We start from the raw sequence: 82,321 nt of genomic DNA on the forward strand, positions 1-82,321 counted from the left end.
GTCGGCGCTGCGCATCGCCGGCAGCTTCCGCACGACCGACAGCGCAACCTTCCTGCGCGCGCTTCAGACCAGGTTGCCGGTGCGGGTCGTCCACGGCGAGGACGGGTCGGTGATGCTCCTCTATCGCGACGAGCAAACCGGGCCGGTGCTAGCGGCGCGATAGGTCCGGCTGATGCCCGCCGCGGCGTTGCGCGGGCAAGACGCAGCGGCGATACGGGGGATTGCCCAGGCCGCGGGGGTCGGCTGCATCTCTTCCCCTATCCATTCCTTAACCCTTTCGCGGCATAGACTTATCCCCAAATGGTCGCTTCGCTCTCCTCGCATGAACCCGCCACCGGCGCGCTGCTTTGGCAAGGGGAGCCAGGCGATGTGAGCGCCGAAGTCGAGCGTGCGCGCAAGGCGTGGCCTAAATGGGCGGCGCAGCCCATCGCCTATCGCATCGAAACGCTGCGCCGCTTCGTCAATGTCGTGCGCCGGCATGAGGACAAGCTGGCCGACCTGATCGCCCGCGAGACCGGCAAGCCGCTGTGGGACGCGCGAAACGAAGTGCAGGCGGTAATGAGCAAGGTCGATATCAGCGTCGCCGCCTATTCGGACCGCACCGGTCAGCGGCGGCTGGAGGCCAATCTTGGCGCGCGCCAGTCGGTGCGGCACAAGCCCCATGGCGTGATGGCTGTGCTCGGCCCCTATAATTTTCCCGCGCATTTGCCCAACGGGCATATCATCCCGGCGCTCCTGGCTGGCAATGCGGTGGTGTTCAAGCCGTCAGAAAAGACCCCGGCAGTCGGCGAGATGATGGTCAGGCTGTATCATGAGGCAGGCGTGCCAGCCGATGTGGTGCGGCTGCTCCCTGGCGGTGCGGAGGTCGGCAAGGCGCTTACGGCGCACCCCGACGTCTGTGGCGTGCTCTTCACCGGATCGGCGCAGACCGGTATCGCGATCAACCGCCAGTTCGCCGCCCAGCCATCCAAGATATTGGCGCTGGAAATGGGGGGCAACAATCCCATCCTCGTCTGGGACACGCCCGAAATCAACGCGGCCGCGACCATCGTGGTCCAGTCCGCCTTCATGACCAGCGGGCAGCGCTGCACCGCCGCCAGCCGCCTGATCGTGCGCGACACGATCGCCGACCGGCTGATCGCGGAGGTGAAGAAGCTCACCGACCGGCTGATCGTCGACCACCCCCATGCCGACCCCGCACCCTATATGGGGCCGGTGATCGACAATCAGACCGCCGATGGGCTGACCGAAAGCTTCCTCTATCTGATGAGCAACGGCGGCCGGCCGATCAAGCATATGGTGCGGCTGAACAAGGAACGCCCCTTCCTCAGCCCCGCCATCATCGACGTGACCGCCATGAAGGAGCGGCCCGATGTCGAATTGTTCGGCCCGCTGCTCCAGGTGATCCGCGTCGGGGACTTCGCCGACGCTATCGCGGAGGCGAACAACACGCGCTATGGCCTTTCGGCTTCGCTGATCGGCGGGTCGCCGGAACAATATAACCAGTTCTGGTCCAACATCCGCGCCGGCATCGTCAACTGGAACCGCCCCACAAATGGCGCGGCTTCCAACGCGCCCTTCGGCGGCGTCGGCATATCGGGCAACCATCGGCCGAGCGCCTATTATGCCGCCGACTATTGCGCCTACCCGGTGGTATCGGCCGAGATCGAGACCCCCCGCGCCTCGATCGGCGTGGGGTTGAAGGATATAGATGTCGCCGCGATGGGGGACTGAGGGGCCAAACATTTCCTAGCCCCCGCCATACCCATTCTGAATTGAACATCGGATGTGCTTTCGCCATGTGGCGACCATGGCTGAAGCTGCACCTTCCATCGTCCATCTCGTGGGCGCGGGGCCGGGCGATCCCGACCTGCTGACGATAAAGGCCGCGCGCCTGATCGGCGAGGCGGACGTGATCGTGCATGACGGGCTAGTGTCGGCCGATATCCTTGCCCTCGCGTCGCCCGACGCCGACCTCATCTCGGTCGCCAAGCAGCGCAGCCGCCACAGCCTGCCGCAGGAAGCGATCAACGCGTTGCTGGTCGATCTGGCGCGCGAGGGGCGGCGGGTGGTGCGGCTGAAGGGCGGCGATCCCTTCATCTTCGGGCGCGGCGGAGAGGAAGTGGAAGCCTGCCGCGCGGCCGGCGTTCCGGTCGAGGTCGTGCCCGGCGTCAGCGCGGCGCTGGGCAGCGCGGCGCAGGCGCTGCTCCCCCTCACCCATCGCGCCGCCTCCAGCGCGGTCAGCTTTGTCGCCGGCCAGTGCAAGGGGCTGACGACACAGGACTGGTCGGGCCTTGCCGGCAAGGGTCGCACGCTCGTTATCTATATGGGCGTCGCGACCGCCACCGACATTGCCGAGAAGCTGATCGCCGATGGCGTATCGCCGGCTATTCCCGTTGCAGTGCTGGAGAATGGGACACGGCCCGACATGCGTTCGCTGCGGACGTTGCTTGCCGACCTGGGCGATATGGTCGCGCGCGAACAGGTGAAGAGCCCCGCGCTGATCGTCGTGGGCGATGTGGCGGCGTATGCGATCGCACAGGATGTCGCGACGTGCTGGGGCAAACAATTTGGTACGGAGATGCATCGGTGAAAATATTGACCGGCAACGACCTCGTGACCGGGGACGTCATCTGGTGGGCGGGGGATGGCTGGTCGCGTCAGGTCTCCGACAGCGTCGATGTCGGCGCGCAGGGCGATGATCTTGCCCGTACGGAGGAAGCCGCGCTGCGAGTGGTCGGCGCCTATGTGATCGACGCGACGCTGACCGACGACGGCGTTCGCCCGGCGCATATCAAGGACCGCATCCGCGCCCTCGGCCCCACTGTGCGCCCCGACCTGACATTGAAACCGAACGACGCCAACGCCGGCAACTGGGTGATCTGAACCATGTATCGTTATGATAGCTACGACCAGTCGATGGTGGACGCCCGCGTCGACGAGTTTCGCGAGCAGGTGGAGCGCCGCCTGACCGGCGCGCTGACCGAGGACCAGTTCAAGCCGCTGCGGCTGATGAACGGCCTCTATCTTCAGCTCCACGCCTATATGCTGCGCGTCGCCATTCCCTACGGCACGCTGTCGGGCCGGCAAATGCGGAAGCTGGGCGAGATCGCGGCGAAATATGATCGCGGCTACGGCCATTTCACCACCCGGCAGAACCTGCAGTACAACTGGATCAAGCTGGCCGACGCGCCCGACATCCTCGCCGCACTGGCGAGTGTCGAGATGCACGCCATCCAGACCAGCGGCAACTGCATCCGCAATATCAGTTCCGACCAATATGCCGGCGTCTCCGCCGATGAAGTGGCGGACCCGCGCCCCTGGGCGGAGCTGCTGCGCCAATGGTCGAGCTTTCACCCGGAGTTCACTTACCTGCCGCGCAAGTTCAAAATTGCGGTGATCGCATCGGACGACGACCGAGCGGCGATGCGGCTGCACGATATCGGGCTGAAGCTGGTGCTGCGGGACGGACGCATTGGCGCGGAAGTCTATGCCGGCGGCGGAATGGGACGGACACCGATGGTCGCTCCGCTTATCAGGGACTTTGTGGGCGAAGACGAGATCGTGTCGTATCTCGAAGCCTGCCTGCGCGTGTATAATCGCTATGGCCGGCGCGACAACAAGTATAAGGCGCGGATCAAGATCCTGGTCCATGAAATCGGGGTCGAGGAATATAAGCGGCAGGTGGAGGAAGAGTTCGCCCATATGCGGACGCTCGGCCTCAACCCGCCGGTCGAAGAACTGGACCGTATCCGCGCCTTTTTCGCGCCGCCCTCTTATGAGACCGGCCTTGCCGACGATATCGACCGGAGCGATCCGGCCTTCGCGCTTTGGGTCGACCGGCAGGTCGCGGCGCACAGGGCGCCGGGTTATGCGATCGTCAACATCAGCCTGAAGCCGCTGACCGGCATTCCCGGCGACGCCTCGGCCGAGCAGATCGCGCTGGTGGCGGACCTGGCCGAACGCTACTCGCTCGATGAAATCCGGGTGACGCATGCGCAGAACCTCGTCCTGCCGCATGTGAAGAAGGCGGACCTCCACGCCATCTGGCAGGCGCTGGACGAAGCGGGTCTGGCCGAAGCCAATCTCGACCTCATCACCGATATCATCGCCTGCCCTGGCCTCGATTATTGCGCGCTCGCCAACGCCCGATCGATCCCGCTGGCGCAGAAGATCGCGCAGCGCTTTGCGGCGGCGGAGCGGCAGGCGGAATTGGGCGAGTTGAAGCTCAAGATCAGCGGCTGCATCAACGCCTGCGGCCACCATCATGCCGGGCATATCGGCATCCTCGGCGTCGATCGGAAGGGCGTGGAGAATTTCCAGCTGCTGCTCGGTGGATCGGGCGCGCAGGACGCCAGCCTGGGCCAGATCACCGGCCCCGGCTTTTCCGAGGACGGGGTGGTCGATGCGATCGAGAAGGTGACCGACATCTACCTCGCCCAGCGGGAGAGCGGCGAACGCTTCCTCGATACCTATCGCCGCATCGGCATGAAGCCGTTCAAGGAGGCGATCTATGGTTGAGTTCCTCTCTTTCCGAGACGGCGACGCCACGCAGGAACCTGCGGTCACGGTCGAATCCTTCACTGGCCAGTCCAACTCCACCGCCGTCCGCATCGAAGCGGGCGAGGATGCGCGCGAACTGCTGCCCCATATCGACCGCCTCTCGCTCGTGGAGGTGAACTTCCCCGCCTATGGCGACGGACGCGGCTATTCAGCCGCCCGCATCCTGCGTGAAGCCGGTTACAAGGGCGAATTGCGCGCGGTGGGCGACGTGCTGGTCGATCAGTTGGGCGCCATGCGCCGCTGCGGCTTCGACAGTTTCCATCCCGCCAAGCCGCTGGACGACGCCGCCGTCGAGCGCGCGCTAACCCGATATGCAGACGTCTACCAAAAGACGATCGATGGCCGCAGCCCCATCTGGGCGAAGCGGCACCCGGAGAAGACCCATGGCTGAACCCGCCCGCAAGATCGACATGATCGACGCCCGCCCCGCCTTCACCCAGGCCGATGCGGACGCGCTCAACGCCCGGTTCGAGGGTGTCGATACGCTGACGATGCTGGGAACCGTGTTCGCCGAGAAGCTGGCCGGCAATGTCGGCGTCGTCTCCTCCTTCGGCACCGAAAGCGCGGTGCTGCTCGACCTGGTGGCGAAAGCCGATCCGAGCGTGCCGGTTATCTTCGTCGACACACTCAAGATGTTCGACGAAACGCTGCATTATCGCGACCTGCTGGTGCAGCGGCTGGGCCTCACCGACAGCCGCACCGTGACGCCGCTGCCCGATGTGCTGGCGGCGAAGGATGCGACGGGACTGCGCTGGTCCTATGATCCTGACGGCTGCTGCGACATTCGCAAGGTCGAGCCGCTGCGCCGCGCCAAGGATGGACTCGACGCCTGGATTTCGGGACGCAAGGCGTTCCAGTCGGTAACACGCCAGAACCTGCCCCGATTCGAGGTCGAGGACGGGCGACTCAAGATCAATCCGCTGGGCGATTGGACAAAGGCCGATCTGGAGGCCTGGTTTGCCGAGCATGACCTGCCGCGCCATCCGCTGGAGGCCCAGGGATATCTTTCGATCGGCTGCGAACCCTGCACGTCCAAGGTGCTGCCGGGCGAAGACCCGCGCGCGGGACGCTGGCGGGGGTGGGACAAGGTGGAATGCGGCATCCATTCGCCCGTTTCCTCCATCTCGCCGATGGGCAAGGCCGATCCCGAAGACCCGGCCAACCAGCCGGTTTTCTAAGCCATGCTCGATCGAAAATATCGCGCAGCCGTAACAAAGTTACGAACGTCTGGACGGATCGTGCCAGCGGCGTAATACACCCTTATGCAAATAAGGGAGTCGCTTATGGATCGTCGTTCATTTCTTGCCAGCAGCGGCGCGGTCGCTCTGGCTGCGGCCGCGCCGCGTGCGCTTGCCCAGAACGAGGGCCGCGACGATGCGCGGCTCAATGCGGCATTCGCGACCATTTTCGAGCGGCAGCTGGATCTTTCGCCGACGCTCGTCACCAGCCTGGGTCTCGACAAGGGCGCGCGCGCCGGGGCGAAGAGCCAGCTCGACGACAACAGCAAGTCGGGCATGATGAAGGATCTGGCCGCCACGCGCGCCGCCGTCGCCGAACTGGAAGGCTACAAGGGCGCGAGCCTGTCGGAGAGACAGCGGCTCAACCTTGACGTGATCCTGTATTCGCTGGGGCAGCAGACCGTCGCGCCGGGGCAATTCGAGCTCAACAGCGTACAACGGCCTTACCGCATCTTCCAGCAGGGCGGCGCCTATTTCCGCACCCCCGACTTCCTCAACACCGCACACACGATCAACGTCGCGTCCGACTGCGACGCCTATGTCGCTCGGCTCGACGCCCTCGCCCGCAACCTCCGCACCGACACCGCGCTCCAGCGCGACGAGGCGGCGCGCGGCTATCTGGCACCCAGCTGGTCGCTCGACCTGACGCTGGGGCAGCTGAAGAAACTGCGTGGGCAGCCTGCCGCGGACAGCTCGATGGTGCAGTCGCTGGTGAAGCGTGCCGCCGCCAAGGGCATAGCGGGCGACTGGCAGGCGCAGGCGAGTGCGATCGTCGAGAAGGCCATCTACCCCGCGCTGGACGAGCAGATCGCGGCGATCGAGGCGCTCAAGGCCAAGACTGCGGCGGGCGACGGCGTGTGGCGCACCCCGCGCGGCGACGAAATCTACGCGGCGGCGCTGAAACAGGCGACGACGACCAACCTCAGCGCCGATCAGATCCACGCCATGGGCCTGGAGCAGGTCGCCGACATCAGCGCGCAGCTTGACACGATCCTGAAAGGCGCGGGTCGGACCAGCGGCACGATCGGCGAGCGGCTGGCGGCACTCAATGTCGACCCCTCGCAACTCTACGCCGACAGCGCGGAAGGGCGCGCCGCGCTGCTGGCGCAGCTCAACCGCGATCTCGACGCGATGAAGGCGAAGCTGCCGCAGGCCTTCGCCACCATCCCCGACACGCCGCTGGAGATCCGGGCGGTGCCGGTCGAGATTCAGGATGGCGCGTCCAACGGCTATTATAATCGCGCCGCGCTCGACGGGTCGCGGCCGGCCATCTACTTCATCAACCTGAAGGATGTCGGCGACTGGCCGAAATATGGCCTGCCGGCGCTGACCTATCATGAGGGCGTTCCCGGCCATCATCTTCAGATTTCGACCGCCCAGACGGCGGGCGACGTGCCGATGCTGCGCAAGATCGCCTTCATGAGCGCCTATTCGGAAGGCTGGGCGCTCTACGCCGAGCAGCTGGCCGACGAACTGGGCGGCTATGCGACGCCGATCGACCGGGCGGGCTATCTCCAGTCCTTCCTGTTCCGTGCCGCGCGCCTTGTCATCGACACCGGCATCCATGCGAAGCAGTGGAGCCGCGAAAAGGCGACCGACTATATGGTCCAGACCACCGGCTTCGCTCGGCCGCGCTGCCAGCGCGAGGTCGAGCGTTACTGCACTCAGCCGGGTCAGGCGACCAGCTACAAGGTCGGTCACGGGATTTGGAGCAAGGCGCGCGCGGCGGCTCAGGCAGCGCAGGGCAAGAGCTTCGATCTCAAGCAGTTCCACGCCATCCTTGAGGAAGGCGCGATGCCGCTATCGATGCTGGAGCAGCGGATCGCGACGCGGGCGAAGGCGGCGATAGGCTAACCCTGTCCGTCACCCCGGACTTGATCCGGGGTTCCGCTGTCTATGCTTGGTTCAAGAAGCGGGATCCCGGGTCGAGCCCGGTATCCCGCGCGCTACACGCTATTCGTAGCTCATATCCTCGTACCCATCCTCGGCGAGGTCGGAGAAGCGGGTGATCTTGGCGTCGAATTTCATGCGGATGCGGCCGGTGGAGCCGTGGCGCTGTTTGGCGACGATCACTTCCGCCTTGCCGTAGATGCGGTCCATATTTTCGCGCCAGGCGGCGTAGGCGGCTTCGTCCTCGACCTTGGGTTCCTTGGCGGCTTCGTAATAATCCTCGCGGAAGACGAACCAGACCATGTCGGCGTCCTGCTCGATCGAGCCGGATTCGCGCAGGTCGGAAAGCTGCGGCCGCTTGTCCTCGCGCTGCTCGACCGCGCGGCTGAGCTGCGAGAGGGCGAGCACCGGGACGTGAAGTTCCTTCGCCAGCGTCTTCAAGCCGCGCGAAATCTCGGAAATCTCGTTGACGCGGTTGCCGTCGCCCTTCCCAGTGCCTTGTAGAAGCTGGAGATAGTCGACGACGATGAAGCCGATGTCGTGCCGGCGCTTCAAGCGGCGCGCACGGGTGCGGAGCGCCGCGATGGTGAGGCCGGGCGTGTCATCGATGAAGAGCGGCAGTTCCTGCAGCTCGCGGGCGGCGCGGGACAGGTTCTGGAAGTCGGCGCGACTGATCTTGCCCATGCGCAGCGCTTCGCCGCTGATTCCCGACTGTTCGGCCAGCACGCGGGTCGCGAGCTGGTCGGCGGACATTTCGAGGGAAAAGAAGGCGGTTTTGGCCCCCATATTCTTTTCCGGCGGGATGCCGTCGGCATTGTCCCGCACCCAGCGCGAGGCGGCATTATAGGCGATGTTGGTGGCGAGCGAGGTCTTGCCCATGCCGGGGCGACCGGCCAGGATCATGAGGTCCGAATTATGGAGGCCGCCGATCTTGGCGTTGAGGCTGTTGATGCCGGTGGTGATCCCCGACACATGGCCACCGCTGTTGAGCGCGCGCTCGGCCACCTGCACCGCCATGGTGGAGGCGGTCAGGAAGCTCTTGACCGAGCCACTCTCCCCCTCCCCCTCCGACACTTTGTAGAGCGCGACTTCGGCCGCCTCGATCTGCTCGCGCGGATTGACGTCCTCGCTGGTATCGAGCGCGTTTTCGACCAGCTCGCGGCCGACGCTGACCAGTTGGCGCAGCAGGGCGAGATCGTAAATCTGGCTCGCAAAGTCGCGCGCGCCGATCAGCGCCGCGCCGCTGCCGGTCAACTGCGCCAGATAGGCCGCGCCGCCCAGTTCCTTGAGCGCCGGATCCTGATCCAGCATGGGCTTCAACGTCACCGGATTGGCGACCATGTCGCGGTCGAGCAGTCGCATGATCGCGTCGTAGATGCGGCCATGGAGCGGCTCGAAGAAATGTTCGGCCTTGAGCTTGAGCTGGACATCCTCCGCGATGCGGTTGTCGATCATGATCGCGCCGAGCAGCGCGGCTTCCGCCTCCACATTGCGCGGCAGTTCGACGCCGCTCGCCTCGGCGGGGTTGATTTTCAGCAGTTCGACCATGCGCCCTCTTTCGGCTCGCTGCGCCCCCCATGCAAGGGGGCAGTCCCCAAGCATCTGTGGATAAGTGGCGCTTGCATTTCACCGGCGGCCGTCCCACTGACTATTCGCTTCGCTTATGGCCGATCCGCGCATCATAGACATCAAGCTCGACGAGCGGACGATCCTCTGGCGCAACGCCGATGTGGAGCAAGAACGGCGCATCGCGATCTTCGACCTGCTGGAGGATAATCATTTCGCCCCCCAGCGCACCCATGCCGACGGCTATACCGGCCCCTACAAGGTGGTGCTGCGGGTCGAGGACGGGCGGCTGGTGATCGAGATCAACCGCGAGGACGACGCGCCGCTAGAGGCCGTGATCCTGGGCCTCGGCCGGTTCCGGCGACCGATCCGCGAATATTTCGCCATTTGCGACAGTTACTATCAGGCGATCAGCAACGCTTCGCCCGCGCAGATCGAAACGGTCGACATGGCGCGGCGGGCAATCCACAATGACGCGGCGGAGCAGTTGATGGAGCGGCTGGAGGGGAAGATCGCCGTCGATTTCGACACGGCGCGGCGGCTGTTCACGCTGATCTGCGTGCTGCATATCAAGGGATAGGACGATCAGGGTCGTGACATTGGGGGGATTGCTGGGCCGGATCGCGGGGGGTTGCGCGCTGGTCGCCATGCTGGCGCTGGCGCTGTGGCTCTATGCCCGCGCGTGGGCGCCATCCCGCGACCAATATCCGGTGCAGGGGGTGACGATCAGCGCGGCGGACGGTGCGGTCGACTGGGGCACGCTGGCGGCGCAGGGGGCGGATTTCGCCTATATCCGGGCGGCCGTCGGCGCGGACCGGCGCGATCCCGCCTTCGCCGCCAACTGGCGCGGGGCGCGGGCGGCGGGGATGCGATACGGCGCGACGATCGACTTTTCGCCCTGCCGCCTGGCGAGCGATCAGGCGACGCGCTTCATCACCACGGTGCCGCGCGACAATGCTGCGCTGCCGCCGGTCATCCGCCTGGCCTTCACCCCCGAATGCAGCGCGCGGCCGGGGCGTGACCTGCTCCTGTCCGAACTCAACACGCTGGTAAACCTGATCGAGGCTCATGCCGGAAAGCCGGTGCTGCTGAACGTCACCGAGGATTTCGACGCGGCCTATGACATTGGCGGCGGGATCAACCGGACCCTGTGGCTCGACGGCAATTTCTTCCCGCCCGATTATGCCAGCCGGCCCTGGGTGATGTGGACAGCCAGCGACATGCGGCATATCGACGGCATCGACGGCCCGGTTCGGTGGGATGTGGTGGCGCCCTGATGCAAGTTGAACAGCGAGTTGGACAGTTGATTGGGGCTGCACGAGGGACGATGGCGCACGCCCATGCGCCCTATAGCCGCTTTGCTGTGGGGGCGGCGGTGCGGCTGACCGATGGCTCGATCATCACCGGATGCAATTTCGAGAATGCGAGCTATGGCCTGTCGCTATGCGCCGAGACGGTGGCGCTGGCGAGCGTCAATGCCCAGGGGCGGCTCGCCGATGTCGAGGCGATCGCGGTAGTGGGCGGGGCGATGGAGGCAGGGGCCGAGGCGCTCGTCACACCATGCGGCCGGTGCCGGCAGATCATGAACGAGGCGGAGCAGATGGCCGGCCGGCCCCTCGCCATCCATTGCGCAACCCCGAGCGGCGACCGGGTGGTCACTCTCAGCGTCGCCGAGCTTCTTCCGCATGCCTTTGGTCCCAAGGATTTAGGGATCGTTCCTGACAGGACATAGTAAGAGCCATGGCCATTCTTTCCGACCGCTGGATCCGTGAACAGGCGATAGCCTCCGGCATGATCGAGCCCTTCGTCGAGAGCCAGAAGCGCGATGGCTGCATCAGCTACGGCCTTTCCTCCTACGGCTATGACGCGCGGGTGGCGGACGAATTCAAGATCTTCACCAATGTCGACAGCGCAGTGGTGGACCCCAAGGATTTCGCGGCGAACAGCTTCGTCGACCGCAAGACCGATGTCTGCATCATCCCGCCCAACAGCTTCGCGCTAGCTCGCACGGTCGAATATTTCCGGGTGCCGCGCGACGTGCTGGTCATCTGCCTCGGCAAATCCACCTATGCGCGGTGCGGCATCATCGTGAACGTGACCCCGCTGGAGCCGGGCTGGGAAGGGCATGTGACGCTGGAATTTTCCAACACGACCCCCCTGCCCGCCAAAATCTACGCCAATGAAGGGGCGTGCCAGTTCCTGTTCCTGCAAGGCAATGAACCGTGCGAGGTCAGCTATGCCGACCGGGCGGGCAAATATATGGGTCAGCAGGGCGTGACATTGCCGCGCCTGTAATGCGAGACTGCGCGCCATGAGTTTCTGGCGCAATCTGATGCAGCCCGCGCCCGTGCCGGCGGATGGATTGGCGGACGAACTGGCGCCGAGCGTCGGCGAGGATCGCCGCGTCTATGCGGTGGGCGACGTGCATGGCCGGCTCGACCTGCTGGAAGCGCTGCTCCGGCGGATCGCAGAGGATGACCGCGCGCGCGGGCCGATGCCGCCGACCCTCATCCTGCTGGGCGACCTGGTGGATCGCGGCCCGGCCTCGCGACAGATCGTGTCGCTGGTTATGGCGCTTGCGGCCGAAGAGGCGGGGCTGCATTGCCTCAAAGGCAATCATGAGGAGTTGTTCCTGCTGGCGGCGAAGGGCGATGTGACCGCCATCCCCACTTTCCGCAAGGCGGGCGGCGGAGCGACGCTTGCCAGCTATGGCCTCGTGCCGCGGGATTTCGAGGCGATGGCGGACGTGGAGATCGCGGCCTGGATGCTGGCGCATGTGCCGCGCGACCATGTCGATTTTCTGGACGCGCTGCCCGACCGCCTGATTGTCGGCGACTATCTGTTCGTCCATGCCGGCATCCGCCCCGGCGTGCCGATCGACCGGCAGAGCGGCGCGGACATGCGCTGGATCAGGCGGGCGTTCCTGGAGCATGAGGGCGCGCACCCGCTGATGGTGGTGCATGGGCACAGCATTACCGACGATGTGGACGAGCGGGCGAACCGGATCGGGATCGACACGGGAGCCTATTTTTCGGGGCGGCTGACGGCGCTGGGTCTGGAAGGGAGCGAGCGCTGGGTCATCCAGACGGGGGATTGAACAAACTTCTCTGACTCATCACCCCGGACTTGATCCGGGGTGACGAAGAAAATCCTTCCATGACAGATTCAGCCGGAAAGCGTAGCCGCCCTGGGCTCCTGCTTTCGCAGGAGCACTAAGTTGCTGCGGTCAGTTCCTTCATCGCCAGCCCTGCGCCGCAGCCGCCTTCTCGCCTGCCGCGTCGGTCGGCGCGCCGTCGATCAGCGCGTCGACGGTGGCCATGACGCGCGCGTCGGTCGAGGATGCCTGGCGATAGTCGGTGCCGGGGCCGCCGCCGGGCAGCATCTGTTGCACCTGCCAGCCATCCCCTTCGCGGCAGGCGACGCCGGCGACCGCGCCGTCGAAACTGCGGCACCAGCCGCCGCCCTTGCGGCGGAAGCTGAGGCCGATCCGCACCGGCGCGCCGTCCTGCGCCGAGGCGAGTTGCGTGTCGAGCGCGCGGGCGAGGTCGCCCCGCGCCACCATAACGCCGCCTTCCATGCCCACTGGCCCGGCCTCGCCACCTGAGAAGCGCCCCAGCGTCAGGCCGAGAACGAGGCTGGCGGCGATCGCGCCGCCGGTCGCCCAGCCGCGCCAGCGCGGCGCCGGACGCGCGATCGGCACGATCGCCGCGCCCTGCTCCAGCATCGCGCGAAGGCGGTCGGGCACGGGTTCCTCCGCAACCGGGGCGTAATGATCGGCCAGCCGGGCGCGCAGCCGCCGATGGCGCGCCAGTCGCTCGGCCAGCGCAGTGTCTTCCGCCGCGGCGCGTTCGATCCGCCGCCGGTTGACCTCGTCCAGCTCGCCGTCCACCAGCGCGATCAGCATGGCTTCGTCGATCTCGCTCATGCCGCCTCTCCCATCATCTCGATCAGCGCGCCGCGCCCGCGCACCAGCCGCGAGGTGAGCGTGCCCATCGGCACGCCCAGCACCGCCGCCGCTTCCTTGTAGGACAGCCCCTCCACCAGCACGAGCGCGATCGCCTCGCGCTGCTCGGCGGGCAGCGCCTGCATCGCGCGATCGACGTCGGACAGGGTCATGTGCGCCTCTATGTCGCGATCGCCGGCATGGCCGACCGTCGCGCCCGCCTCTTCGGGGGCGAAGGTGCGGGCGGCGCGCTGCCGCGCGCGGGCTTCGTCGATCCAGAGGTTACGCATGATCCGGTACATCCAGCTGTCGAGGCGGGTGCCGGGCTGCCATTGGTCGCGCGCCTTCAACGCCCGTTCCAGCGCCGCCTGACACAGATCGTCGCCATCGGCACGGTCGCGCGACAGGCTGAGCGCGAAACGGCGCAGCCTGGGCAGGATCGCTAGCAGGTCGCGCTCGAACGACATCGGCTCTCCGTCTCGGGTTTACAGGGATGAAACGCGCGACCCCGGCCGTTTCATCCCGCAAGAAAAAAGACGAGCGGACATTTTTTCACAATGGATCATTTTGCAGGCGAAAGGAATGAGGATGCGATGCGGTTGACCCGCCCCTGGATGATCGCCGGGCTGATCCTGATGGCGCCCGGCGCGACCGGCGCGCAGGCGCAGTTGCTGCCGCCGGTGGGCCAAGTCGCGCCCGACCTTCTGGGCCGCGTTGGCGGCGTGGTGGATGGGGTGAAGCTGGAACGGCTGGCCCCCTCGCGGATCGCCGATCGGCTGGCGGGGGCGCGGGTGGCGCGCATCGACGGGCTGCTGCGCGCGCATGGCGACCGGATCGAGCTGGACGACAGGCGAGAGCCGGCGCGGCACGGCGTCATCCTGCTGACCGGGGCGGACGCCGCCACGCTGGAGGCGCTGCGCGCGGCGGGCTATGGCGTGGCGAGCGAAACGGTCGAGGGGCTGGATTTTCCGGTGGCAAAGCTGACGCCGCCGGCAGGACGCAGCCTGGCACGCGCGCTGCGCGAGGTGCGGAGGCGCGCGCCCGGAGCGCAGGCAAGCGCTGACAATCTCTATTTTCCGAGCGGGCCTGCCGTGGCGATGGCCGCCGATGCGCTGGCGTCCGGCAAGGTGGCGGGTCGCGCGGCCGGTCTAATCGACGGCGGGGTCGCGCGCCATCCTTCGCTTACCGGCGGGGTCGAACAGCGCGGCTTCGCGCAGGGCGCGCCGCGCGCGAGCCCGCATGGCACCGCTGTTGCCTCGCTGATCGCGGGGAATGGGAGCGTCAGGGGTGCAGCACCGGCCGCGCCCTTGCTGGTGGCGGATGTCTATGGCGACGATCCGGCGGGCGGCAACGCTTTTGCCATCGTCCGGGCGCTGGGATGGATGGCGGCGCGCGGGGTGCCGGTGGTGACCGTCAGTCTCGTCGGCCCGGCCAACCCGCTGCTTGAGGGCGCGATACGGCTGGCGCGGGACAAGGGCGTGACGGTGGTGGCGGCGGTGGGCAATGACGGCCCGGCCGCCCCGCCCGCCTATCCCGCCTCCTACCCCGGCGTGATCGCCGTGACCGGGATCGACGGGCGTGGACGACCGCTCCCCGAAGCTGGCCGGGCGCTCCACGTCGATTTCGCCGCACCGGGCGCGGACATGCGCGCCGCAACGGTGGATGGCGGCAAGGGCGCGGTGCGAGGGACTAGCTTTGCCGCGCCGCTGGTCGCCGGACGGCTCTTCGCGCGAGGGAGCGTCCCCGCGCTGCGCGCCGAGGCCGCGCGTGGCAAACCGCCGCTGCTGTGCGGGACGTGCAGAAATATGGATTGATTTTCAGTCAGTTGTTTTCTTTTCGCATGGGTCGGAATGAAACGGCTGGGGTCCGGCGTTTTCCTGACATCCCAATGATGTTTGATGGAGACGAGCGATGAAAGCCAAATATCTGATTGCCGCGACTTGCGTCCTCCCCCTCGTTTTTGCCGCGCCCGCTTCGGCGCAGCTACTGGGCGGCGGCGGGGGTGGTGGCCTGGGCGGGGCGCTGGGCGGGAGCCTGGGCGGCGCGGCCGGCGGGCTTGGCGGGACGCTGAACAACGGCGTCGGTGGGCGCGGCGCGCTGGATCGCAGCGTCGATCTGGACAATGGCACGGTGAGCACCCGCACCCACGGCCATGGCCGCGCGCATAGCGGCAGCCGGGTCGACGGCCCCGACAAGAGCCGGCGCGCCGCCGGATCGGCGAACGGGTCCGGCAGCCTGGGCGCGAGCGTGGATACAATCGGCGTAAACGATGTGCGGAGCGCGACGGGCGCGGTGCGTGACCGGGCGACGGACACCGCCGGCGCGGCGAGGGATCGAGCGGCAATGACGGCCGGCGTTGTGCGGGATCGCGCGACCGGTACGGCTGGCGCGGTTCGCGATCGGGCCGCTTCGACCGCCGGTTCGGCGACCGCTGCGGCGAGCGATGCCACCTCTTCCGCCAATGTGAGCGGCAGCGTTACCGGCAACGCGTCGGCGAGTGGCAACAGCAATCCAGGTCAAGCGGACGAATGACCCCTTGAGGCGCGTCTTCCGAGCGTGCCACCGCGTTCAAAAAAGGCCGGCGATCCCAAGCGGATCGCTGGCCTTCGTTTTTTCAGGCCGCTGCTTCGACCATGGCGCGGGCGCGGTCGGTGGCGGTGCGGGTGTCGCCGGCCAGTTTCTTGACCTCCTGCGCCACCACCGCAAAGCCGCGCCCCGCATCGCCGGCGCGGGCCGCCTCGATCGTGGCGTTGAGCGCCAGGAGGTTGGTCTGATTGGCGATGAGGCCAATGCCGTCGACGATGTCGACCAGCCCGTCCACCATCGTCTTGAGTTCGGCGCGCAGCATCTTGGATGGGGTGGTATCGGTCGCGATCTTGAGGATGCGCTGGACGCGGCCGGCTTCGTCGAACACCGGGTTGTAGGTCGCCTGCAACCAGACTTCGCGGCCGCCCTTGCCGATGCGGCGATATTCGCCCGCGTCGAAATCGCCGCGGCCAAGTTTGCGCCAGAAGTCGGCATATGCGGGCCGGGCAGCGTCGTCGGCCAGGCAGAAGATGCGATGATGGCGACCGACGATTTCGTCGAGCGCGTAGCCCATGGTGCCGAGGAACAGGTCGTTGGCCCAGAGGATCATTCCGGTGGGATCGAACTCGATCACCGCCTGCGACCGGCAGATCGCGTCCCAGGCAGCCTCCAGACTATGATAGGTGGCTTGACCCACGATGATCTCCTTTTCCATCCGTTTAGGAGCGGTCGGTTAAGAGAGGCTTAAGCACCTTCGGCTGGTGACGAGACGCAAAGGAAAAGGCCGGCATCCTTGCGGACACCGGCCTTTCCACCCCCCAGTAATTCGATCGATCAGGCGACCTTGGCCTGCTGTTCCGACACGTCCTCCGGATCGCGCAGCACATAGCCGCGCCCCCAGACGGTTTCGATATAATTGTCGCCGCTGCACGCCAGCGCCAGCTTCTTGCGCAGCTTACAGATAAAGACGTCGATGATCTTGAGTTCGGGCTCGTCCATGCCGCCATAAAGATGGTTGAGGAACATTTCCTTGGTCAGCGTCGTGCCCTTGCGGAGCGAAAGCAGCTCCAGCATCGCATATTCCTTGCCGGTCAGGTGGACGCGGTTGCTGTCCACTTCGACCGTCTTGGCGTCCAGGTTGACCGAAAGCTTGCCGGTGCGGATGACCGATTGCGAATGCCCCTTCGAGCGGCGGACGACCGCATGGATGCGGGCGATCAGTTCTTCCCGATGGAAGGGCTTGGTCACATAATCGTCGGCGCCGAAGCCGAAGGAGCGGACCTTGCTGTCCATCTCGCTGATGCCCGACAGGATCAGCACGGGCGTCTGCACCTTGGCCGCGCGCAGCTTCTTGAGCACGTCATAGCCGTGCATGTCCGGGAGGTTGAGGTCCAGGCAGATGATGTCGTAATCATAGAGCTTGCCGAGGTCCAACCCCTCCTCGCCCAGGTCCGTCGTGTAGACGTTGAAGCCCTCGGTCGTGAGCATCAGCTCGATCGCCTTGGCGGTGGTCGGTTCGTCCTCGATCAGCAGCACGCGCATGTGAAGCCCCTTTGTACCTTCCGGTCCGTTGCAGTCCCGTTCACCCCACAAGAACGGTTTCCGCGCCAAATCATTAACCAAAAAACTTCTGAAGGACAAAGGTTAATTATTCGCTAACCGGCAGGAATCCGCGAGTCGCTTGGATTTGAATCATATTACAAGGGTTTGCGGCCGAAACGAGCGAGGTAGAGTCAAGATAGATTCACCTTCGCAACGACGATCAGGCGCTGTCCCGCCCATATGCGCAAGGGGTCGGGGCATTAAGAATTTGCCCGCCCGAAACCGGCATCGTTAACAGCCATGGTGCCGGGCGAGAAAGTCGAGCAGCGCATCGACCCGCGCCGGGCGCAGACGCGACGGGGGGGTGACGAGATGGATGCCGATCGGCGGCGCGCGCCAGTCGATCAGTATCTCCTCCAGTTCGCCCTTCGCCAGTGCATCGCCGACGATGAAGTCGGGCAGACGGGCGATGCCGACGCCCTCGCGCAGCGCCGGCAGCATCGCTTCGCCGCTGTTGACGGTGAGGCGGCTGTGCACCTGCACCGCCACGGTCTGTTGCCCTGGCCCCGAAAAGCGCCACACATCAGGCGGCGACACGTTGGAATAGCACAAGCAATCGTGCGCGCCGAGATCATTGGGATGATGCGGCCAACCGCGTGCGTCGAGATAGGCGGGCGCGGCGATGACGTGCATCGTAACGTCAGCCAATCGCCGCGCGCGGAGCGAACTGTCGGGCATCTCCGCGATGCGGATGGTCGCGTCGAGGCCCAATTCCACGATATCGATGCGCGCGTCGGACAGGTGCAGGTCGACATCGACCAGCGGATTCGCTTTGGTGAACTGCGCCACCAGCGGCGCGACGCGCAGCAGGCCGAAGGTCATCGGCGCGCCCAGTCGCACCACGCCGGAGAGTTCCGCCGTCTCATCGCGCGCCGCTTCCTCCGCCGCTTGCCCCTCGGCCAGAATGCGCTGGGCATGGTCGGCAAGGCGTCGGCCGCTTTCGGTCAGCGCCAGGCGGCGGCTGGTGCGGTTGAACAGGCTGGTGTCGAGATGCTCCTCCAGCCGGGTCACCGCCTTTGACACGGTCGCCTTGGAAACGCTGAGCGCCCTGGCGGCGTCGGTGAAGCTGCGATGTTCGACCACGGCGGCGAACATCGCCCAGGCTTCAAAATCGGGAAGGCGCATACAGAAACAATCCGTTTCAATGCTGTCGGTTTATGAAACGATGATGCGGACTAGATTGTGGGAAAGCAAGCGGAACCGCACGGCTTCGCAACGAAAGGCATCATGCTATGACCACCACCACGCAGAGCCGCATCGAGCGCCGCCCCTTCGCGTCGTTGGGCCATGCGGACCATGGCTGGCTCAACGCCCGCCATCATTTTTCCTTCGCCGACTATCATGACGAGGACCGGATGAGCTGGGGCGCGATCCGCGTCTGGAACGATGATGAAATCGGCCCGCGATCGGGCTTTCCGCCCCACGCCCATGCCGACATGGAGATCATCACCTATGTCCGTGCCGGCGCGATCACGCACCAGGACAGCCTGGGCAACAAGGGGCGCACGGCCGCCGGCGACATCCAAGTGATGTCTGCGGGCAGCGGCATCCGGCACGCCGAATATAATCTGGAGGAAGAGACGACCACGCTCTTCCAGATCTGGATCATGCCGCGCACGCGCGGCGGCCAGCCCTGTTGGGGGACTAAGCCCTTCCCTAGGGACGACCGGGCCGGGCGGCTGGTGGTGCTGGCCAGCGGGTACGAGGAGGACACAGAAGCGCTGCGTATCCGCGCCGACGCCCGGCTGCTGGGCGGCACGATCAAGGCCGGGCAAAGTGTAACCTATGACAGTGCGGAGGGTCGCCACATCTACATGGTGCCCGCGACTGGCCGCATCGCCATAGACGGCCAGATATTCGAGGCGCGTGATGGCGCGGCGATCCTGGGCGGATCGCCCGTCACCATCACCGGGATCGAGGACGCGGAGATCGTCCTGGTCGACAGCCTCTGACCCTTTCGGGGGTCCGTCCTTCCCCCAACACCGGACGGGCCTCCTGGCCGCCTGCACATCCCCCCTTCCCCCGTGCAGGCGGCCGCCTTTCGCTGAACACCCTTCTCAAAGGAGACTGACCATGGCTAAAGTTCTGGTGCTGTATTATTCGTCCTACGGCCACATAGAGACGATGGCGAAGGCCGTCGCCGAAGGCGCGGCGTCCGCAGGAGCGCAGGTCGACATCAAGCGCGTACCCGAAACCGCGCCGCTGGACGTCGCCAAGAACGCGCACTTCAAGCTGGATCAGGACGCGCCCATCGCGACCGTGGCCGAACTGGCCGACTATGACGCGATCATCGTGGGCACCGGCACGCGCTTTGGCCGCATGTCGAGCCAGATGGCGGCGTTCCTCGACCAGGCCGGCGGACTGTGGGCGCGCGGTGCGCTCAACGGCAAGGTCGGCGGCGCGTTCACCTCGACCGCTTCGCAGCATGGCGGGCAGGAAACGACGCTCTTCTCGATCATCACCAACCTGCTGCATTTCGGCATGACCATCGTCGGGCTGGACTATGGGTTCCAGGGACAGATGGGTGTGGACAAGGTGCGCGGCGGATCGCCCTATGGCGCGACCACCCTGGCGGACAGCGACGGCAGCCGCCAGCCGAGCGAGGAAGAACTGGACGGCGCGCGCTATCAGGGCCGCCGGGTGGCCGAGACGGCGATCAAGCTGCACGGCTGAGCCAATTCGGCATCGTCTTTCAGATGCTTGTGCCGCTGAGCCTCCGGGTCGCGAGGATCGAGGCCGGCAGGGGCTGGCGCGGCGGGACTCCGCGCCAGCCCCTATATCCGCGCCGTCAGTCGAGCGCCGGGCCGCCTTCCCGGCGCATCTGGGTGAAGATGTTCCAGGTGGCGATGAAGAGCGCGGCGATGACGGGGCCGATGACGATACCGTTGAAGCCGAACAGTTCGATCCCGCCAAGCGTCGAGATCAGCACGACATAATCAGGCATCCGCGTGTCGCGCCCGACCAGGATCGGGCGCAGCAGATTATCGACCGAACCGATGACGATCGCGCCGCAGCCGACCAGCACCGCGCCTTCCCACACCGCGCCGGTCGCGAACAGGTAGAGCGCGACCGGCACCCAGACGAGGCCCGCGCCGATCGCCGGCAGCAGCGACGCGACGCCCATCAATACGCCCCAGAGCAGCGCGCCCTGGATGCCCAGCATCCAGAACACGATGCCGCCGATGAACCCCTGAACGATGGCGACAACGATGCTGCCCTTCACCGTCGCGCGGATGACGACGACGAAGCGGTGGAGCAGCGCCTCGCGCTGGTGCGGGCGCAGCGGCGCGGCTTCGGCAAAACGCTGCGACAGCCTGTCGCCATCGCGCAGCAGGAAGAAAGCGAGATAGAGCATCACGCCAAGCGCGATGACGAAGCTGAACGCCCCCTGCCCGATCGTCAGCGCCTGACCGGCAAAGCTGCGGAAGCTGCTGGTGATGCCGCGCGTGACGGTGATGCGGGCCGCGTCGAAATTGCTGAGCCCCATGCGGCGTAGCGCCCCGTGCGCCCAGTCGGGCAGCGCCGCCTGCATCTGCGCGAACATGCGGGCAAAGTCGATCTCGCCCGACTGGATTTTCGCGTAGAAATGTGCGGCCTCCTGCACCAGCGCGAAACCGAGCAGGATGGACGGCACGATGACGATGGCGATGATGAGGGTCAGCGTGATGAGCGCGGCGCTGTTCCTTCGCCCCGGCATCGCGCCAAGCAGCGCCTGGTTCACCGGCCAGAACAGGATGGCGACGATGATGCCCCACAGCACGGCGGCGAAGAAGGGTTCCAGCACCAGCGCGAAGGCGATCGACACGAGGATGACGAGGGCGAGGAAGAAACCATCCTCGATCCGGTGGCTGCGCGATTGCGGTTCGGTCATTTCACCCCCGTAAGCAAGTTCGTGACGCAAATCCACGGGCGCGCGCGCCGGTTCCATGCCCCCTGTCCTTTTGGCCGGCGCGACGATAGAGAGGCGGCGGCGACAAGCATCGGGATTGAGGCAAGAGTGGCACGCGAGATCACCGGATTTTCCAACCCGCTGGTGAAGCGAGTCCGGTCGCTGCGCGAAAAGAAACATCGCAAGGCCGAAGGGCTGTTCATTGCCGAGGGCTTGCGCATCCTGACCGAGGCGCGCGAGGAAGGCGTGTTGCCCGAAATGCTGTTCCACGCCGGATCGGTCCATCCGCTGGCGCAGGAATTGATCGCGGCGATGGAGGCGGCGGGCGGCGACGTCATCGAAACCACGCCCGACATCCTTTCCAAGATCAGCGGGAAGGAGAATGCCCAGGCGGTGGTCGGCGTCTATCGCGACCGGCTGACGCCCCTGGCCGACGTCGACCGGAGCAGCGCGAACATCTGGATCGTCGCCCAATCGCTGCGCGATCCGGGCAATCTGGGTACGATATTGCGGACCGGCGACGCTGTCGGTGCGGGCGGCCTAATCCTGATCGACGATTGCGTCGATCCCTTCTCGGTTGAATCGGTGCGCGCCAGCATGGGGGCCCTCTTTACCCAGTCGATCACGCAGGCGCGATGGGAGGCGTTCCTTCCATGGCTGCGGAGCGGGCCGGGACAGCTGATCGGCACCAGCCTGAAGGCCACGCAGGATTATCAGGAGCCGCGCTATCAAAGCCCCGCTTTCCTGCTGGTCGGCAACGAGGCGCAGGGGCTGCCCGCCGCCTATGAGGCGGAGTGCGACCTCTTGGTGAAGATGCCGATGCGGGGCAAGGCCGACAGCCTGAACGCGGCGGTGGCGACCGCCGTCATGGCCTATGAACTGCTGAACCAGACGCGGCGCGGCTGAGCATTGGCATAAGCGCCCGCAGCGGCTAGAAAGGCGCGGGGTATGGCGCGCGCATTATCATCCGAAACGCTGCATGCGACGAGCGTTGCCATCGACGGGCGCGCCGTCCTGCTGTGCGGGCCGAGCGGCGCCGGCAAGTCCGACCTGGCGCTGCGCCTCATTGATCGGGGCGCGGTGCTGGTCAGCGACGATTATACGCTGGTGAAACGCATCGATGGCCGGCTGCTGGCGACGGCGCCCGGCACCATCGCGGGAAAGATGGAAGTGCGCGGCATCGGCATCGTGGTGATGCCGTCGCTCGCCGAAGCGCCGGTCGCCCTGCTTGTCGATCTTGCCGACAAGGTCGAGCGGATGCCCGAGGCCGCGCGCCGCTGGGTCGCGGGCGTGGAGGTGCCGCTGGTGACGCTCGCGCCGCTCGAAGCGTCCGCCCCGGTGAAGGTCGAACTGGCGCTTAAGGCGCTGGGGCTGTCATGACCGCGCCCAAAACCATTTTGCTCGTGTCCGGGCTGTCGGGCGCGGGCAAGAGCACCGCGCTCAAGACGCTGGAGGACATGGGCTGGGAAGCGGTCGACAATCTGCCGCTCGTCCTGCTCGACCGGCTGCTGGGCACGCCGCTGCCCGAAGGCCATGCGGGCGAGGATGCGCGGCCGCTGGCGCTGGGCATCGACGCGCGCACGCGAGGCTTCGACGCCGGCGCGATCGTGCAAAGAATCAAGGCACTGCGGGAACGGCACGGCCATGATGTTGAGACGCTCTTCCTGGACTGTTCGGGCACCGAGCTGGAGCGCCGCTTCGCCGAGACGCGCCGCCGCCACCCGCTGGCGCTCGACCGGCCCGCCGCCGACGGCATCGCCCGCGAACGCGAACTGACCGAGCCGCTGCGCCGATGGGCCGCGCATGTCATCGACACGACCAGCTTCAGCAGCAATGCGCTGCAACAGGAAATCCGTGCGCGTTTCTCGCGCGAGGGGTTGTCGGAACCGATCCTGACCATTCTGTCGTTCGGCTTTTCGCGGGGTGTGCCGCGCAACGCCGACCTGATGTTCGACATGCGATTTCTCCGCAACCCGCATTGGGACGACAAGCTGCGGCCGATGACCGGGCTTGATGCGAAGGTTGCAGCCTATATCCAGGACGATCCGGCCTATGAGGCGGCGGTCGGCAAGATCGAGGATCTGCTGGTCACGCTGCTGCCGCGCTACGCCGAGGGCGGCAAAGCCTATATTACCGTCGCGTTCGGCTGCACCGGGGGGCGGCACCGGTCCGTCCATGTCGCCGATCGTGTCGCGAAACACTTGCAAGGGGCGGGCTTTTCGCCCACCGTACTGCACCGCAATATAGAATCAGCGCCCCAGGACAGTCTGGAGAAGCGCCGCCCGGGAGGCCCGAAAGCATAATCATGACACAGGTGGGCCGCACAGGGACATGATCGGACTCGTACTCGTCACCCATGGGTCGCTGGCGACCGAATTCGTCGTCGCGATGGAGCATGTCGTGGGGCCGCAGCAGCAGATTGCAACGATCTGCATCGGGCCGGAAGACGACATGGAACTGCGCCGCGCGGACATCGCGGCGGCGGTCGCGCGCGTCAATGACGGGTCGGGCGTGATCCTGCTGACCGACCTGTTCGGCGGCACGCCTTCCAACCTCGCCATATCGCTGCTGAAGGCCGGCGAGATCGAGGTGATCGCGGGCATCAACCTGCCCATGCTCATCCGCCTGGAAAGCGCGCGCAAGGTGATGGACGTGCGCGCCGCCGTCGCCGCCGCGCGCGAAGCCGGGCAGAAATATATCAGCGTCGCGTCAGAATTGTTGGGCAGCACCACATGAGCGAAATCAGCCAGGAAGTCCGGATCAGCAACAAGCGCGGCCTCCATGCCCGCGCCAGCGCCAAGTTCGTGACCCTGGCAAGCGGCTTGCCCGCCCAAATCACCGTCAGCAAGGACGGCAATCATGTGACCGGCACGTCGATCATGGGCCTGATGATGCTGGGTGCGGCGATGGGCGATCATATCGTCATCAAGGCGAGCGGGCCGGAAGCGGAAGATGCGCTCGGCAAGCTGGTGACGCTGGTCGAGGACAAGTTCGGCGAGGAATAGCGCCGGCTGCGCCACATGCTTAACGACCGGCTAAGCCCGTTCGTTGGGATGATGGCAGGACAGGCCAGATTACAACGACCGTGGGGGCCGAAACTTTAGGATCATCATGGTCAGCGCTATCAACGGCTCCGGCAACGCCTGGGGACTGATCAAGAAAACGGTGGAGACCGTCACGACCCCGGTGACGCAAGTCCTCACGCCGATCGTCTCGCCGCCGCCTGCGCCAAGCGCCCCCGCCCCCGCTCCCGAGCCGACACCGGCCCCGGCAGACGACGTGCCTGCCCCCTCCTCCGCCCCGGCGGCGGAAACCGAGCCGCTGACCTATTTGGCGCGATCCCCTGGCCGACCGCAGCTGAACGCGCCGGCATCGCCGCAGACGACGCTGGCGCGGCAGTTGACCGAGGCGGGTTTCTACTATTCCGGGCCGGAAAGCGCCGCCGTCGCCGATCCGGTCGCCACGTCTCAGCAGGTCAGCGGCGATGCGCTCAGCCGCGCGCAGATCGTGGCGCAGGCGGCCTACTCGCTCGTCGCCAGCGCGCGGGAGGATGATCGGCTGACGCTGATCCAGAACGGCTGAAGCATGTTCGAGTTGACCGTTTCCGGTCAACGGCTCGGAACATGCGGCAATAAAGATCAGAGCAGCCAGCGGGCGAGACGCGGCGACAGGCGGATCAAGCGCGCCAGGGCAAGCGGGATCAGGAGCGCGAGCGCCAGCAGCCAGAGCTTGCCCAGGTACGGCGTCAGATAATGGATGACGGCGACATGGCAGTACATGATCGCCAGCGATTCGCGCCCCAAAGCTGCGATCGGCAGGGCGAAGGGGGCGGCCAAGGCAGACAGGCGGAACAGCAGCAGCGAGGTCGCGATCGCCGATCCGATCGACAGCAGGGGCCAGCCATATTCGGCCGCCTTCATGTTGAGCGTGGGAAAGAGGCCGCTCAGCCCCGCCAGCGCGAGCATTCCCAGCGGCAGGATCATGCGATTATGCCAGCGCAGCCGGGGCCAGGCCGCGCCGACCCAGAGCAGGACGAAGGCCATGGGCACGCTGAGCAGCCCCAGCACCGACGCCTGCGTCCACCAGCCCAGCGCATGGGCGAGCGCCAGCATGGGCGGCAGGATGATCGCCCAGCGCCGGTCGAGCGGATCGGGCCAGCGGGTGAGCGCCATATTGAAGAGGATGCGCGCGACCATCAGGCAGGGGACGAACCAGAAAATGGTGAACGGCCCGCGCAGCCAGAAGCCGCCGAGCAGGATCGGCACGAAATCCTCGGGCCATTGATGGAAGATGGGGCGGTTGCCCTTGGCGGTTTCGACGATCAGGTCGAGTGCGATCAGCGCAGCCAAGAATATGCCATAGGGGCGCATCTGGCCGACCAGTTGCCGCCGCGTGAAATCGCCGACCGGGCGGGGCCGCGAGAGCATTCCCGACAGGAGGAAGAAGATCGGCATGTGGAAGCTGTACATCGCGTCGCGCAGCGGCCCGCGCGTCCACACATGCCCCACCACGACGGCGAGGATGCCCAATCCCCGCGCCACGTCGACCCAGTCGAGCCGGAACCGCACCTCTGCCTGCCCCCTATTCTCCATCGTCCTTCCGACCTATAGGATGCGCCGATTACGTCAACGCAAAGCCCCTCCCCCCGATCGGAACCGATTTGCCCCTGCTGACCGACCATGTGCTGTTCATCGACGGCGAAGCGATCATCATCGACAAGCCCGCCGGCCTGCCGGTGGATGCGCCGCGCGACGGGTCGATCAGCCTGGAAAATCATCTCGCCTCGCTGACCTTCGGCTTTCAGCGCTGGCCTTTGCCGGTGCACCGGCTGGACCGGGACACGAGCGGATGCCTGCTGCTCGCGCGCAACCCCAAGGCGCACAAGCGCTTCGCCGCCGCGTTCGAGGCGGGAACGGTGGCGAAACGCTATGTCGCGGTGGTGGACGGGGTGCCGGGGGAGACGGAAGGCACGATCGCGCTGTCGCTCAAGAAGGTGAGCAGCGAGGCGAAGGGCTGGCGCATGATCGCGGCGAAGGCGGGGAAGCCCGCCATCACCCACTGGCGCAAGATCGCGGAGAAAGACGGCCGCGCGCTCATCGCCTTCACCCCCGAAACCGGCCGCACCCACCAGATTCGCGTCCATGCCGAACATGGGCTGGGCTTCGGCATTATGGGCGATCCGGTCTATGGGAATGGCGAAGGCCCGATGCTGCTCCACAGCCGCTTCCTGAGCGTCCCGCGCGGAGAGAAACCCCCGGCGCAGGCGGTCGCGCCGCTGCCGGGGACGTTCGCGGCGGCGGGGTTCGGGGAGGCGTCGCTGGAGGATGCGGGGGTTTGAGATGGCGGCAACATGGTAGCCATCCCCATCTCCCGCTCCATCGCCATCGACAGCGACGAACTGGTCGAGAGCTTCACGCGCGCGTCCGGGCCGGGAGGGCAGCATGTGAATACCACCGACAGCGCGGTGATGCTGCGCTTCGATGTCGCGGGATCGCCCAGCCTGCCTGACGCGGTCAAGCATCGGCTCGCCGTCATCGCGGGGTCGCGGATGACGCGGGAGGGGGTGCTGGTGCTGCGGAGCGAGGGGGCGCGGTCGCAATTGCTCAATCGGCAGGAGGTGCGCGACCGGCTGATCGAGATGATCCGCGAGGCGCTGATCGTGCCGAAGAAGCGTCGCCCGACCAAGCCCGGCAAGGCGGCCAAGGCGCGGCGGGTGGATGCGAAGAAGGCGCGCAGCTCCGTGAAGCAGGGTCGCGGCAAGGTGTCGATCGACTGACACCGCGCCCCCAAGAAGATGGTAAAGAATTTCTTAGCATCTGGCTGTTAGTCCCGCCTGCATCAGCAGGAGGCGCGGACATGGGGACGATCGGATCGGGGGGCGCGATGACCGGGGTGACGCTGCCGCGCGACGCCGCGACGCCGGGGCTGATCGCCGATCTGGTCGCGCCCCTGTGCTGGACCGCGATCGGCGTCGGCATCGCCTGTCGCCTGTTCGCCGGGATCGATGCGCCGCTCTGGTTCGACGAGACATTTTCCGCCGCCATCGCGTCGCAGGACGGCGCGGGCGCGGTACGCTGGATGCTGCATGAGCTGAGCGGCCCCGCTTATTATTCCCTGCTGTTCGTGTGGCAGCATATCGCGGGCGACGGCAATGTCGTGCTGCGCCTGCCGAGCCTGATCCTGTCGATCGCGACGCCGCTGCTGATCCTGTGGAAGGGCCATCCCGACCGGCAGGTGCGGATAATCTGGGCCGCGATGATCGCGCTGTCGATCATGGCGTTCGACACGGCGACGCAGGCGCGACCCTATGCGCTGCTGCTGCTGCTCGCGAGCGCACAGGCGATCGCGTTTCTGCGGCTGATCGAGCGGCCGACGGTGGGCCATGCCTTCATCTGGACCAGCCTGTCGGCATTGGCGGTACTGACCCATTATCATGCCGCCATTTTGTGCGGGATACAGGGGATCGCCTATCTGGCGCTCTGCCGGGAGCGGGCGCTGCGGACCTGGCCGGCGCTGGCGCCCCTGCTGCCGATGGCGGCGTGGATGGCGGTGCATATCCCCTTTCACCTGAGCTATGCCAACAAGGACACGGTCTGGTACGATGTGCTGGGGCCGGGCGCGCTGTGGCTGGTGCCGTCGCTGATCGCGGGGCTGCCCTGGGTCGGGACGGTGCTGATCGCGGGGCTTGGCGTCAGCTTCGGGCATGACATTGTGCAGACGCTTCGCGGGCGCTGCCGTTGGCCCTACAGCGCCGGCGAGACGGCGCTCGTGGCGAGCGGCTGGCTGGCGCTGGCGCTGGTGATGGGCATGGGCTTTGTCGCGCCGTCCTTTTCGGTGCGCTACGTCCTCCCCTTCGTGCCGGCGATGCTGGCGGGCATCGCGCTTTGGGTCCGGCGGATGGGGACGCGGGGGCCGCTGATCGCCGCGCCGCTGCTGGCGGTGATGATCGCGGCGGCGGCGACGCAGCTGATCGGCTATATCCGCGATCCGCAGGCCGATTTCCGCTATGCCTATAATCTGGAGCAGCCGTCCGGCTGGATCGCGGCGCAGGGAGCGGAGCGGCTCATCTTCTTCTGGGACAATCCGGCGGCCGTCCTGCCCGACCCCGACGGCAATATGGCGAAGATCGGCGGCTATTTCTTTGCGCGGGCAGGCCGGCCGGTCAAAGTCGTAGTGCCGCAGTGGCGTCGCGGCGATGATCCCAACGCCATGCTGCCCGCGCTGGCCGATCAGGAGCCGGGGACGGCGATCCTTTGGGCCTATGATGCGGGGGTGAGGGGAACGCTCGGCCGCGATCATCCCTGGGTGATAGCGCGCAATAATCCGAACTGGCTGTGCCGCGATTTTGGGCGGCGGCCGATCACCGTGCTCGCCTGTGTGAAGCGCGCGCGCCATGGCTGATATCGCCCTGCCCGCTCCGCCATCGACAAGTTTCGCGTCGCTGCGCGCGGCGATGCCGCGCCTGCTGCCGATGCTGACTGGCGCGGCGCTGCTGCTAGGGCTTGCCTGCCGCCTCTATGCCGGGATCGACGCGCCACTGTGGCTGGACGAAACCTTCTCCGCCGAGATCGCCAGCCAGCCTGATTTTGCCCATTTCCTGCGTTGGGCGCTTACCGAAATGAGCGGGCCGGTCTATTATGGCGCGCTGTTCCTGTGGGAGAAGGTCGCGGGCAACAGCGATCTGGCACTACGGCTGCCGAGCCTGGCGCTGTCGATCGCCGCGCCGCTGGTGGTGCTGCGGTGGGGCCATCGCGACCGCGATGTGCGGATGCTGTGGGCGGCGATCCTGGCGCTGTCGGTCGTGGGCTTTGATTCGGCGACCGAGGCGCGACCCTACGCGCTGCTGCTGCTGCTCGCCTGCCTCCAGACCATCGCCTATGTCCGCATGATCGATGCGCCGACCACCCGCCGCGCGCTCGCATGGACCAGCCTGTCGGCGCTGATGGTGCTGACCCATTATTATGCGGCGCTGATCTGCGGGATTCAGGGCCTCGTCTATCTGGCGATCTGCCGCAGGCGCGCGGTGCGGACCTGGCCGGCGCTGGCCCCCCTCGTCCCGATGGCGCTGTGGGCGAGCTATCATCTGCCCTTCGTGCTGGGCTTCGCGACATCGGACGCCAACTGGTATCGGTTGTTGCAGCCCGAGGCGCTGTGGCTGATCCCGCTGCTGCTGACCGGCATGAGCTGGCCGGGCGTGCTGCTGCTGACGGGCATGGCGGCGCAGGTCACGATGGAGGCGCGCGCGGCTTGGGCGAGCAAGGCGCGCTGGCCCTATACGCCCGGCGAGACGGCAGTGGCGGCGAGCGGGCTGGTCGCGCTGCTGGCGCTGCTGATGGCGGGCTTTGTCGTGCCGACCTTCACGCCGCGCTATGTGCTGCCCTATATCCCAGCGATCTTTCTGGGGATGGCGCTGTGGGTGCGGCGGACGATGGCGCTGACGCCGCTACTCGTGCCGGTGCTGCTGTGCGCGCTGCTGGGATCGGCGGCGGCGCAGCTTGCGGGCTATATCCGGCATCCCGAGGCGGATTATCGCTATATCTTCAATTTCGAGCTGCCGTCGCGCTGGATCGCGGCGCAGCGCCCGCGCAGGCTGGTGTTCCTGTGGGACGGTCCGACCGCGATGATCCCCGATCCGAACAGGCATATGGCGGCGGTCGGCAGCTTCTTCCTGCGGCGCGACGGGATCGATATCCCGGTCATCACGCCGCCCTGGCCGCGCGACGGCGACCCTAACCTGACGCTGTTGCAGGCGGCGGGTCAGGAACCGGGCACGGCGATCCTGTGGACATATGACGTCAACATTCCCGGCACGCGCGGGCGCGTCCACCCGTGGCGCATCCCGGCGATCGATCCGCGCTGGGACTGTCGCGACTTCGGGCGCGGTCCGGTAGCGCTGGTCGCCTGTATCCGGCGCTGACGCGACGGCTTGGCCGGACGGGCGCGACGCCCTACATAGGCGGCATGTATGATTTCGCTCCCACCGCCGACGCCGACAAGGCGACTCTCTACGCCGACCTCCTGTCCGCAGCCGACGCGCTGACGGCTGGGGAGCCCGATCCTATCGCCAACATGGCGAACCTGTCGGCACTGATCTGGCAATATCTGCCCGATCTCAACTGGGCGGGCTTCTATCGCATGGTCGAAGGCGAGCTGGTGCTGGGGCCGTTCCAGGGCAAGCCGGCCTGCATCCGCATTCCGGTAGGGCGCGGGGTGTGCGGCGCGGCGGCGGCGACCGGCGAGACCCAACTGGTCGCCGATGTCCACGCCTTCCCCGGCCATATCGCCTGCGACGCGGCGAGCGCGTCCGAGATCGTCGTACCGGTTAAGCTCGGCGAGCGGCTGGTCGGCGTGCTCGATCTCGATAGCCCGAGGCCCGCCCGGTTCGACTCGCAGGACGCGGACGGGCTGGAGCGGCTGGTGACGCTGGTCGCGGGGCGCATCGCCTGATCCGTTAACCTTCCCCCGCCCCGTTTCGGGACAGGAACGGCCGCGTCGAATCGTGGAATGCGGCGGATCGTCATGCTAAACGAGGCGTTAGCATCCGGTCCGCGCGCCTGCCGCGCATCGTGCCGAAACAGGGAGCGTTAACCATGAGGATATCCGGCCTATTGCTTCTGGGCGCTGCCGCCAGTCTGGCCGGCGTGGCGACGCCTGCTTTTGCGGGAGGCGCGGGCGGCAAGGGGTGGAGCGGCGGTCATATGCCGCGCCCCGGCATGCATATGCCCCGGCCGGGCATGCACATGCCGCCGCGTGGCGGCACCTGGCACGGCGGAGGCTGGAACGGCGGCGGTCATCGCTGGGGTCAGCGTTATAATGGCCGCTGGTATGCCGGCTGGCGCGCGCCGGGCGGATGGGGCGCATATCGCCGTCCGGCCTATGGCTATGTGCTGCCGAGCTACTGGATCAGTCCCAATTACTATATTGGCAATTACGGTGCCTATGGCCTGCCCGCGCCCGGCTATGGCTATGGCTGGTCGCGCTATTATGACGATGCGGTGATGACCGATCGCTATGGCCGCGTCTATGATTCGCGCAGCGATGTCGACTGGGGCCGCTATGAGGGCGGCTATGACGATCGCGACTATGATTATGACGCGCCCCGCCGCGACAATGGCGTGGGCGGCGCGGCGATCGGCGCGGTCGTCGGCGGCATTGCCGGTAATCGCATCGCCGGACGCGGCAACCGCACCGCCGGCACGCTGATCGGTGCAGGCGTCGGCGCGGTCGCGGGCATGGCGATCGACAAGGCGGAGGATAGCAGGACTGAAGGAGATTGGCGCCGCGACGCCCCGCCGCCCCGTCGGCCCGGCGCGGCCTATGATTATGGCTATGGCTATGCCGACGACAGCGTGACGACGCAGAACGATTATGAAGGCCGCTGGACCGGCACCTGGACGACCGACGACGGCCGGAAGGTGAGCGGCACCTACGACGGCAAGTTCGAAGGGCAGGTGCGCGGCGCGGGGGTCGATTATGATGCGCCGCCCTATGCCGGCGGGCCGCACTGGTCGCACGGGGCCGCTCCGGCGGTGCCGGCGGGCGGCTATATTTCGGGCGGCTATTATTATCCTGCGCCGGTCGTGACGACCGTGACGGTGCAGCCGGCGGTGACGACGACCACCACGACGACCTACGTCACCGAGACGGTCGGCTATCGCAAGCCGGTGCGCCGTCGCGCGCGGAGCTGCCGCTGCAAATAAAGGCGGCTCAGGCGGGGCGCGGCCGGAAGACGGTCGCGCTCTGAGGTCGGCCGAGGTGAAAGCCCTGGCCGACCACGCAGCCCAGCCCCACCAATATTTCGACTTGAGCGGCGGTTTCGACGCCTTCGGCCACCACTTCCATGCCGAAGCTGCCGCCGAGCTTCACGATCGCATCGACGATGGCGGCGTTGCAGCTGTCGCGATCGATATCCTGCACGAAGCTGCGGTCGATCTTGAGCACGTCGACCGGATAGCGTTTGAGATGGGTGAGCGAGGCGAAGCCCGTGCCGAAATCGTCGAGCGCCACGCGGACGCCTGCGTCGACGAAGTGGCGCAGCGCGCGCGCGACCTGATCGGCGCCGCGATCAAGAAAGACGCTCTCGGTCACTTCCACCTCAAAATGGTGGGGCGGGACGCCGGCACGGGCGAGGCCGCTCAACACCCGGTCGGCGAAGTCACCATGCGCGAAATCGGCAGCCGCAGCGTTGATCGCGACCCGGCCGGGATCAAGGCCAGCGTCCAGCCAGCCGCGCAGGTCGGCCAGCACCGCATCCAGCATCAGCGCCGTGAGGCCGACGGCGATCTCCGCATGATCGAAGGCGGCAACGATGCTGGCGGGCAACTGTATGCCCATGCGTGGATGCCGCCAGCGCAGCAGCGCCTCATAGCCCAGCGTGACGCCCGAGCGCATGTCGATGCGGGGCTGATAAAAGGGGACGACGAGCCGGTCGGCGACCACATGGCGCGCCATGCGGATCATCGAATCGCGCTGCTGCGCTTCGGCGCGAAGAGTGGGGTGGAACAGGGTGAGCCGCCCGCGTCCGTCGCGCTTGGAAGCATAGAGGGCAAGGTCCGCCGCCTTCAGCAGATCGTCGGCGCGATCGGCATGGTCGCCGAAGATCGCGCCTCCGATGCTGACCCCGCAATCGAGCTGCCGCCCCTGATGCGCGAGCGGCGTACGCGCGCTTTCCATGATTCGGTCGGCGAGCGATTGCAGCGCGGCCGCGTCGGCGATGGACGGGGCGACCAGGCCGAATTCGTCGCCGCCCAGCCGGCCCAGCATGGCATCAGGCGGCGCGATCGCCGCGAGCTTTGCCGCAAAGCCGCACAGCAGCGCGTCCCCGGCATCATGCCCCAGCGAGTCGTTGGTGCGCTTCAAATCGTCGATATCGAGCAGCATGAGGCCAAAGCCCCTGCCCTCCGCCTGCGCCTGCCCCGCCAAGCCCTCCAGCGACGCCTGCCAGAGCGCGCGGTTGGGCAGGCGCGTCATCGCGTCATGGGTTGCGGCCCAGCGGACCCGATCCTCAGCGTCGCGCTCCTCGGTAACGTCGAGGAAGGTGACGATGATCCGCTGCGGTTTTCCCGCATCCGACCGGGTGGTCCATCCGGTGCTGCGAATCCAGCGCAGCGCGCCTGTGTCGGCGCGATGGATGCGAAGCGTGGCCTCGAAATGCTGGGGCAGCGCGCCGGAGGCGACCAAATCGAGCGTGGCGCGCAGCCGGTCCCGATCATCTTCATGGACAAGGCCCAGCGCCAGTTCGGCAGTGGCGGGCTGATCGTCGCTAAGGCCCAGCATCCGGCGAAATTCGGGCGACCATGTCCGCACGCCCGTCACGCAGTCGAAGTCCCAAATGCCGAGCCGCGCCGACTGGATCGCCAAGCGGAAACGCTCCTCGCTTTCGCTGAGCGCCTGTTGCGCCAGCCGTTCGGCATGGACATCCTCCAGTGTGCCGTACCAGCGGATGACCCTGCCGTCCGCGTCGCATCGGGCCGATGCGCGGGCGCGCATCCAGCGATAGCCGCCGTCGCGCAGCCGGATGCGATAGTCGATGTCGACAGGCGCCCCGCTCGACAGGTGGGCGGTCCAGATCGAAATGGTCGGCTCCAGGTCATCGGGATGGAGCGCGCCGATCCAGCCGGTGCCGAGCGCCTGGTCGGGCGTCATGCCGGTCAGTTCCTGCCAGCGTGGGCCGACTTCCTGGATGCTGCCGTCTGGCGCCGCCGTCCAGGGCACCTGCGGGCTGAGATCGACCGACCAGCGATAATGTTCGCGGCTTTCGGTCAGCGCCTCCGCAAGCAGGCGGGCTTCCCGGTCGCGCTGATCGTGAATATCCTCGACCGTGCCATACCAGCGGCCGCCCGGCCCCGACGCGCCGATCCGGCCGAAGCGGATTTGCGACCAGCGCGCCTGTCCGTTGGCGCAGCGCAGCCGCACGACGACGGGTGTGCCGCTCGCATTGCCCAGCATCGCGCGTAACACAGTGCGGCGGTCGTCGCGGTCAAGCAGGTGAAGCCAGCCCAATCCCGCCGGATCGGCGGCGAGGCGGGGTGCAAGGTGGCTGCTTTCACGCTCGACCGCGCCGATCCGACCGCGCGAATCCGCGACCCAGCGCAGCAGTGGAGGAGAGACATGCTCGAAAAGCGGGGAGAGGAGAAGATCCTGGGCCGGCAGAAAGGAATCGCCGACCGCAAGGCCGGATTCCAGCGCGAGCCGCGCATCGCTGAAGCGATGATCAGCGAAGCGGTCCATGCGCCGCTCGTATTAAAATGCCCCTGCGTCCCGTCATATGACCGACGTAGCGGAAAAAGTTAAATAAATTCCAATCGGTAAGTCCGACCGAACGCTAACATCTGATAAGACGTCAGCGGTTTAGCATCGCCGCCAGTTCGACCGGAAGCGGCGGCTCGTCGCGGCGGAGGGTTCCCCGCTGTGGCGGCGCATCGGGCTCGAACCGGACCCAGCCGTTACGGCTGAGCTTTTCGAGCGGGCGGTAGCGGATCTTATACTGCATCCGCTGCGACCCATCGACCCAGTAGCCAAGATAGACATAAGGCAGCCCCGCGCCCGCCGCGCGCAGGATATGGTCCATGATGATATAGTTGCCGAGGCCCTGCCGGTCCGCCGCCTGCGTGTCGAAAAAGCTGTAGATCATCGACAGCCCGTCGCCTTGACGGTCGGTGAGGCAGGCGCCGACCAGGCGACCGACGCGCCCGTCGACGGACGGTTCGCGATATTCGACGACATAGCTGTCCACCGGGGTCTGTTCGACCATGTCGGCGAAATCCATTTCGTCCATTTCGGTCATGCCGCCACCCGGATGCCGCGCCTGGAGGTAGCGTTGCAGCAATGCGAACTGCTCCTCGGTCGACCAGGGCTTGCAGGCGGTAACCTGAAGGTCGCTGTTGCGGCGAATGAGCTTGCGCTGGGTGGCGTTGGGCCGGAATTCCTTCGCGACGACCCGGACCGACACGCAGGCGGAGCAGTCGGCGCAGCTTGGGCGATAGGCGACATTCTGGCTGCGGCGGAAGCCGATGCGGCCGAGCGCATCGTTCAATTCGCCGGCATTGTCACCGCTCAGTTCGGTAAAGACCTTCCGCTCGCTCTTGCCCGGCAGATAGGGGCAGGGAGACGGATTGGTGACGAAGAAGCGCGGAAAGCGAAAGGGCGCGGTCATGCCTCTCCCCCCGATTCCACCATGCGCGCCCTCCGCCTCATGCAGCGTTTATGCCGACGGCCGATGCCCCTGAAAAGGGCATTTACCACGAAAAAATGTCACAATCGTCGCTTAAGCCACCTCGATCGGCGCGACTTCATAACCGGCCTCGCCCAAGGCCGTTATCAGCCGCTGAAGATGGGCGCGGTCGCGGGTCTCGCATTCGACGTCGAGGCTCAAACCCTTGGCCGGCAGGTTGGTGAAGATGCGCTGATGCGCCAGCTCCAGGATGTTGACCGATTCCTGATCGAAGATGCGCGCCACATGAAAGAGCGCGCCGGGGCGATCCTGAAGGATGATCCGCAGCCGCGCCAGCCGGCCCGAACGGGCGAGATCGCGCAGCAGCACGTTGGCGAGTAGCCGCGTGTCGATATTGCCGCCGCACAGGATGAGGCCGACGGTGCGCCCGGCGAAGCGTTCCCGATGCGATAGCAACGCCGCCAGCCCGGCCGCGCCGGCCCCTTCCACCACCGTCTTTTCGATCTGGAGCAACAGGCTGACCGCTTCTTCCAGTCGCCGTTCGCTGACCAAAACGATGTCGTCGGCCAGCCGCTCGACGAAGCGGCGGGTCAGTTCACCCGGCTGCTTGACCGCGATCCCTTCGGCCAGCGTGTCGCCATCGCAGGCGAGATCGGCGTTCTTGATGAAATCATACATGGACGGGTAGAGTTCGGCCTGCACGCCCACCAGCTCGACGTCGGGTTTCATCGCACGCGCGGCCGTACCCACACCGGAAAACAGGCCGCCGCCGCCGATCGGAATGACCAGCGTGTCGATGTCCGGCGCATCCTCCAGCATTTCGAGCGCGATCGTCCCCTGCCCCGCGATGATATCGGGCTCGTCGAAGGGGTGGACGAAGGTCAGGCCCTGCTCCACCTCCAGCAGGCGGGCATGGGCGTAGGCGTCGTCGAACTTTTCGCCGTGCAGCACGACCGTCGCGCCATGGCCCTGAGTCTGCGTGACCTTAACCGTCGGCGTCGTCTGCGGCATGACGATGGTGACGGGCACGCCGAGCCGCTTGCCATGATAGGCGAGCCCCTGCGCATGGTTGCCCGCCGACGCGGCAATGACGCCCGTTTCCTTTGCCTTGTCGCCGAGCAGGAGGAGGCGGTTGAGCGCGCCGCGCTCCTTATAAGCGGCGGTGAACTGAAGATTCTCGAACTTCAGATAGACTTTGCAGCCGAGCATGTCCGAAAAGGTCTGGCTGACCAGGGTCGGCGTCTTGACGATCGACCCAGCAATGCGCGTGCGCGCGGCGAGAATGTCGTCCACCGTGACGGGGAGCGGAAGCGCGGTGTCGATCCTGGCAAGGGTATTCATGGGAAGCCGCCTAGACGAAAATTACCGGCGAAGGAACTGGCACTGACCGAAAACTCGCCCTATGGCGGTCAAAACGCAGCAATCCTATGGGGCATATGGCAAATATCGCGTTTATCGGCCTGGGCGTAATGGGCGGTCCGATCGCCGGGCATCTGGCAAAGGCGGGCCATAGCCTGACCGTCTACAACCGCTCCATCGGCAAGGCGAAGCTGTGGTCCGAAGCCTATGGCGGCGCGGTGGCGATCAGCCCGGCCAAGGCGGCGGAGGATGCCGACATCGTCATCAGTTGCGTCGGCAACGACGACGACCTGTCGCAGATCGCGCTGGGCCGCGAGGGCGCGTTCCGCACGATGAAGCCGGGCAGCCTGTTCATCGATCATACGACCGTATCGGCACGGATCGCGCGGCAATTGTTCGTCGAGGGCGAGGCGTTGGGCATCCACAGCATCGACGCGCCGGTTTCCGGCGGTCAGGCCGGCGCGGAGAATGGCCGGCTGTCGATCATGTGCGGGGGCAGCGAGCCGGCCTTTGCCGCCGCGCAGATCGTGATGCAGGCCTATGCCGCGCGGATCATCCATGTCGGCGGCGCGGGCGCGGGCCAGACCACCAAGATGGTGAACCAGATTTGCATCGCGGGCGTGTTGCAGGGGGTGGCCGAGGCACTGCGCTTTGCCCAGGCGGCCGAGCTGGACCTCGACAAGGTGTTCGAGGCGATTTCGGGCGGCGCGGCGCAGAGCTGGCAGATGGAGAATCGCTGGAAGACGATGGCGCGGGACGAGTTTGATTTCGGCTTCGCGGTCGATTGGATGCGCAAGGATCTGGGGCTGGCGCTGGAGGAGGCGCGCGCCAATGGCGCGACACTGCCGATGACGGCGATGGTCGATCAATTCTATGCGGACGTGCAGGCGATGGGCGGCCACCGGCAGGATACGAGCGCGCTCGTGCGGCGGATCACCCGCGCATGAGGCGCGCATTGCTGGCGGCGCTGGCCGCGCTCGCCCTCCCCCTCCCCGCTCTGGCGTCGGGCGTGATCGACAATGTGAACGGCATCGCGATCGACGCCGATGGGCGGATCGTGCGCTTCGGCGCGCTGCTGATCGACAATGACGGCAAGGTCGAGAAGCTGATCCAGGGGCGCTATCAGGAACCCGAATATAAGCCCAAGAAGCCCAAGCGTGGGCAACCCTGGCCGGAGCGCCCCAAGGGGCCGGACTTCAAGCTGGACGGCGGCGGCAAGACGCTGATCCCCGGCCTGATCGACGCGCATGGGCATGTGATGGGCTATGGCCTGAGCCTGGTGACGCTTGACCTGTCCGATACCCGATCACTGGCGGAAGCGCAGACGAAGATCCGGGCCTATGTGGAGGCCAATCCGGGGCTCAAATGGATCATCGGCACCGGCTGGAACCAGGAGCAATGGGGGCTGGGCCGCTTTCCGACCGCCGCCGATCTGGACGCGGCGGAAGCGACCGTGCCGGTGTGGCTGGAACGGGTGGACGGCCATGCCGGCTGGGCCAACAGCGCCGCGATCCGCGCTGCCGGGGTGACCGCCGCGAGCAAGGCGCCGGTCGGTGGGCGGATCGAGATGGCGGCGGGCAAGCCCGCTGGCGTGTTCGTGGACAAGGCGATGGACCTTATCCAGAAAATCGTGCCGCCGCCCGCGCCCAAGGACAGGGACATCGCGCTGGAAAAGGCGCAGCGCGCGCTGCTGGCGCAGGGCATTACCGGCATCGCCGACATGGGCACCAGCATCGAGGATTGGCAGGCGTTCCGCCGGTCGGCCGATCGGGGTGCGCTGCGCGTGCGGATCATGAGCTACGCCGCGGGCCTCGACAATATGGTGCTGATCGCCGGGCCGGAGCCGACGCCGTGGCTGTATGACGATCATCTGCGGATGGGGGGCATCAAGCTGCTGCTCGACGGCGCGCTGGGATCGCGCGGGGCGTGGCTGCGCGCCGACTATGCCGACGCGCCGGGGCAGCGCGGGCTGCCGATGATTTCCGACACGCAGCTTCGCAACTATATGAGCCGTGCGGCGATGGACAATTTCCAGGTCGCGGTCCACGCGATCGGCGACGCGGCGAACCATGAGCTGCTGAACGCGATCGAGGAACTGGGCGACACCTACAAGGGCGACCGGCGCTGGCGGATCGAACATGCGCAGATCGTCGACCCGGCCGACCTGCCGCGCTTCGGAACGCTGGGCGTGGTCGCGTCGATGCAGCCGGTGCACGAAGCGTCGGACTGGCGCATGGCGACGGCGCGGATGGGCGAGGCGCGGCTGAAGGGCGCCTATGCGTGGAAGGCGATGCTGGACAATCGCGTGCCCCTCGCCCTCGGATCGGACGTGCCGGTCGAAAGCCCCAATCCCTTCGCCGGTATCGCCGTCGCGATGAGCCGCGAGGACGCCAAGGGCGAACCGATCGGCGGGTGGATGCCCGAACAGCGCATCAGCTTTACAGCGGCGCTGGACGGCTTCACGCGCCGGGCCGCCTATGCGGGCTTCGCCGAGAAGAAATTCGGCAACCTGGCGCCCGGTCAACGTGCCGACTTCCTGCTGATAGACCGCGACATATCCGCCGCCCGCCCCGCCGACATTCGCCAGACCCAGGTGCTGGAGACATGGGTAGGCGGCAAGCGGGTCTATGTGAAAGGTCAATGAAGGCGCCAAGGATCGACTCCGGGCCGCAACACTGTCATGGTCGCGTGCGACAGCGCAGGCATGAGCTGCGCTGAGCGGTCGCATCGTCGAAATCAGATTCCCGGCGGGATGATCCCGATCCGGGGGCGGAGGAGGATGCACGGATCATGGCGAACATCTATGGCAATGCCGGGAAGAACCGGCTGATCGGCACCACGTCCGACGACCGCATCGTCGCGCGCGCCGGCAACGACACGATAAATGGCAATGGCGGGCGCGATGTCATTTTCGGCGGCGATGGCGACGACTTCATTTATCTTGGCAACTATGGCGTCTATCCGACCGTGTTCGGCAGCCATGTCGATGGCGGGGCGGGATATGACCGCGCTACGCTCTACCTCCAGAATTTCACGCAGAATCTGAGCCTGACATCGGCCCATAGCCGCGTGTCCGCGGACATGGGTGACGGAACGACGCAGACGGTGACGGCGCTCAAGTCGATCGAGGAACTTTACGTCTATTTCGGGTCGGGCAACGATCTGTTCCAATCGAACGGGGGCAAGGCCTATGTGTTCGGCGGCGCCGGGCAGGATCGGCTGTTCGGGGGCGCACAATATGACTATCTGAACGGCGGGGCCGACGACGACAGGCTTTACGGCTATGGCGGCAACGATCTGCTGGCTGGCGACAATGGCGACGACCGCATCTATGGCGGCGACGGCAAGGATACGCTTTTGGGCGGAGCCGGCGACGATCGCATATGGTGCGAAGCGGGGGACGATCTCGCCTATGGCGGGGCCGGGGCCGACATCATCTTTGGTGGCGACGGGCGCGATACGCTGAACGGCGACGGAGACGGCGATCGGCTTTATGGCGATGCGGGCGACGACCGGCTCGACGGATGGGAGGGAGACGACCTGCTTTACGGCGAGGACGGCAATGACCTGGTCAGCGGTGGCGGCGGCATCGACCGGCTCTATGGCGGCCTGGGTTCCGACGATCTAGTGGGAGGTCTGGGTCATGACCGGTTCGTCTGGCTGAGCCCGGCCGAGGGCGGCGACATTGTGCATGATTTCCAGCAGGGGCAGGACAAGCTCGTGTTCGACAGCGCGGGCTTCGGCGGCATCACGGGCGTGGATGCGAGCAATTTCGTCAGCAACAGCGTGGGGGCGGCGAAAGACGCGGCCGATCGCTTTCTGTTCTCACAGAGTACGGGCGCGCTCTTCTTCGATCCCGACGGCAATGGCGCGGCGGCCAAGACCCTGATCGCGCATATCGATTTCGCTGTCGGCACCGAGTTGACGGTGACCGATTTCGTGATCGTCTGACGCGCTATCGCGACTGGGCGGGGTTCCAGGTGGTGATGGTGCGGCCGGTCATCGCTTTGACCACGCCCTGGAGCGTCGCGGCGTAAGCGATCAGGATATCGACCAGCGTCGCGAGCGGGCCGCTCTTGCTGCGGATGCCGATCCAGAGGATGAAGACCAGCGCCAGCCCGCCGGCCATGTAGAGCGTCGGCGACAGGCGCAGCGCGAGCGCGCCCGCCGCGATGGCGCCGGCCAGAATGAACAGGCCGCCAAACCAGCGGACGATCTTGCGCGAGGCATATTTGAAGCGGTCGATCGCGGCCATGCGGCGGAGTTGCGGCGCCAAGTAGCGGTGGGTGTGCCAGGCGCGGGCGGCGATGCGGACCTTGCGCCGATATTCGTCGCGACGCGCCGTCACCAGCCGTTCGCGGGCGATGACGTCCTTCGCCTTGATCAGGCGCTTGCCGGCGAAGACGACCGCCATGGAGACAGTGAGGTCGTCGAGCACGCTGTCGGGGAAATCGGGATAGAGGCTGCGGCGGATCGAGAAGATCGAGCCGTCCGCGCCCAGCACATTGCCGGTACGCGATTCCTCGTCCTTTAGCCGTTCCTCGATGCGCCAGTAGAGCGAGCCGACGGCGGCGGTCGCGCTGCCCTCCGCGCCGAGATAGTGGAGCGAACCCAGGACGCCGCCGATCTGCGGATCGGCGTAGCGGGCGAGGAGACGGTCGACGGCGTCCTCGTCCAGCAGCACATTGGCGTCGGTGAAGATGAGAACATCGCCGCGCGCGCGGGCGGCGAGTTGCTTCATGCCGTGCGCCTTGCCGCTGCGGCCGGGGCCACGGACGAGGGTGACGAGATCGCCCTGCGCCGCGATCAGGTCGCCGGTGCCGTCCGAGGAGCCGTCATCGAAGGCGAGGATGTCGAGGTCCGGGTGGCGGCGCTTGAGCATCGCGAGGTTGGCGAGCTTTTCGGGCATCGCCGCCGCCTCGTTAAAGGCGCAGAACAGGAGCGAGGCGCTGGGTGGCGGGCCTTCGACCGGATGCTCCGGCTGCGTGGGCAGCAGGCGCAGGACCAGCGGGTAGAACAGGAACGGCCACGCGACCGCGACGAGGCACAGGAGCAGGATCGCAGCGAGGATCAGGTTTGTCGCCATGCGCTCAGTATGCCTTGTGGTGGACCAGCACGCCCAAGGTCGCGACGATGATCCTGAGGTCGCGCCAGATCGACCAGTCGCTGACATATTCCAGGTCCGACTGCAGCCGGTCGATGAGATCCTGATGATGGTCGGTGGAGCCGCGATGGCCGCGCACCTGGGCGAGGCCGGTCATGCCGGGCTTGATGCAGTGGCGCTCCCAGTAACGCGCATCGACCTCCCAATAGAGGCTGTCGCCCGCCTTCGCGGCAGCGGCGTGGGGGCGTGGGCCAACGATGCTCATGTCGCCGCGCAGCACGTTGAAGAGCTGGGGCAGTTCATCGATGCTGGTCTTGCGGAGGAAAGCGCCGACCGGGGTCACGCGGTCGTCGTCGCGGCGGGTGAGGGTCGCGGCCCTGTGGTCGCTGGCGTCGGTCCGCATCGAGCGGAACTTGTAGATGGAGAAGGGACGCGCGTCCTTGCCGATGCGGGGCTGGCGGAAGAGGATGGGGCCGGCGCTGGTGAGCTTCACCGCGAGGGCGGCGGCGATGAGGACGGGCGAGAGCAGGATCGTGGCGATCCCGGCTACAGCCAGGTCGAACAGGCGCTTGATGAGGCGGTCGCGGAACTGGAGCGGGCCGCCGGCGACGATGATGGTGGGTTGGCCGTCGAACTCATCGACGCGCGCCGGGGCGAAGCGGAGCAGTTCGGGGACGACGATCTCGCCGCGCGCTGATAGGGATTTGAGGGCCGCCGACCAGTCATTCATCCGTTCGAGCGGGCAGGCGACGATCACCCGCTCCGCCATGCCGACCGCGCCGGCGAGGCGGGCAGCCATGTCGGCATCGTGCCGTTCGGGATGGAGGTTGGCTTCGTCGGCGCGGATAACCTCCACATGGCGGCCAGCGTCGATCGCGACCCCGTCGAGGATCACGGCGGTGAGGTGCGGCACATCGCCCAGCAGGCTGACCGCGAGCCGGGCGACGGCGAGCCGCACCAGCGCGAGCGCGACCGCGCCCAAGGCGAGGCCGGTGACGAAGGTGAGACGCGAGAGCTGCTCAGCGATCTTGCCCAGATAGACGATCAGCAGCATCAGCAGCGCCGCCTGCGCCAAGGCCCAGAGCGCACGGGAGATGCCGCGCCGGACCCGGTCTAGCGTGTTGATGCCATAGGCCCCGCCCTTCACCGCGAGCAGGGCGTAAAGCGGCGCGATCATCGCGAACATGACGAGGCCGTGGGGCTTGCCCGGCTCCCCCCACAGCGCGCCGAGGACGAAGGCGTTGGCGGCGAGGAAGGCCAAGAACAGGCCCGCCATGTCGCCGGCCAGGCACAGGGCGTAGAGCCGAAGCCGCACCATTTCCTTGGAGACCGTCACGCTGGCGCCCTGCATCATCATAGGCGTCTGCGTTGGCATTGTGCGGGGGCGGTGGCAAGCGTTCAAACAGCGTTCGGGCTGAGCCTGACGAAGGGCTTCGCTCCGCTCAGCCTTGCCCTTCGACTTCGCTCAGGGCGAACGGGTAGAGGGATTAGATGCCGAAGAGGCGGGTTAGAGACTTATCGAGCATCAGCAATTGCCAGAGGAGGCGGCCATGGTCGGCGAGGCCGGCTTTGTGGTCGGCGGCGACCTTGGCCAGCATCTTTGCGTCGAACCAGCCGGTTCTCGCCAGCGCCGAGCCGCCGGCGATCGCGGTCGCCTCGCCGGCCAGAGCGCCGCGGAACCAGGCGCTGATGGGCGTGACGAAGCCCATTTTCTGGCGGTAGAGTATGTCCTGCGGCAGGAAGGGCTCCATCGCCTTCTTCATGAGATATTTGCCGCTGTTGCCCCGGATGCGCTGGGCGACCGGCAGGCGGGCGGCGAATTCGACCAGCCGATAGTCGAGCAGGGGCTCGCGCGCCTCCAGGCTGACTGCCATGCTCATGCGGTCGGTCTTGGTCAGGATGTCGCCGGGGAGCCAGATGCGAATGTCGGCATATTGGGCGCGGTCGAGCGGGTCGCGGGCAGGCGCGTTCGCCATCGCCCTGATGTAGCGGTCCTCGGCGCGGTAGCCGGCGATGCGGCCCTTGAGGTCGGCGCTGTAGAGGCGCTGGCGCAGGGCGGAGGGCGTGACGCCGACCGAGGCGGTATAGGCGTCGCCCCCCTCCCCCGCCAGTTCGAGCAGCGTCGACTTGGCGCGCAGCGGCCGGGGCGCCCAGTCGGCCTTGGGATAGAAGCGGCCGAGCGTGCCGAACAAAGGCTGGCGCACCGAGGCGGGCAGGAGGCCGCGCAGCCGTTCGCCCTGCATCTGGAAGCGGTGGCGGCGATAGCCGGCGAAGGCTTCGTCCGCGCCGTCGCCCGAGAGCGCCACCGTCACCTGCTCGCGCGCGAGTTCGCAGACGCGGTAGGTGGGGAGCGCAGAGGCGTCGGCGAAGGGTTCGTCGAAGTGGAAGGCGAGCGTGTCGATCAGGCCGAAATCGTCGGGCGAGACGATGCGGGTGCGATGATCGGTGGCGAAGCGGCGGGCGACGCGGTCGGCATAGGCGGTCTCGTCTAGGCTGGCGACGTCGAAGCCGATGGTGCAGGTCTTGACCGCCTGGCGCGAGGCTTCGGCCATCAGCGCGACGACGCTGCTGCTGTCGACGCCGCCGGACAGGAACGCGCCCAGCGGCACGTCGGCGACCATGCGGGACCGGACCGCCTGGCGCATCAGCGCGACCAGTTCCTCCTCCAGTGCTTCGGGCTTCGCCTTGCTGCGGTCGGCGAAGCTGACGTCCCAATAGCGGGTCGGCTGGGGCAAAGGCCGGCCGCGCACGAGGCGGAGGGTCTCCCCTGCCCCCAATTTCCTGACGCCCGCGACCAGGCAGGCGTCGTCGGGGACATAGCCATAGGCCATATAATCCTCGACCGCCGAAAGGTCCGGCGCGCGTCGGAGCAGCGGGTGGGCGAGCAGGCTCTTCAATTCCGAGCCGAAGATCAGGCTGCCGTCGGAGAGCAGCGCATAGTGGAGCGGCTTTACCCCCAGCCGGTCGCGCGCCAGCCAGAGCGACTGGGCGCGGGCGTCGAACAGGGCGAAGGCGAACATGCCGTTGAAACGCTGCACGCAATCCTCGCCCCATTGGCGGTAGCCGTGGAGGATGACTTCGGTGTCGCTATGGGTGCGGAAGATGTGCCCCTTTGCTTCGAGCTCGGCGCGGACTTCGGCGAAATTGTAGATCTCGCCGTTGAAGACGACGGCCAGGCTCTCATCCTCGGTCAGCATCGGCTGCGCGCCGCCCGACAAGTCGATGATCGAGAGGCGTAAGTGGCCGAGGCCGACGCCCGGCGCGGTCCAGATGCCGCTTCCGTCGGGGCCGCGATGGGGCATGACGTCCAGCATCGCGCGGACGCGGGCGGGGTCGACGGGCTTGGCCGTTTCGAGGTGGAAGATGCCCGCTATGCCGCACATGGGAGACGCTCTAGCGGATGCCCGCCGCGCGGTCAGCCAAAAGCTGCACGTCGCCCAGGTCTTTGAGGAAGGCGGCGATGGCGGCGTCGGCGGATTGCCCCTCTCCTTCTTCCGCCGAGACGAGGATGGCAATGGCGCGCTGGTCCTGGCCGAGGAGTCGGGTTTTCAGCGTGGCGAGCTTGACGGCGGGTTTGCTGCCGGTGGGCACCGCTCCGCCGACGCTGTAGAAGCTGACGACGTGGCGGACGACCGGGCCGGGAGCGGTGATCTGTTCGCCGCGCGCGTCGGTGGGTGCGCGGGCGGGCGAGGACCAGACCCATTGGCTGTCGGGATCGGCCGCGCCCTGGCCGAAGCCGACCAGTTCGCGCCCTTCATCCTGATGGTCGAAGGCGGCGATGGCGAGATCGACGACCTGGCCCTCGGCATTGCGGTAGCGGCCGGTGATCAGGTGGTCCGCGCCGTCGAAGCGGGGTTTCCACGGGTAGGCCTGGCGCGCGTCGGTGCGGGACCAGCCGGCGACCTGCGGCAGGCTGACCGACGCGGGGAGCGGCGCGCCGGCGGCGGCGGTGGCGGCGAGCCAGAGCGGCGCGGCGACGATCAGCGCGAGCGACAAGCCCGCCATGGTCGCGATCGGCGACGACCGGGGCATGGCGCCTTGAAGCGCGCGCGGATCGAACCAGGGGTCGCCGGGCCTGCGGTCGAAGAAGGGCCAGGCGGTCGCCATCACCACCGTCATGACGATGGCGAAGAAGACCCAGCCATAGACGACGTGATCGAAGCCGACCGCTGCGTCGACCGTCGTCAGATGCGCGACGAGGATGGTGGCGAAGGCGCGCACGCCGTTGGCGAGGACCGAGAGGCCGAGCGCGCCGGCCATGAACAGGATGCGCCGCTGCCAGCTGCGGAAGCAGACGTTGCAGACGAGCGCGCCATAGGCCGTCATGGCGATCAGGAACTTCGCGCCCGAGCAGGCTTCGGCGACCTCGAAATAGCCGGTCGGCGTGGTGATGAAGATGCCCTCCATATGGGCGGGCACGCCGACTAGATCGAGGAAGAAGAGCGAGAGGCGCGCGGTCAGCAATTGCAGCGCGGGAACGATCTCCTCGCCGAAGGGGACCATGAAGAAGGCGTAGAAGAGCGGGAAGAGCAAGGCGCGGGCCACCGCCGGCCCCAGCAGCGCGATGGTCGCGCCCTGAAGCATCAGCACCAGCGCGCCGTGGCGGATCATCGCGACCCCGGCCGCCGCGCCCAGCATCCAGGCGAACGCGCCGAGCGCCAGCCAGATAAGGCCGGGCGCCCAGGCGACCGGTTCGAGCTGGCGCAGGCCGGGCAGCCGTTGCTGCACCAGCCAGGCGATGAGGAAGGGGATGAAGAGGCAATGGCCGAAGGTGGAGGCATTCCACCAGATCGAGACCATGCTCCACACATCGCGAGCGAAGAGCGCAAGGATGGCGAAGGCGACCACGCCGAGCGCGGTCAGATGCCCGCGCCAGCCGGTGAGGTCGATGATCGGGCGCTGCATCGGGAGGGCGCGGCCGGTCATGCGGCGGCGACCTTGGCCCGATCGGCCGGGAAGAGCATGGACGGCAGGGCGGCGAGCGTGGCGGACCAGCGATAGCGTTCCTCCATGCGGGCGCGGGCGGCACGGCCCAGCGCGGCGGCGCGTGTCGGATCGGCGAGCAGGCCAATGACCTTCGCGGCTTCCTCGGCCGGGTTGGCGGCGACGAGCAGATGCGCTTCGTCCCGCGCATCGATGCCTTCGGCGGCCTGCGGCGAGGCGACGACGGGCCGGGCCATCGCCATGGCTTCGAGCACCTTGTTCTGGACGCCGCGCGCGATGCGAAGCGGGGCGACGACGACATCGGCGGCGGCAAGCCAGCCGCGCACGTCGGGCACCGCGCCGGTGACGATGACGCCGGGGAGGCTGCCAAGCGCCTGCACCTGCGGCGCGGGGCTGCGGCCGACGATGGCGAAGCGGGCGTCGGGATGGACGGTGCGGATCGCGGGCAAAGTCTGGCGGGCGAAACTGTCCACCGCCTCCATATTGGGGCGATAGTCCATCTGCCCCGTGAAGACGAGCAGCGGGCCGGTGCCGTGGTCGACCGAGGCGAATGCGGCGGCGGGATCAAAAGTTTCGAGGGCGACGCCATTTTCGATGGCGACCACCCGGTCGGGGCCAAGGCCGCTTGCCTGGCGGAAGAGCGCGGCTTCGGCTTCGCTGACGAAGGCGCTGATGTCGGCGCGGGCGGCGACCTGCCGCTCGAAATCGAGCAGCACGCGGCCCTCGCGCCGGTTGATCCAGGCCATCGGGCCAGCCCCTTCCGCGCCATAGGCGGCATATTTGGCCGAGTCGAAATCGACGAAGTCCATGAGGAAGCGGACGCCGGCGGGAAGCACGGGCACGAAATGCGCCATTTGCGCCGAATAGGCGACGACGGCGCGGATCGGCTTTTCGGCGAGGGTCCGGACAACCCAGCGATGCAGCGCAGGATGATCGAACAGAGCGACCAGTAGCGACTGGCGTTTCGCAAGGCCGGTGAGACCCGCGACGATCTTGGAGCGGTCGCGCGGCAGGACGCACTGGCTGGCGGTGAGCGCCGCCATTTCGGCCTTAAAGCCCATGTCGCGATCATCGTCGGCGAAGCAGCCGACATGGACCGGCCCCAATTCGCCTAAGCGCTTGAGCAGATGGAAGGAGCGTATCTTGTCGCCGCGATCGGGGGGAAAGGGGATGCGGTGGCAGAGGAAAAGGATGTCGCCGCTCATCCCAGGCCCCGCGCGATATGCGGGCCGATCAGGGTCGCGAGCGATTCGGGCAGTTTCTTCCAAAGCTCGACCTTGCGCCGATATTGGGGCGAGAGCGGGTTGACGTCGCGGGTCGCCTTGCCCGGCGCGGTGCGGAGATAATAGCCGAGCGGCTCACCCTCGAACCCCCAGGTCTTTTTCCAGGCGGCGGGGCCGGTGCCGACCTTCGACCGGCCGAAGTCGAAGATGGCGCAGCCCCGTTCCCGCGCCGCGCCCATCAGGCGGAAATAGAGATATTCGTTGGAGCGCATCGCCCGCGCGCCTTCGCCCGCCCCGTGCCAATAGGGCATGCAGGCGCCCTGATGATAGAGGCTGATGACGGCGGAGAGCGGTGTCCCGTCCTTTGACACAAGCGCAATGTCGGCATCCTCGCCGAAGCGGTCCAGCATCTGGTCGAACAGGGCGCGGGGGAAGACGGGCGTACCGAGATTGTGGACGCTGTGGGCGTAAAGGCGATAGTGGATGTCGCGCAGGCGCTTGTCACGGCCGACCTCGAATGACAGATCGTTCGCCATCCCCTTGCGGATTTCGGCGCGGTGGCGCTTGGGCACGGCCTTGAGTTCCGCTTCGTCGTCGGCGGCGAGCGGGCGGGCGAAGCCGAGATAGGCATCGGCCTTTTCCTGCCAGACCTGTGCCCTGGGCGCTTCCCCGCCGCGCAGTTCCAGCGTGTCGCAGCCCAGCGTCTGCGCGAGCGTCCAGGCGGCGTCGGCGAGCCCCTCGCTCACCTGTCGATGAGTCGAGAGGATACCGCCGTCTACCGCGAAGCCGCTGCCGACCAGAGCGCGGCCGAACAGGGCCGAGCGGATATAGGTCAGCGGCAGCAGGCCGAGGATCGCGCTGCTTCCGGCGCGGGCGACCAGCATCTTCGCCTTCTGGCCGGTGCCGGCCTCCACCCCCATGATCCAGCCGGGGCGGTGGAAGGGCGTCGATCCGGGACGGGCACGGACCCAGGCGTCTAGCTCGGCGACGACCGCCGCGTCGGACAGGCGCGCTTCCTCGATCGCGAACACGAGACCCGACATTGCGCTCATGGCTACCATTCCCCCTGCCCCAATCGCGCTTCTAGCCGGGGGCACTGAACATTTCGTATCCGTTTCATCCAAGGCCGCGCGAAATCATCGGGCCAAGCAGGTTGGCGATCGGCAAGGGCAGCTTCTTCCAAAGCTCGATACGGCGTTGATATTTGCCGTTTGTCGGGCTGACGTCGCGGGTCGTGCCGTCGGGTGACCAGCCATGATAGACGAGCGGGGTCGGCGCGAAGCCGAAGCTCTTCTTCCACGCCGCCTGGCCGCTGCCGACCTTGGACCGGCCGAAATCGAAATGGGTCATGCCGCGCGCGCGGGCGTGACCCATGAGGCGGAAATAGAGGAGTTCGTTGGAGCGCAGCCGGCGCGCATCGGCCACGCCGCCGCCCCAATAGGGCATGACATGGCCGTTATGATAGAGGCTGAGCACCGCCGAGACCGGGCGGTCGCCTTCGCGGACGATCAGCAGGTCTGCGTCGTCGCCGAAGGCGTCGAGCACGGCGCCGAACAGGGCGGCGGGGAAGACAGGGGTGCCGAGGTTGCGGACGCTTGTCGCATAGACCTGATAATGGGCGCGGCGCAGCGCATCCGACCGGCCGGTCTCGATGGTGAGAGCAGGATTGGCGAGTGCCTTGCGCAATTCGGCCCGGTGCTTGCGGGGAATGGCGAGCAGTTCGGCCTCGTCATCGGCGGCGAGCGGACGGACGAAGCCGAGATGCTCGCCTTCGCGGGCCTGCCAGCCGCCGCCGGGGCTGGGCCCGCCGCGCAGTTCGATGGGGATGGTCTTTGCCATGTCCTGCGCCGCCGCTGCAAGGGCGGGCACGGCGCGCGGGTCTTCAGCCAGGATGCCGCCACCAACGGCGAAGGCCGTCGAGACGAGGGCATCGCCGAACAGTCGGCTGCGCACATGGTGGAGCGGCAGCAGGCCGTCGATCCGGCCCGAGGGCGCGACGCTGGCGAGGACGAGCGCGCGGTGGCCGGTCGCCTGCGTGGTCGCGCGCAGCCAGGCGGGGCGGTGAAATGGGGTGCCGGCAGGATGGGCCAGGACGAAGGCGTCGATCGCGGCGACATGGGCGGGATCGGCGAGGTTCATCTGCGTCACGGCGCGATCGGCGGCGGTGCCGGTCCTCATGCCGCGCGCGCCGCTTCGGCGTCGGCGAGCGCATCGACGCGGGTCCAGGCGAAGTCCCGGGTCAGGCGGCGCAACTTGGCGGCCATGACCGAGAGATTGCTGTAGTGGCGCAGGCGCGAGCGGAGCGGCGCGCCGGCGACGCGGGGCTGGTCCGGGTCGATTTCCCACGGGTGGAAATAGATGATGGCGGGGCGGCCGGCCTCCTCATTCACCTGCCGGATCGCCCAGCGGGAGAAGGCGTAGGGCAAAAGGCGGAAAAAGCCCCCTCCCCCGGCCGCCAGCGTGCGACTGCCCCATTTGGCGGTGGTGACGGGCAGTTCGACCAGCGGCGAGTCGGGCAGCGGCCTCCAGGCGAAGCGGGGCGAATCGGGCCAGCCATAATGATCGTGGCGGATCGGCGCGACGCTGGAGGAATAGCGATAGCCCGCTTCGGCCAGGATCGCGTGCGCCCAGGGGGTGCGCGGGTCGATCGAGAAGCTGGGCGCACGATAGCCGGTGACAGGGCGGCCGGTCGCGTCCTCCAGGATGGCGCGGGACTTGGCGAGGTCGGCGCGGAACTGGTCGGGGGTGAAGGTGAAAACGCGGGCATGGTCATAGCCATGGCTCGCGACTTCGTGCCCGGCATCGGCGATGCGACGCATCAGCGCGGGGTAGCGTTCGGCGACCCAGCCGAGCGTGAAGAAGGTCGCATGGACGCCCGCCTCCGCGAAGAGGGCGAGGACGGCGTCCGTATTGGCCTCGACCCGGTGGGTCAGCCGGTCCCAGTCGGCGCGGTCGATCGTGCGCTCGAACGCGCCGACCTGGAACCAGTCCTCCACATCGACCGACAGGGCGTTCTGCATGATCCGTCCCTTGAGAAGCGTCAGGCGACCGCCTGGATCGCTCCGGTCTGCTCTTCCCGCTCGACCCAGTCCACCAGAAGCGTCAGGACGCGGCGCAGCGCGGTATCCTGTTCCTCGGCGCGGAATTCGAGCGACGAGAGGCGTTCCTCGATCAGGGTGAAGCAACCCTTGAGCGCTTCGGGATCGATTTCCGGCTGGGCCGGCGCGCCGAAGGGCGGATGTGCCTGCATGGCGCGGAGCGAGGCGATCTCGGCGCGGAGCGCTTCGATCTCGGCCGTCATGTCGGCGCGCAGCGTTTCGGCGTCGTTCTGTACAGCGAGTTGTACAGCCGTGGCGATATGCTCGATTTTTTCTTCTTCTATTTCAATATCTTGCGTGTAGGAAATAGGATCGTCCGTCGTGTGTTCCACGGCGACTTCGGGCTCTGCCTCCGGCTCGGGGGCGGCGAAGGCGGGGCGCAGGAAGCGCGGCGGGGCGGCGAAGGCAGGCTCATCCTCATCATCGACCGGATCGGGGTCGAAGACGGCGGGCTGAGTCCAGCGGGGCTGCGACCAGAGCGGCTGCGGCGCGGGGGCTTCAGGCTCTTCCAATGTTTCGGGTTCCGCCGGTTCTTGGGCCTGCGGTTCTTCCCAAGCCGCTTCGGTTTCCAGAGTTTCTTCGGCCTGCGGGTCCTCCAAGGCCGCCTCGACTTCCAGAGCGTCTTCGGCCTGCGGGTCTTCCAGTTCGGCTTCGGTCTCCACCGACTCCTCTGCCGGCGCATCCCATATCGCCTCTACGTGGGCGACGGGCGCCTCTTCTTCGGCGGGCTCTTCGAGGACCAGTTCCTCCTCGGCCGGCGCGTCTTCCGCGACCGTATCGAGGGCGGAGGGCGCAACGGGCTGCGGCATCGTGTCGCTGTCCAGCCCCATGTCGGCTACCACGGCCCCGACCACATCGGCGTCGATCACATGAAGCTGCTCGATCGCGCCCAGCAGCAGCACGCGGCTGGCGAGCGCGTTCAGGCGGCGGGGCACGCCGCTGGTGGCGGCATAGAGCGCGTCGAACGCGCCCGGCGTGAAGGCCGGGTTGCCGGTCCAGCCGGCGATGCCCAGGCGATGCAGGATATAGGGTTCGACCTCGGCCGGCAGCATCGGTTCGAGATGATGGGTCGCGATCACGCGCTGGCGCAGCTGTTCGAGTTCGGGCGATTTCACGAGATCGCGGAACTCGGGCTGGCCGAGCAGGAAGATCTGGAGCAGCGACTGGCCGCCCAGCTGGAAGTTGGAAAGCATCCGCAATTCCTCGATCGCGGAGACGGGCAGGTTCTGCGCCTCGTCCACAATCAGGAGGGTGCGGCGGCCGGCGCGGGCCTGGGCGTGCAGGAAACCTTCGATCTGGCGCAGGATCGCCGCCTTGGGCTGACCGTCGGTCGTAAGGCCAAAGCTCTGCGCGGCAAGGCGCAGCATGTCGTCGCCCTCGACCTGGGTCGAAACGATCTTGACGGCGGTGAGGCGCGCGGGATCGATCGTCTGCATCAGGTGGCCGACCAGCGTCGTCTTGCCCGCGCCGATGTCGCCGGTGATGACGATGAAGCCTTCGCCCTGCGCCAGGCCATAGCCGAGATAGGACAGCGCCTTGCGGTGGGTCGCGCTCTCGAAATAATAATGCGGGTCGGGCGTCAGCTGGAACGGGCGGCCCTGCAATCCGTAGAATTGATCGTACATTTCTTCGTCTCCGAGGCTTTCCGTCAGAAGCTATAGCGCAGGCCGACCTGCCCCATCGCGCTGATGATCGTGTCGAGGTCGTCGGCTTCCACCCCGTCCAGCCCCAGCGAGGCGGAGGCGGAGAGACGGCGGGTCAAGCCCTTGTAATAGCTGGTGAACGCGCCATAGTTCAGCACGTCGGGGCGGCCGCCGCTGGCGTCGAAATAGTTCATGTAGGTGACGAGGTCGATGCTGTCGCGATCGTTGATCGTGTAGGTGACCGACCCGTTGCCATACCAGTTTTCATCGCGCGAGCCGCGGATGAACACGGTCTGCCCTTCCGGCGTGATGAACTTGCGCTGCGAATAGCCGGCGCCCAGGCCAAAGCCCCAAGGGCCGCGCCGGAGCGCATATTGCGCCGCCACACCGCGATAGCGGAAATTGGCGTCGGTGATGCCGGACAGCGCATCGTTGAAGCATTGCCCGCCGCCGGTGGTGGAGAAGGCGCAGCCGGTGATGTCGCCGGTGAAGGGATTGCGCGCCACGTCGAAGCGGCTGCCCGACAGGGCCGCCACGTCCGATGTGATGACCCGGCCGAAACTGTCGATGCCGTCGAACAGGATGATCGCGACATGGCTGTCGCGTCCTTCCCACAGGAAGCTGCCCTGATAGGTCATGCCGCCATAGCGTTCGCCCACCCGCGCCTGGAGCGAGGTGCGATGGTTGGGCCGCCACAGGACGCCCGCGTCCCAGATGACGTCGCTGAAATCATAGATGAGCGCGCGCGGCGAGCTTTTGTCGGTGACATAGCGGCCGTTGCGGATCAGGGGGAAACCCTGTGCGTCCAGAGCCGGCGAGCGCTGGCGGATCTTGATCTCCTCATAGCCCACGCCGCCGACCAGCGCGAGCGTGCGCGAGACCGGCAGGGTCGCGTCGACCCGGCCCCAGGCGTCCTCGAACCGCTGATCGAGCTGGCTCGCATCCTCGCGGTCGTAGCCGGCGCTGGCGGTGAGGCCGATCGCGGGGAGCACCGTGTCGGGCGCGAAGCCGACCGAGCCGGTGAGGCTGTGGGTCAGGCTGTCGGCGAAGGAGCCGTTAGGCTGTGCGCCGGGGAAATTCTGGTCAATGTCGTCGTCCACCCGCGCATAGCCAAGGCGATAGGAGGCGTTGACGTTGAAGTCGCCGACCTGGGTCGTGTAGGACGGGCCGACATAGCCGGCCCAGACCTGGCTGGTATAGGTGTCGCGCTGCGGCAGGGCGCCGGAGAGGCCGTCGGTCCGCACACGGGTCGCAAGGCCGCCGGTCTGGAGCGACAGGCCGCGCGCCAGATTGATATTGGCGCTGGCGATGCCGCTCAGCACGTCCTGATCGGGCGCCTGGCTGCCCCAGCCGAAGCTGTGATTATATTCGACGTCGAGCGCGGCCTCGACCCGGCGCGTCTGCACCTGTGCCGAAAGGCCGGCGGTGACATTGGTGTAGGTCAGCACGTCGCCGCCGCCTTTGAGCGGTCCCATCACCACCTGGTCGATGCCGATATAGGGGATGACATCGACGCGCTTCTGATCGCGCGTCTGCGCTTGCGCCGACGTGGCAGCGGCCAGTGCTGCGAGCGAGGCGCCCGCGATCCAGAGCCGGGTCATGACTGATGGTCCTCTTTGGAATAATAGCTGCCAAAGCGCCGGCCGCTCGCCTGAAAGCGGACGCCGTTCAGCAGCAGTTGCACCTGCGCGCCGCCCTTGAGCAGGCCGACGGCATCGCGCAGCGCGCTTTCGGAGGTCTTGTCGGCGCGCACGACCAGCAAAGCGATCGCCGCATGGCTGGCGAGCACGGCGGCGGGCGAGGCGGCGAGCAAGGGCGGCGAATCGAAGATCAGAATGCGGTCGGGCCGCCCTTCGGTCAGGCGGCGGAGCGTCTGTTCGGTGCGGGCCGACGCCAGATATTCGGTGTCGTTGTTGCTGCGCTGCCCGGCGGGCAGCACCGAGAGCGAGGGCAGATCAGTGCGGATCACGCAATCTTCCACCGCGATCGACGGATCGGCGAGCGCGTCCATGAGGCCGGGTCCGGCGGTGAGGCCGAGCTTGCCGGGGATGCCGGGCTTGCCGAAATCGGCATCGACCAGCAGGATTTCCCGATCCTTTTCGGCCGCGAGGCTGAGCGCCAGGTTGATCGCGCAGAAGCTCTTCCCCTCCCCGCTATGCGCCGAGCAGACGAGGATGCGGTTGCCGCGCACATTGTCGTGCAGCTGGGCGAGCAGGTCGCGCTTCAGCAACCGGAACTCCTCGCTCATCGCGGTGACGGGGCCGTCGGGGCGGAGATAGCCCGCTTCCGCAAGCGCGACGCGGTCGATCGGCTGCGCCGGGCCGGTCCAGTCGGGCGCGCGGTAAGACGGCGCGGCGACCGGTGCGGCCGGTTCGGGCGTCGGCGCGAAGGCGGCGGGCGCGGGCGGCGCTTGCGCGGGGACATCGACCGCAGGGGCGGCGCGACCGCGCAGTGCGGCGCTGAAATCATAGATTTCGGTCGCCCGCTCGATCAGCGATCCACGGCCCTTGAAGCTGCTATGCTGGTTCATGTTACCTTGATCCTTCACGCCATGCCGCGCTGGACGAATTCGACCGCGATCAGCAGCAGGCAGACTGCGGCCAGACCCCCGCTCGCCCCTGCGAACCATTTCATGCGCTTCTTTTCCATGGCGACCTGCGCGGCGCTGAGCGCCTGGCTGATCGATCCGGCGACGGGCAGGCCGACCGCCTTTTCGAGCCGGGCCGCGTTCGGGAACGTGCCCTTGAGCTGGCCAAGCGCGAAGGCGACGCCGACGCCGGCTGCGATGCCGAGAATGAGGACGCCGAGCAGCAGCAGCGGCCGGTTGGGCGCAAAGGGCGCGGTCGGCGTGCTGGGCGGGTTGATGACGCGGAACTGGACGGAGCCGGTCTCGGTCTTGACCTCGCCGCGCAGACGCAGATCCTCCCGGTCGGCGGTCAGCTTGTCATATTGGGTCTTTAGCGCGGTATAGTCGCTGTCGAGCTTTTCCTGCTCCGACGCGACGCCGGGTTCGTCGACCTGTTTGCTCATCATCGCGTTGAGATCGGCCTGAAGCTGCGCCTTGCGCGCGCTCAAAGCCTGGACGGTCGCGGCGCGTTCGGCCTGCATCGACTTGATCGAGAGATAGGCGGGGTTGGGCGTGCTGCCCGCGCCGCCACCGCCCGCGCCGCCACCGGCGCGGCGGAGCGCATCGACTTCGCGCTGGGCGGCGATGACGTCGGGATGGCTGGCGGTCCAGCCGCGCGCGCGCATCGAGGCGAGGTTGGCCTGCGCCTGCGCGAGCGGCGACGCGCCGCCACCGGCCGAGACGCCCGGCAGGCTGGCGGGCGTGCCGGCAAGCTGGCCGTTCATCGCGGTCAGCGCGCTTTGCGCCTGGACCAATTGCGAATCGATATTGTTGATCTCCATGCGGGCGGCGTCCATGCGCTGGCCGATGGAGCCGGCGCCGGGCAGCAGGCCGGCATAGCGCTGCGCGAATTCGATCCGGCGCTGGTCGGCGGCGGCCAGCTGCTTGGCGCGCGCGGCGATCTGCTGGTCGAGGAAGGCGAGGCTCTGCTTGGTCTCGCGACGGTCGCCGGAGAGATTTTCCTCCTGGAAGATGTCGATCAGCTTCTGCACGATCTGCTGCGCGATACGCGCGTTCGCGCCGTCCGACAGGCTCGAGTCGTTCGACAGGGCGGTGATGTCGATCATGCTGGGATCGAGCTGCGCCATGACGGTGATATTCTCGCGCAGCTTGGTGATCTTCGCGGCGATCTCACGCGGGCCGGAGACGGTTTGCGCCAAATCGGTGTCGCGGATCACCTTTTCGAGATTGTCGGCGCTTGCCAGCGTGCTGCGGACGCGGTCCAGATCCTGCTGCGACTGGACCTGGGTGATGCCAACCTTGTCCTCCAGGAGCGACTGGGTGCTGACATAGACCCGCGCCTTGGACTGGTAGCTGTTGGGAATGAGCGCGACGCCCAGCCAGCCCAGCATGCACACGACCCAGGCGACGCCGAGCGCCACCCAGCGGCGCGCCCAGATGCCGTGGAGGATGATCCGCAATTCGTCGTAGAGGCCGGCCATCAGAACATGCTTTCCGGGATGATGATGACGTCGCCGGGCGCCAGCATGACGTTGGCGCGGGTGTCGCCCTTCTTGAGGAGGTCGGTGAGGCGCACCTGATATTCGCGCTGCTTGCCGCTATTCTTGTCGAAGCGCACGAGGCGCGCCCGGTTGCCGGCGGCATATTCGGAAAGGCCGCCGACCGAGATCATCGCGTCGAGCAGCGTCATGTTCGCGCGATAGGGAATCGAGGCGGGCTTTTCGGTCGCGCCGACGATCCGCACCTGCTGGCTGAAGGTGCCGCTGAAATTGTTGACGATGACCGAGACGAGCGGGTTTTCGATATATTGGGTGAGCGCGAGCTTGATGTCCTCGGCCAGCATCTTGGGCGTCTTGCCCACGGCCGGCATGTCGGTGATGAGCGGCGTGGTGATGCGGCCGTCGGGGCGCACCTGCACTTTCGCGCCCAGTTCCGGGTTGCGCCAGACGAAGATCGTCAGGTCATCGAGCGGGCCGATCACATATTCCTCGCCCGGACCTTCCTGCGTCGAGACGAAGGAGGCGGGCGGAAGCTGCGGGCCGGAACCGCCCGAGGCGCATCCCGACAGCGCGACGGCGGGCAAGGACGCGCCGATCAATAGCCTGGAAATGTGCTGGAACCGCATAATCTCATCCCTTTGCCGGGCCATGCGCGCTGGCCGCCCGACAGAAGGGACGAACGGCAAGCATATGGCTTTGGGCCTCTTCTTGCCGGCAAAGGGTAAAGATACCGTTAGGAGTTAGGTCTCAAAGAAATCAGCCAAGTAAAAGTTCGCGGGCATTTGGATGGCCAAGAAAAGCGGCGGGGCTGGCCGACGCGCCATAGGCTCCCGCAAGGAAGAGGGCGACGAGGTCGCCTTCCTGCACCGGAGGGAGCGCGACCTTGTCGGCGAGGCGGTCGATCGGGGTGCAGAGGCAGCCGACGACCGTCACCGGCTCTGCCGCCGGGGCCGCGCCGAAGCGATTGGCGAGAGCGATCGGATAGTTGCGGCGGACGACGGTGCCGAAATTGCCGCTGGCGGCGAGTTGATGGTGGAGGCCGCCGTCGACGATGACGAAGGTTTCGCCCTGGCTGACCTTCATGTCGATGACTCGGGTCAGGTAGACGCCCGCCTCCCCCACCAGCCAGCGGCCGAGTTCCAGCGCGAAGTCGCTGCCTTGGAGGATGTCGGGCAAGGTTTCGAGCGCGCTGTCCAGCGCTACGCCGATCGGGCGGATGTCGAGGGGCGTGTCGCCGGGGAAGTAAGCGAGACCGAAGCCGCCGCCGAGATTGACCAGCGGCGGAGTCGCGCCGACCTGATCGGACAGGCGCGCGGCGAGCGCGAGGGTGGCGGCCTGCGTCTCTATGATGGCGAGAGGGTCGAGATTCTGGCTGCCGGCGAAGATATGCCAGCCGCGCCAGTCCGCGCCCGCGTCGATCATCGCGCGAGCGAGCGCGGCGGCGCGATCGGCATCGACGCCGAAGGGCTTGGCCCCGCCGCCCATCCGCATCCCCGAGCCCTTGAGGTCGAAATCCGGGTTCACGCGGACGGCGAGACGCGGCCGCTTGCCGATGCGATCGGCGATGGCGAGCGCGCGCCGCCCCTCCCCTTCCGATTCGAGGTTGAGGGTCACGCCGGCGAAGATCGCCGCCTCCAGCTCGTCGTCGCGCTTGCCCGGGCCAGCGAAACTGATCCGATCCGGCGCCATTCCGGCGTCGAGCGCCATCGCCAGCTCGCCGCCCGAGGCGATGTCGAACCCATCGACCTGGGTCGCCATCCGGGCGAGCAGCGGGGCGTAGGGATTGGCCTTGATGGCGTAATGGAGGTGGAGCCGGCCCGGCATCGCGTCGCGGAAGCGGCGGACCTGCGCTTCGACGATGCCCATGTCATAGGCGAAAAGCGGGGTGTCGCCAGCTTCGTCGACAAGGGATGCCGCGCCATGGCCGGCGATGAGGAGCATCCCCTCTTCTTCCGCGAACCAGGGGGGGATGGGGCCGGTGGGTTTCATCATGATGTCCTTGTTGGTCTTGCGGCTGCGCCAAGCCGCCCTGGGCTCCTGCTTTCGCAGGAGCACGGTGGTTTTTAGGCGCCATGGTCGCGGGCCAGGGCGACGCGGTCGATCTTGCCGTTGGGGTTGCGGGGGAAGTCGGGGAGAAACCTGATGTCCCTGGGCTGCATGAAGTTGGGGAGTTCCTGCCTGAGATGGGCGGCGACCGCTTCAGCGGCATCGGGAGCGGCGCGTAGAAGCAGGCGGACCGCCTGGCCAAGGCGATCGTCCTTGATTCCCAGCGCGACGGCTTCGACAACGCCGGGGACAGCGAGCGCGGCTTCCTCGATTTCGGTGGGGCTGATGCGGTTGCCCGCCGACTTGATCATCGCATCGTCGCGGCCGACGAAATAGAGCAGCCCCTCCCCGTCACGGCGCACCGTGTCGCCCGACCAGACCGCCATGCCGCCATAGCGCGACGCGGGTGGCGCTGGCTTGAAGCGTTCGGCGGTGCGGGCGGGATCATTCCAATAGCCCTGCGCCACCAGCGGGCCGCAATGGACCAGCTCGCCCGGCTCGTCGGCATCGGTGAGGGTGCCGTCGGGGCGGACGACGAGGATTTCGGCGAAGGGGATGGCGCGGCCCATCGAATCGGGGTGCGCGTCCACCAGCGCAGGCGGGAGATAGGTGGAGCGAAAGGCTTCGGTGAGGCCGTACATCGGGTAGAGATCGGATTGCGGGAACAGTGCGCGCAGCCTGGCGACCAGCGGCCGGCTGAGCGCGCCGCCGCTGTTGGTGAGGCGCTTGAGCTTCGCCGCGACCTCCTGCGGCCAATCCAGTTCGGTGAGCTGCACCCAGAGCGGCGGCACGCCGGCGAGCGTGGTGATGTCGTGGCGGTCGACCAGCTTCATGACGTCGCGCGGGGTCAGATAATCGAGCGGATAGACGCTGCCACCGGAAAACCAGGTCGAGAAGAGCTGATTTTGCCCATAGTCGAAGCTGAAGGGCAGGACGCAGGCGGTGCGGTCCTGCGGGGTAAGGTGAAGATAGTCCGCCACCGCGACCGCGCCGAGCCACAGATTGGCGTGGGTCAGCATCACCCCCTTGGGCCGGCCGGTCGATCCGCTGGTGTAGAGGATCGCGGCAAGATCGTCCGGCCCGGCTTCGGCGGGGCCGAGCGCGGGGCCGCCGCTCATGGCGCAGGCGGCGTCATCCTCGCGGTGGCGCTGGCAGCCTGCGGGGACATCGCCTTCCGACAGGCTGTCGAGGCGGGCGGCGGTGCCGATCAGCGCGCCAGCGCCGCTGTCGGCGAGTATATGGGCGACCTGGGCGTGCTTAAGCAAAGGGTTGATCGGCACATGGACGAGCCCGGCACGCGCCGCCGCAAGCGGCATCAGCGCCGAGACCGCGCCCTTCGCCATCCAGCTGGCGATGCGCGCGCCCGGCGGAAGCCCGAAGCCGGCGAGCCAGAACGCGAGGCGGCCGAGCGACTCTTCGAGTTCGCCGTAGCTTTGCGCGCCCGCGCGGCCGCCGATCGCCGGGCGGGCGGGATCGCCGCGCAGCAGCAGATGGTCGATCGGGCGCACCTCGGCTCCGTCGGTCCGGTCGAAGGGTTCAGCCACGCGCGCTTAACTCCATGTGCAGATTTTTCTCCTATGCGTGGGCCCTTGGTGCGGCGGAGATAGTGGGTTGGAGGCGGCAAGGGAATATCTGAGCATGACCGACGCCCGCGATGCGATCGCCGGGCGGCTGGACCGCGCGCACGCCCCCGCCCTGTTCGACCGGCTCGACTGGTTCGCCGATCTCCACGCGCATTGCTTTGCCGAGCGGCCGGTGCGGGTCGTCATGGCGCGGGAGGGGCCGGCGTCGGTCTGGCTGTTCCTGATGGACGCCGGGCCGCGCCGTGCGCAGGCGCTCGCCAACTGGTATAGTTTCGCCTGGTCGCCGGTTTTCACGGGCACCCCCGATGCACCGGCGCGGCAGCGGCTGCTGGAGGCGGCGGCGCGGCATGTGTTGCGACGCTGCGCGCAGATCGATCTCTATCCGCTTGAGGATGCGTCGGAATTGCTGGCGGCGCTGCGGCGGGCGGGCTGGTTCGCGGTGCGGCGATATATGGGCGGCCGCTATCTGCTGCATGTCCGCGGGCGCAGTTTCGCCGATTATTGGGCGGCGCGGCCGGGGCGGCTGCGCAGCCTCGTCAAGCGCAAGGGCCGCGGCGATCCCTTCGCTTTGTCGATCGAGCGGGTGCTGACCGACGATCTGTGGGCCGACTATGTCGATGTGCATGGCCGCAGCTGGAAGGAGGCGGAACCGGCGGGCGGACTTGCCTTCCTGCACGCGCTGGCGCGGCGGGAGAGCGCGGCGGGGACGCTGCGCCTGGGGTTCGCGCGGGTCGACGGGCGGGCGGTGGCGAGCCAGCTGTGGACGGTGGATCATGGCGTCGCGATGATCCACAAGCTCAATCACGACCAAGCCTATGATGCCGGGTCGCCGGGCACGCTGTTGAGCCACGCGATGTTCGCGCAGGCGATCGACGGCGATCGGGTGAGCCTGATCGACTATGGCACCGGCGACAATGGCTACAAGACCGAATGGATGGAGGACCGGATCGCGCTCCAGCGGATCGACGCCTTCAACCCGCGCTTCGCCAGCGCCTGGCTGCCGGCCGCGCGGACGGCCATTTCCGCCCTTGTGGGTTGAGCCGGGAACCACTAGGGAAACGCGCATCATGCGGGCGGAACAGTCTCAGCCGGTCGACCGGACAGTCGCACTCGATACGCAGCTTCGCGTCCTGCTGCGCGATACGCTCGGCCTGTCGCAGGCGCGGGTCGATGACTTCGCAGATGATACGCCCTTGTTCGGGGCGCTGCCGGAACTCGATTCCATGGCGGTGGCGGGCGTGCTGACCGAAATGGAGGACCGCTTCGGCATCCTGATCGACGACGAGGATATCGACGGCGACACGTTCGAGACGTTCGGATCGCTGCTGGCCTTCGCGCGGAGCAAGGTGGGCGGCTGAAGCGACGCAGCCCGGTCATGGGCAGGGATCGGGAACCTCCCGGTGTACCGCCTCGATCGCCGCGAGGACTTCGGGCGGCAGGACGATGTCGATGCTGGCGATATCGGTTTTAAGCTGATCCATGGAGGTCGCGCCGATGATGTTGGCGGTCACGAAAGCACGGCTGTTCACATAGGCGAGCGCCATCTGCGCCGGGTCGAGGCCATGGGCATGGGCGATGGCGACATAGCGCGGGCTGGCGACCGCCTGCCCCGGCAGATCGTAGCGCACGAATTGCCCCGCGACATCGCGGCGCGACCCCGGCGGAACGACGCCGCCCAGATATTTGCCGGTGAGGTTGCCACCCGCCAGCGGCGAGTAAGCGAGCAGCCCCACAGCGTCGCGCAAGGCGAACTCGCTAAGACCGATCTCGAACGTGCGGTTGAGAAGGTTGTAGGCGTTCTGGATCGAGGCGATGCGCGGCAGCCCCTTGTCACGCGCCAGCCGCAAATATTCCGACACGCCCCAGGGCGTTTCGTTCGAGACGCCGACATGCCGCACCTTGCCCGCCTTGACGAGGCCGGCGAGCGCGTCGAGCGTCTCCTCGATCGGCACGACCTCGGGCGCGTCGGCGATCTGCGTCAGGCCGCGCGCGCCGAAGGACGGCACCGGGCGATCGGGCCAATGTAGTTGATAGAGATCGACATAGTCGGTCCGCAGCCGCCTGAGGCTGTCGTCGATCGCCTAGTTGATATTTCGCCGGTCCAGCCGGTTGTTGCCGCCGCGAAACTGCCGCACCGGATCGCGCGAGGGGCCAGCCACCTTGGTCGCAAGGATGATATCGTCGCGCCTGCCACGCTTGGCGAGCCAGCTGCCGATATATTCCTCCGTCCGGCCCTGCGTTTCGCGGCTGATCGGCGTGACCGGATAGGCTTCGGCGGTATCGATGAAATTGACGCCCTGCCCGACCGCATAGTCCAGCTGTTCGTGCGCCTCCGCCTCGCTGTTCTGCGAACCCCACGTCATGGTGCCCAGGCAGATGAGGCTGACCTGAAGGTCCGTCCGTCCCAATGTCCGATATTGCATGATCGTCTCTCTCCCGTCGCGGCGGCCGCTTTAGCCGAAACCGAGCGGTATCAAACAGGCCCTTGCGCGGATTGAGAATTTTTCACCGCCTTATGAGCGGCGCATCACGACGGCGGACTTCCGCCCTGTCGATCCGGGCCTGCGCTCCGGCGCTGAGCGCGCGGGTGCAGAGGCATGTGGAATGATGGTGCACCCGGAACGATTCGAACGTCCGGCCCTCAGATTCGTAGTCTGATGCTCTATCCAGCTGAGCTACGGGTGCGGATCGGCCGCGATCCTGTCGCGGCGGAAAATGGCGCACCCGGAACGATTCGAACGTCCGACCCTCAGATTCGTAGTCTGATGCTCTATCCAGCTGAGCTACGGGTGCGTGGAGACGCGCTGATAGGAGCGGCCAGACGATAGGGCAAGCCCCTTTTTGCACTTTCGCAACGCCGATGAGCCCCATGGGGCAATCGGCAACCTTTCACCGTCTTCCTCGTTCGTGCCCGCGAAGGAGAGTGCCATGATGAGCTTCACGATGAACGATCTTGCCCTGCTAGCGATCGCTCTGGTCATCGGCTGGATTTTCGGCCTGATGATGAGCGGGCGCGGCAAGTTCAAGCGGCTGTGGCAGGAGGAGAAGATCGCCCATCGCACGGCGATCAAGGATCGCGACACGCGGCTGGAGGCGGCGAACAAGCGCATTATCGAGCTGGAGCGGCACAGCGCGCCGATCGGCGCCGGCACGGCCACAGCGGTCGGCGGTGCCGTGCGCGGTCGCGACGATTTGAGCCGGATCACCGGGATCAGCCAGCGCGAGGAAGTGGCGCTCAACGAAGCGGGCTATCATCGGTACGGGCAGATCGCGGCGCTGAATGCCGAGCAGGAAGCGACGCTGGAGGCGCGGCTGGGGCTGACACCCGGCACGATCACGCGAAACGACTGGCGCGGGCAGGCGCTGGCGCTGGAACGCGGCGAGGCCAAGCCGGGACTGCTCAGCCGCCTGACCGGCGCGCATTGAGCCGGATATCCTGACGAAAGAACGAAGGGCGGGGATGTCCCCGCCCTTTGTGAATCACCTGTTGGCGAGCGCGGCCTGCGCCGCCGCCAGCCGGGCGATCGGCACGCGGTAGGGCGACGCCGAGACATAATCGAGCCCCGTCTTCTCGCAGAAGGCGATCGAGGCCGGGTCGCCGCCATGCTCGCCGCAGATGCCGAGCTTGATGCCGGATCGGGTGGCGCGGCCGCGTTCGGCCGCCAGTTCGATCAGCTGGCCCACGCCCTCCACATCGATGCTGACGAAGGGATCGCGGGCGAAGATGCCCTTGTCCACATATTGCGTCAGGAAGCGGCCGGCATCGTCGCGGCTGATGCCGATTGTCGTTTGCGTCAGGTCGTTGGTGCCGAAGGAGAAGAATTCCCCGACTTCCGCGATTTCCCCGGCCTTGAGCGCGGCCCGGGGCAGTTCGATCATCGTGCCGACGAGATAGTCGACCGAGACGCCCTGTTCAGCGAACACGTCCTTTGCGACCTGATCGACGATCGCCTTCATCAGTTCCAGTTCCTTGCGCGTGGCGACAAGCGGGATCATGATTTCGGGGATGGGCGCGTCGCCCGAGCGCTGCTTGACGATCAGCGCCGCCTCGAAAATGGCGCGGGCCTGCATTTCGTAGATTTCGGGATAGGTGACGCCAAGGCGGCAGCCGCGATGGCCGAGCATCGGGTTGAACTCGTGCAGTTCGGCGGCGCGGCGCTTCAACGCCTCGACCCCGACGCCGGCGGCCTTTGCCACTTCCTCGAACTCCGCTTCGCCATGGGGAAGGAATTCGTGCAGCGGCGGGTCGAGCAGGCGGATGGTGACGGGCAGGCCCGCCATCACCATGAAGATCTGCGCGAAATCGTCCCGCTGTTCGGGCAGCAGCTTGTCGAGCGCGGCGCGGCGGCCCTTCTCGCTGTCGGCCAGGATCATCTCGCGCACGGCCGTGATGCGGGCCGCGTCGAAGAACATATGCTCGGTGCGGCACAGGCCAACGCCCTCCGCGCCGAATTCGCGCGCGACCTTGCAATCCTGCGGCGTTTCCGCGTTGGCGCGGACCTTGAGGCGGCGGACCTTGTCGGCCCAGACCATCAGCGTGCCGAAATCGCCGGCCAGTTCCGGCTGAACCGTGGGCACTTCGCCCGCCATCACCTCGCCGGTCGACCCGTCGATGGTGAGGATATCGCCCTCTTTCAGCGAACGGTCGCCGATGCGCAGGATCTTGCTGGCGTTGTCGATCGACAGGCTGCCCGCGCCGGACACGCAGGGGCGGCCCATGCCGCGCGCGACCACGGCCGCGTGGCTGGTCATGCCGCCGCGCGCGGTCAGGATGCCCTTGGCCGCGTGCATGCCGTGAATGTCCTCCGGCGATGTTTCGACGCGCACCAGGATGACGGCGTCGCCCAGTTCGTTGCGGCGCTCGGCGGTGTCGGCGTCGAACACGATCGCGCCGCTGGCCGCGCCCGGCGAGGCGGGCAGACCCTTCGTCAGCACGTCGCGCGGGGCGTTGGGGTCGAGCGTCGGGTGGAGCAGCTGGTCGAGCGCGGCGGGGTCGACGCGGGCGACGGCTTCCTCTTCGGAGATCAGCCCTTCGTTCGCCATGTCGACCGCGATCTTGAGCGCGGCCTTGGCGGTGCGCTTGCCCGAGCGGGTCTGGAGCATCCAGAGCTTGCCCTGCTGCACCGTGAATTCGATGTCCTGCATATCGCGATAATGGGTTTCGAGAATCTGGAACACCCGCGCCAGTTCGGCATAGGTTTCCGGCATCGCTTCTTCCATCGACAGGGGCTTGGCCCCTGCCCGCTCGCGCGCGGCCTTGGTAAGGTACTGCGGCGTGCGGATGCCGGCGACGACGTCCTCGCCCTGCGCGTTGATCAGATATTCGCCATAATAAGCGTTCTCGCCGGTCGCGGGGTCGCGGGTGAAGGCGACGCCGGTGGCCGAGGTATCGCCCATGTTGCCGAACACCATCGCCTGCACGTTGACCGCCGTGCCCCAGTCGCCGGGGATGGAATTGAGGCGGCGATAGACCTTGGCGCGGTCGGCCTGCCACGATCCGAACACGGCGCTGATCGCACCCCAGAGCTGGTCATGCACGTCCTGCGGGAAGGGCTTGTTCCAGAGCTTGGCAACGAGCGCCTTATATTCGCCGACCAGCGCCTTCCAGTCGTCGGCGGTCATCTCCGTGTCGAGCGTATAGCCCTGGTCTTCCTTCGCGATCTCCAGCGCTTCCTCGAACGCGCCATGGTCGAGTTCCAAGACCACGTCCGAATACATCTGGATGAAGCGGCGATAGCTGTCCCAGGCGAAACGCTCGTCGCCGCTGACGGTGGCGAGGCCGATCACGGTCTCGTCGTTGAGGCCAAGGTTGAGGACCGTGTCCATCATGCCGGGCATGGAAATGCGCGCGCCCGAGCGGACCGACACGAGGAGCGGGTCGGCCGCGTCACCGAAGCGCTTGCCCGTTACGCCCTCGATATGGGCGATGCCGGTTGCGACCTCGCTCTTCAGGCTGTCGGGATAGGTGCCGCCGTCCTGATAATAGCGGGTGCACATTTCGGTCGTGATGGTGAAGCCCGGCGGCACCGGCAGGCCGATCGCGGCCATTCCGTCCAGGTTGGCGCCCTTGCCGCCCAGGAGGTTCTTGTCGCCCTTCCCCCCGTCATTGACGCCGCCGCCGAAGCGATAGACATAGCGGGTGGTACTGCTCATCGGCGCCTCTTCCGTCTTCACCATAGTCCCGGCTCTCCCTGCACTGATTGCCGTTTTGTGCGTTGCAACAATTTTGCCGCATTAGCGGGTCGCGGCGGCGCGCGATAGGATATATCCGGCCTAGCTTCGCATATTTCGCGCCGATTTCGACAGGAAATGTCGTCAGCCCGAAATTTTCGAGAAGTCCGCTACCTGATGCACCGCATCGCGCACCCGCGCCAGCAGCGCAAGGCGACTCGCGCGCTTGGCGGGATCGGGATCGTTGACGGTCACGCTGTCGAAGAAGGCGTCGATCGGCGCGCGGAGCGTCGCGAGCGCGGCCATGGCATCCTCGAACCGCTCGTCGGCGATCGCGGTGGCGGCGCGGGGTTCGGCGGCGTCGAGCGCGGCGATGAGGGCGGCTTCGGCGGGTTCGGGGGTGTAGGCCAGACCGCCCTGCTCCTGCGAAGGCAGAAGCCCAGGGCCGGATTGCGCTTCGCCGCCCTGGGCTCCTGCTTCCGCAGGAGCACGGGTTAAGTCCGGCGCGTCCTTCTTAAGGATGTTGGCGGCACGCTTGTAGCCCGCGAGCAGGTTCGCGCCATCGTCGGTCGCGACGAAAGACTGGAGCGCGTGGACGCGGGCGAGCAGGCGGACGAGGTCGTCCTCGCCGCCAAGCGCAAACACCGCGTCGATCAGGTCGTGGCGGACGCCGGCTTCCTTCTGCTGGACCTTGAGGCGGTCGGCGAAGAACAGCATCCCGTCCTCTGCGATTACATACAACTTCTCGGTGTCCGCCTTCGCCTTCTGAGCGACGCGGTCATCAGCCTGGTCTCGCACTTGCTTGTAAAACGCTGCGGCAACATCCTTACCCATCCCGATAAACCGGGATAACTGCGCAAATGTTTGATTTGCAAGAATTGTCGGGTTCACCTGGCGCCCAAAGGGCTGCCAGAATGTAGCTTCAACAAATGCATCACGTAGATTTAGGCGTAGTTTGTTAGACTGGATTGTTGCTAGGATGCCCAGCGCCGCACGCCGAAGCGCGAAAGGATCCTTTGACCCAGTTGGCTTCTCACCTTCAGAAAAGAAACCTGCAATCGTATCCAGCTTATCCGCCAAACTCACCGCCACCGTAACCGGCGCGGTCGGCACCTCATCCCCTTGCCCGACCGGCTTGTAATGGTCGCGGATGGCGTCGGCGACGGCGTCGGGCAGGCCCTCGGCGCGGGCGTAGTAGCCGCCCATGACGCCCTGAAGCTCGGGGAACTCCCCGACCATTTCGGTTACGAGGTCGGCTTTGCACAGTTTCGCCGCGTCATAGGCGAGTTGAGCCAACTCCTCTTTCGTCATGCCAGCGTAGGCTGGCATCTGAGGCGTTGGCGCGCTTTGGCCTGAGACCCCAGCCTTCGCTGGGGTGACGGGGGTGGCTGGGGTGACGGTGTTGATAGGGGTGACGGTGTTGGTAGGGGTGACGATACCCTCCTCCACCAGCCACCTTGCCAGTTTCGCGACCCGCTCCACCTTGTCGGCGACGGTGCCGAGTTTTTCGTGGAAGGTGATGCGTTCCAGCTTCTTGGCGTGGTCCTCCAGCTGCGTCTTCTTGTCCTGTTCCCAGAAGAAGCGCGCATCGGAAAGGCGGGCGGCGAGCACCTTGCGGTTGCCGGCGATGATCGCCGCGCCGCCGTCCTTCGCCTCGATATTGGCGGTGCAGATGAAGGCCGGGGCGAGTTTCCCCGCGGCGTCCTTCAGCACGAAATATTTCTGGTTGATCCGCAGCGTCAGCTGGATGACCTCGGGCGGAACCTCAAGGAAAGCCGGGTCGAAATCGCCGAGCAGCGGCACCGGCCATTCGGTGAGCCCCGCATTCTCCGCGACGAGGCCCTTGTCCTCGATGACGGTGTAGCCCTGCGCGGCGGCCGCTTGCGCGGCCTTCCCCGCGATGATCGCCTGCCGTTCCTGGTGAGACACGATCACATGGCAGGCGCGCAGCTTCTCGACATAGTCGTGCGCGCCGCCGATCGTGATCTCGCCGGAATGGTGGAAGCGATGACCCAGCGTGGCGTAGCCGCTGCGGATGCCCTCGATCTCGATATCGACCAGTTCTTCGCCGAGGATCGCGACTATGCCCTGCAAGGGACGGACCCAGCGCAGGCTCTCCGTGGTCTGGCTGGCGGCGCCCCAGCGCATCGACTTGGGCCAGGGGAAGGCGCGGACGACGGCCGGGACCGCCTCCGCCAGCACATCGGCGGTCGCGCGGCCGGGCTTCTCGACCACGGCGAACCAGACGCCGTCGCGATCCTGAAGCTGGTCCTTCGTGAGGCCGGTCTTGCGCAGGAACCCATCGAGCGCCTGTTCGGGCGCGGAGGTGCGGGGGCCCTTATATTCCTCGCTGACGGCGGCGGTTTCGATCGGCAGCCCGCGCGCGATGAGCGCGAGGCGGCGAGGGGTGACGAAACTGTCGATGGCAGCGGGCTTGAGGCCGGCCTTGGCCAGTTCCTCGGTGAAGAGCCGGGCGAGGTCGTCGGACGCCTTCAGCTGCATCCGCGCCGGGATTTCCTCGCAGCGCAGTTCGAGGAGGAAGTCAGTCATGCTCATCCTCCCCGGCACGGGGAGGGGGACCATCCGCAGGATGGTGGAGGGGGCTGGCCCCGAGCGAAGCGATCCGTTCGGCGACCGAGGCCGCGTCCTTCATAATTTCGGATGCCGATATCCTCACCACCCGATACCCATTCTGCTGCATGAATGCGTCCCGATACTCGTCACGTTGAGGCTGGTCACCACGATTATGCGCTTCGCCGTCAACCTCGATCACCAGCCTGAGGCTGCTGCAATAAAAGTCTGCGATGTAGCTGCCAACCGGATGCTGCCGTCGAAATTTGAGCCCCGTCGCCTGGCCACGCAAGCGTTGCCAAAGCAGCACTTCGGGCAGGGTCATGTCCTTCCGCAACTTTCGGGCAGCGTATATCACCGGGCGTTGCGTGGGAGGCGAGCCCCCTCCACCACACGGCTGCGCCGCGCGGTCCCCCTCCCCGTTCCGGGGAGGATTCACGCCGCCCACCCGTTCTTCGTCATCCATGCCTCGCAGCTGCCCTTCGCCATGTCGCGAACCTGGCCCATATAGCTGGCGCGTTCCTGCACGGAGATGACGCCGCGTGCCTGAAGCAGGTTGAAGGTGTGGGACGCCTTGATCGCCTGCTCGAACGCGGCGAGGGGCACGCCGGCGTCGATGCACCGGTCATATTCAGCGCGGCAGTCCTTGAACCAGCGGAACAGCTTTTCGGTGTCGGCGACCTCGAAATTCCATTTCGACATCTGTTTTTCGTTTTCGAGGAACACGTCGCCATAGGTCACGCCGGCATCGTTGAAGGCGAGGTCGTACACATTATCGACGCCCTGGATATACATGGCGAGCCGTTCGAGCCCGTAGGTCAGCTCGCCCGCGACCGGCTTGCAATCGAAGCCGCCCATCTGCTGAAAATAGGTGAACTGGCTGACCTCCATGCCGTCGCACCAGACTTCCCAGCCAAGCCCCCAGGCACCCAGCGTCGGGCTTTCCCAGTCGTCCTCGACGAAACGGATGTCGTGGACCAGCGGATCGAGGCCGATCGCCATCAGCGAGCCGAGATACAGCTCCTGAAAATTGGGCGGGCTCGGCTTCATGATGACCTGATACTGGTAATAATGCTGGAGCCGGTTGGGATTTTCGCCATAGCGGCCGTCGGTCGGGCGGCGGCTGGGCTGGACATAGGCGGCGTTCCACGCGTCGGGGCCGAGCGCGCGCAGCGTGGTGGCCGGGTGGAAGGTGCCCGCGCCCACTTCCATATCATAGGGCTGGAGGATGACGCAGCCCTGCCGCCCCCAATAGGCGTGCAGGGTCAGGATCAGATCCTGGAAGGAAAGCGCTTTGCCTTCGGCCACGAAACATGCCCTTTTCACTCGAAACCTGGCCCCGCGCCTTGGCGCAGGACTGGGGGACGGTCAAGGGCGCGGGCCGGCGAAACAGGGTTAAGCCGCTTGCCCTCCGCCCGCGCGCTCCCCATGGAGGGGATATGACTGCCCTCCCCGCCCTGCTCCGCGCCTGTGTCGCCGCCCTGCTGCTGATCGGCGGCGTGGCGGAGGCGAAGACGACCGCCGCGCCTGCCCCCGCCCTCTGGCTGGTGAAGGATGCGGATACGCGCATCTACCTGTTCGGCACGGTCCATGTCATGAAGCCGGGGATCGACTGGTTCCGGGGGCCGGTGAAGGCCGCGTTCGACGGGTCGGACGAACTGGTGCTGGAGATCATCGAGCCCGAAGATCCGCAGGCGCTGGCCGCGACGATCGGGCGGCTGGCGGTGGCGAGCGACGGGGTGAAGCTCAGCGACCGGCTGTCGGAAGAGGCGCGCGCGCCATACCAAGCGGCGATGACGGCCAACGGCCTGCCCTGGCAGACGTTCGAGACGTTCAACCCCTGGATGGCGGGCATCACCCTGTCGGTCGCCCCGCTGGAGAGACTAGGCTATCAGAACCAGCTGGGCGCGGAAAAGATCTTGCGCAAGGCGGCGATGGACGCGGGCAAGACGATCGAAGCGCTGGAGACGGTGGAGCAGCAGATCGGCTTTTTCGCCGGCCTGCCGATGCCGCAGCAGGTCACGTTCCTGACGGCGACGGTCGAGGGCCTTCCGGAAGTCGAGAAGGAGTTTGGCGACCTCCTCACCTATTGGCAGGCGGGGCAGCCCGACAAGCTGGCGCAATCGATGAACGAATCGCTCGAAGCGACGCCCGAACTGGCGCAGGTGCTGCTGATCGGGCGCAACGCCAATTGGGCGAAGTGGATCAAGGCGCGGTTGGAGCGGCCGGGCACGGCCTTCGTCGCGGTCGGCGCGGGGCATCTGGCGGGCAAGGGCAGCGTGCAGGAGCAGCTCAAGGCACTGGGCGTCCGGGCAAAGCGGGTGAAGGAGTGAACGCATGATCAGCATGATCCTTCGCCTGCTGGCCCTCGTATCGCTGGGGCTGGTCGCCGCCTGCGGTTCCGACCCCGCGCCAACGCCGGCCGCGCAGGGCGGCCCGGCGCTGTGGCAGGTCCAGCGCGGCGACATGAAGGGATGGCTGTTCGGCACCATCCATGTGCTGCCCAAGGGCGTCGCGTGGGACACGCCGGCTATCCGCGAGGCGATGGGGCAGGCCGACACGCTGGTGCTGGAGGCGGCGGACCTTCAGGACGAGCAGAAGACGCTCGCCTTGTTCGAAAAGATGGGCCGCAGCTCCGGTCTTCCGCCGCTGGAGAAGCGGGTGCCGGAGGAGGAGAAGGCGGCGCTGGTCAAGGCGATCGACGATGGCGGGACCAGTTCGCAATTGCTGTCCGGCTATGAAAGCTGGGCGGCGGCGATGCTGCTGTCCGCCGCCAGCCAGCAGGATCTGGGGGTCAGCCAGGATGACGGGGTAGAGCCGGTGCTGATCGCCGCCTTCAAAAAGGCGGGCAAGCCGATCGGCGGGCTGGAGACGGTGGAGCGGCAGTTCGGCGCATTCGACACGCTGCCCGAAGCCGCGCAGGCGCGGTTGCTGGTCCAGACCGTGCATGAGGCCAAGGGGATGAAGGCGCTCTACGACCGTATCCTCAAGGCCTGGCTGAAGGGCGACATGGACGCGATCGCCAAGGAGGACAAGATCGGCGAGCAGCCCGACCCGATGGTCGAGGAAGCCATCCTGGTCGCGCGCAACCGCGACTGGGTGACGGCGATCGAGGCCTTGCGCGGCAAGCCGTTCATCGCCGTGGGTGCGGGGCATCTGACGGGGGACGGCAATCTGATCACGATGCTGGAGGCCAAGGGGTTCACGGTCACGCGGGTGCAGTAGGCGGCCCCTTGCCATCTGCGCCTTTTCTGCTAAAGGCGCGCCTTCCCGCGATGGTCATCCCTGGAGGCGTGGCGGGAAAGTACATCAATAGCTTTTGGAGACACGCAATGAGCGAGCAGCTTACGCTGTCGGCCGAGGCACGCGATCGGGCAGGCAAGGGAGCCTCCCGCGCTCTCCGCCGCGAGGGCCGCGTTCCCGCCGTCATTTATGGCAACAACCAAGACCCGCAGTCCATCCATGTCGAGGAAAAGCTCCTCAACAAGCTGCTGGGCACCGGCCATTTCTTCAACTCGGTCATCATGGTCGAAGTCGGCGGCAAGTCCGTCCGCACGCTCGCCAAGGACGTGGCGTTCCACCCCGTCTCCGACCGTCCGCTGCACGCCGACTTCCTGCGCGTGTCCGAACATGCCACCGTCACCGTCGCGGTGCCCGTGCGCTTCGAGAATGAAGACGCGTCGCCGGGCCTCAAGAAGGGCGGCGTGCTCAACGTCGTGCGTCATGACGTCGAACTGATCGTCGATGCGGCCGAGATTCCCGAGGACGTGGTGGTCGACCTGACCGGCTTCGAAGTCGGCGATTCGATCCACATCAGCGCCGTTACGCTGCCCAAGGGCGCGAAGACCGCGATCGACGACCGCGACTTCACGATCGCCACGATCGTTCCGCCGCTCGTCGCGCCCGCCGCGGAAGAGGGCGGCGAGGCACCGGCCGAGGGCGAGTAAGCCTTTTCCAGAGCCGTTAGATACGATCTCCGTTCGTGCTGAGTAGGGACTGAGCCTGTCGAAGGCCCGTATCGAAGCATCCTTCGATACGCCATTTCGGCAAGCTCAATGGCTACTCAGGACGAACGGAGATTTTTTGATTTTCGGAAGGTCAGCCATGCAGATCTGGGCCGGGCTCGGCAATCCGGGGGCGCAATATGCGATGCACCGGCACAATGTCGGCTTCATGGCGGCCGACCTGATCGCCGACATGCATCGCTTCTCTCCGCCCAGGAAGCAGTTTCAGGGCTGGACCCAGGAAGGGCGGATCGGGCCTGAAAAGATCATCCTGCTGAAACCCGCGACCTTCATGAACGAAAGCGGCCGCTCGATCGGCGAGGCGATGCGCTTCTACAAATTGACGCCGCAGGACGTGACCGTCTTTCACGACGAACTCGACCTCGCGCCGATGAAGGTCAAGGTGAAGCGCGGCGGGGGCAATGCCGGGCATAACGGGCTGCGATCGACCGACGCGCATATCGGCCCGGATTTTCGCCGCGTGCGGATCGGCATCGGCCATCCGGGGCACAAGGACAAGGTCCATGGCTATGTGCTCGGCAATTACGCCAAGAGCGAAATCGACGCGCTGACCGACATGCTGGCCGCGATCGGCGCCGAGGCGGAGTGGCTGGCGAAGAATGACGACGCGCGTTTCATGAACGAGGTCGCGCTGCGCACCGCCGCTTAAAGCGGCATCGTCAGCTCGAAGATCGCGCCGCCTTCCGTCCGCGCGGTCACCGTGCCGTTCAGGCTTCGCGCCAGAGTCGTGATAAGCTTCATCCCCAGGCTGGTGGACGCCGTGCTGGTCAGCTGGAAACCGTCCGGCAGCCCCTGCCCCTCGTCGCGCACGATGATGCTGAGACGGTCTTCGCCGGCCTGGCGCACCTGCGTCCACACCTGTCCCGGCGCGCCGGCATAGCCGTGCTTGGCCGCATTGGTGACGAGTTCGGTGACGAGCAGCGCCAGCGTCATCGCGCGGTCCGATCGAATGAGCGCCTCGTCCGCCTCGCAATGGAAATGGAAGCCGTCGAATTGCGCCTGCAAGGTGGCGCACAGGTCCGACATGAGATTGCGCAGGTCGATCGTATCGCCGCCGCCATGCCGCCACAGCTGGTCGTGGGTGCGCGCGACCGCGATGATCCGGCCCGACGCTTCGTCAAGTGCCTGCGCGACATCGGCGGACGCAGCGCGGCGCGACTGCATCTGAAGCAGGCTCGACAGCATCGCCAGGCTGTTCTTCACCCGATGGCTTGCTTCCTGCACCAGCAGCTTTTGATGCTCCAGCGCCTCCGCGAGCTTGCGGTCGGCTTCCGCGCGCTCGATCGCCACGCCCACGAGATTGGCGAAACCCTGGAGGAAGGCGATGTCCGCCGCTTCGAACTCGCCGTCATTGGGGCTGTCGACCTCCAGCACGCCCCACGCGCCCTCGCCGGTGGCGATCAGCACATTGATCGCGCGCCGCACGCCATGGTCGGCGAGCAGCCTGGGCGTACGGAAGCGCTCCTCATGCTCCAGATGATTGGAGATGACCGGCGTGCCGTTGCGGAAAGCGAAGCCCGCAGGCGACTGCTCGTCCGCGCCGAGGGTGGCGTTGCCGACCTCCCCCTCGTGCCAGCCGACACCCGCGCGCAGCAGCAGATGATCGCCCTCGGCCCGATACTCCAATATCTTGCACAGGTCCGCCCGCATCCCCTGCGCCGAGAGACGGACGGCCGCGTCGAGCAGATCGTCGAGGTCGCGGGTCTTGAGCGCCGCAAGCCCGAAGTCCGACAGGATCGCCTGCTGCTGAAGCCGGTAGCCCAGCATCGATTCCGCGCCGACTTCGTCCACGGCTTGCGCGAAGCTGGTCGCGTCGCTGTCCGTCGCGGCGGTAGTCTCGACGATCTGGTCACTGTTCGCCGCCATCAGTTCGGGCGGCTCTTCCTGTCCGGGGGTCATGGCGTCCTTTGCGTTGAGCGGGCCCTGGGTCGTTCTGCTGCTACAACGAAGAAGCGACGCAAAAGCTGCATGGATCAGGATTTGCCTTGGCGCGTCCCTTGTCCCAAAGCATCGCTGTCCTTTAGGGAGTCGCCCGTGTCCCAGATCATTCAGACGACGCCGTTTTCCGACCAGAAGCCGGGCACTTCGGGCCTGCGCAAGAAGGTCCGGATATTCCAGCAGCCCCATTATGCCGAGAATTTCATCCAGTCGGTGTTCGACAGTCTGGAGGGGGTTGCGGGGCAGACGTTGGTGCTGGGCGGCGACGGGCGCTATCTTAACCGAGACGTCATCCAGATCGCGCTCAAGATGGCGGCGGCCAACGGTTTCGGCCGGGTGCTGGTGGGCAAGGGCGGGATATTATCGACCCCTGCCGCGTCGCACCTTATCCGATCGGCGGGCGCGTTCGGCGGGCTGGTGCTGTCGGCCAGCCATAATCCGGGCGGGCCGGACGAGGATTTCGGCATCAAATATAATATCGGCAATGGCGGCCCCGCGCCCGAGAAGGTGACCGACGCCATCCATGCCCGCACGCTCGCCATCGATAGCTATCGCATACTCGATACCGCCGATGTCGATATCGACGCGATCGGATCGACGCGGCTCGATGACATGATCGTGGAGGTGGTCGATCCGGTCGCGCTCTATGCCGACCTGATGGAGCGATTGTTCGATTTCGACGCGATCCGGGCGATGATCGCGGGCGGCTTCACGCTTGCCTTCGATTCGATGAGCGCGGTGACCGGGCCCTATGCGGTCGAGATTTTCGAGAAGAGGCTCGGCGCGCCCGCCGGCACGGTGATGAACGCGACGCCGCTGCCCGATTTCGGCCACCATCACCCTGATCCGAACCTGGTCCATGCCAGGGCGCTATATGACCGGATGATGGCGGCCGACGCGCCCGATTTCGGCGCGGCGTCGGACGGGGACGGCGACCGCAACCTCATCATCGGGCGGCATTGCTACGTCACGCCATCTGACTCGCTGGCGGTGCTGGCGGCGAACGCCCATCTGGCGCCGGGCTATGCGGCGGGCCTCAAGGGCATCGCGCGGTCGATGCCGACCAGCGGCGCTGCGGATCGGGTGGCGGAGAAGCTCGGCGTTCCGCTCTACGAAACGCCGACGGGCTGGAAATATTTCGGCAATCTGCTCGACGCCGGCATGGCGACCATCTGCGGCGAGGAGAGCGCGGGGACCGGCTCCGACCATGTACGTGAAAAGGACGGCATCTGGGCGGTGCTGCTGTGGCTCAACATCCTTGCCGTGCGCCAGCAGGGGGTCGCAGCGATCATGGCCGACCACTGGGCGACCTATGGCCGGAATTATTATGCCCGGCACGATTATGAAGCGATCGCCAAGGACAAGGCCGACGCGCTGATGGCGGCGCTGCGCGACGCGCTCGCCAGCCTGCCCGGCACCACCAACAGCGGCGGCACGGTGAAAAGCGCGGACGATTTCGCCTACACCGATCCCACCGACCAGTCGGTGAGCCGGAACCAGGGCGTGCGTATCTTGTTCGAGGACGGATCGCGGGTCGTGTTCCGCTTGTCGGGCACGGGCACCGAAGGCGCGACCTTGCGGGTCTATATCGAGCGCTATGTCGGGCCGGACGGCGACCTTGGCATGGAGACCGCCGATGCCCTCGCCCCGCTGGTCGCCGCCGCGCAGGAGGTGGCGGATATCAGCGGCTTCACCGGCATGGACCGGCCGAGTGTCATAACCTGAAAGCGGGACGGTTCAGGCAAAGTCACAGCGCAGCAACAAGCCGGACATGCGGGACGATTAGAGGGGGCGACTCCCCCCCCCTCCCCCCGCAAGGATGACGATGCGCCTTTCCCATCTGCTGCCCACTGCCCTCATGCTGCTTGCGTCCCCGGCACTGGCGGCGACCAGCGAAGATGAACAGTTCTGGCTCAACCTGACGGCGATGGGATCAGTGAAGGATGAGGTCGTCTATTTCGCGGAAGTGCAACCGCGCATCGGCGATGGAGTGTCGCGCGTGGACCAGGCGCTGTTCCGGGGCGCGCTAGGCTGGAAATTCTCGCCCGCCGTCACCCTGTATCAGGGGTTTGCGCATGTTGTCGTCCCAATCGAGGGCGGCAGGGATGTGAACGAAGAGCGCAGTTTCCAGCAACTTAGCTGGACGCTGGGCAAGCCCTGGGGCGGCGAGCTTTCGTCGCGCACGCGGCTGGAGCAGCGTTGGCGGTCGGATGGCGACGACATGGGCTGGCGGCTGCGCGAGATGATCCGATATGAAAAGCCGCTTCGGGCGGAGAGCGATGCGGTCAACGCGCTGGTCTGGGCCGAGGGGTTTGCGGCGCTCAACGATACCGACTGGGGCGCGCGGGCGGGTTTCGACCAGTTACGCAGCTTTGCGGGCGCGGAACTGGGCCTGCCGGGCGCTTCGACGCTGGAGGTCGGCTATATGAACCAGATCGTCAACCAGCGCGGCGGCAACACCCGCGTCAACCACATCGCGTCGGTGACGCTTTTCTTCCGGCATTGACCGGGCGAGTCAGCCCCGCCCGTCGCCGTGCAGCTTCGCCCAAAGCGCGCTCGTCCCGGCTTCCTGCGCGCGCGTCGTGAACTGCGCGGCGACGAGCCAGCCCTTGATCGGGCGCAGCGGCAGCACCGTGGTCAGGATCACCACCGGCAGCCCGACGATCAGATGCACCCAGAGCGGCGGGCTCGCCAATATCTCAAGCATCAGGATGAAGATGACGCCGGGCACGCAGGCGAACAGCTGAACGAATACCGCCGGGCCATCCGCGGGATCGGCGAAGCTATAATCGAGGCCGCATACCTCGCAATGGTCGCGCACGGTCAGGAAGCCCTGGAAGATATGCCCCTCGCCGCAGCGCGGGCAGCGGCCGAGCGCACCCGTCTCGTGCGGCGGCCGCTTCTTCCAGCGCCGGCCCGATCCGTCCGTCCACCAGTCTTGTTCCTGATCCGCCATGTCGCCTCCAGTCATGCGCCCCATGTCGCGACGCGCCCGCTTATTGCAACTGCGCCTTTTGTCCTACCGGCGCCAGCGCTGATCCATGTGACCGAGGCTGGCCTTTCCCGGTCCAAAGCGCTATCGGCGCGGCAATCCTCCTATCCTCGTAAGGCAGTTCCATGGGTTTTCGTTGCGGTATCGTCGGCCTCCCCAATGTCGGCAAGTCCACCCTGTTCAATGCGCTCACCGAAACGCAGGCGGCGCAGGCGGCCAACTATCCCTTCTGCACGATCGAACCCAATGAAGGCCGCGTGGCCGTACCCGACGACCGGCTCCAGACCATCGCGAAGATCGGCGGATCGGCCAAGATCATCGAGACGCAGCTGAGCTTCGTCGACATCGCCGGCCTGGTGCGCGGCGCGTCCAAGGGCGAGGGCCTGGGCAACCAGTTCCTCGCCAACATCCGCGAGGTGGACGCCATCGTCCATGTCCTGCGCTGTTTCGAGGATGACGACATCACCCATGTCGAGGGCAAGGTCGATCCCATCGCCGACGCAGAGACGGTCGAGACGGAGCTGATGCTCGCCGACCTGGAAAGCCTTGAGAAGCGCGTTCCCAATCTCGCCAAGAAGGCGGCGCAGGGCGATAAGGAGGCAAAGGCCGCCGCATCCGTGCTGGGCCAGGCGCTCGATCTGCTGCGCGAAGGCAAGCCCGCCCGTCTGACGCAGCCGCGCGATGTGGAGGAAGAACGCCTCTTCACGCAGGCGCAACTGCTGACCGCCAAGCCCGTCCTCTATGTCTGCAATGTCGAGGAGGATGCGGCGGCGGAGGGCAACGCGCACAGTGGCCGCGTGTTCGAGAAGGCGGCGGCCGAAAATGCGAAGGCGGTGATCGTCTCCGCCGCGATCGAGGCGGAACTCGTCACTATGCCGGTCGAGGAACGCGCCGAATATCTCGAAGCGCTGGGCCTGACCGAAGCCGGCCTCGCCCGCATCATTCGCGCGGGATACGAACTGCTGGGCCTCATCACCTTCTTCACCGTGGGGCCGAAGGAAGCGCGCGCCTGGACCGTGACGAAGGGGAGCAAGGCGCCGCAGGCCGCCGGCGCGATCCACACCGATTTCGAGAAGGGCTTCATCCGCGCCGAAACCATGGCCTACGCCGACTATGTCCAGTATAATGGCGAGGCCGGGGCCAAGGAGGCGGGCAAGTGGCGCTCCGAAGGCAAGGATTATGTGACGCAGGACGGCGACATCATGCTGTTCCGGTTCAATGTATAGCCTATGTTCGTCATGCCAGCGCAGGCTGGCATCTCAGGCGATTGCGCGCCACCGCATGAGACCCCAGCTTTCGCTGGGGTGACGGATTAGCGAAGATGCCCGTTAAATTCGCCTTCCCTCCCAGCGTCGACGCGAGCACCCGGCTGCTGGTCCTGGGCAGCCTGCCCGGCGACGCATCGATCCGGCAGGGCGAATATTATGCCCATCGCGGCAATGCCTTCTGGCACTTGCTGGGCGGTGTGCTGGACGAGGATCTGCGCGGCCAGCCCTATGCGATGCGGTTGAAGCGGCTGCGCGCGCGCGGTGTGGGGCTGTGGGACGTGATCGAGAGCGCCGAACGGGACGGTAGCCTGGACAGCAGCATCAGAGGCGCCGAACTGCGCGACCTTGGCCGGTTCATCGAGCGGTTGCCCGCGCTCAAGGCGATAGCCTTCAACGGCAGGACCGCCGCGACCCATGGCCGCCGGCAGCTGGCCGCGCGGCCCGACCTGACGTTGATCGACCTTCCCTCCTCCAGCGGCGCCTATGCCAGCCTGTCCCGCGAGAAGAAGGCGGAGGCGTGGGGCGCTCTGCGCGAATGGGCCGGCTGAGCGCGCGCGTCATCCTGTCATATTGCGCGGTTAGGGGAGCGGGTTAAGACAGTCGCAAAACCGCCCATCCAAAAGGTCGCCCCATGTTCAATCGCCGCCAGTTCCTGTCCGCCGCCAGCCTGGCGCCCATCGGCGCGCCCGCCATATTGACGGCGCAGACCTGGTTCGCGGGCTATCCTTTTTCGCTCGGGGTCACATCGGGCGATCCCGCGCCGGACGGCTTCGTCATCTGGACCAAGCTCGCGCCCAAGCCTCTGGAGCCGCATGGCGGCATGCCGATGGTGCCGCTGCCGGTGAAATGGGAAGTGGCGAGCGACGACAGGTTCAAGACCATCGTCGCGTCGGGCGAAGCGACGGCGCGGCCGGAACTGGGCCATAGCGTCCATGTCGAAGTGACGGGCCTGCAACCCGACCGCCCCTATTGGTATCGTTTCGGACTTGGCAGCGATCAATCGACGCGCGGGCGCGCCCGCACCCTGCCGCTCGCCTCGGCCAGCCCGGCTGCGCTGAAGTTCGGCGTCGCGGGCTGCCAGAATTACGAGGACGGCTATTTCACCGCCTTCCGCCATCTGGCGCGGGAGGACGACCTTGCTTTCGTCTATCATTATGGCGACTTCATCTACGAATATCAGCAGCGCACGCCCGATTACGACAAGGACGGTCTGCCGGTCGATCAGGTGCGGCACCATATCGGGCAGGATTGCTTCGACCTCACCGACTATCGCCTGCGCTATGCCCAGTATCTGAGCGACTATGACCTTCAGGCCGCCCGTGCCCGGCACAGCTGGTTTTCGACCTTCGACGATCATGAGGTGGAAAATAACTGGGTCGGCGACATCCCCGGCAAGGGCAACGCGCCGTCCGACATATTCCGCCTGCGCCGGCAGGCGGGATTGCAGGCATGGTATGAATATATGCCGGTGCGCGCGGCGATGCTGCCCAGGAACGGCATCATCACCAACGCCTGGCGGGAGGCGCGGTTCGGCGATTTGCTCTCGATCGACTTCCTCGACACCCGATCCTTCCGGTCGGACCAGCCATGCGACGACGGGTTCAAGACGCACTGCGCCGGCATCGACGATGCCAAGGCGCAGGTGCTTTCGCCTGAGGAGGAAAGCTGGCTCACTCGCAACCTGACTCGGGGCCAGGCCAAATGGAACTGCGTCGCGCAGCAGGTGATGATGATGTCGCTCGACCGCCGCCGCTACGCCGACGAGGCGGCGAAAATCTATAATCTCGACAGTTGGGCGGCCTATGAAGCACCACGCAAAAGGCTGCTGGCGAAGATGCGCGGCCTCGACAATGTCGTCGTGCTGACGGGCGACGAGCACCAGAATTTCGCCGGCTTGCTGGAGAGCGAGGGCAAGCCCGTGGCGGTGGAGTTCGTCTCCACGTCCATCTCGTCAGGCGGCGACGGGCAGGATCTGCGCGCAGGCAGCGACATCATGTTCAGGAACAACCCGCAACTGAAGTTCCTGAACGACCAGCGCGGCTATCTGGTCTGCGACGTGACGCCCGACGCCTGGACCACCCGCGTCCGGGTGATGGACCGGGTCTCGACGCCCGGCGCGGACATTCAGACCCGCGCGACGCTGACGGTCCCGCGCGGGCAGGCCTCACTGAGCATCGCCTGACATTGACGTAAACGGAAAGCGCTCCTAAGCCATGGCGGGAAGAGGAGACCCACCATGGCGGGCAACGACATTGTATATTTCGAGGATATCGCCATCGGCGACCGCTTCGATTTCGGCCCGCTGACGCTGACGCGCGAGGAAAGCATCGCTTTTGCCGCCGAATTCGACCCGCAACCCTTTCACCTCTCCGACGAGGCGGCGGCGAAGACGCATTTCGGCACCATCTCGGCAAGCGGCTGGCACACCACCGCGCTGTTCATGAAGATGTTCGTCGCCGCGATGCGAAAGGAACCGGGCCGGCAGGCGGCCAGCCTGGGCGCGATGGGCGTGGACGAACTGCGCTGGCTGCGCCCGGTGCGCCCCGGCGACACGCTGCGCGGCACGAATGAGGTGATTGAGAAGACGGCGTCCAGGACGCGCCCCGAAATGGGCATCGTCCGCAACAAGGTGACGATCTATAATCAGGACGACAAGCCGGTGATGACCATGATCCCGATCGCCATGTGGCGGACGCGGCCGGTTTGAGGATGTGGCGCGATGGCGCGATGGGTGGATTGCGGAAGGTCGGCTTTTGGTACCAACGCTGGATTAGAGCGAGATGACGTGAGGCTGAATCGAGAGGGGTTTTGCTCGGGCCTATTATGTGATTCAAGATGCCGGCTGGGGAATGGAGGCCAGCGGGCATGGCGAAACCCTAT

77 protein-coding genes, 2 tRNA genes and 1 pseudogene (1 of these 80 cut by a window edge) are annotated in these 82,321 nt (G+C 66.6%); 45 read left to right on the forward strand and 35 right to left on the reverse strand.

Annotated elements, in window-relative coordinates; genetic code table 11:
- The 8 genes from ACETPF_RS07850 to ACETPF_RS07885 form a co-directional block, all read left to right on the forward strand.
- Positions 1–163, forward strand: the 3' portion of a protein-coding gene (locus tag ACETPF_RS07850; RefSeq protein WP_373933881.1) for a FecR family protein. 860 nt of this gene lie to the left of the window's left edge; only the last 163 of its 1,023 coding nucleotides appear in the window; its start codon lies beyond the left edge, outside the window; its stop codon occupies positions 161–163.
- Positions 164–300: 137 nt separating this feature from the next.
- Entirely contained in the window at positions 301–1,734 is a 1,434-nt protein-coding gene (gene astD, locus ACETPF_RS07855; RefSeq protein WP_373933882.1) for a succinylglutamate-semialdehyde dehydrogenase, read from the forward strand.
- Positions 1,735–1,810: 76 nt separating this feature from the next.
- Positions 1,811–2,593, forward strand: coding sequence for a uroporphyrinogen-III C-methyltransferase (gene cobA, locus ACETPF_RS07860; RefSeq protein ID WP_373933883.1), 783 nt, complete (start codon positions 1,811–1,813; stop codon positions 2,591–2,593).
- Entirely contained in the window at positions 2,590–2,886 is a 297-nt protein-coding gene (locus tag ACETPF_RS07865) for a DUF2849 domain-containing protein (RefSeq protein ID WP_373933884.1), read from the forward strand. Before cobA ends, ACETPF_RS07865 begins: the two co-directional genes overlap by 4 nt.
- A 3-nt stretch (positions 2,887–2,889) precedes the next feature.
- Positions 2,890–4,521: a nitrite/sulfite reductase gene (locus tag ACETPF_RS07870; RefSeq protein ID WP_373933885.1), complete on the forward strand. Its 1,632-nt coding sequence runs from the start codon at positions 2,890–2,892 to the stop codon at positions 4,519–4,521.
- Positions 4,514–4,954 (forward strand): DUF934 domain-containing protein, encoded by a 441-nt coding sequence (locus tag ACETPF_RS07875; RefSeq protein WP_373933886.1) that lies wholly within the window; start codon positions 4,514–4,516, stop codon positions 4,952–4,954. Before ACETPF_RS07870 ends, ACETPF_RS07875 begins: the two co-directional genes overlap by 8 nt.
- Positions 4,947–5,741, forward strand: a complete 795-nt coding sequence (locus ACETPF_RS07880; RefSeq protein WP_373933887.1) for a phosphoadenylyl-sulfate reductase — start codon at positions 4,947–4,949, stop codon at positions 5,739–5,741. The genes ACETPF_RS07875 and ACETPF_RS07880 overlap by 8 nt, the downstream gene beginning before the upstream one ends.
- 105 nt (positions 5,742–5,846) lie before the next feature.
- Complete coding sequence (locus tag ACETPF_RS07885; RefSeq protein WP_373933888.1) at positions 5,847–7,655, forward strand: DUF885 domain-containing protein; 1,809 nt, start codon at positions 5,847–5,849, stop codon at positions 7,653–7,655.
- Positions 7,656–7,754: 99 nt separating this feature from the next.
- Here the strand turns inward: ACETPF_RS07885 and ACETPF_RS07890 are convergent, their stop codons facing one another.
- Entirely contained in the window at positions 7,755–9,239 is a 1,485-nt protein-coding gene (locus ACETPF_RS07890; protein WP_373933889.1) for a replicative DNA helicase, read from the reverse strand.
- 115 nt (positions 9,240–9,354) lie between these two features.
- Between ACETPF_RS07890 and ACETPF_RS07895 the strand changes: the two genes are divergently transcribed.
- The 5 genes from ACETPF_RS07895 to ACETPF_RS07915 all read left to right on the forward strand — a co-directional run bounded on the left by ACETPF_RS07895 (position 9,355) and on the right by ACETPF_RS07915 (position 12,354).
- Positions 9,355–9,837: a UPF0262 family protein gene (locus ACETPF_RS07895; protein WP_373933890.1), complete on the forward strand. Its 483-nt coding sequence runs from the start codon at positions 9,355–9,357 to the stop codon at positions 9,835–9,837.
- A gap of 67 nt (positions 9,838–9,904) precedes the next feature.
- Positions 9,905–10,534 carry a GH25 family lysozyme gene (locus tag ACETPF_RS07900; RefSeq protein ID WP_373933975.1) on the forward strand — a complete coding sequence of 210 codons (630 nt, stop codon included), beginning with the start codon at positions 9,905–9,907 and terminating at the stop codon, positions 10,532–10,534.
- Complete coding sequence (locus ACETPF_RS07905; protein ID WP_373933892.1) at positions 10,534–10,989, forward strand: cytidine deaminase; 456 nt, start codon at positions 10,534–10,536, stop codon at positions 10,987–10,989. The genes ACETPF_RS07900 and ACETPF_RS07905 overlap by 1 nt, the downstream gene beginning before the upstream one ends.
- 8 nt (positions 10,990–10,997) lie before the next feature.
- Positions 10,998–11,552: a dCTP deaminase gene (gene dcd / locus ACETPF_RS07910; protein WP_373933893.1), complete on the forward strand. Its 555-nt coding sequence runs from the start codon at positions 10,998–11,000 to the stop codon at positions 11,550–11,552.
- Between the two features lie 37 nt (positions 11,553–11,589).
- The gene (locus ACETPF_RS07915) at positions 11,590–12,354 is read left to right on the forward strand and encodes a metallophosphoesterase family protein (RefSeq protein WP_373933976.1); all 765 of its coding nucleotides are present in this window, start codon (positions 11,590–11,592) and stop codon (positions 12,352–12,354) included.
- Between the two features lie 138 nt (positions 12,355–12,492).
- On the opposite strand, the gene ACETPF_RS07920 is transcribed toward ACETPF_RS07915, so the two are convergent.
- Complete coding sequence (locus ACETPF_RS07920) at positions 12,493–13,182, reverse strand: anti-sigma factor family protein (protein WP_373933895.1); 690 nt, start codon at positions 13,180–13,182, stop codon at positions 12,493–12,495.
- Positions 13,179–13,667: an RNA polymerase sigma factor gene (locus ACETPF_RS07925; protein ID WP_373933896.1), complete on the reverse strand. Its 489-nt coding sequence runs from the start codon at positions 13,665–13,667 to the stop codon at positions 13,179–13,181. The genes ACETPF_RS07920 and ACETPF_RS07925 overlap by 4 nt, the downstream gene beginning before the upstream one ends.
- A 90-nt stretch (positions 13,668–13,757) precedes the next feature.
- Here ACETPF_RS07925 and ACETPF_RS07930 point away from each other — a divergent pair, with 90 nt between their 5' ends.
- Together ACETPF_RS07930 and ACETPF_RS07935 are read left to right on the forward strand one after the other, a co-directional pair.
- Positions 13,758–15,014 carry a S8 family serine peptidase gene (locus ACETPF_RS07930; RefSeq protein WP_373933897.1) on the forward strand — a complete coding sequence of 419 codons (1,257 nt, stop codon included), beginning with the start codon at positions 13,758–13,760 and terminating at the stop codon, positions 15,012–15,014.
- A 97-nt stretch (positions 15,015–15,111) separates the two neighbouring features.
- Complete coding sequence (locus ACETPF_RS07935) at positions 15,112–15,732, forward strand: hypothetical protein (protein ID WP_373933898.1); 621 nt, start codon at positions 15,112–15,114, stop codon at positions 15,730–15,732.
- An 82-nt stretch (positions 15,733–15,814) separates the two neighbouring features.
- Here ACETPF_RS07935 and ACETPF_RS07940 read toward each other — a convergent pair whose 3' ends face one another.
- The 3 genes from ACETPF_RS07940 to ACETPF_RS07950 all read right to left on the reverse strand — a co-directional run bounded on the left by ACETPF_RS07940 (position 15,815) and on the right by ACETPF_RS07950 (position 18,453).
- Complete coding sequence (locus tag ACETPF_RS07940; protein WP_373933899.1) at positions 15,815–16,441, reverse strand: methyl-accepting chemotaxis protein; 627 nt, start codon at positions 16,439–16,441, stop codon at positions 15,815–15,817.
- A gap of 119 nt (positions 16,442–16,560) precedes the next feature.
- Positions 16,561–17,268, reverse strand: a complete 708-nt coding sequence (ctrA, locus tag ACETPF_RS07945; RefSeq protein WP_373933901.1) for a response regulator transcription factor CtrA — start codon at positions 17,266–17,268, stop codon at positions 16,561–16,563.
- A gap of 291 nt (positions 17,269–17,559) precedes the next feature.
- On the reverse strand, positions 17,560–18,453 hold the full coding sequence (locus tag ACETPF_RS07950; protein WP_373933902.1) for a LysR family transcriptional regulator: 894 nt from the start codon (positions 18,451–18,453) through the stop codon (positions 17,560–17,562).
- Between the two features lie 107 nt (positions 18,454–18,560).
- Here ACETPF_RS07950 and ACETPF_RS07955 point away from each other — a divergent pair, with 107 nt between their 5' ends.
- Together ACETPF_RS07955 and wrbA are read left to right on the forward strand one after the other, a co-directional pair.
- On the forward strand, positions 18,561–19,280 hold the full coding sequence (locus tag ACETPF_RS07955) for a pirin family protein (protein ID WP_373933903.1): 720 nt from the start codon (positions 18,561–18,563) through the stop codon (positions 19,278–19,280).
- 121 nt (positions 19,281–19,401) lie between these two features.
- Positions 19,402–20,001, forward strand: coding sequence for an NAD(P)H:quinone oxidoreductase (gene wrbA, locus ACETPF_RS07960; protein ID WP_373933904.1), 600 nt, complete (start codon positions 19,402–19,404; stop codon positions 19,999–20,001).
- 115 nt (positions 20,002–20,116) lie between these two features.
- Here the strand turns inward: wrbA and ACETPF_RS07965 are convergent, their stop codons facing one another.
- Positions 20,117–21,199, reverse strand: a complete 1,083-nt coding sequence (locus ACETPF_RS07965) for an AI-2E family transporter (protein ID WP_373933977.1) — start codon at positions 21,197–21,199, stop codon at positions 20,117–20,119.
- Between the two features lie 126 nt (positions 21,200–21,325).
- Between ACETPF_RS07965 and ACETPF_RS07970 the strand changes: the two genes are divergently transcribed.
- From ACETPF_RS07970 to ACETPF_RS07995, 6 genes are all read left to right on the forward strand, one after another.
- Positions 21,326–22,123 (forward strand): TrmH family RNA methyltransferase, encoded by a 798-nt coding sequence (locus ACETPF_RS07970; RefSeq protein ID WP_373933905.1) that lies wholly within the window; start codon positions 21,326–21,328, stop codon positions 22,121–22,123.
- Positions 22,124–22,165: 42 nt separating this feature from the next.
- Positions 22,166–22,597 carry an HPr kinase/phosphorylase gene (locus tag ACETPF_RS07975; protein WP_373933906.1) on the forward strand — a complete coding sequence of 144 codons (432 nt, stop codon included), beginning with the start codon at positions 22,166–22,168 and terminating at the stop codon, positions 22,595–22,597.
- On the forward strand, positions 22,594–23,520 hold the full coding sequence (gene rapZ, locus ACETPF_RS07980; RefSeq protein ID WP_373933907.1) for an RNase adapter RapZ: 927 nt from the start codon (positions 22,594–22,596) through the stop codon (positions 23,518–23,520). The genes ACETPF_RS07975 and rapZ overlap by 4 nt, the downstream gene beginning before the upstream one ends.
- Before the next feature lie 28 nt (positions 23,521–23,548).
- The gene (locus ACETPF_RS07985; protein WP_325419834.1) at positions 23,549–23,953 is read left to right on the forward strand and encodes a PTS sugar transporter subunit IIA; all 405 of its coding nucleotides are present in this window, start codon (positions 23,549–23,551) and stop codon (positions 23,951–23,953) included.
- Positions 23,950–24,222 carry an HPr family phosphocarrier protein gene (locus ACETPF_RS07990; protein ID WP_373933908.1) on the forward strand — a complete coding sequence of 91 codons (273 nt, stop codon included), beginning with the start codon at positions 23,950–23,952 and terminating at the stop codon, positions 24,220–24,222. Before ACETPF_RS07985 ends, ACETPF_RS07990 begins: the two co-directional genes overlap by 4 nt.
- A 106-nt stretch (positions 24,223–24,328) precedes the next feature.
- The gene (locus ACETPF_RS07995; protein WP_373933909.1) at positions 24,329–24,799 is read left to right on the forward strand and encodes a hypothetical protein; all 471 of its coding nucleotides are present in this window, start codon (positions 24,329–24,331) and stop codon (positions 24,797–24,799) included.
- A 56-nt stretch (positions 24,800–24,855) separates the two neighbouring features.
- On the opposite strand, the gene ACETPF_RS08000 is transcribed toward ACETPF_RS07995, so the two are convergent.
- Positions 24,856–25,809 (reverse strand): acyltransferase family protein, encoded by a 954-nt coding sequence (locus tag ACETPF_RS08000; RefSeq protein ID WP_373933910.1) that lies wholly within the window; start codon positions 25,807–25,809, stop codon positions 24,856–24,858.
- A gap of 68 nt (positions 25,810–25,877) precedes the next feature.
- On the opposite strand from ACETPF_RS08000, the gene ACETPF_RS08005 reads away from it, so the two are divergent.
- The 6 genes from ACETPF_RS08005 (at position 25,878) to ACETPF_RS08030 (ending at position 31,917) form a co-directional block, all read left to right on the forward strand.
- On the forward strand, positions 25,878–26,555 hold the full coding sequence (locus tag ACETPF_RS08005) for an RluA family pseudouridine synthase (protein WP_373933911.1): 678 nt from the start codon (positions 25,878–25,880) through the stop codon (positions 26,553–26,555).
- 12 nt (positions 26,556–26,567) lie between these two features.
- Positions 26,568–26,993 carry an alternative ribosome rescue aminoacyl-tRNA hydrolase ArfB gene (gene arfB / locus ACETPF_RS08010; protein WP_373933913.1) on the forward strand — a complete coding sequence of 142 codons (426 nt, stop codon included), beginning with the start codon at positions 26,568–26,570 and terminating at the stop codon, positions 26,991–26,993.
- 80 nt (positions 26,994–27,073) lie between these two features.
- The gene (locus ACETPF_RS08015) at positions 27,074–28,618 is read left to right on the forward strand and encodes a hypothetical protein (RefSeq protein WP_373933914.1); all 1,545 of its coding nucleotides are present in this window, start codon (positions 27,074–27,076) and stop codon (positions 28,616–28,618) included.
- A complete protein-coding gene (locus ACETPF_RS08020) occupies positions 28,611–30,134 on the forward strand; it encodes a hypothetical protein (protein WP_373933915.1) in 1,524 nt (507 codons plus the stop codon). Before ACETPF_RS08015 ends, ACETPF_RS08020 begins: the two co-directional genes overlap by 8 nt.
- Before the next feature lie 44 nt (positions 30,135–30,178).
- Positions 30,179–30,664, forward strand: coding sequence for a free L-methionine (R)-S-oxide reductase MsrC (locus ACETPF_RS08025; protein ID WP_373933916.1), 486 nt, complete (start codon positions 30,179–30,181; stop codon positions 30,662–30,664).
- Positions 30,665–30,807: 143 nt separating this feature from the next.
- Complete coding sequence (locus ACETPF_RS08030; RefSeq protein WP_373933917.1) at positions 30,808–31,917, forward strand: RcnB family protein; 1,110 nt, start codon at positions 30,808–30,810, stop codon at positions 31,915–31,917.
- A 7-nt stretch (positions 31,918–31,924) separates the two neighbouring features.
- On the opposite strand, the gene ACETPF_RS08035 is transcribed toward ACETPF_RS08030, so the two are convergent.
- The 3 genes from ACETPF_RS08035 to ACETPF_RS08045 all read right to left on the reverse strand — a co-directional run bounded on the left by ACETPF_RS08035 (position 31,925) and on the right by ACETPF_RS08045 (position 36,731).
- Positions 31,925–34,447, reverse strand: coding sequence for a putative bifunctional diguanylate cyclase/phosphodiesterase (locus tag ACETPF_RS08035; protein ID WP_373933918.1), 2,523 nt, complete (start codon positions 34,445–34,447; stop codon positions 31,925–31,927).
- A 112-nt stretch (positions 34,448–34,559) separates the two neighbouring features.
- Positions 34,560–35,372, reverse strand: coding sequence for an arginyltransferase (locus tag ACETPF_RS08040; protein WP_373933919.1), 813 nt, complete (start codon positions 35,370–35,372; stop codon positions 34,560–34,562).
- 111 nt (positions 35,373–35,483) lie between these two features.
- Positions 35,484–36,731: a threonine ammonia-lyase gene (locus ACETPF_RS08045; protein ID WP_373933920.1), complete on the reverse strand. Its 1,248-nt coding sequence runs from the start codon at positions 36,729–36,731 to the stop codon at positions 35,484–35,486.
- A gap of 95 nt (positions 36,732–36,826) precedes the next feature.
- Here ACETPF_RS08045 and ACETPF_RS08050 point away from each other — a divergent pair, with 95 nt between their 5' ends.
- The 3 genes from ACETPF_RS08050 (at position 36,827) to ACETPF_RS08060 (ending at position 40,700) form a co-directional block, all read left to right on the forward strand.
- A complete protein-coding gene (locus tag ACETPF_RS08050) occupies positions 36,827–37,696 on the forward strand; it encodes an NAD(P)-dependent oxidoreductase (protein ID WP_373933921.1) in 870 nt (289 codons plus the stop codon).
- Positions 37,693–39,393, forward strand: coding sequence for an amidohydrolase (locus ACETPF_RS08055; RefSeq protein ID WP_373933922.1), 1,701 nt, complete (start codon positions 37,693–37,695; stop codon positions 39,391–39,393). The genes ACETPF_RS08050 and ACETPF_RS08055 overlap by 4 nt, the downstream gene beginning before the upstream one ends.
- A gap of 146 nt (positions 39,394–39,539) precedes the next feature.
- Positions 39,540–40,700 (forward strand): calcium-binding protein, encoded by a 1,161-nt coding sequence (locus ACETPF_RS08060; protein WP_373933923.1) that lies wholly within the window; start codon positions 39,540–39,542, stop codon positions 40,698–40,700.
- A gap of 4 nt (positions 40,701–40,704) precedes the next feature.
- Here ACETPF_RS08060 and ACETPF_RS08065 read toward each other — a convergent pair whose 3' ends face one another.
- The 15 genes from ACETPF_RS08065 to ACETPF_RS08135 form a co-directional block, all read right to left on the reverse strand.
- Positions 40,705–41,835 carry a glycosyltransferase family 2 protein gene (locus ACETPF_RS08065; protein WP_373933924.1) on the reverse strand — a complete coding sequence of 377 codons (1,131 nt, stop codon included), beginning with the start codon at positions 41,833–41,835 and terminating at the stop codon, positions 40,705–40,707.
- A gap of 4 nt (positions 41,836–41,839) precedes the next feature.
- Positions 41,840–43,210 carry a sugar transferase gene (locus tag ACETPF_RS08070; protein WP_373933925.1) on the reverse strand — a complete coding sequence of 457 codons (1,371 nt, stop codon included), beginning with the start codon at positions 43,208–43,210 and terminating at the stop codon, positions 41,840–41,842.
- Positions 43,211–43,340: 130 nt separating this feature from the next.
- Positions 43,341–45,236, reverse strand: a complete 1,896-nt coding sequence (locus ACETPF_RS08075) for an XrtA/PEP-CTERM system amidotransferase (RefSeq protein ID WP_373933926.1) — start codon at positions 45,234–45,236, stop codon at positions 43,341–43,343.
- 10 nt (positions 45,237–45,246) lie between these two features.
- A complete protein-coding gene (gene xrtA, locus ACETPF_RS08080) occupies positions 45,247–46,779 on the reverse strand; it encodes an exosortase A (RefSeq protein WP_373933927.1) in 1,533 nt (510 codons plus the stop codon).
- A complete protein-coding gene (locus ACETPF_RS08085; protein ID WP_373933928.1) occupies positions 46,776–48,002 on the reverse strand; it encodes a TIGR03087 family PEP-CTERM/XrtA system glycosyltransferase in 1,227 nt (408 codons plus the stop codon). The genes xrtA and ACETPF_RS08085 overlap by 4 nt, the downstream gene beginning before the upstream one ends.
- Positions 47,999–49,072: a FemAB family XrtA/PEP-CTERM system-associated protein gene (locus ACETPF_RS08090; protein WP_373933929.1), complete on the reverse strand. Its 1,074-nt coding sequence runs from the start codon at positions 49,070–49,072 to the stop codon at positions 47,999–48,001. The genes ACETPF_RS08085 and ACETPF_RS08090 overlap by 4 nt, the downstream gene beginning before the upstream one ends.
- A 64-nt stretch (positions 49,073–49,136) precedes the next feature.
- Positions 49,137–50,198: a FemAB family XrtA/PEP-CTERM system-associated protein gene (locus ACETPF_RS08095; RefSeq protein WP_373933930.1), complete on the reverse strand. Its 1,062-nt coding sequence runs from the start codon at positions 50,196–50,198 to the stop codon at positions 49,137–49,139.
- Positions 50,195–51,040: an XrtA system polysaccharide deacetylase gene (locus ACETPF_RS08100; RefSeq protein WP_373933931.1), complete on the reverse strand. Its 846-nt coding sequence runs from the start codon at positions 51,038–51,040 to the stop codon at positions 50,195–50,197. The genes ACETPF_RS08095 and ACETPF_RS08100 overlap by 4 nt, the downstream gene beginning before the upstream one ends.
- Before the next feature lie 20 nt (positions 51,041–51,060).
- Positions 51,061–52,743 carry an XrtA/PEP-CTERM system-associated ATPase gene (locus tag ACETPF_RS08105; protein ID WP_373933932.1) on the reverse strand — a complete coding sequence of 561 codons (1,683 nt, stop codon included), beginning with the start codon at positions 52,741–52,743 and terminating at the stop codon, positions 51,061–51,063.
- A gap of 23 nt (positions 52,744–52,766) precedes the next feature.
- Complete coding sequence (locus tag ACETPF_RS08110) at positions 52,767–54,362, reverse strand: hypothetical protein (protein ID WP_373933933.1); 1,596 nt, start codon at positions 54,360–54,362, stop codon at positions 52,767–52,769.
- On the reverse strand, positions 54,359–55,291 hold the full coding sequence (locus ACETPF_RS08115; protein WP_373933934.1) for a P-loop NTPase family protein: 933 nt from the start codon (positions 55,289–55,291) through the stop codon (positions 54,359–54,361). The genes ACETPF_RS08110 and ACETPF_RS08115 overlap by 4 nt, the downstream gene beginning before the upstream one ends.
- A 14-nt stretch (positions 55,292–55,305) precedes the next feature.
- Complete coding sequence (locus tag ACETPF_RS08120; RefSeq protein WP_373933935.1) at positions 55,306–56,829, reverse strand: XrtA system polysaccharide chain length determinant; 1,524 nt, start codon at positions 56,827–56,829, stop codon at positions 55,306–55,308.
- Positions 56,829–57,473, reverse strand: a complete 645-nt coding sequence (locus ACETPF_RS08125; RefSeq protein ID WP_373933936.1) for an XrtA/PEP-CTERM system exopolysaccharide export protein — start codon at positions 57,471–57,473, stop codon at positions 56,829–56,831. The genes ACETPF_RS08120 and ACETPF_RS08125 overlap by 1 nt, the downstream gene beginning before the upstream one ends.
- Positions 57,474–57,603: 130 nt before the next feature.
- Positions 57,604–58,836 carry a pyridoxal-dependent decarboxylase, exosortase A system-associated gene (locus ACETPF_RS08130; RefSeq protein WP_373933978.1) on the reverse strand — a complete coding sequence of 411 codons (1,233 nt, stop codon included), beginning with the start codon at positions 58,834–58,836 and terminating at the stop codon, positions 57,604–57,606.
- Between the two features lie 74 nt (positions 58,837–58,910).
- A complete protein-coding gene (locus tag ACETPF_RS08135; RefSeq protein ID WP_373933937.1) occupies positions 58,911–60,437 on the reverse strand; it encodes an acyl-CoA ligase (AMP-forming), exosortase A system-associated in 1,527 nt (508 codons plus the stop codon).
- Positions 60,438–60,504: 67 nt separating this feature from the next.
- On the opposite strand from ACETPF_RS08135, the gene ACETPF_RS08140 reads away from it, so the two are divergent.
- Together ACETPF_RS08140 and ACETPF_RS08145 are read left to right on the forward strand one after the other, a co-directional pair.
- On the forward strand, positions 60,505–61,515 hold the full coding sequence (locus tag ACETPF_RS08140; RefSeq protein WP_373933938.1) for a GNAT family N-acetyltransferase: 1,011 nt from the start codon (positions 60,505–60,507) through the stop codon (positions 61,513–61,515).
- Between the two features lie 28 nt (positions 61,516–61,543).
- Positions 61,544–61,834: an acyl carrier protein gene (locus tag ACETPF_RS08145; RefSeq protein ID WP_373933939.1), complete on the forward strand. Its 291-nt coding sequence runs from the start codon at positions 61,544–61,546 to the stop codon at positions 61,832–61,834.
- 15 nt (positions 61,835–61,849) lie between these two features.
- Here ACETPF_RS08145 and ACETPF_RS08150 read toward each other — a convergent pair.
- The 3 genes and pseudogenes from ACETPF_RS08150 to ACETPF_RS08160 form a co-directional block, all read right to left on the reverse strand.
- Positions 61,850–62,899: pseudogene (locus ACETPF_RS08150) on the reverse strand (NADP(H)-dependent aldo-keto reductase).
- Between the two features lie 185 nt (positions 62,900–63,084).
- Positions 63,085–63,161: transfer RNA gene (locus ACETPF_RS08155), tRNA-Arg, on the reverse strand.
- A gap of 31 nt (positions 63,162–63,192) precedes the next feature.
- Positions 63,193–63,269 (reverse strand) — tRNA-Arg (locus tag ACETPF_RS08160).
- Between the two features lie 138 nt (positions 63,270–63,407).
- Here ACETPF_RS08160 and ACETPF_RS08165 point away from each other — a divergent pair.
- Entirely contained in the window at positions 63,408–63,902 is a 495-nt protein-coding gene (locus ACETPF_RS08165; RefSeq protein ID WP_373933979.1) for a helix-hairpin-helix domain-containing protein, read from the forward strand.
- Between the two features lie 54 nt (positions 63,903–63,956).
- Here ACETPF_RS08165 and ppdK read toward each other — a convergent pair whose 3' ends face one another.
- The 4 genes from ppdK to ACETPF_RS08185 all read right to left on the reverse strand — a co-directional run bounded on the left by ppdK (position 63,957) and on the right by ACETPF_RS08185 (position 70,526).
- Positions 63,957–66,653 (reverse strand): pyruvate, phosphate dikinase, encoded by a 2,697-nt coding sequence (gene ppdK, locus ACETPF_RS08170; protein WP_373933940.1) that lies wholly within the window; start codon positions 66,651–66,653, stop codon positions 63,957–63,959.
- A gap of 138 nt (positions 66,654–66,791) precedes the next feature.
- Positions 66,792–69,197 carry a glycine--tRNA ligase subunit beta gene (gene glyS / locus ACETPF_RS08175; RefSeq protein WP_373933941.1) on the reverse strand — a complete coding sequence of 802 codons (2,406 nt, stop codon included), beginning with the start codon at positions 69,195–69,197 and terminating at the stop codon, positions 66,792–66,794.
- Positions 69,190–69,657, reverse strand: coding sequence for an endonuclease domain-containing protein (locus ACETPF_RS08180; protein ID WP_373933980.1), 468 nt, complete (start codon positions 69,655–69,657; stop codon positions 69,190–69,192). Before ACETPF_RS08180 ends, glyS begins: the two co-directional genes overlap by 8 nt.
- Positions 69,654–70,526 (reverse strand): glycine--tRNA ligase subunit alpha, encoded by an 873-nt coding sequence (locus ACETPF_RS08185; protein ID WP_373933942.1) that lies wholly within the window; start codon positions 70,524–70,526, stop codon positions 69,654–69,656. The genes ACETPF_RS08180 and ACETPF_RS08185 overlap by 4 nt, the downstream gene beginning before the upstream one ends.
- 131 nt (positions 70,527–70,657) lie before the next feature.
- Between ACETPF_RS08185 and ACETPF_RS08190 the strand changes: the two genes are divergently transcribed.
- The 4 genes from ACETPF_RS08190 (at position 70,658) to pth (ending at position 73,892) form a co-directional block, all read left to right on the forward strand.
- On the forward strand, positions 70,658–71,551 hold the full coding sequence (locus ACETPF_RS08190) for a TraB/GumN family protein (protein ID WP_373933943.1): 894 nt from the start codon (positions 70,658–70,660) through the stop codon (positions 71,549–71,551).
- A 4-nt stretch (positions 71,552–71,555) separates the two neighbouring features.
- Positions 71,556–72,443, forward strand: a complete 888-nt coding sequence (locus ACETPF_RS08195) for a TraB/GumN family protein (protein WP_373933944.1) — start codon at positions 71,556–71,558, stop codon at positions 72,441–72,443.
- 107 nt (positions 72,444–72,550) lie between these two features.
- Positions 72,551–73,165 (forward strand): 50S ribosomal protein L25/general stress protein Ctc, encoded by a 615-nt coding sequence (locus ACETPF_RS08200; protein WP_373933945.1) that lies wholly within the window; start codon positions 72,551–72,553, stop codon positions 73,163–73,165.
- Positions 73,166–73,322: 157 nt separating this feature from the next.
- Positions 73,323–73,892, forward strand: coding sequence for an aminoacyl-tRNA hydrolase (gene pth / locus ACETPF_RS08205; RefSeq protein ID WP_373933946.1), 570 nt, complete (start codon positions 73,323–73,325; stop codon positions 73,890–73,892).
- Here the strand turns inward: pth and ACETPF_RS08210 are convergent.
- On the reverse strand, positions 73,889–75,142 hold the full coding sequence (locus ACETPF_RS08210) for a sensor histidine kinase (protein WP_373933947.1): 1,254 nt from the start codon (positions 75,140–75,142) through the stop codon (positions 73,889–73,891). The two genes, pth and ACETPF_RS08210, sit on opposite strands and share 4 nt — an antisense overlap.
- Before the next feature lie 135 nt (positions 75,143–75,277).
- Here ACETPF_RS08210 and ACETPF_RS08215 point away from each other — a divergent pair, with 135 nt between their 5' ends.
- The gene (locus ACETPF_RS08215) at positions 75,278–76,906 is read left to right on the forward strand and encodes an alpha-D-glucose phosphate-specific phosphoglucomutase (RefSeq protein ID WP_373933948.1); all 1,629 of its coding nucleotides are present in this window, start codon (positions 75,278–75,280) and stop codon (positions 76,904–76,906) included.
- Between the two features lie 94 nt (positions 76,907–77,000).
- Entirely contained in the window at positions 77,001–77,687 is a 687-nt protein-coding gene (locus ACETPF_RS08220) for a DUF2490 domain-containing protein (protein WP_373933949.1), read from the forward strand.
- A gap of 9 nt (positions 77,688–77,696) precedes the next feature.
- On the opposite strand, the gene ACETPF_RS08225 is transcribed toward ACETPF_RS08220, so the two are convergent.
- Positions 77,697–78,137 (reverse strand): DUF983 domain-containing protein, encoded by a 441-nt coding sequence (locus ACETPF_RS08225; protein WP_373933950.1) that lies wholly within the window; start codon positions 78,135–78,137, stop codon positions 77,697–77,699.
- Positions 78,138–78,298: 161 nt separating this feature from the next.
- Here ACETPF_RS08225 and ychF point away from each other — a divergent pair, with 161 nt between their 5' ends.
- From ychF to ACETPF_RS08245, 4 genes are all read left to right on the forward strand, one after another.
- The gene (gene ychF, locus ACETPF_RS08230; protein ID WP_373933951.1) at positions 78,299–79,399 is read left to right on the forward strand and encodes a redox-regulated ATPase YchF; all 1,101 of its coding nucleotides are present in this window, start codon (positions 78,299–78,301) and stop codon (positions 79,397–79,399) included.
- A gap of 95 nt (positions 79,400–79,494) precedes the next feature.
- Entirely contained in the window at positions 79,495–79,989 is a 495-nt protein-coding gene (locus tag ACETPF_RS08235; protein ID WP_373933952.1) for a DNA-deoxyinosine glycosylase, read from the forward strand.
- Positions 79,990–80,072: 83 nt separating this feature from the next.
- Entirely contained in the window at positions 80,073–81,623 is a 1,551-nt protein-coding gene (locus tag ACETPF_RS08240) for an alkaline phosphatase D family protein (RefSeq protein WP_373933953.1), read from the forward strand.
- A 54-nt stretch (positions 81,624–81,677) separates the two neighbouring features.
- Positions 81,678–82,148 (forward strand): MaoC family dehydratase, encoded by a 471-nt coding sequence (locus tag ACETPF_RS08245; RefSeq protein ID WP_373933954.1) that lies wholly within the window; start codon positions 81,678–81,680, stop codon positions 82,146–82,148.
- The last annotated feature ends 173 nt before the right edge of the window (positions 82,149–82,321 follow it).

Origin of the sequence: Sphingobium agrisoli, from assembly GCF_041877245.1 — a bacterium.
Taxonomy (GTDB): Bacteria; Pseudomonadota; Alphaproteobacteria; order Sphingomonadales; family Sphingomonadaceae; genus Sphingobium.

What these genes read in the sequence shown, in the direction of transcription:
- ACETPF_RS07935 (WP_373933898.1), top strand. Translation starts at nt 15,112, where the DNA reads ATGAAAGCCAAATATCTGATTGCCGCGACTTGCGTCCTCCCCCTCGTT.
- dcd (WP_373933893.1), top strand. Translation starts at nt 10,998, where the DNA reads ATGGCCATTCTTTCCGACCGCTGGATCCGTGAACAGGCGATAGCCTCC.
- ACETPF_RS08060 (WP_373933923.1), top strand. Translation starts at nt 39,540, where the DNA reads ATGGCGAACATCTATGGCAATGCCGGGAAGAACCGGCTGATCGGCACC.
- ACETPF_RS07870 (WP_373933885.1), top strand. Translation starts at nt 2,890, where the DNA reads ATGTATCGTTATGATAGCTACGACCAGTCGATGGTGGACGCCCGCGTC.
- cobA (WP_373933883.1), top strand. Translation starts at nt 1,811, where the DNA reads ATGGCTGAAGCTGCACCTTCCATCGTCCATCTCGTGGGCGCGGGGCCG.
- ACETPF_RS08105 (WP_373933932.1), bottom strand. Translation starts at nt 52,743, where the DNA reads ATGTACGATCAATTCTACGGATTGCAGGGCCGCCCGTTCCAGCTGACG.
- ACETPF_RS07920 (WP_373933895.1), bottom strand. Translation starts at nt 13,182, where the DNA reads ATGAGCGAGATCGACGAAGCCATGCTGATCGCGCTGGTGGACGGCGAG.
- ctrA (WP_373933901.1), bottom strand. Translation starts at nt 17,268, where the DNA reads ATGCGCGTGCTGCTGATCGAGGACGAACCGACCACCGCCAAGGCGATC.
- ACETPF_RS08095 (WP_373933930.1), bottom strand. Translation starts at nt 50,198, where the DNA reads ATGAGGACCGGCACCGCCGCCGATCGCGCCGTGACGCAGATGAACCTC.
- ACETPF_RS07890 (WP_373933889.1), bottom strand. Translation starts at nt 9,239, where the DNA reads ATGGTCGAACTGCTGAAAATCAACCCCGCCGAGGCGAGCGGCGTCGAA.
- ACETPF_RS08015 (WP_373933914.1), top strand. Translation starts at nt 27,074, where the DNA reads ATGGGGACGATCGGATCGGGGGGCGCGATGACCGGGGTGACGCTGCCG.
- ACETPF_RS08090 (WP_373933929.1), bottom strand. Translation starts at nt 49,072, where the DNA reads ATGAGCGCAATGTCGGGTCTCGTGTTCGCGATCGAGGAAGCGCGCCTG.
- ACETPF_RS07985 (WP_325419834.1), top strand. Translation starts at nt 23,549, where the DNA reads ATGATCGGACTCGTACTCGTCACCCATGGGTCGCTGGCGACCGAATTC.
- ACETPF_RS07965 (WP_373933977.1), bottom strand. Translation starts at nt 21,199, where the DNA reads ATGACCGAACCGCAATCGCGCAGCCACCGGATCGAGGATGGTTTCTTC.
- ACETPF_RS07915 (WP_373933976.1), top strand. Translation starts at nt 11,590, where the DNA reads ATGCAGCCCGCGCCCGTGCCGGCGGATGGATTGGCGGACGAACTGGCG.
- ACETPF_RS07885 (WP_373933888.1), top strand. Translation starts at nt 5,847, where the DNA reads ATGGATCGTCGTTCATTTCTTGCCAGCAGCGGCGCGGTCGCTCTGGCT.
- ACETPF_RS08195 (WP_373933944.1), top strand. Translation starts at nt 71,556, where the DNA reads ATGATCAGCATGATCCTTCGCCTGCTGGCCCTCGTATCGCTGGGGCTG.
- ACETPF_RS08200 (WP_373933945.1), top strand. Translation starts at nt 72,551, where the DNA reads ATGAGCGAGCAGCTTACGCTGTCGGCCGAGGCACGCGATCGGGCAGGC.
- ACETPF_RS08020 (WP_373933915.1), top strand. Translation starts at nt 28,611, where the DNA reads ATGGCTGATATCGCCCTGCCCGCTCCGCCATCGACAAGTTTCGCGTCG.
- ACETPF_RS08190 (WP_373933943.1), top strand. Translation starts at nt 70,658, where the DNA reads ATGACTGCCCTCCCCGCCCTGCTCCGCGCCTGTGTCGCCGCCCTGCTG.
- ACETPF_RS07990 (WP_373933908.1), top strand. Translation starts at nt 23,950, where the DNA reads ATGAGCGAAATCAGCCAGGAAGTCCGGATCAGCAACAAGCGCGGCCTC.
- ACETPF_RS07900 (WP_373933975.1), top strand. Translation starts at nt 9,905, where the DNA reads ATGCTGGCGCTGGCGCTGTGGCTCTATGCCCGCGCGTGGGCGCCATCC.
- ACETPF_RS08125 (WP_373933936.1), bottom strand. Translation starts at nt 57,473, where the DNA reads ATGCGGTTCCAGCACATTTCCAGGCTATTGATCGGCGCGTCCTTGCCC.
- astD (WP_373933882.1), top strand. Translation starts at nt 301, where the DNA reads ATGGTCGCTTCGCTCTCCTCGCATGAACCCGCCACCGGCGCGCTGCTT.
- arfB (WP_373933913.1), top strand. Translation starts at nt 26,568, where the DNA reads ATGGTAGCCATCCCCATCTCCCGCTCCATCGCCATCGACAGCGACGAA.
- ACETPF_RS07930 (WP_373933897.1), top strand. Translation starts at nt 13,758, where the DNA reads ATGGATCATTTTGCAGGCGAAAGGAATGAGGATGCGATGCGGTTGACC.
- ACETPF_RS07880 (WP_373933887.1), top strand. Translation starts at nt 4,947, where the DNA reads ATGGCTGAACCCGCCCGCAAGATCGACATGATCGACGCCCGCCCCGCC.
- ACETPF_RS08145 (WP_373933939.1), top strand. Translation starts at nt 61,544, where the DNA reads ATGCGGGCGGAACAGTCTCAGCCGGTCGACCGGACAGTCGCACTCGAT.
- ACETPF_RS08065 (WP_373933924.1), bottom strand. Translation starts at nt 41,835, where the DNA reads ATGGCGACAAACCTGATCCTCGCTGCGATCCTGCTCCTGTGCCTCGTC.
- rapZ (WP_373933907.1), top strand. Translation starts at nt 22,594, where the DNA reads ATGACCGCGCCCAAAACCATTTTGCTCGTGTCCGGGCTGTCGGGCGCG.
- ACETPF_RS08000 (WP_373933910.1), bottom strand. Translation starts at nt 25,809, where the DNA reads ATGGAGAATAGGGGGCAGGCAGAGGTGCGGTTCCGGCTCGACTGGGTC.
- ACETPF_RS08115 (WP_373933934.1), bottom strand. Translation starts at nt 55,291, where the DNA reads ATGAACCAGCATAGCAGCTTCAAGGGCCGTGGATCGCTGATCGAGCGG.
- ACETPF_RS08245 (WP_373933954.1), top strand. Translation starts at nt 81,678, where the DNA reads ATGGCGGGCAACGACATTGTATATTTCGAGGATATCGCCATCGGCGAC.
- ACETPF_RS07875 (WP_373933886.1), top strand. Translation starts at nt 4,514, where the DNA reads ATGGTTGAGTTCCTCTCTTTCCGAGACGGCGACGCCACGCAGGAACCT.
- glyS (WP_373933941.1), bottom strand. Translation starts at nt 69,197, where the DNA reads ATGACTGACTTCCTCCTCGAACTGCGCTGCGAGGAAATCCCGGCGCGG.
- ACETPF_RS08055 (WP_373933922.1), top strand. Translation starts at nt 37,693, where the DNA reads ATGAGGCGCGCATTGCTGGCGGCGCTGGCCGCGCTCGCCCTCCCCCTC.
- ACETPF_RS08240 (WP_373933953.1), top strand. Translation starts at nt 80,073, where the DNA reads ATGTTCAATCGCCGCCAGTTCCTGTCCGCCGCCAGCCTGGCGCCCATC.
- ACETPF_RS08045 (WP_373933920.1), bottom strand. Translation starts at nt 36,731, where the DNA reads ATGAATACCCTTGCCAGGATCGACACCGCGCTTCCGCTCCCCGTCACG.
- ACETPF_RS08075 (WP_373933926.1), bottom strand. Translation starts at nt 45,236, where the DNA reads ATGTGCGGCATAGCGGGCATCTTCCACCTCGAAACGGCCAAGCCCGTC.
- ACETPF_RS08050 (WP_373933921.1), top strand. Translation starts at nt 36,827, where the DNA reads ATGGCAAATATCGCGTTTATCGGCCTGGGCGTAATGGGCGGTCCGATC.
- ACETPF_RS08035 (WP_373933918.1), bottom strand. Translation starts at nt 34,447, where the DNA reads ATGGACCGCTTCGCTGATCATCGCTTCAGCGATGCGCGGCTCGCGCTG.
- ychF (WP_373933951.1), top strand. Translation starts at nt 78,299, where the DNA reads ATGGGTTTTCGTTGCGGTATCGTCGGCCTCCCCAATGTCGGCAAGTCC.
- ACETPF_RS07950 (WP_373933902.1), bottom strand. Translation starts at nt 18,453, where the DNA reads ATGCGCCTTCCCGATTTTGAAGCCTGGGCGATGTTCGCCGCCGTGGTC.
- ACETPF_RS08235 (WP_373933952.1), top strand. Translation starts at nt 79,495, where the DNA reads ATGCCCGTTAAATTCGCCTTCCCTCCCAGCGTCGACGCGAGCACCCGG.
- ACETPF_RS08165 (WP_373933979.1), top strand. Translation starts at nt 63,408, where the DNA reads ATGAGCTTCACGATGAACGATCTTGCCCTGCTAGCGATCGCTCTGGTC.
- ACETPF_RS08225 (WP_373933950.1), bottom strand. Translation starts at nt 78,137, where the DNA reads ATGGCGGATCAGGAACAAGACTGGTGGACGGACGGATCGGGCCGGCGC.
- ACETPF_RS08030 (WP_373933917.1), top strand. Translation starts at nt 30,808, where the DNA reads ATGAGGATATCCGGCCTATTGCTTCTGGGCGCTGCCGCCAGTCTGGCC.
- ACETPF_RS07905 (WP_373933892.1), top strand. Translation starts at nt 10,534, where the DNA reads ATGCAAGTTGAACAGCGAGTTGGACAGTTGATTGGGGCTGCACGAGGG.
- ACETPF_RS08040 (WP_373933919.1), bottom strand. Translation starts at nt 35,372, where the DNA reads ATGACCGCGCCCTTTCGCTTTCCGCGCTTCTTCGTCACCAATCCGTCT.
- ACETPF_RS08220 (WP_373933949.1), top strand. Translation starts at nt 77,001, where the DNA reads ATGACGATGCGCCTTTCCCATCTGCTGCCCACTGCCCTCATGCTGCTT.
- ACETPF_RS08210 (WP_373933947.1), bottom strand. Translation starts at nt 75,142, where the DNA reads ATGACCCCCGGACAGGAAGAGCCGCCCGAACTGATGGCGGCGAACAGT.
- ACETPF_RS08120 (WP_373933935.1), bottom strand. Translation starts at nt 56,829, where the DNA reads ATGGCCGGCCTCTACGACGAATTGCGGATCATCCTCCACGGCATCTGG.
- ACETPF_RS08100 (WP_373933931.1), bottom strand. Translation starts at nt 51,040, where the DNA reads ATGCAGAACGCCCTGTCGGTCGATGTGGAGGACTGGTTCCAGGTCGGC.
- ACETPF_RS07940 (WP_373933899.1), bottom strand. Translation starts at nt 16,441, where the DNA reads ATGGAAAAGGAGATCATCGTGGGTCAAGCCACCTATCATAGTCTGGAG.
- ACETPF_RS07995 (WP_373933909.1), top strand. Translation starts at nt 24,329, where the DNA reads ATGGTCAGCGCTATCAACGGCTCCGGCAACGCCTGGGGACTGATCAAG.
- xrtA (WP_373933927.1), bottom strand. Translation starts at nt 46,779, where the DNA reads ATGACCGGCCGCGCCCTCCCGATGCAGCGCCCGATCATCGACCTCACC.
- ACETPF_RS08085 (WP_373933928.1), bottom strand. Translation starts at nt 48,002, where the DNA reads ATGAGCGGCGACATCCTTTTCCTCTGCCACCGCATCCCCTTTCCCCCC.
- ACETPF_RS08070 (WP_373933925.1), bottom strand. Translation starts at nt 43,210, where the DNA reads ATGATGATGCAGGGCGCCAGCGTGACGGTCTCCAAGGAAATGGTGCGG.
- ppdK (WP_373933940.1), bottom strand. Translation starts at nt 66,653, where the DNA reads ATGGTGAAGACGGAAGAGGCGCCGATGAGCAGTACCACCCGCTATGTC.
- ACETPF_RS07925 (WP_373933896.1), bottom strand. Translation starts at nt 13,667, where the DNA reads ATGTCGTTCGAGCGCGACCTGCTAGCGATCCTGCCCAGGCTGCGCCGT.
- ACETPF_RS08025 (WP_373933916.1), top strand. Translation starts at nt 30,179, where the DNA reads ATGTATGATTTCGCTCCCACCGCCGACGCCGACAAGGCGACTCTCTAC.
- ACETPF_RS08110 (WP_373933933.1), bottom strand. Translation starts at nt 54,362, where the DNA reads ATGACCCGGCTCTGGATCGCGGGCGCCTCGCTCGCAGCACTGGCCGCT.
- ACETPF_RS08130 (WP_373933978.1), bottom strand. Translation starts at nt 58,836, where the DNA reads ATGAAACCCACCGGCCCCATCCCCCCCTGGTTCGCGGAAGAAGAGGGG.
- ACETPF_RS07975 (WP_373933906.1), top strand. Translation starts at nt 22,166, where the DNA reads ATGGCGCGCGCATTATCATCCGAAACGCTGCATGCGACGAGCGTTGCC.
- pth (WP_373933946.1), top strand. Translation starts at nt 73,323, where the DNA reads ATGCAGATCTGGGCCGGGCTCGGCAATCCGGGGGCGCAATATGCGATG.
- ACETPF_RS07895 (WP_373933890.1), top strand. Translation starts at nt 9,355, where the DNA reads ATGGCCGATCCGCGCATCATAGACATCAAGCTCGACGAGCGGACGATC.
- ACETPF_RS07955 (WP_373933903.1), top strand. Translation starts at nt 18,561, where the DNA reads ATGACCACCACCACGCAGAGCCGCATCGAGCGCCGCCCCTTCGCGTCG.
- wrbA (WP_373933904.1), top strand. Translation starts at nt 19,402, where the DNA reads ATGGCTAAAGTTCTGGTGCTGTATTATTCGTCCTACGGCCACATAGAG.